The organism is Shewanella sp. GD04112 (assembly GCF_029835735.1).
Lineage (GTDB): Bacteria > Pseudomonadota > Gammaproteobacteria > Enterobacterales > Shewanellaceae > Shewanella.
The window spans coordinates 401,520-516,862 of record NZ_JAOEAL010000001.1 but is presented as its reverse complement, the minus strand read 5'-3'; the positions used below and the strand labels follow the sequence as shown (position 1 = coordinate 516,862).

Annotated in this window: 77 protein-coding genes and 4 tRNA genes (2 of these 81 cut by a window edge); 45 read left to right on the top strand and 36 right to left on the bottom strand. The window is 48.9% G+C overall.

From position 1 onward, the window contains the following. On the bottom strand, positions 1 to 968 hold the 5' portion of the coding sequence (locus N7386_RS02315; RefSeq protein ID WP_279766925.1) for an EAL domain-containing protein. 1,603 nt of this gene lie to the left of the window's left edge; the window shows 968 of its 2,571 coding nt (coding positions 1-968); its start codon is at positions 966 to 968; the stop codon falls past the left edge of the window. A 377-nt stretch (positions 969 to 1,345) separates the two neighbouring features. Then, positions 1,346 to 2,410: a uroporphyrinogen decarboxylase gene (hemE, locus tag N7386_RS02310; RefSeq protein ID WP_011621241.1), complete on the bottom strand. Its 1,065-nt coding sequence runs from the start codon at positions 2,408 to 2,410 to the stop codon at positions 1,346 to 1,348. 459 nt (positions 2,411 to 2,869) lie between these two features. Here hemE and rsd point away from each other — a divergent pair, with 459 nt between their 5' ends. After that, positions 2,870 to 3,355 (top strand): sigma D regulator, encoded by a 486-nt coding sequence (gene rsd / locus N7386_RS02305; protein ID WP_086017236.1) that lies wholly within the window; start codon positions 2,870 to 2,872, stop codon positions 3,353 to 3,355. Positions 3,356 to 3,535: 180 nt separating this feature from the next. Here the strand turns inward: rsd and acnB are convergent, their stop codons facing one another. After that, positions 3,536 to 6,133 (bottom strand): bifunctional aconitate hydratase 2/2-methylisocitrate dehydratase, encoded by a 2,598-nt coding sequence (gene acnB, locus N7386_RS02300; protein WP_279766923.1) that lies wholly within the window; start codon positions 6,131 to 6,133, stop codon positions 3,536 to 3,538. A gap of 434 nt (positions 6,134 to 6,567) precedes the next feature. Between acnB and hxpB the strand changes: the two genes are divergently transcribed. Continuing rightward, positions 6,568 to 7,224 (top strand): hexitol phosphatase HxpB, encoded by a 657-nt coding sequence (gene hxpB / locus N7386_RS02295; protein WP_279766921.1) that lies wholly within the window; start codon positions 6,568 to 6,570, stop codon positions 7,222 to 7,224. A 69-nt stretch (positions 7,225 to 7,293) separates the two neighbouring features. On the opposite strand, the gene N7386_RS02290 is transcribed toward hxpB, so the two are convergent. From N7386_RS02290 to ampD, 9 genes are all read right to left on the bottom strand, one after another. Beyond that, a complete protein-coding gene (locus N7386_RS02290; protein ID WP_279766920.1) occupies positions 7,294 to 9,336 on the bottom strand; it encodes a M13-type metalloendopeptidase in 2,043 nt (680 codons plus the stop codon). Positions 9,337 to 9,547: 211 nt separating this feature from the next. After that, positions 9,548 to 11,767 (bottom strand): patatin-like phospholipase family protein, encoded by a 2,220-nt coding sequence (locus N7386_RS02285; protein ID WP_192959123.1) that lies wholly within the window; start codon positions 11,765 to 11,767, stop codon positions 9,548 to 9,550. 225 nt (positions 11,768 to 11,992) lie between these two features. Further along, a complete protein-coding gene (locus tag N7386_RS02280; protein ID WP_279766919.1) occupies positions 11,993 to 16,465 on the bottom strand; it encodes an EAL domain-containing protein in 4,473 nt (1,490 codons plus the stop codon). Positions 16,466 to 16,602: 137 nt separating this feature from the next. Continuing rightward, positions 16,603 to 18,030, bottom strand: coding sequence for a dihydrolipoyl dehydrogenase (gene lpdA, locus N7386_RS02275; RefSeq protein WP_011621232.1), 1,428 nt, complete (start codon positions 18,028 to 18,030; stop codon positions 16,603 to 16,605). Between the two features lie 149 nt (positions 18,031 to 18,179). Further along, complete coding sequence (gene aceF / locus N7386_RS02270; protein WP_279766918.1) at positions 18,180 to 20,216, bottom strand: pyruvate dehydrogenase complex dihydrolipoyllysine-residue acetyltransferase; 2,037 nt, start codon at positions 20,214 to 20,216, stop codon at positions 18,180 to 18,182. A 12-nt stretch (positions 20,217 to 20,228) separates the two neighbouring features. Continuing rightward, positions 20,229 to 22,895 carry a pyruvate dehydrogenase (acetyl-transferring), homodimeric type gene (aceE, locus tag N7386_RS02265; protein ID WP_011621230.1) on the bottom strand — a complete coding sequence of 889 codons (2,667 nt, stop codon included), beginning with the start codon at positions 22,893 to 22,895 and terminating at the stop codon, positions 20,229 to 20,231. Positions 22,896 to 22,975: 80 nt separating this feature from the next. Beyond that, positions 22,976 to 23,728 carry a pyruvate dehydrogenase complex transcriptional repressor PdhR gene (gene pdhR / locus N7386_RS02260; protein ID WP_011070781.1) on the bottom strand — a complete coding sequence of 251 codons (753 nt, stop codon included), beginning with the start codon at positions 23,726 to 23,728 and terminating at the stop codon, positions 22,976 to 22,978. 636 nt (positions 23,729 to 24,364) lie between these two features. After that, positions 24,365 to 25,216 (bottom strand): beta-lactamase regulator AmpE, encoded by an 852-nt coding sequence (ampE, locus tag N7386_RS02255; protein ID WP_011627384.1) that lies wholly within the window; start codon positions 25,214 to 25,216, stop codon positions 24,365 to 24,367. A gap of 127 nt (positions 25,217 to 25,343) precedes the next feature. After that, the gene (ampD, locus tag N7386_RS02250; protein ID WP_086903885.1) at positions 25,344 to 25,889 is read right to left on the bottom strand and encodes a 1,6-anhydro-N-acetylmuramyl-L-alanine amidase AmpD; all 546 of its coding nucleotides are present in this window, start codon (positions 25,887 to 25,889) and stop codon (positions 25,344 to 25,346) included. Positions 25,890 to 26,139: 250 nt separating this feature from the next. Between ampD and nadC the strand changes: the two genes are divergently transcribed. The 10 genes from nadC (at position 26,140) to N7386_RS02200 (ending at position 35,840) form a co-directional block, all read left to right on the top strand. After that, a complete protein-coding gene (gene nadC, locus N7386_RS02245) occupies positions 26,140 to 27,021 on the top strand; it encodes a carboxylating nicotinate-nucleotide diphosphorylase (RefSeq protein ID WP_088211949.1) in 882 nt (293 codons plus the stop codon). Positions 27,022 to 28,332: 1,311 nt separating this feature from the next. Next, positions 28,333 to 28,821: a pilin gene (locus N7386_RS02240; RefSeq protein WP_279766917.1), complete on the top strand. Its 489-nt coding sequence runs from the start codon at positions 28,333 to 28,335 to the stop codon at positions 28,819 to 28,821. Positions 28,822 to 28,868: 47 nt separating this feature from the next. Next, entirely contained in the window at positions 28,869 to 30,578 is a 1,710-nt protein-coding gene (gene pilB, locus N7386_RS02235) for a type IV-A pilus assembly ATPase PilB (RefSeq protein WP_279766916.1), read from the top strand. A gap of 129 nt (positions 30,579 to 30,707) precedes the next feature. Beyond that, the gene (locus tag N7386_RS02230; protein ID WP_279766915.1) at positions 30,708 to 31,973 is read left to right on the top strand and encodes a type II secretion system F family protein; all 1,266 of its coding nucleotides are present in this window, start codon (positions 30,708 to 30,710) and stop codon (positions 31,971 to 31,973) included. 55 nt (positions 31,974 to 32,028) lie between these two features. Further along, positions 32,029 to 32,955 carry an A24 family peptidase gene (locus tag N7386_RS02225; RefSeq protein ID WP_279766914.1) on the top strand — a complete coding sequence of 309 codons (927 nt, stop codon included), beginning with the start codon at positions 32,029 to 32,031 and terminating at the stop codon, positions 32,953 to 32,955. A 91-nt stretch (positions 32,956 to 33,046) separates the two neighbouring features. Next, positions 33,047 to 33,664 (top strand): dephospho-CoA kinase, encoded by a 618-nt coding sequence (gene coaE, locus N7386_RS02220; protein ID WP_279766913.1) that lies wholly within the window; start codon positions 33,047 to 33,049, stop codon positions 33,662 to 33,664. Beyond that, the gene (gene zapD / locus N7386_RS02215) at positions 33,657 to 34,391 is read left to right on the top strand and encodes a cell division protein ZapD (protein WP_279766911.1); all 735 of its coding nucleotides are present in this window, start codon (positions 33,657 to 33,659) and stop codon (positions 34,389 to 34,391) included. Before coaE ends, zapD begins: the two co-directional genes overlap by 8 nt. Before the next feature lie 122 nt (positions 34,392 to 34,513). Then, positions 34,514 to 34,723, top strand: a complete 210-nt coding sequence (yacG, locus tag N7386_RS02210; protein WP_011621218.1) for a DNA gyrase inhibitor YacG — start codon at positions 34,514 to 34,516, stop codon at positions 34,721 to 34,723. A gap of 34 nt (positions 34,724 to 34,757) precedes the next feature. Beyond that, positions 34,758 to 35,156 (top strand): 8-oxo-dGTP diphosphatase MutT, encoded by a 399-nt coding sequence (gene mutT / locus N7386_RS02205; protein WP_088211913.1) that lies wholly within the window; start codon positions 34,758 to 34,760, stop codon positions 35,154 to 35,156. Positions 35,157 to 35,303: 147 nt separating this feature from the next. Beyond that, on the top strand, positions 35,304 to 35,840 hold the full coding sequence (locus tag N7386_RS02200) for a thioredoxin family protein (RefSeq protein ID WP_126512314.1): 537 nt from the start codon (positions 35,304 to 35,306) through the stop codon (positions 35,838 to 35,840). Between the two features lie 74 nt (positions 35,841 to 35,914). Here N7386_RS02200 and N7386_RS02195 read toward each other — a convergent pair whose 3' ends face one another. Both N7386_RS02195 and rhlB read right to left on the bottom strand, forming a co-directional pair. Beyond that, on the bottom strand, positions 35,915 to 36,841 hold the full coding sequence (locus tag N7386_RS02195; protein WP_279766910.1) for an exopolyphosphatase: 927 nt from the start codon (positions 36,839 to 36,841) through the stop codon (positions 35,915 to 35,917). Next, positions 36,842 to 38,161: an ATP-dependent RNA helicase RhlB gene (gene rhlB, locus N7386_RS02190; protein WP_086903875.1), complete on the bottom strand. Its 1,320-nt coding sequence runs from the start codon at positions 38,159 to 38,161 to the stop codon at positions 36,842 to 36,844. 152 nt (positions 38,162 to 38,313) lie between these two features. On the opposite strand from rhlB, the gene trxA reads away from it, so the two are divergent. Further along, positions 38,314 to 38,640 carry a thioredoxin TrxA gene (trxA, locus tag N7386_RS02185; protein WP_011070766.1) on the top strand — a complete coding sequence of 109 codons (327 nt, stop codon included), beginning with the start codon at positions 38,314 to 38,316 and terminating at the stop codon, positions 38,638 to 38,640. Positions 38,641 to 38,851: 211 nt separating this feature from the next. Continuing rightward, complete coding sequence (gene rho, locus N7386_RS02180) at positions 38,852 to 40,117, top strand: transcription termination factor Rho (RefSeq protein WP_011621213.1); 1,266 nt, start codon at positions 38,852 to 38,854, stop codon at positions 40,115 to 40,117. A gap of 175 nt (positions 40,118 to 40,292) precedes the next feature. Here rho and N7386_RS02175 read toward each other — a convergent pair whose 3' ends face one another. Continuing rightward, entirely contained in the window at positions 40,293 to 41,225 is a 933-nt protein-coding gene (locus N7386_RS02175; RefSeq protein WP_011715624.1) for a LysR family transcriptional regulator, read from the bottom strand. Between the two features lie 118 nt (positions 41,226 to 41,343). Between N7386_RS02175 and N7386_RS02170 the strand changes: the two genes are divergently transcribed. Together N7386_RS02170 and N7386_RS02165 are read left to right on the top strand one after the other, a co-directional pair. Continuing rightward, complete coding sequence (locus N7386_RS02170) at positions 41,344 to 42,366, top strand: zinc-binding alcohol dehydrogenase family protein (RefSeq protein WP_279766908.1); 1,023 nt, start codon at positions 41,344 to 41,346, stop codon at positions 42,364 to 42,366. Continuing rightward, the gene (locus tag N7386_RS02165) at positions 42,363 to 42,647 is read left to right on the top strand and encodes a putative quinol monooxygenase (RefSeq protein ID WP_011715622.1); all 285 of its coding nucleotides are present in this window, start codon (positions 42,363 to 42,365) and stop codon (positions 42,645 to 42,647) included. The genes N7386_RS02170 and N7386_RS02165 overlap by 4 nt, the downstream gene beginning before the upstream one ends. Positions 42,648 to 42,710: 63 nt before the next feature. Here the strand turns inward: N7386_RS02165 and N7386_RS02160 are convergent, their stop codons facing one another. The 4 genes from N7386_RS02160 to N7386_RS02145 all read right to left on the bottom strand — a co-directional run bounded on the left by N7386_RS02160 (position 42,711) and on the right by N7386_RS02145 (position 47,113). Next, positions 42,711 to 43,442 carry a fumarate reductase iron-sulfur subunit gene (locus tag N7386_RS02160; protein ID WP_011070759.1) on the bottom strand — a complete coding sequence of 244 codons (732 nt, stop codon included), beginning with the start codon at positions 43,440 to 43,442 and terminating at the stop codon, positions 42,711 to 42,713. After that, a complete protein-coding gene (locus tag N7386_RS02155; protein ID WP_279766906.1) occupies positions 43,442 to 45,448 on the bottom strand; it encodes a fumarate reductase flavoprotein subunit in 2,007 nt (668 codons plus the stop codon). Before N7386_RS02155 ends, N7386_RS02160 begins: the two co-directional genes overlap by 1 nt. A gap of 61 nt (positions 45,449 to 45,509) precedes the next feature. Continuing rightward, positions 45,510 to 46,181 (bottom strand): fumarate reductase cytochrome b subunit, encoded by a 672-nt coding sequence (locus N7386_RS02150; RefSeq protein WP_011621208.1) that lies wholly within the window; start codon positions 46,179 to 46,181, stop codon positions 45,510 to 45,512. Positions 46,182 to 46,387: 206 nt separating this feature from the next. Further along, positions 46,388 to 47,113 carry a fumarate reductase cytochrome b subunit gene (locus tag N7386_RS02145; protein ID WP_279766905.1) on the bottom strand — a complete coding sequence of 242 codons (726 nt, stop codon included), beginning with the start codon at positions 47,111 to 47,113 and terminating at the stop codon, positions 46,388 to 46,390. Positions 47,114 to 47,554: 441 nt separating this feature from the next. Here N7386_RS02145 and prmA point away from each other — a divergent pair, with 441 nt between their 5' ends. From prmA to N7386_RS02095, 10 genes are all read left to right on the top strand, one after another. After that, entirely contained in the window at positions 47,555 to 48,436 is an 882-nt protein-coding gene (gene prmA, locus N7386_RS02140) for a 50S ribosomal protein L11 methyltransferase (protein WP_011621206.1), read from the top strand. Positions 48,437 to 48,610: 174 nt separating this feature from the next. Next, positions 48,611 to 49,579 carry a tRNA dihydrouridine synthase DusB gene (dusB, locus tag N7386_RS02135; protein WP_279766904.1) on the top strand — a complete coding sequence of 323 codons (969 nt, stop codon included), beginning with the start codon at positions 48,611 to 48,613 and terminating at the stop codon, positions 49,577 to 49,579. A gap of 16 nt (positions 49,580 to 49,595) precedes the next feature. Then, on the top strand, positions 49,596 to 49,901 hold the full coding sequence (fis, locus tag N7386_RS02130; RefSeq protein WP_006083371.1) for a DNA-binding transcriptional regulator Fis: 306 nt from the start codon (positions 49,596 to 49,598) through the stop codon (positions 49,899 to 49,901). Between the two features lie 115 nt (positions 49,902 to 50,016). Beyond that, positions 50,017 to 50,841, top strand: a complete 825-nt coding sequence (locus N7386_RS02125) for a DUF6387 family protein (RefSeq protein ID WP_279766903.1) — start codon at positions 50,017 to 50,019, stop codon at positions 50,839 to 50,841. Positions 50,842 to 50,948: 107 nt separating this feature from the next. After that, positions 50,949 to 51,197 (top strand): AlpA family transcriptional regulator, encoded by a 249-nt coding sequence (locus N7386_RS02120; RefSeq protein WP_279766902.1) that lies wholly within the window; start codon positions 50,949 to 50,951, stop codon positions 51,195 to 51,197. A gap of 294 nt (positions 51,198 to 51,491) precedes the next feature. After that, positions 51,492 to 52,187 carry an inovirus-type Gp2 protein gene (locus N7386_RS02115; protein ID WP_279766901.1) on the top strand — a complete coding sequence of 232 codons (696 nt, stop codon included), beginning with the start codon at positions 51,492 to 51,494 and terminating at the stop codon, positions 52,185 to 52,187. Between the two features lie 430 nt (positions 52,188 to 52,617). After that, entirely contained in the window at positions 52,618 to 54,423 is a 1,806-nt protein-coding gene (locus N7386_RS02110; protein WP_279766900.1) for a type I restriction-modification system subunit M, read from the top strand. Continuing rightward, entirely contained in the window at positions 54,416 to 55,729 is a 1,314-nt protein-coding gene (locus N7386_RS02105; RefSeq protein WP_279766899.1) for a restriction endonuclease subunit S, read from the top strand. Before N7386_RS02110 ends, N7386_RS02105 begins: the two co-directional genes overlap by 8 nt. 84 nt (positions 55,730 to 55,813) lie before the next feature. Beyond that, a complete protein-coding gene (gene rhuM, locus N7386_RS02100) occupies positions 55,814 to 56,806 on the top strand; it encodes a RhuM family protein (RefSeq protein WP_249553329.1) in 993 nt (330 codons plus the stop codon). A gap of 114 nt (positions 56,807 to 56,920) precedes the next feature. Further along, a complete protein-coding gene (locus N7386_RS02095; protein WP_249553327.1) occupies positions 56,921 to 58,114 on the top strand; it encodes a hypothetical protein in 1,194 nt (397 codons plus the stop codon). 116 nt (positions 58,115 to 58,230) lie between these two features. Here N7386_RS02095 and N7386_RS02090 read toward each other — a convergent pair whose 3' ends face one another. Together N7386_RS02090 and N7386_RS02085 are read right to left on the bottom strand one after the other, a co-directional pair. Next, a complete protein-coding gene (locus tag N7386_RS02090) occupies positions 58,231 to 58,353 on the bottom strand; it encodes a hypothetical protein (protein WP_258405884.1) in 123 nt (40 codons plus the stop codon). A gap of 2 nt (positions 58,354 to 58,355) precedes the next feature. Further along, positions 58,356 to 58,514, bottom strand: coding sequence for a hypothetical protein (locus tag N7386_RS02085; protein ID WP_249553325.1), 159 nt, complete (start codon positions 58,512 to 58,514; stop codon positions 58,356 to 58,358). A 253-nt stretch (positions 58,515 to 58,767) separates the two neighbouring features. Here N7386_RS02085 and N7386_RS02080 point away from each other — a divergent pair, with 253 nt between their 5' ends. Together N7386_RS02080 and N7386_RS02075 are read left to right on the top strand one after the other, a co-directional pair. After that, positions 58,768 to 61,875: a type I restriction endonuclease subunit R gene (locus N7386_RS02080; protein WP_279766898.1), complete on the top strand. Its 3,108-nt coding sequence runs from the start codon at positions 58,768 to 58,770 to the stop codon at positions 61,873 to 61,875. 2 nt (positions 61,876 to 61,877) lie between these two features. Further along, positions 61,878 to 62,591: a SprT family zinc-dependent metalloprotease gene (locus tag N7386_RS02075; RefSeq protein WP_279766897.1), complete on the top strand. Its 714-nt coding sequence runs from the start codon at positions 61,878 to 61,880 to the stop codon at positions 62,589 to 62,591. A gap of 46 nt (positions 62,592 to 62,637) precedes the next feature. Here N7386_RS02075 and N7386_RS02070 read toward each other — a convergent pair whose 3' ends face one another. Together N7386_RS02070 and N7386_RS02065 are read right to left on the bottom strand one after the other, a co-directional pair. Then, on the bottom strand, positions 62,638 to 62,931 hold the full coding sequence (locus N7386_RS02070; protein ID WP_279766896.1) for a hypothetical protein: 294 nt from the start codon (positions 62,929 to 62,931) through the stop codon (positions 62,638 to 62,640). Positions 62,932 to 63,329: 398 nt separating this feature from the next. Beyond that, complete coding sequence (locus N7386_RS02065; RefSeq protein ID WP_220054491.1) at positions 63,330 to 64,553, bottom strand: site-specific integrase; 1,224 nt, start codon at positions 64,551 to 64,553, stop codon at positions 63,330 to 63,332. Positions 64,554 to 65,094: 541 nt separating this feature from the next. On the opposite strand from N7386_RS02065, the gene ric reads away from it, so the two are divergent. Together ric and N7386_RS02055 are read left to right on the top strand one after the other, a co-directional pair. Beyond that, positions 65,095 to 65,841, top strand: a complete 747-nt coding sequence (gene ric / locus N7386_RS02060; RefSeq protein ID WP_279766895.1) for an iron-sulfur cluster repair di-iron protein — start codon at positions 65,095 to 65,097, stop codon at positions 65,839 to 65,841. A gap of 98 nt (positions 65,842 to 65,939) precedes the next feature. Continuing rightward, on the top strand, positions 65,940 to 66,443 hold the full coding sequence (locus N7386_RS02055) for an ATP-binding protein (RefSeq protein ID WP_109286796.1): 504 nt from the start codon (positions 65,940 to 65,942) through the stop codon (positions 66,441 to 66,443). Positions 66,444 to 66,447: 4 nt separating this feature from the next. Here N7386_RS02055 and N7386_RS02050 read toward each other — a convergent pair whose 3' ends face one another. The 7 genes from N7386_RS02050 to N7386_RS02020 form a co-directional block, all read right to left on the bottom strand. Next, positions 66,448 to 67,026 carry a HupE/UreJ family protein gene (locus N7386_RS02050; RefSeq protein ID WP_011715617.1) on the bottom strand — a complete coding sequence of 193 codons (579 nt, stop codon included), beginning with the start codon at positions 67,024 to 67,026 and terminating at the stop codon, positions 66,448 to 66,450. Positions 67,027 to 67,172: 146 nt separating this feature from the next. Beyond that, positions 67,173 to 67,895, bottom strand: a complete 723-nt coding sequence (locus tag N7386_RS02045) for an HAD-IA family hydrolase (RefSeq protein WP_279766893.1) — start codon at positions 67,893 to 67,895, stop codon at positions 67,173 to 67,175. Further along, positions 67,895 to 68,794, bottom strand: a complete 900-nt coding sequence (xerC, locus tag N7386_RS02040) for a tyrosine recombinase XerC (RefSeq protein WP_279766892.1) — start codon at positions 68,792 to 68,794, stop codon at positions 67,895 to 67,897. The genes N7386_RS02045 and xerC overlap by 1 nt, the downstream gene beginning before the upstream one ends. 48 nt (positions 68,795 to 68,842) lie before the next feature. Continuing rightward, positions 68,843 to 69,478, bottom strand: coding sequence for a DUF484 family protein (locus N7386_RS02035; RefSeq protein WP_279766890.1), 636 nt, complete (start codon positions 69,476 to 69,478; stop codon positions 68,843 to 68,845). Continuing rightward, a complete protein-coding gene (gene dapF / locus N7386_RS02030) occupies positions 69,475 to 70,302 on the bottom strand; it encodes a diaminopimelate epimerase (protein WP_086903861.1) in 828 nt (275 codons plus the stop codon). The genes N7386_RS02035 and dapF overlap by 4 nt, the downstream gene beginning before the upstream one ends. A 70-nt stretch (positions 70,303 to 70,372) precedes the next feature. After that, a complete protein-coding gene (lysA, locus tag N7386_RS02025) occupies positions 70,373 to 71,617 on the bottom strand; it encodes a diaminopimelate decarboxylase (RefSeq protein ID WP_086903860.1) in 1,245 nt (414 codons plus the stop codon). A gap of 42 nt (positions 71,618 to 71,659) precedes the next feature. Beyond that, a complete protein-coding gene (locus tag N7386_RS02020) occupies positions 71,660 to 71,854 on the bottom strand; it encodes a lipoprotein (protein ID WP_011627406.1) in 195 nt (64 codons plus the stop codon). 67 nt (positions 71,855 to 71,921) lie between these two features. Between N7386_RS02020 and cyaY the strand changes: the two genes are divergently transcribed. After that, complete coding sequence (gene cyaY, locus N7386_RS02015) at positions 71,922 to 72,251, top strand: iron donor protein CyaY (protein ID WP_011621196.1); 330 nt, start codon at positions 71,922 to 71,924, stop codon at positions 72,249 to 72,251. A 39-nt stretch (positions 72,252 to 72,290) separates the two neighbouring features. On the opposite strand, the gene N7386_RS02010 is transcribed toward cyaY, so the two are convergent. After that, entirely contained in the window at positions 72,291 to 74,705 is a 2,415-nt protein-coding gene (locus N7386_RS02010; protein ID WP_279766889.1) for a class I adenylate cyclase, read from the bottom strand. Positions 74,706 to 74,907: 202 nt separating this feature from the next. Between N7386_RS02010 and hemC the strand changes: the two genes are divergently transcribed. The 11 genes from hemC (at position 74,908) to N7386_RS01955 (ending at position 109,062) form a co-directional block, all read left to right on the top strand. Next, entirely contained in the window at positions 74,908 to 75,840 is a 933-nt protein-coding gene (hemC, locus tag N7386_RS02005; RefSeq protein ID WP_037430190.1) for a hydroxymethylbilane synthase, read from the top strand. A gap of 4 nt (positions 75,841 to 75,844) precedes the next feature. After that, the gene (locus N7386_RS02000) at positions 75,845 to 76,585 is read left to right on the top strand and encodes a uroporphyrinogen-III synthase (RefSeq protein WP_144346645.1); all 741 of its coding nucleotides are present in this window, start codon (positions 75,845 to 75,847) and stop codon (positions 76,583 to 76,585) included. A gap of 60 nt (positions 76,586 to 76,645) precedes the next feature. Next, a complete protein-coding gene (locus N7386_RS01995) occupies positions 76,646 to 77,875 on the top strand; it encodes a uroporphyrinogen-III C-methyltransferase (RefSeq protein WP_279766888.1) in 1,230 nt (409 codons plus the stop codon). Then, positions 77,872 to 79,038: a heme biosynthesis HemY N-terminal domain-containing protein gene (locus N7386_RS01990; protein WP_055648790.1), complete on the top strand. Its 1,167-nt coding sequence runs from the start codon at positions 77,872 to 77,874 to the stop codon at positions 79,036 to 79,038. Before N7386_RS01995 ends, N7386_RS01990 begins: the two co-directional genes overlap by 4 nt. Positions 79,039 to 79,419: 381 nt before the next feature. Then, complete coding sequence (locus N7386_RS01985) at positions 79,420 to 100,716, top strand: Ig-like domain-containing protein (RefSeq protein ID WP_279766887.1); 21,297 nt, start codon at positions 79,420 to 79,422, stop codon at positions 100,714 to 100,716. Between the two features lie 88 nt (positions 100,717 to 100,804). Beyond that, a complete protein-coding gene (locus tag N7386_RS01980; protein ID WP_279766886.1) occupies positions 100,805 to 102,982 on the top strand; it encodes a type I secretion system permease/ATPase in 2,178 nt (725 codons plus the stop codon). Further along, positions 102,979 to 104,361, top strand: a complete 1,383-nt coding sequence (locus N7386_RS01975) for an HlyD family type I secretion periplasmic adaptor subunit (RefSeq protein WP_086904749.1) — start codon at positions 102,979 to 102,981, stop codon at positions 104,359 to 104,361. Before N7386_RS01980 ends, N7386_RS01975 begins: the two co-directional genes overlap by 4 nt. Positions 104,362 to 104,387: 26 nt before the next feature. Then, positions 104,388 to 105,803 (top strand): TolC family outer membrane protein, encoded by a 1,416-nt coding sequence (locus N7386_RS01970; protein WP_279766885.1) that lies wholly within the window; start codon positions 104,388 to 104,390, stop codon positions 105,801 to 105,803. Then, positions 105,800 to 106,408 carry an OmpA family protein gene (locus N7386_RS01965; protein WP_279766884.1) on the top strand — a complete coding sequence of 203 codons (609 nt, stop codon included), beginning with the start codon at positions 105,800 to 105,802 and terminating at the stop codon, positions 106,406 to 106,408. The genes N7386_RS01970 and N7386_RS01965 overlap by 4 nt, the downstream gene beginning before the upstream one ends. A gap of 18 nt (positions 106,409 to 106,426) precedes the next feature. Continuing rightward, positions 106,427 to 107,134 (top strand): transglutaminase-like cysteine peptidase, encoded by a 708-nt coding sequence (locus N7386_RS01960; protein WP_086904752.1) that lies wholly within the window; start codon positions 106,427 to 106,429, stop codon positions 107,132 to 107,134. Positions 107,135 to 107,142: 8 nt separating this feature from the next. After that, positions 107,143 to 109,062, top strand: a complete 1,920-nt coding sequence (locus tag N7386_RS01955) for an EAL domain-containing protein (protein WP_086904753.1) — start codon at positions 107,143 to 107,145, stop codon at positions 109,060 to 109,062. Positions 109,063 to 109,243: 181 nt separating this feature from the next. Here the strand turns inward: N7386_RS01955 and N7386_RS01950 are convergent. From N7386_RS01950 to N7386_RS01935, 4 genes are all read right to left on the bottom strand, one after another. Then, positions 109,244 to 109,320: transfer RNA gene (locus N7386_RS01950), tRNA-Pro, on the bottom strand. Between the two features lie 53 nt (positions 109,321 to 109,373). Further along, positions 109,374 to 109,450, bottom strand: a tRNA-Pro gene (locus N7386_RS01945). 14 nt (positions 109,451 to 109,464) lie between these two features. Then, positions 109,465 to 109,540, bottom strand: a tRNA-His gene (locus N7386_RS01940). A 53-nt stretch (positions 109,541 to 109,593) separates the two neighbouring features. Further along, positions 109,594 to 109,670, bottom strand: a tRNA-Arg gene (locus N7386_RS01935). A 208-nt stretch (positions 109,671 to 109,878) separates the two neighbouring features. On the opposite strand from N7386_RS01935, the gene N7386_RS01930 reads away from it, so the two are divergent. Then, positions 109,879 to 112,509: a diguanylate cyclase gene (locus tag N7386_RS01930; RefSeq protein WP_086904781.1), complete on the top strand. Its 2,631-nt coding sequence runs from the start codon at positions 109,879 to 109,881 to the stop codon at positions 112,507 to 112,509. Positions 112,510 to 112,538: 29 nt separating this feature from the next. Here N7386_RS01930 and rep read toward each other — a convergent pair whose 3' ends face one another. Beyond that, entirely contained in the window at positions 112,539 to 114,554 is a 2,016-nt protein-coding gene (gene rep / locus N7386_RS01925) for a DNA helicase Rep (RefSeq protein WP_011621182.1), read from the bottom strand. 215 nt (positions 114,555 to 114,769) lie between these two features. On the opposite strand from rep, the gene N7386_RS01920 reads away from it, so the two are divergent. Beyond that, on the top strand, positions 114,770 to 115,024 hold the full coding sequence (locus N7386_RS01920; protein WP_011621181.1) for an accessory factor UbiK family protein: 255 nt from the start codon (positions 114,770 to 114,772) through the stop codon (positions 115,022 to 115,024). Positions 115,025 to 115,118: 94 nt separating this feature from the next. Beyond that, a protein-coding gene (locus tag N7386_RS01915) for a hypothetical protein (RefSeq protein WP_279766883.1) crosses the window boundary here: on the top strand, positions 115,119 to 115,343 show its 5' portion. Its footprint extends 108 nt past the window's final position; only the first 225 of its 333 coding nucleotides appear in the window; it begins with the start codon at positions 115,119 to 115,121; its stop codon lies off the right edge, out of view.

Genomic DNA, 115,343 nt, shown 5'->3' with positions numbered 1-115,343 from the left:
ATATCGGTCAGGATCACCGCCTCGGCAATCGACTCTAGGGTCGTTTTACCACGTTCTTTCTGCTGGTATATGCGGGCAAGTAAGCTGTTCACTCGGCTGGCCAACACTTCTAACTCGGCGTTGCCTTCGCCACTCACAGGGCGATACACGCTGGCCGTAGGGTCGACCAATGCCAACTGCTTCATCATGCTCTTAAAGGGCTTTAATAGGCCTGCACGCAGCCAAATGTAGCCTAGAGCCACAATCAACACGCCGAGTAGAATAATCCCCACCGAAACCCAATCGAGGTCGAGCTTGACCTCTTGAAAAGGTTCGGTTGAAAACTGCACCTGCAAATACAAGGGAGTGTTATTCAGCAGACTCGGGATTTGAACAAATCCGACATAATCCTTTGCTGTTGCCAGATTACTGCTGCTCATTTGCACCTGAGTGACTAATGGCACTTGGGCATATTCTAGTAAGTCTTGTGCCGATAACTGGCGCACCAAGAGCACGAATTCTTCGGGGGCAACCGCAACCGCGGTAACAACGAGCCCAACATCCCCTGCAAGATAAGCTCCTGCAAGCTGAGGTTTATCGGCGGCAAGTACCGCGCGGGCTATTTCCTGTTGTGTTGGCAGGGCAATGCTGGAGGTATTGGCAAGGACACTTTGCAGTTGTCCGCCTTGCAGAATAAACCAATGCAAATTGGCGGATATGGCACTCTCACGCCATGATGATTCGATTGACTCTAGCAGATCGCCATCGACCCGAGACAGAGGCGAAGCGTAGATATTAGTCAGGAAACTTAAGCGGTCGAGATCGATATGAAACTGTTGTTGAACATTGGTCAGCTCATGCTGCAAATTGTCTTGGCGCAACTGCTCGACCCTATGGTCGAACCAATAACCGAGGCAATAGGACACAAGCACAACCGCAGGCAGACAAAACCCCGCAATAAATACCAATATTTTGTTGCCTATGCGCATCTTCTACCACGGCTTTCGTAATTAAATTGATTAACGGCTTTACATAGTCCCTTATAGCGCCATGCAACATAGCTTATTTGCAAATAGGATTAAATATCACTTTGCTTTATCCGTTGCTAAAGTAAGCAATAGCATGCATTTAATTGTTTAAAACACCTTTGATTTAGCGCAGCTATTCGATAAATAAGTTTCTAAAAGTTAGATGTTAATCAAGATCCTATGTTCTAAATCCGTTTGTAAATACTTTGTTTCTTATATTATTTTGATTGAACTGCGTATTATCAGGCAGTGGACTTCGTGCTTAATCAATCCTGCTCAGCGAAGGAAACACAGCAATAAAAAACGGACCCTAGGGTCCGTTTCTTCTTCAGTATCGATTACTTATGGTACTGCTTAGATTGAGCATGAACCGCCTTGATAAAGGCACCTGCATGCTCAGGGTCAACGTGCTGGTGAATACCATGGCCTAAGTTAAACACATGGCCTGTACCTTCACCGTAGCCCGCCAGAATTTGAGCCACTTCTTCTTCGATACGTGGAATTGGCGCGTACAACATAGATGGGTCCATGTTGCCTTGCAGTGCCACTTTATGGCCTACACGGCGACGAGCGTCGGCAATGTCGACAGTCCAGTCTAAGCCTAAGGCGTCACAGCCCGTTTCAGCCATGGCTTCTAACCATAAACCACCGCCCTTAGTGAATAAGGTCACTGGCACTTGGCGGCCATCGGCAAAGCGAGTCAGGCCATCGACAATCTTCTGCATATAACGCAGTGAGAATTCACGGTAAGCCGTGTGCGATAACGCGCCGCCCCATGAGTCGAAAATCATCAGCGATTGCGCGCCGTTAGCAACCTGCGCATTCAGGTACAGAGTCACTGAATCGGCTAACTTGTCGAGTAACATATGCAGCGCCGCTGGCTCTGCGTAGGCCATCTTCTTAATTTTTTCGAAGGTTTTGCTCGAGCCACCTTCAACCATGTAAGTCGCGAGTGTCCAAGGCGAACCAGAGAAACCAATCAATGGCACTTGGCCATTCAGTTCACGGCGAATAGTGCTAACCGCTTTCATCACATAACCCAGATCATCTTCTGGATCGGGAACGGCTAATTTTTTGATGGCATCGATAGTGTCTGTTGGGCGCTCAAAACGTGGGCCTTCGCCCGCCTCAAAATACAGACCTAAACCCATCGCATCGGGAACTGTCAGAATATCGGAAAACAGAATCGCCGCATCCAGCTCGTAACGACGCAGCGGTTGTAGCGTTACTTCACAGGCCAATTCATGGTTTTTGCATAAAGACATGAAGTCACCCGCTTGAGCGCGAGTCGCTTTGTATTCAGGGAGATAACGGCCAGCTTGACGCATCATCCATACTGGAGTCATATCAACAGGCTGTTTTAGTAGGGCGCGTAAATAACGATCATTCTTTAATTCTGCCATTTGGCTTGATTCCTAGACTTATTGAGATCCGCTGGGTCGGTAGTTTAGCATTTACGCGGATAATGTAACCTTTAAGTGCAAATTTATGTGAGCTATTCCCCATCATTGCTGTCCATTTAAGCACTTATCGTCAAAATGCTAGCCAGATAACATACTGTTTAGTAATCGAACCCAAAGTCACACTAAGACAGAAAAAAGTTGCGCTGGTTTCCTGCCTTTGGTATAAAAAGTTTGCGCTAGCAAGAACAATCAAGAAGCTCGTCGCATCGAGCCTGCTATATACATTACTCGCCCAACGATAGGTTTCTATCGTTGGGCTTTTTATTTCCGCATTTTTTTATACAAAACAGCTGGTTTGTCCATCTGCCAATTCTCGCAAATCCCGATAAAAAGGGTTGATCCAAGAGCTATTTCTCCCCTACATTAGAGTCATGTCCTGGCACTTAAATGGAATGCATCATGCTGAGAGAACTCGAAAAAGCAGAACAAAAGTGGGGCGGTTCAAATAAGCTTATAGATCAATGGCTAGAAAATCGTCGTAAACTCTTGGTGCATTACTGCCAGATAGCAGGCCTTCCTCCCTATGGGAAAGCCGAAAAATCCCTTCCCTCCTTCGATCATGTGAAATCCTTTTGTGATTTATTAGTCGATTACGTCTCCGAAGGCCATTTCGAAGTCTATGACCAAGTGGTCAATGCCTGTGAAAAGTTTGGCGCCTCGAGCAAAACCTTAGCCCAGCAAGTACTGCCAAAGATCACTCCAACGACTAACGCGGCGTTAGACTTTAATGATAAGTACGCCGAAGCGCAGGATGATCAAGTGTTATACCAGCTCGATAAAGATCTTTCCGAACTGGCCCACACCATGGAAACCCGTTTCGAGTTAGAAGATAAATTGCTCGAAGTGCTACATAACCAGTATTCAGAGCACGCCCAGCAAGCCTAATTAGCGCTAACCGTTATGCACCGCGAATCGCATGATTGCGCGTCAATGGGGGCAAGTCGCCACCCTTGATAAATAGTTTTTGAGATTGGCAGTCACTTCTTAATCAACAGCTTATTAGCGATAGAATTTACAAACAAAAAAGCCAGCTTTCGCTGGCTTTTTCATTATCATATCAATCGATTATACAGCTGATTGAAAGATCACTTGTGATGCTTTCTGAGTGTAAGAATCGATTTGATCGAAGTTCAAGTAACGGTAAGTGTCAGCTGCAGTTGCATCTAACTCTTTCGCGTATTCTTGGTATTCTTCAACCGATGGCAGACGACCTAACAAGGCTGCTACTGCCGCTAATTCCGCAGAGGCTAAGTAAACGTTAGCGCCTGTACCTAAACGGTTCGGGAAGTTACGGGTAGAAGTCGATACCACAGTAGAACCTTCAGCCACACGTGCTTGGTTACCCATACACAGTGAACAGCCTGGGATCTCGATACGCGCACCAACGCGACCGAAAATACCGTAGTAACCTTCTTCGGTCAGCTGGTCTTTGTCCATCTTAGTCGGTGGCGCAATCCACAGACGTGTTGGCAGCGTCTTAGCGAACTTGTCTAACATCTTACCGGTCGCACGGAAGTGACCAATGTTAGTCATACAAGAACCTACGAACACTTCGTCAATCTTAGTTTGTGCAACAGATGACAGTAATACTGCATCGTCTGGATCGTTTGGCGCACACAGGATTGGCTCTTTGATCTCGTTCAGATCGATTTCGATCACCGCAGCGTACTCAGCATCGGCGTCTGCGCTCATCAGCTCAGGATTCGCTAACCACTCTTCCATGCCTTTGATACGACGCTCTATCGTGCGACGGTCACCGTAACCTTCGGCGATCATCCACTTCAGCATAGTGATGTTCGAGTTCAGGTACTCGATGATTGGCTCTTTGTCTAACTTGATAGTACAACCCGCTGCAGAGCGTTCTGCAGACGCGTCAGACAGTTCGAATGCCTGTTCTACTTTCAGAGTTTCTAAGCCTTCGATTTCCAGTACGCGACCAGAGAAGATGTTCACTTTACCTTTCTTCTCAACGGTCAGCAGACCCATTTCAATCGCTTTTAATGGAATCGCGTGTACTAGGTCACGTAGGGTGATGCCAGGTTGCATCTTGCCCTTGAAGCGCACTAATACTGATTCTGGCATGTCCAGAGGCATCACACCGGTCGCGGCAGCGAATGCCACTAGACCAGAACCTGCTGGGAATGAAATACCGATAGGGAAACGCGTATGTGAGTCACCACCAGTACCTACTGTGTCTGGTAATAACATACGGTTTAACCAAGAGTGGATAACACCGTCACCTGGACGCAGAGACACACCACCACGGTTCATGATGAAGTCTGGCAGAGTGTGGTGAGTGTTAACGTCTACTGGTTTTGGATAAGCGGCAGTGTGGCAGAATGACTGCATGGTCAAATCGGCACTGAAGCCTAAACAGGCTAAGTCTTTCAGCTCGTCACGGGTCATAGGACCAGTCGTGTCCTGAGAACCCACAGAAGTCATCTTAGGCTCACAGTATTGACCTGGACGTACGCCAGCAACACCACAGGCTTTACCGACCATCTTCTGTGCAAGCGTATAACCTTTGCCATTATCAGCGACGTCTTGAGGACGTACGAATACGTCAGAAGCGGGTAAACCTAACACTGCGCGAGCTTTGTCAGTTAAACCACGACCGATAATCAATGGAATACGACCACCAGCACGTACTTCGTCTAACAGTACGTCGGTTTTCAGGCTGAACTCAGAAATCACTTCGTCTGAGCCGTGACGCTTCACTTGTCCAGCGTATGGATAAATGTCGATCACATCGCCCATTTCCATTTTGCTGACGTCAAGTTCGATTGGCAGTGCGCCCGCATCTTCCATAGTGTTGAAGAAAATCGGCGCAATCTTGCCACCTAAGCAGAAACCACCAGCACGTTTGTTAGGTACGAATGGGATATCATCACCCATGAACCACAGTACTGAGTTAGTTGCAGACTTACGTGACGAACCTGTACCTACAACGTCACCCACGTAAACTAATGGGAAACCTTTGGTTTTCAGTTCTTCTAATTTCTTGATTGGACCTACGCTGCCAGGTACATCTGGCTCGATACCATCACGCGCGTTTTTCAGCATAGCTAAAGCGTGCAATGGGATATCTGGACGTGACCAAGCATCAGGTGCTGGTGACAGGTCGTCGGTGTTGGTTTCACCTGAGACTTTGAATACGGTCAGGGTCACTTTGTCCGCTAATTTTGGACGGCTTAAGTACCAGTCTGCATTTGCCCAAGCTTCAACGACTTGTTTAGCATAGGCATTACCCGCTTCCATTTTCTCAACCACATCGTGGAAAGAATCAAACATCAGCAGCGTGTGAGATAAGGCTTTAGCGGCTAAAGGCGCCAGAGCAGGGTTATCTAACTGAGCGATCAGCGGCTCGATGTTATAGCCACCTTGCATAGTGCCTAATAACTCAGTCGCACGTTCGGCAGACAGGATAGGTGAAGTTGCAGCGCCTTTGGCAACCGCATCTAAGAAAGCGGCTTTTACGTAAGCGGCTTCGTCAACACCGGGGGGAATTCGATTTTCTAGCAGGTCAAGAATAACGGCTTCTTCACCAGCGGGGGGATTTTGAACCAATTTAACCAGTTCAGCCACTTGATGTGCATCTAATGGCTTAGGGACTACGCCCTCTGCAGCACGTTCTGCGACGTGTTTACGATATGCTTCTAGCACGGCAACATTCCTCTTTGTTTGGCGCTCTAACAACGAAACTGCACGTCTTCTCAATTGAAGCTGACAGTCCGACATGATCGACCCGTATTTCCGGCCAGCAGTATACTACAGCTTTGCAAAAGTATGAATCAGGTCACACTCGGCGAAAGACGAAATAAGGGCTAAATCCGGAGGTGCAGCTCAACTTACGGCAAGAATAAAACAAGGGAAATTAGACAATAGTTTGAAAACAGACAAAAAACCATAAGCGACAAATAGTTAACATAAGTTAATCAATTTAAAATCGAACGAATATTTTTTTGCTCACAACCGCAGGTTAAGCGTAAATATTTTTAAACTTTGTGCTTTTAGACTTTGAAGATGCAGAGCTTAACCATACACTCAAGTTCCCAGAGCATAGCGCTTAGTAATCCTTCCCATCCCTTGGAGTAGTAATGACATCCCTTAGTATTCAAGCTGTTATCTTTGATATGGATGGTGTGTTAATCGATTCAGAACCCCTTTGGCAACGGGTTGAGTATGAAGTCTTATCGGCACTTGGCGTGCCCGTCACTATCGAAACGATTCAACAAACCACAGGTTTACGTATCGACCAATGTGTCGACTATTGGTATCACAAAGCACCTTGGGCCGATTACGACAATGCCAAGGTCAGCACCGCCATCGTCGATAAAGTCGCAGAGGAAATCCTGCGAACGGGCGAAGCCATGCAAGGCGTTCAACAAGCCATTGATTACTGCCAAGCTAAAGGCTTAAAGATAGGCCTAGCCACCTCTTCTTTTTACACCATTATCGAAGCCGTACTCAGTAAACTCGGCCTAAGCGATAAGTTTATGGCGGTACAATCCGCCGAAGGACTCACCTATGGCAAGCCGCATCCTGAGGTTTACTTAAATTGTGCGGCCGCCTTAGGAGTCGACCCGCGTTATTGCCTCGCGATTGAAGACTCTTTCAATGGTCTAATCGCCGCCCGCGCCGCCAATATGCAAACCGTCGCCATTCCCGCAGCGGAGCAACGCGGTGAGGCAAAATGGGTTGTCGCCCATCACCAAGCCGACAGCATGTTAGATTTACCGGCGATCTTGGGCTAATCACAACACCAAATTGCGAAAAGCAAAAAGCCAGACATCCGTCTGGCTTTTTCATTTTCATCCTATGGATTACCAGATTTTTACGCGCTCTTCTGGTTTTAAATACATCTTGTCGCTTTCTTTCAGCTCAAAAGCTTTATAGAAGGCTTCAATATTGCGCGGTGTACCCATAGCACGGTAGTGGCTAGGTGAATGCGGATCCGTCAGTAAACGACGACCTAACTCTTCATCACGGTAGTTGCGGCGCCACACTTGTGACCAACCGACGAAGAAACGCTGCTCACCCGTTAAGCCATCGAGCACTGGTGCAGGTTTACCGTTTAAGCTCATCGCATAGGCACGCGCCGCTACGGTTAACCCGCCTAAGTCACCAATGTTTTCGCCTAAGGTTAAATCACCGTTCACAAACTTACCGGGCAACGCTTCATAGCCAGAATACTGCGCCGACAGTTGCTTACCGCGTTTTTGGAACTCTTCACGGTCTTTATCAGACCACCAATCACGCAGGTTGCCGTCGCCATCGTACTTAGCACCTTGGTCGTCGAAACCATGGCTGATTTCGTGGCCAATTACCGCACCGATACCACCGTAGTTAACCGCATCATCGGCTTCCATATTGAAGAATGGCGGTTGCAGAATCGCCGCAGGGAATACGATTTCATTGCCAACAGGGCTGTAATAAGCGTTCACCGTTTGTGGTGTCATATGCCACTCGGTACGATCGATTGGCTTACCTAACTTGTTGATCATGTCTTGATATTCGAAGTTGGCATAACGCATATAGTTACCCACCAGCTCATCAGGCTTGATCTCTAACGCTGTGTAGTCTTTCCACTTGTCTGGATAACCAATCTTGTAGGTAAACTTAGACAGTTTTTCTTGAGCCGCGACTTTCGTTTCAGGCGTCATCCACTCGAGTTCATTAATACTGACTTCAAAAGCTTTGATCAAGTTTTTGATCATGGTTTCCATGCGCGCTTTGGCTTCTGGTTTAAAGTACTGCTTAACGTACTCTTCACCCACTAATTCACCTATTACTTGGTCGGCGCCATCAACCGCTTTTTTCCAGCGTGGTTGCTGCTCTTCAATGCCCATCAACGTTTTGCTCTTAAAGGCAAAGTTAAGATCGACAAAGTTTTTACTTAACAACTCGGCGTAACTATCCACGAGGTGGAACGTTAAATAGTCCTGCCAAGCTGAAACGGGGAAGGCATCAAAATTAGCGCCTAACTTTTCTAAGTATGATGGCTGACGCACGATGACTTCAGTCACTTTATCGCCAAGGCCCGCACTGGTCGCAAAGGCATTGATATCAAACTTGCCAGTGAGTTTTTGCAGCTCGGCACGGCTCAGTTTGTTGTAAGACTTGTTAGCATCGCGAGATTCAACGCGGCTCCACTGGCTCTTAGCGATCATCATCTCGATGTCGGCTACGTTTTTCGCGGCACGTTTTGCATTTTTATAGCCTGCTTCAGTCAGAATATCAGTCACATATTTCGCCATTGCTTGGCGATTAGCGACAAACTTAGCGTCATCTTTTAAGTAGTAATCGCGGTCTGGCAAGGTTAAGCCCGACTGGCTTAAATACACTGCATATTGGGTAGAATTTTTCGCGTCGTTATTAACGTAGAAACCAAAGGGAATACCTGAACCGCTGGTGAGTAATTTCCCCATCACCGCGGGTAATTCACTGTGATTTTTCACTGCAGAGATGTCCGCCAGTAATGGATTTAATGGGGTTACACCTAAGGATTCGAGCAAATCGGTATTCATAAAGCTGGCGTTAAAGTCACCGATTTTTTGATTATTAGAGCCAGGAGCAGCATCTTTTTGCGCTGCGGCGGCATCGATGATTTTTTTCAACGCATCTTGGCTTTGATCGTACAGCACAGAGAATGCACCGTAGTTAGACTTGTCGGCAGGGATAGGCGTATTCGCTAACCATTTACCGTTCACGCTGTAATAAAAATCGTCTTGATGGCGAACTGAGGCATCAAAGTTTTGTAATTCAATGCCAGAAACCGCGGCGACTTCAGTTTTAGGCTCGCTGCTGCAAGCGGCTAAACCTAGGCTCAGGGCAATCCCCAGCGCCAGTGTGCTAATCTTCTTCATTGTTTTCCCCAGCTTCCGTTGAGAGTGTTGTTATTTTTTCCTGCAAAACCTTAGCATTTTGCCTAGTTTGGCTGTAGCAAGATTTTGTAAAAGGTTATGACACTTAGTGATATTTGCGCAAACCAGTATAAACGCGATTTTTAGATTATGCGGGAATAGTGTTCAGCAGGAAAAACGAAGGGCATAACCTTAGTTATGCCCTTCGATCGATTTAGAAGGCTTTACCGACAAATAAATACAAGGATTTATCACCCATATCTGTAATACCAAAGCCCAGTGCTGCCGGCCCCATAGAAGTATCTGTACCTATGTAAAGGCTAGAAGCATAGATAAGGTCTGAGAGGGATACCTCTGAGCGTTCATACCATACATTTCCCGCCTCTAAACTTAGCCCTAAATAGAGTGGGTAATCTCTCATACCTAATAAGGCATCTCGGCCCAGATCATACTGATAGACAAAGGCGCCAAAGAGCTTATGCGCCCCTGTGAGCGAGTCCTTGTGATAACCAGAAAGGTTTAAGAAACCGCCCAAATCGGACAAGTGTAACGTATTAAGTCCGTCATTATTATTTGTCGCAAGCGACGCTTTACCCACAAAGGCATGATTGCCAACGCTGAGCGCGCCTTTCCAATCGGCTTCAACCTGAACACTAAATTCGTTTTTATTGTTATCAACGACATCGTCAAAATCTTCATTACGCACATACACATTTAAGGTGATGCGGTTACCCGAAGTCGGGAAACTAATACTGTCTAAGCTGTCATAACCAACCCTCAAGTAAGCACCGTAGGAGTTAAAATCAAAATCCTTCAGCAACCAGGCATCATTGACGATAACGCCTTTCTCCCCCACTAAACCAAATTCAATAAACCCTTGCAAGACATAGTTATAACCAATTCCTAATTCAATAGTGTGGGTTTTCTTGTCAAAGACAAAAACACGGTTATTGTTATCGTAGAGATCCCAATTATGAACATCGAATTGATATCGGGCTCGACTATAAAACTCTTGATCTCTATCTAGCGGTTGATAAAACTCGGTTGCAAATAGCTTTTCGAATCCAAGCTTAACTTCGTTTCGCCACTCTCCGCCATTAAAGGTTAAGTCTGTCATGGTATAAGCCATATCAAAGCTGATGGCTGAATCAGAGCTAAAATCGTCCTCCCAATTAAAGCCTAGTTGGAAGTAATTTGGTCCCCAAGATTTAGCTCGGGTGGTCACCGTCAGCACTCGACCTTCTTCAGACTCGACAAACTCGGCATCCACGCGCTCAAATTTGTTTAAGGCATAAATCCGTTTTAACGCCTCGTTTAGCTCATCCTTAGTCACAGCTTGGCCGGCTTTCAGATCTAAGGTTTCCTTCAATAGGTTTAGACTGACCTTAGACTGGTTATCGAATACGATTTCTTTAATAGGATGCGCCACATCCGCCATTAATAACTTGCCCTTGGCCTTCTTCGCATCCACATAGGCGGCATATTCTTCAGCGCTGACACTCATGCCCTGCAATTTATCTAGCTGGCCGTTGGCGGCTTCTTTCCCTAACGTCAGGGCCAAGGGCATGATGGTAAAGTCTGTGGTGCTTAAGGCATCGATAGCGGGACGGATCAATACGTCTTTATCTGTTAGTAATTGTTTTTGCTTTTCGGTACTGGCATTGGTCAGGAAGTTAGATAACTGGTCGAGCACCGCAATCGTGCTATTCAATTTGTCTTTTTTCACCAGCGGCGAGCCGATATCTACGGCAATGATGATATCCGCGCCCATAGCCTTAACCACATCCACGGGCATATTGTTGGCAATACCGCCATCGACTAATAACTTGCCATCGATCTGAGTCGGTTGCAGTGCACCCGGCACAGTCGCAGATGCCTGCATGGCTTTGACTAAGCTGCCGTGGTCGATGACGACGGGTAAACTGGTTTCTAAATCCGTTGCCACCGCTCGATAGGGAATGGCCAACGCATCAAAATCACCAAATTGCTGCACCAGATCCGTGGACTGGCGTAATAGCTGCGACATGGTTTGCCCGCGCAGCAAGCCACTCGGCGCCCGGACTTCGCCCTCGGTATAACCGATATTAAGCGGAATATTGTAACGATCGCGTAACTGTTTATCGCGGTAACTCAAGACGTTACGCGGAATGGTATCCGAATAACCACTATCCCAATCAACCCCCATCATAATGGTTTCGACTTCACTTGCACTGTATCCCAAGGCATACATACCCGCGACATAAGCGCCGATACTCGTACCTGCAATATAGTCCACAGGAATATGATGTTCTTCTAAAATTTTAAGTACACCAACATGGGCGGCGCCTTTAGCACCTCCACCGCTTAACACTAATCCTATTTTTGGCCGTTCAGCCGCACATAAGGGAGTCAGCAACACACATAAAAAGAGAGAAGCTACTATTCGGCGCATCATAATGAGTACTTTTATAGGATAAAAAATTTTGAGTTAATATTAGCAAATTTATCTATTTAACCATCAGTCATATTTTATCTGAACCGATGAGTTGAAAATTTGCCATTAATGATCGCGTTATTTCATTTACGTTTAAACACAAGTGCTGTAAACAGATAATTCAACATAAAACCCCAACTTGAGCCGAGGCTAAAAATGCGCAATTAAGCACACATAAATTGCAGATTAAGATTGCAATGAATCAAGCGGAGACTGTAACTGAAGATATTTTTCAAAATCACTGACAGACATTGGTTTGGCAAAGTAATAGCCCTGAACAATATAACAGCCACGGCTAAAAAGCTGCTCTAACTGCTCAACGGTTTCAACCCCTTCTGCTACTACGGTTAATTTTAAGTTACGAGCCAATTCAATAATACTACTCACAATAGCCTGATCGGCAGAATTCGAGGCGATATCGATCAAAAATGAACGGTCAATTTTGAGTGTATTCACCTCAAAATTGCGTAAATAAGCTAAAGAGGAATATCCGGTGCCAAAGTCGTCAATCGCGACTTCAATGCCCAACTCTTTAAGCTGAGTCAGATGGGTTTTCGCCGCTTGCACTTCCTTCATCAGGACCCCTTCGGTGATTTCTAACCCGAGGGATGAGGTCGGCATTTGTGTATCGGCCAAAATTTTCTTTAACCCATCAATAAAGTCAGGTTGACGGAAATGCACCGCCGAAATATTCACCGACAATTTAAACGGAGTGTTGCAATGTTTTACCCACTTAGCGCCATCCGAACAGGCTCGGCGGAATACCCAGCGGTCGATTTCAACCACTAAACCACAGGCTTCGGCGACCTTAATAAAAATATCGGGACGGATATAACCTTCCTTCGGATGACGCCAACGAATTAAGGCTTCCATCCCAATAAATTTATCGCCCCGCAAAATATCAATCTGCGGCTGATAATAGAGTTCAAACTCTTCCCGCTCGATGGCCTTACGCAAATCCGCTTCCAAGCGTAAATGGTACAAGGCTTGGGCATTACGCTCCGACGAATAATATTTAAAGTTGCCACGCCCCTCTTCCTTGGCGTGGTACATGGCAAGATCAGCGTTTTTAATAAAGGCTTCGGGCTGCACCGCATCATCGGGCCAAATACTGATACCGATACTAGTGGAGATATAAAACTCGCGACCAAACAATTTAAATGGCGCCACAATTTGTGCCAGTAAACGCTCGGCAATGTGGTTTATCTCGTTTAAGTTATTGGCATTTCTCAGCAGGATCACAAACTCATCGCCGCCAAAACGACACAGCAAATGCTCACTGCCGATGCAAGACTGCAAGCGGTTGGAGGCTTCAACCAGCAAGGCATCACCCATGCTGTGGCCATAGGAGTCGTTTACATGTTTAAAGCGGTCGAGGTCGAGGAATAAAAGCGCCAGCTTTTCACCAGTCTGCTGCGCGGTCTGAATCGATTGCAATAACCTGCTCGAAAACAGTGAGCGGTTAGGTAGCCCAGTTAACACATCATAATTCGCCAATCGTCTCAGATCCGCCTCGGTACGTTTTCGCTCGGTAATATCTGAAAAGACAATCACATAGTGTACTGAGCTATCACTCGTCGACTGCATCACAGAGACGTTAAGCCACACGGGGCAAACCAGCCCATTCTGCCCCACTAACTCACGCTCACCCGTCCACGAACTGTCTTGGCCGAGTAACTGATGCACTTCGGTCGAGAGACCATCCTTCATTTGCACGAATTGAGAAAAAGATTGTCCGACGAGATCATGCTGCTCGGAGCCAATAATTTGCTGCGCCGCATGGTTCGCCACCCGAATATTTTCATCCACATCTAAGATCAACACCCCTTCTGAGGTGTTCTCAAAGGCTTGGGCGAGGAGATTGATTTCATCCTCTAGCTGACGCTGCAGGGTAATGTCGCTATAAATCCCCGCTACCCGTTCAATCTCGTGGGTAGTGCGATTGCGCGACACCGGGCGGCCCCTCACTCTTAACCAGCCCCAATTACCACTGCGGCGTTGATAACGATATTCCGCCTCAAAGCGATCGATTTCACCCGCTAACATACTGTTCCACTGACCTAAAGCTTTATCCCTATCCTCAGGGTGGACGGGGAGAGTCTCGAGGGTAACCACAATCTCATTGGCATGATTACCTAGCACGGCGCCACGGTTATCGAGGTAAAAGCTCTGGGTATCTCTATGCCATTCCCAGAGATCGGAATCGCTCCCACGCAGGGACTGACGCAAACGATCATCACTCTCGGTCAACGCTTGGTTCATCGTCATAAAGGTTCGAACTTGGCGCTGACGATACCAGGCTAAACTCAATGCGATGATCGAAAAAATCAGTAACAAGATGCCCTTAAAGCCCTGAGTCAACCACCAATGCTGCTCAACATAGAAGGGATAAGCGAAGGGTTTATCCGACCAGATCCCATTCACCTGACTTAAAATCTCCAGCCCATACTCACCCGCCGCCAGTCCAGCGAGGTTTATCTGCGACTCGCCTTGCAGCAGTACATAGTTATCTTCTTCCCCTTGGTAGCGCAGTCGATATTTAAATTGAATCGGCGAATCATCGAGATAATCGAGGTTAGTGATCTGTAAACTTACCATGTTGGCATCGGGTTTAATTACCATCATGGGTTGAGGCAATAGGGAAACTTCGGTGCTGTTATCGTAATAGACAGACACAGACTCGAGCATCACATGGTCATCGGTGATCCGGTTGACCAACTTATCCACATCCAAGTGCATAACCCCTTCCGGGGTGCCAAGATATAGACCAAACTCGGGGGAATAGAAGTAAGCTCCTTCATTCATTTCATCGGAAATCAGCCCATCGAGTTGGTTAAACATGGCGATATGGCCGGTTACTATATCTTGGCGGATCAGTGAATCGGCGCAGGCCACCAGATTGGCTTTAGGCGTCTTTTGGATAAAAAACACTGAGCTGCAGTTCACTTGCCATAGCGCAGTCAGCGAAACCAGTTCGCTGCTGTTGAGGTGATACTCGAATAAGCCCTTTTCGTAGGAACCAAACCACATCACCCCAGGTGACATTTCTTCGATATGGCTAACGGTGGGCATGGCACTCAAGCCATTAAATAGGCTTCGCTGATCGTGGAACTCATTCGCCTCATCCAAATAGCCAAAAACCCGCTTACCGCCGATCCACAGCTTTCCGTCGGAGGCGCGATACAAGGTTCTAATCGCCGGACGCTTGGGTTCCACCGCATCTTTAGCTGGCTTGTCGATATTGAAGGCCTGCGGAGCTTTTAAATCGGCCTCCCAAAAATACAGGCCGGTGGAGCTGGCGATCCACACCCGCCCTTGTAACAGCGGGTCGACATAAGTGCGATAAACCAGCTTGTTTTTAAATTCATCTTGCCCATTGATCCACTTTGCAAAGCTCTCGCCCTTAAAGCTTGTTCTATCAACCACAAACAGGCCACCCGTGCTTGAGACCAACAAGTAATGCTCGGCAAATGCCCTGATATCGTAAATGCTCTCGTGAGGTAGTAAACCTTCAATCGGGATATCTATGGTTTGCTGTGTATCCTTGGCAATAAACGTCACATTAGATGAGCCAAGCCAAAGCCCTTCAGGTGCCGCAAACACCGACCAAATCATGGCATCGCCCAGTGCGTAGGGTTTATCGGCGGTATAGGTCTCTAAGATAAAATCGGGCCGCGATGCCAACAGTGCCAAGCCGTCGCCAGACCCGCCCACCCACATCAAACCCGAATCATCGAACAGCATGGCCTTGAGGATTTCCATATTGGCCTGCTTTTTCAGCTCCTCCTGATAATTCTCAATCTGGTGAGTCTCTGGCGACCATTTCAATAGGCCAAAACGACTGGCAAACCATAGCGAGCCTTTAGGGTCTTCAACAATCACAGTGCTCCAATCGGGTAATTCAGGCACGGCCTCAAGTTGCTGTGTGCTTGGCTCGAAACGATACACGCCACGGCTCGTCGCCAACCATACGCGGTGTTTCGTATCCTCAAGCATATCGAGAATGCTTCCCATAGACTCAGTCCATGGGTATTTACTGAGGGTTTTACCTGACTTATCCAGCAGCAATAAATCAAATTGCCCAGCCAGCAGGATTTGCTCATTGGGGAGCACCAATAACTTGCGCCAAGGCAGATCGCGATTAACCGCCAGTTGAGTCACCAGAGAGAGTTCAGAAGTCGCAGGGGAATACTGATAAATCTGACCATTATCAATCAGCAATAGCCAACGCTGGGCATCCATACGCGCCGCAGACAGCATGGCGCCACCTGAAAAGTGTGGGAACAAATCGGGTGAGCCAAACAGCGTAAATTGATTGCCACGGATATCGTAGAGATACAGCGCCGCGTTGGTGCTCACCAGCAGCTTGTCTTGCCCGACGTTAACCACTGAGTTGAGGAAATCATCCGCAAGACGGGACTCGCTGCCCGTTTTGTCTATGCGTCTGACCTTAGAATTACTAACGCGATATAAGCCTTGCTCGGTCGCCGCCCAGACAAAACCATGGTCATCTAAGGTCAAGCCACGGATACTGGTGGCGGCTAATCCATCTCGGTCGGTGAAAACACGTTGCACAAATCCACCAGCCCAAACCATGTTCAGACCAGAGACAAAAAGGATGAAACATGCCAGAAGTGTTTTAGTTATTCTTGTTTGCATTTGATGACTTACTTCATACCATAGTTGTACTGTAGCAGTTCAAAAGCCTCAATTCACCCGCTTATTCACATTAGCGTTACAATTTTATCAAGACAATAAAAAAGCGCCCTTAAGGCGCTTTTTGTAGCTCGGCTAAATTACTTTTTCTTTGCCTTTGGATTTGGCAAGTCAGTAATAGAACCTTCGTAGATTTCAGCCGCTAGACCCACTGACTCGTGCAGCGTTGGGTGAGCGTGGATGGTTAATGCTAAATCTTCAGCATCACAACCCATTTCGATTGCCAGACCGATTTCACCTAACAGTTCGCCACCGTTCACACCCACGATAGCACCACCGATAACGCGGTGAGTGTCTTTATCGAAAATCAGCTTAGTCATACCTTCGCTGCAATCTGAAGCGATTGCACGGCCAGAGGCTGCCCATGGGAAAGTCGCTGTTTCGTAAGCAATACCTTGCTCTTTAGCTTCTTTCTCAGTCAGACCAACCCAGGCCACTTCAGGGTCTGTGTAAGCGATTGATGGGATAACTTTTGGATCGAAGTAGTGCTTCATACCCGCGATCACTTCGGCCGCTACGTGGCCTTCGTGCACGCCTTTGTGAGCCAACATTGGTTGACCAACGATGTCACCGATTGCGTAGATGTGCGGTACGTTTGTACGTAATTGCTTGTCTACGTTGATGAAACCACGCTCATCAATCTTAACGCCCGCTTTTTCAGCGTCGATCAGCTTGCCATTTGGTGTACGGCCGATAGCAACTAACACTGCATCGTAACGTACTGGCTCTGCTGGTGCGCTCTTACCTTCCATCGATACGTAGATACCGTCTTCACGGGCTTCAACCGCGGTCACTTTAGTTTCGAGGATCAGGTTGAATTTCTTCTTGATTTGCTTAGTGAATACGCGAACGACGTCTTTGTCAGCCGCTGGGATCACTTGGTCGAACATTTCAACCACGTCGATTTCACTGCCCAGAGAAGAGTAAACAGTACCCATTTCTAAACCGATGATACCGCCACCCATGACCAGCAGTTTGCCAGGAACTTCTTTCAGTTCTAATGCGTCGGTCGAATCCCAAATACGTGGGTCTTCATGGGGAATGAATGGCAGTTTGATTGGGCGAGAACCCGCAGCGATGATCGCTTGGTCAAACTTAACCACAGTCACAGTACCGTCCTGCGCGGTCACTTCTAAGCTGTTAGGGCCAGTAAATTTACCGAAGCCATTAACAACGTTTACTTTACGCATTTTAGACATGCCGCCTAAGCCACCAGTCAACTGGCTGATCACTTTTTGCTTGAAGCTGCGTAACTTGTCTAAATCGATTGTTGGCTCGCCGAACACAACACCGTGTGCAGCAACGGCTTTGGCTTCTTCGATCACTTTAGCAACGTGTAACAGGGCTTTAGATGGGATACAACCCACGTTCAGACACACGCCACCTAAAGTGCTAAAACGTTCAACGATAACGGTTTCCAGACCTAAGTCAGCCGCACGGAAGGCAGCAGAATATCCCGCAGGACCTGCACCTAATACCACTACCTGAGTTTTGATTTCGTTACTCATGTTTTCCTCTAATTCTCATTCAATCCGTTGGAGGAGAGTAATCCTGCCAACCGAAAATGCGCCAGCGCGTAAGGTGGGCGCATTTTAACCTGTGTTTGATACTGATCACAATAAACAAAAGGCCACTCAAGATGAGCAGCCTTATTTGTTTACAGAATCAAAGTACGAATATCGGACAGAATTCCTGACAGGGTCACGCTAAAGCGTGCAGCCATAGCACCATCGATCACGCGGTGATCGTATGATAGCGACAGTGGCAACATCAATTTAGGCTCGAACTCTTTACCATTCCATTTAGGCTTAATTTCAGATTTAGACACACCTAAAATCGCCACGTCTGGGTAGTTAACGATTGGGGTAAACGCAGTACCACCAATGCCACCTAGGCTTGAAATAGTGAAGCAGCTACCCTGCATATCGGCAGATTTGAGCTTACCATCGCGGGCACGGACAGAAATATCGGCCAGCTCACGAGATAACTCGATGATGCCTTTCTTATCCACGTCACGTACCACAGGTACCACTAGACCGTTTGGCGTATCAACCGCCACACCGATGTGGTAGTACTTCTTCTGGATCAGTGATTCACCGTCGCTGCTTAAGCTTGAGTTGAACACTGGGAACTGTTGCAGCGTTTTCGCCACGGCTTTCATCATAAAGACCAGCGGAGTGATCTTATAATCGGCTTTTTTCTTCGCAGCCGCGTCGTTCTGCTGCTTACGGAACTCTTCCATTTCGGTGATATCAGCTTCATCGAACTGAGTCACGTGAGGAATGGTTACCCAGTTACGGTGCAGGTTTGGACCAGAGATCTTCTGGATACGGCTTAATGGAATCTCTTCCACTTCACCAAACTTGCTGAAATCCACTTTCGGTGCAGCAATCACTTGCAGACCACCACCGTTACCCGCCGCAACTGAAGTTGCTGCTGTCGCCTTAGGACGAGACAGTTCGTACTTCACATACGCCTGTACGTCTTCCTTCATGATGCGACCTTTACGGCCAGAACCCGTCACTTGAGTGAGGTCCACACCAAATTCACGGGCCAAACGGCGAACCGCAGGAGACGCATGCACCACACCGGTTACCACTGGCGCACCCGCACTTGGGTGATGTGGAACTGGTGGACGGCTAGGAGCGGCAGCAACAGGTGCCGGTGCCGCTTCTTGGGCAACTGGTGCAGGTGCTGCGGCTTGAGCTACTGGCGCTGGCGCACTGCCTGCACTTGCTGTTGCAACAGAAGTAGTTTCAATCGTCGCAATCACGCTGCCTTGAGAAACCTTGTCACCCACTTTAACGGTTAACGACAACAGTTTACCGGCGAATGGCGCTGGTACTTCCATGGTCGCTTTATCGGTTTCAAGGGTAATTAAACCTTGATCAACTGTAATGTCATCGCCCACAGACACGAGCACTTCGATCACATCGACATTGCTCGCATCGCCAATATCAGGCACTTGGATTTCTTTAACCGCAACCACTGGTGCTGCAGCGGCGACTGGAGCAACTGGCGCTGCAGGAGCCGCTTGAGCAACAGGTGCAGAGGCTGCTGGCGCGCTCGCTTGTGGCGCTGCGGCAGGTGCCGCGCCGCCCACTTCGAGCATGATCACTAATGAGCCCTGAGAAACCTTGTCACCCACGGCCACTTTCACTTCTTTTACCACACCCGCGAATGGCGATGGTACGTCCATAGTCGCTTTGTCGGTTTCTAGCGTGATAAGGCCAGCGTCAACCTCAATCTTATCGCCAGCGGCGACTAAGACTTCGATAACAGACACATCGGTGTCACCCCCGATATCCGGCACAGTGACTTCAACCACTTGGGTTGCGCCCGTCGCTGGCACGGCAGCCACAGGGGCTGGAGCCGCTTGTACTGGAGCAGGTGCTGCTGGAGCTGGCGCAGGAGCGGCAGCTTGAGCAACAGGTGCAGCTTGAACATTAGCCGTGCCCGCTGCTTGCATCATCGCAATTAAGGTACCTTCGCTTACTTTGTCACCGACGGCCACTTTCAATTCGGCTAACACACCCGCGAACGGCGCAGGAATGTCCATGGTCGCCTTGTCGCTTTCAACGGTCAGAATCGACTCTTCCGCTGCTAAGGTATCGCCCACAGAAGCACAGATTTCGATAACCTGTACTTCATCGCCGCCGATATCAGGAACAAAAACTTCTTTTAATTCAGCCATTTTCATTGCCTCTTACGCGTACTGTGGATTGATCTTGTCAGCGTCGATGCCGTATTCCTTGATGGCATTCGCTAACACATCAACAGGCAGCTCTTTACGATCAACCAGTGACTTCAGTGCCGCGATAACGATGAACTTAGCGTCCACTTCGAAGTGGTGACGCAGGTTGTCACGGCTGTCTGAACGACCGAAACCGTCAGTACCTAACACTTTGTAATCGGTTGGCATGTATGCACGTAACTGCTCGCCGTAGATCTTCATGTAGTCAGTCGCTGCGATTGCAGGCGCATCACTGGAGATCACTTGGCTGATATACGCTTGTTTTGGCGTTTCAGTTGGGTGCAGCATGTTCCAACGCTCAACCGCTTGACCATCGCGAGTCAGTTCGTTGAAGCTGGTTACGCTGAATACGTCGGCAGTAATACCGAAGTCTTTTGCCAGTGCTTGAGCCGCTTTGCGGGTTTGCTCAAGAATAGTGCCACAGCTCATTAACTGAACTTTGCCTTTACCCGAGCCAGCAACAGTTTCTAACTTGTAGATACCTTTAACGATGCCAACTTCCGCGCCTTCTGGCATGGCTGGTTGCTCGTAGTTTTCGTTCATTGTGGTCAGGTAGTAGAAGATATCTTCTTGGTTCTCGCCGTACATACGACGAATACCATCTTGTACCACAACGGCAATTTCATAACCGTAAGTTGGATCGTAGGTAATACAGTTAGGAATAGTATTAGCCAGTACGTGGCTGTGACCGTCCTGATGCTGCAGACCTTCACCGTTCAGCGTTGTACGGCCAGAAGTACCACCGACTAAGAAGCCACGTGCACGCATATCACCTGCAGCCCAAGCCATGTCGCCAATACGTTGGAAACCGAACATAGAGTAGTAGATGTAGAATGGGATCATTGGCACATCGTTCACTGAGTAGCTGGTCGCAGCCGATACCCAAGATGACATAGCACCTAATTCGTTAATACCTTCCTGCAGCACTTGGCCTGACTTATCTTCACGGTAGTAAGCCACTTGGTCAGAGTCTTGCGGAACGTATTTTTGGCCTTCGTGAGCATAAATACCCACTTGACGGAATAGACCTTCCATACCGAAGGTACGCGCTTCGTCAGGAATAATTGGCACGATGTTTTTGCCAATCTTCTTGTCTTTTAACAGTGCAGTCAGTACGCGAACAAACGCCATGGTAGATGAAATTTCACGGCCGTTAGAACCCTGCAGAATCGAGTCAAAAATCTTCAGTGATGGAATTTCCAGCTCTTCGCTGAACTTCTCACGACGTTGTGGCACGCTGCCATGCAGCTCGGCACGACGGCTCATCATGTACTTCACTTCTTCCGAATCTGGACCTGGGTGGTAGAACGGCAGATCTTCTAACTGATCGTCTGGAATTGGGATATTGAAACGATCGCGGAAGTAACGGATAGACTCGATACCCATTTTCTTCACGTTGTGGGCGATGTTCTTACCTTCACCCGCATCACCTAGGCCGTAACCTTTAACGGTTTTCGCCAGGATCACAGTTGGACGACCTTTAGTCTTACGCGCATGGTCTAATGCCGCGTACACTTTAACTGGGTCATGACCACCACGGTTTAAGCGCCAAATGTCATCATCAGACATGTTCGCCACCATTTCGGCGGTTTCTGGGTATTTGCCGAAGAAGTGTTCGCGAGTATAAGCGCCACCTTTGGCTTTACAGTTTTGGTATTCACCGTCAACGGTTTCTTCCATTAACTGCAGTAACTTACCGCTGGTATCGCGGGCCAATAATGGATCCCAGTAACGACCCCAAATCACTTTCACCACTTCCCAGCCAGCGCCGCGGAATTCGCCTTCCAGTTCTTGGATGATCTTACCGTTACCGCGTACTGGGCCGTCCAGACGTTGCAGGTTACAGTTGATGATGAAGACCAAGTTGTCTAATTCTTCACGGGCAGCTAAACCGATAGCACCTAAGGCTTCTGGCTCGTCACACTCACCGTCACCTAAGAAGCAGTAAACGGTTTGATCAGAACAATCTTTCAGACCACGGTCAGTCAGGTACTTTAAGAAGCGAGCTTGGTAAATCGCTTGGATTGGACCCAGCCCCATAGAAACCGTTGGGAATTGCCAGTAGTCTGGCATCAACTTAGGGTGCGGATAAGAAGATAAACCTTTGCCATCCACTTCTTGACGGAAGTTAGCCAGTTGGTCTTCAGTTAAACGACCTTCTAAGAATGAACGCGCGTAGATACCTGGGGCGATATGGCCTTGGAAATATACTAAGTCGCCGCCGTCTTTCTCGTTTGGCGCGCGGAAGAAGTGGTTGAAGCACACGTCATAAATGGTTGCGCTCGACGCGAAACTCGAAATATGGCCGCCTAACTCTAAATCTTTCTTAGAACCACGCAGAACCATAGCTAAGGCGTTCCAACGGATGATGGCGCGAATGCGACGTTCCATCTCTTGGTTGCCTGGCATGTGCGGCTCTTGACCCGCTGGAATGGTGTTCAAATAGGCCGTGGTCGCAGTGTAAGGCAAGTGCGTGCCATTGCGACGGGCTTTATCGATCAGTTTCTCTAATAAGAAATGGGCGCGTTCAGGGCCTTCCTGTTCTAATACAGCTTGCAGGGCGTCAACCCATTCCTGAGTCTCTAACGGATCTAAGTCTTGTAGCATATCTTCAGACATGACACTGTCCTTCTCTATATACATGATGATGAATGGTGTTTGCGGCATATTCCGCTTTAGCGAGTGCTAAAGTCGGGAACTTAAGCGCCACTCTTTAAACGGCGCAAACTTCGCTGCAACCGGCTATCTTCTTCCCGCACAGATAACATCACCTCTTCGATGTAACTTAAGTGTTCATTCGAGGCTTCTCTGGCGGCTTCAGGATCACGACGAACGATAGCAGCGAGCAGAGCACGTCTGTGATCGTTGGCCATAGTGGAGGCTTCTTCGCGGCGGCTTAAAAGCTCCAGGTTTTGCGCCACATTCTTATGCAGCACAGGGGTTAAACTGAGTACGAGATGCAACATAGCCACATTGTGTGACGCTTCGGCGACGGCGCGGTAGAAACGCACAATCGCAGCGGCTTGTTGTTCGATATTGGTGGCGGCTTCCACCTCAAGGATCATACGCTTGATATTCTGCATATCGGCGTCTGTGCCACGTAATGCGGCAAAATAGGCCATCATGCCTTCGGTCGCATGACGGAATTCCAGCAAGTCGTATTGGCTTTCTGGATCGGCAGTCATTAATTCAACGATAGGATCGGCAAGGCTCTGCCAGAGTTGTTCTTTGACATAAGTACCGCCGCCTTGACGACGCATTAATAGCCCTTTCGCCTCAAGCTTTTGAATGGCTTCACGCAGTGAAGGGCGAGACACTTCAAACTGGATGGCCAGTTCGCGCTCCGGCGGTAATTTCTGACCCGGCTGTAAACTGCCTTCGAGGATCATCTGCTCGAGTTGCGCCATGATCACATCAGAAATTTTTGGCTGATTAATTTTACTATAGGCCATTAGGCGCTCAGCTCCGTTGTAAATTGGTCTTACCAATTTTTATGAGTGAGCGCACTTTATCAAATCACACTTTTGATGTCTAGATTGAAAATCGACCTTAAAAGGTGATCCCATTCAAAACCGCTCACGATGTGAGAGCATAGCCTAAAAATATCACTATGGGGTCAGACCATTTGACATTGAATAGCTGATGCCAAATAAGCCTCTGAGTAAACGGCATTTTCACCGAAAGTCATTCGGAAAAACAGTCTGAGGATCCCATTTTGTGAACTCGTCAAAAGGACGTTTTACCCGCGTCCAAAAACAAAAAAGGAATTGGCAGCGGTCGCGAACCAATTCCTGATTAATTCGGGCGTGTTGACGTTTCAGGGTTGTTTTTGCAGCAATTTGGCTGGCTGTTATGCAAGGCAAAGTCCGTGCAGTGTAGTTATTCTACATAAACGGACGATAACGCAGTAGAAACGCCAGCCAAATGCTGCCCGAAGGGTTCGCCTGGCAAGCCCTTGCTCTTTGTCGCTCGTCATTTGAGTAGAATAACTACACTTCATTCCTCGTTTCGCGAGCACGTGCTTGCCAAAACGAACAAAATCTAATCTCGAAACGTCAACACGCCCAACCCTAAATAATGAAGATGCGTTAGGTCACTAAGCCAAAAATGGTCAATAGCGACAGCACAGCAACCATCAGAGTAAAGTTGCGTTTACTTAAGACTAATAATGCCAAGGTCGATTGTACACAAACTGGTGCACTCGACTCCTCTGGCAGCGGCTGAGAAGCTAACGCCGTTTCTGTCACAACCCTTCTGGCACTCGCATTAATGTTTAAGGCATGGTCACGCCAAGCCGAGAGCCCTTCACTAAACTGACCGCTGAGCGCATAGCCAAAGGAAAATACCCGGCTCGGGATCCAATCTAGGACAAACATAATATCTTCGATAAGCGGTAGGTTAAGGGATTTACGCACATTCTCTTCGGCATAAAAACGTGCGGTGCAATATAAGACAGCACCAACTGGGCCTAGGAAGATAAAACATAATGCCACTGCGCCGTAATAACGATAGTTAATCCAAGCAACACTCTGCCCGACCTTGGCGCCTAAGTCTTTTTCAGACACCGCATCTAAACACTCACTGCAATCTAATTCGGCGGCATAGTGGTAACAGGCTTGCACGTCGGAGCGACACGCCGCCTGCATATACTTTTTAAAGCTATCGCGCTGTTTTTGATGATTAAAGCAAATAATTGCCACCACCACCCACAGGGCAAGAGTTAACAGCCCCCAGAACATGCCAGAGGCAACCCAACCCAAAACATGCACGACCAAGGCTGGCAACACTAAGGCGAGCAACATACTGGTATTGGTTAACGAGGCTTTGTCACCAAAGAAAGTGGATTGATAGGATTGCAGCACGCGATCGCATTGCCACGAAGCGGGAAGGAACTTTAATCGTTCCACAAGAATGGCGACCAGTAATGAAAATAATGCCATCGGTAATACTCCTTGTATAAAAGCAGGACAGGCTAGAAACAAACAGAGCGGGCTTCGCCCTTTTAGGCCCTAGATTCTAGAGCGAGCTTGCGAGCGTCCTAGCAGTTGCGCAGCAACATCCTAGATTCTAGAAGTCGCGAAGCTTTGTTAAATACCTTTCCCAGTCGAAGCTTGGTCCTGGATCCGTCTTGCGCATCGGTGCAATGTCACAATGCCCCACAATCCGCTGCGCTGTTAATGCCGGATACTGCGCTAATAAGGCTAGAGTCAACTCTGTAAGCTGCAGATATTGGGCCGCAGTATAGGGCTCAGTATCTGTGCCTTCAAGCTCGATCCCGATAGAGAAATCATTACAATTTTCCCTTTCGCCATAACGAGATACGCCTGCGTGCCAAGCTCTATCTTCACAACTGACATACTGCACACATTCACCATCGCGGCGAATTAAAAAATGTGCTGACACTTGCAGCCCCGCTAAATCGGCGAAACTTTCATCGGCCTCAGTATCTAAACACCCTTGAAATAATTGATCAATATAGGGAAGTCCAAAGCATCCCGCAGGCAGGCTGATATTGTGGATCACCAACAGGCTAATTTCCCCAAATGGACGACGGTTAAAATGCGGTGACTCACAGCGTCGAGCCGAGGACAACCATCCGGCATCAAAGCGCATAAGCTCTTCCTATATTACAGGCATAATGCCACTACTCTAACAGCATTAAGTGACTGAATATATGCAATTCAATGACAAAGGTTAAATAACCAGCCACGCCCCAAACCATCATCAGTTAGCACGATAATCTCAATCGGCCCACTCCCTGTGACTTTTTATCACCCGCACTAGGTGGTAATCTTAGCCCTAAATGCAAGCAAGCAATTTCAAGCACGCCATCTTTGGCATGCAAGAATGCAAGGACCCAATCATGCTAGAGAACGATATTCGTCACGCCGTAAAAACTGCCCTCAATGAAGACCTTGGTGGAACCGAGATCAACGAGCACAGCAAAGCCATTGCCTACGGCGATATTACTGCCCAACTTATTCCTGCTGATAAATATGCCGAAGCGACCTTAATCACCCGCGAAGAAGGAGTTTTTTGCGGAAAAGCTTGGGCCGAACAAGTCTTCAATCAATTAGGTGGCGAAGTCGCACTGCACTGGCATGTTGATGATGGCGATCTCGTGCTACCAAACCAAGTGTTATGTGAACTATCAGGCCCAGCCCGCACTATCCTTACGGGCGAGCGCACTGCAATGAACTTTATTCAGACCTTGTCAGGAGTGGCAACGCTGACAAAACATTATGTGGATAAGTTAGCGGGCACTCACACACGCTTACTCGATACTCGCAAAACCATCCCAGGACTTCGCACGGCTCAAAAATACGCGGTCACCTGTGGAGGCGGTAAAAACCATCGAATTGGTTTGTTTGATGCCTTCTTAATTAAAGAAAATCACATTATGGCCTGCGGTGGCATTCGCCAAGCGGTGGATGCTGCGCGCAGCTTACATCCGAATAAACCCGTAGAAGTTGAAGTCGAATCCCTAGAAGAGCTCGCACTAGCGCTTGATTCAGGCACAGATATCATCATGTTAGATAACTTTGACATCACAATGATGGTTGAAGCCGTCGAACTCAATAATCAATACAAGGCTAAAGGCAGCGGTGCCAAGCTGGAAGTCTCGGGCAATGTCACCTTAGATACCTTGGCAGAATTTGCCAAAACTGGGGTTGACTATATCTCCGTCGGCGCACTCACAAAGCACGTTCGCGCCCTCGATCTCTCACTCAGACTCAAGTCTTAGTCTCATTGGGTCCAAGCTTGGGCTATCAGTAGCACTTTGCTCCACTAGATATCCAACTTTGAGTATCCCAACCAAAAGCGGCTTAACACTAAGCCGCTTTTATCTTCGAGTTTTGTCAGCGTTTTTAGCTATTCTTTACTGACTTTTCTTTATTGATTTTGCTCAAAGCACTCTCGGCACTTATCGTGTTATTTTCTCGAACTATAAAACGGCATATGGCTATAATATTTTCGTTTTTCGCATTTTTTAAAACACAAAAACACCACCATTTTTTGGGGTATATAGCTCACTGAGGGGAAACAAGCTAGCCGCTTTCGCTATTAATTCATAAATACTGGCTAAAATAGCTTCAATATTACGCCAAATTATAAACAAGAAAGACAAAGTGTTAGCCTTACACTGTCCAGAACTAGATGTTGGATACAACAAAACAACACTTCAACAAATTGATTTAAAACACCTTATACGATATCCATTCCTTTTTTATCAATCAAAGAGTACTAAAAACTAATGCGTTTATCGCCAAACCTCATCTAACTCAATTATCGCTAAAATCACGTCACAGTTTTGACACAAAGTTAAATAACGCCAACATTTGTATCGATGTCAATTTTTTGTTAGAACGCAATACGTTTTAATGTCAATTTTTTAGACAAAACAATCATTTTATGAGTGTTTTCCACCAAAAAGCAGTTCCCTTTTTTTTAACTTTGTACTAACTTTTACAGAAGTGGAAATAGCGGCATGCTAGACACACTAAAGACATGGAATTTTTGTATCTCACTCACTGCATGAAGGGATACAGAAAGGCAGCAAAGGATTGGCGCAAGGGATAGGTGAAGTGCTTATTCATGACACATAGCTTCTTGCCAAAAGAGCCAAAAAGAGCCAAAAAGAGTTAGATATAGCGAGTTAGGTATGTCTGTTACGGGTGAGATTGTTTTGGGCAAATTGAACCCTTTATGCGCGAAACCAGAGCAAGAAATCAGTGTAATTTGGTGCGGCTTGCGACCTCAATAGCAGATTAGCCACATTTAAAGAACACATTGTTAATAACCTTAAACAGCAAAATATTTGACGATACATCAAACGATCGCCTATACAAGATGGTATGTTGGTAAATTGTTACAGTTTGAATCGATTTATCAGCCAACATAGTATAGGCTTAACGGTTGTAAGCACTGTCCACAGTGACTAAAGCTAAAAAGTAAAACAGATAAGTAAAAGTGACTGTAAAATAAACATTTTTACTTATCATTGGGTGACTACAAGTTAACTTGTTAATTAATACTGCGTAAGCTGGAGAAAGAAATGAAAGCAATGAATAAAGGTTTAAACAAGCAAGCTCAGGGTTTCACCTTGATCGAGTTAATGATTGTAGTTGCCATTATCGGTATTTTGGCTGCAATCGCATTACCTGCCTACAAAACATATACTCAACGAGCAAAATTTAGCGAGGTAGTACTTGCAGCTACTCCCGCTAAAACAGCTGTTGATGTTTGCTATCAGACGGGCGGTGGCTGTGAACAGTTAGATGAATCTTCAACTAATTGGGCTGCGGCACCTTCAGTTGCAAGTGTAGATATTGATGCTGCTTTGATGGATGATCCATCCGATACTGTAAACACTCCACCCAACCAAATCCCAAATCCTGCTGGGCCTTATACTATCACTGTTACTTCTGAGCCAACGTTTGGTGACGGCACCCAATCATACACTTATATCCTTACAGGTACTCCTGCTAACAATTCAATCACTTGGGCTGCCTCAGGTAGTTGCAAAGTTGCTGGTCTTTGTTAATAAATCCAGTTCGGGAGCATCACGCTCCCGAATATTTTAGGTTAAAAATGCCAACCACAGGTCTTCATCTAGGTTTATCCACTCTTTTTATTCGTAAAGGTCTGCTGAATGAAGAGCAGATAGCTAGCGCTATCGCTAAATCTAGACAATCTAAACAAGCCTTAGTTTCGACCTTAGTTCAAACCAAGCTAATTTCTGCCCGCAGCATTGCCGAGCTGTGTTATGAGGAATATGGCACCCCGCTGCTCGATTTAGCTGAATTTGATATCAGTGCCATCCCCGAAGAATTTATTAATAAAAAACTCATAGAAAAACATCGCTGCTTGCCCCTGTTTAAACGCGGTAATCGCCTCTATATAGCCACCTCAGATCCAACCAATATTGCCGCCCTCGAAGAGTTTCAATTTAGTGCAGGACTGCATGCCGAAGCTATTCTGGTTGAAGAAGATAAGCTCGCTAGAGCCCTTGAAAAGGTATTAGAAGAAGATATCACTGGTTTAGATCTAGGCGGTATGGACGAAGCTGCTTTAGCGGGTATTGAGATTACCGATACCGATAAGCGCCCAGAGGAGAATACTGGTGATGGCAGTGATGATGCGCCTATTGTTATTTACATTAATAAGATCCTTACAGACGCCATTCGTAAAGGGGCTTCTGACTTGCATTTTGAGCCCTATGAAAAACGCTATCGTATCCGTTTTCGTATCGACGGTATTTTGCATGAAGTCTCCGAACCGCCCATTAGCCTAGCAGGGCGTCTTTCTGCTCGTTTAAAAGTAATGTCGAAACTCGATATTGCCGAGCGCCGCGTCCCTCAGGATGGGCGGATTAAAATGAAACTATCCCGCACTAAGTCAATCGACTTTCGGGTAAGTACATTACCGACGCTTTGGGGCGAAAAAATCGTAATGCGGATATTAGACTCCTCTTCCGCACAGCTCGGCATTGAAAAACTAGGATATGAGCCCGACCAAGAAAAGCTCTACCTTGAGATGCTGGCAAAACCCCAAGGAATGATTTTGGTAACAGGCCCAACAGGCTCAGGTAAAACCGTTTCACTCTATACGGGCTTAAATATCCTCAATACTGCCGAGCGTAATATCTCTACCGCCGAAGACCCGGTTGAAATTAACCTTGAAGGTGTAAACCAAGTTCATATTAATTTAAAAGCAGGTTTAACCTTTGCTTCAGCGCTACGTTCCTTTTTGCGTCAAGACCCTGATGTCGTTATGGTAGGGGAAATCCGCGACCTTGAGACCGCCGAAATTGCCATTAAAGCTGCACAAACTGGCCACTTAGTATTATCAACCTTACACACAAACTCGGCGGCGGAAACCTTAACCCGTTTAATAAATATGGGTGTACCCGGCTATAATATCGCCAGCTCTGTTAATCTTATTATTGCTCAACGACTTGCTCGGCGACTTTGCCCTGAATGTAAGGAGGCAGAGCATATTCCCGAGCATGAATTACAGCGTCTAGGGTTTACTGAACAGCAAATAACCCAGGGCTTTACCACTTACAAGCCTGTGGGCTGTGAGCATTGTTCTGGCGGGTATAAAGGACGGGTCGGTATTTACGAAGTGATGAAAATGTCCGATGAAATCGCCCGCACTATTATGGAAGGCGGCAATTCATTACAAATTGCCGAGCAAGCCAAAGCACAGGGGATGCGTGACCTTCGTCAATCAGGCCTACTTAAAGTTATCCAAGGGGTTACCAGTGTTGCCGAAGTAAACCGAGTCACCAGTTTTTAAAACACATAGTTTTTAGGCTACGCTACATAGCTCGCTTAACGGTTTTATATAACCACTTTTTGTTTCGCTATATATACTAATCTAGTGACAATAAACTTATAGCTAATTAATGCCTAATAGGGACTATCTATGGCGACGGCAACGACAGTAAAAAAGCCTCGTGCCAAAAAGAACGAGCAAAAAAGCCAACCTAAGATCTATACCTTTGAATGGAAAGGCTTAAACCGCGACGGTAAAAAAACCGGTGGCGAATTAAAAGGCGCCAGTGTCGCCGAGGTCAAAAGCCAACTAAAACTCCAAGGGGTTAATCCTAAAGTTGTCCGCAAAAAGGCATCTCCTCTTTTCGCTCGAAATCCCGATATCAAACCTATGGATATCGCCATGGTGACCCGCCAAATTGCAACTATGCTGGCAGCAGGTGTCCCCTTAGTTACCACTATAGAAATGCTCGGTCGTGGCCATGAAAAGCAAAAAATGCGCGAGCTACTCGGTACTATATTGTCAGAAGTACAATCGGGTATTCCATTGTCAGACTCACTACGCCCCCATAGACGCTATTTCGATGATCTCTATGTCGACTTAGTCGCAGCAGGTGAACACTCAGGCTCCCTCGATGCAGTGTTCGACCGAATTGCAACCTATAGAGAGAAAGCCGAAGCCTTAAAATCCAAAATTAAAAAAGCAATGTTTTATCCTGCTGCCGTTGTAGTGGTGGCAATATTAGTGACAACACTATTACTACTATTCGTTGTCCCCCAATTCGAAGATATTTTTAAAAGCTTTGGTGCCGAACTCCCCGCTTTTACCCAATTCATTATTGGTATTTCACGCTTTTTACAGAGCTCTTGGTATATTTTCTTAGCTGCTATCATTATTAGTATTTGGTCATTTATTCGTGCCCACCGCAATTCGCAAATGTTTAGGGACCGAATAGACGAGCTTGTGCTTAAAATTCCCGTTATCGGCGAGATATTACATAAAGCGGCCATGGCACGATTTTCCCGTACCTTAGCCACTACCTTTGCGGCAGGGGTGCCTTTAATTGATGGTATGGAATCAGCGGCTGGAGCCTCTGGCAACGCGGTTTATCGATCGGCACTATTGAAAGTACGCCAAGAAGTCATGGCGGGGATGCAAATGAATGTCGCCATGCGCACTACAGGGCTTTTCCCCGATATGCTGATCCAAATGGTGATGATTGGTGAAGAATCTGGCTCACTCGATAATATGCTCAATAAAGTAGCTAATATTTATGAGATGCAGGTTGATGATGCCGTGGATGGCTTATCAAGCCTTATCGAGCCCATTATGATGGTCGTAATCGGCACCTTAGTCGGAGGTTTAATTGTCGGCATGTACCTACCAATTTTCCAAATGGGTAACGTTGTGGGTTAAGCTTCACATTGTGAATCCAACTAACTGATTTAATGAGTAAGAATAAGAACTACTAATGTCAGACTTTATTTCTCTTTTAAGCCACTCTCTAGCTCAGAGCCCTTGGCTGTTTATTGCATTAAGTTTTGTGTTTGCCGCCACTATTGGCAGCTTCTTAAATGTCGTCATTCACCGCTTTCCGGTGATGATGAAGCGCGAATGGCAACTGGAGTGCAATCAATATCTACAGGAATATCATGCAGATGTAGTAGAGCAGATTGGTATCGAAAAGCTCAATAAGCCAATAGATACTTACCCTGAAAAATACAATCTAGTGGTACCAGGTTCTGCCTGCCCTAAATGTAAGACCGCAATCAAACCTTGGCATAATTTGCCGATTGTGGGCTGGTTAATGCTCAGGGGAAAATGCGCCGCCTGCGATGCACCAATCTCCTCACGTTATCCGATTATTGAGTTAATAACAGGGTTACTCGTTGCAACACTCGCTTGGCATTTTGGTCCTAGCTGGCAATTTGTGTTTGCTGCGATATTAACCTTCGTATTGATTGCATTAACGAGTATCGATCTGGATGAGATGCTACTGCCAGACCAGATGACCCTTCCACTCCTATGGCTAGGATTACTCATTAACCTCAACCAGACCTTTACCACTCCAACCGATGCTGTTATCGGTGCAGCAGCGGGCTATTTGAGTCTCTGGTCGGTGTTTTGGCTGTTTAAGCTACTCACTGGTAAGGAAGGTATGGGCTATGGCGACTTTAAACTGCTCGCCGTATTTGGCGCATGGCTAGGCTGGCAAATGCTCCCCCTAGTTATTTTACTGTCTTCTTTAGTTGGCGCCCTTGTCGGCATCACGCTCATCGTGCTCAAACGTAATCAGCTCGCAAACCCAATCCCCTTTGGGCCTTATATTGCTGCCGCTGGTTGGATAGCCCTAATATGGGGACAACCTATAGTCGATTGGTATCTAAGTACGCTATAGAAACACTGTCAGTATTTTTCTTCAGTGTTCGCATTCAATATCGGTCAGAATAATCCAAATCGATTAAGTGCCTTATCTATACAGGAATCTTATGTCCAAGTTTGTTGTAGGTCTAACGGGTGGCATTGGTAGCGGAAAAACTACCGTTGCCAATTTATTTGCCGAAGAAGGTGTCGATTTAGTCGATGCCGATATCGTGGCTCGCGAAGTAGTAGCAAAAGACTCAAAAGGGCTCGAAGCCATTATCGCTCACTTCGGCACTGAAGTATTAACTGAAGCAGGTGAGCTTGACCGGGCACAACTGCGGCAGCGGGTATTTAGCGATGAACAACAGCGCCAATGGTTGAATCAGTTGCTCCACCCTATGATCCGCCAAGAAATGTTGTCACAAGTCGAAAATGCGACCTCTGACTATGTAATTATGGTTGTACCCTTGCTATTTGAGAACGGGTTAGATAGGTTAGTCAATCGGACTTTAGTGGTGGATATTTCGCCGGAGTTGCAAATCAGTCGTACCGTAAAACGCGATAATGTCGATGCTACTCAGGTAAATAACATCATTAATAGCCAATGTAGTCGCAGTGACAAGCTCGCCAGAGCAGACGACGTAATTGATAATCAGGGAGAGATATCAACACTAAAGCAAGAGGTGCAAGCATTGCACCAGCGCTATTTACAATTATCCGGTAATCACGACGCCCATGACTGACTTAGTTTATGAACAGCCTTTAAATGAGAAAATCCGTAGCTACTTGCGGCTCGAATATCTCAATAAACAGCTCGGTAATAATCTAAATCACGACCACCAGCATAGATGTTTCTACCCTCTTTTCTCCCTGTGCGAATTATCGGAGCGTTGCGACTATCGCAATGAAGTCCTTAAAGATATCGAACGCAATCTGCTACAACTAAGCAAATGGCAAGAGCTCGAGCATGTCGATAGCGAACAGATTGAGTTTTACATTCAAGCATTAATGCAAGCCAGAGAGCCACTACAGCGTCCCGAGCGCTGCGGCAGCCAACTCAAACAAGACCGTTTTTTATCGGCTCTGCGACAGCGTTTTGGTATGCCGGGCGCCTGCTGTAACTTCGACCTTCCCCAGCTGCATTTTTGGCTCGCCAAACCTTGGGAAGAAAGACAACAAGATTACCAAGCTTGGATCAGCCATTTTGATCCCCTTCTCACTCCCATCATGCTCTTGCTTCAGTTAACTCGCAGTACCGCCCATTTCGATAACGCCACCGCCCATGCCGGTTTTTACCAAGGTGATAGTGCTCAAGCGCTCTCGTTAGTGCGAGTAAAAGTCGATGCCGCCCAAGGCTGCTACCCCACCATCAGTGGTCATCGCAATCGCTACGCCATCCACTTTGTCCAATTCGACCAGCAGCGTCACTCCGACCGCAGCATCGAATTCCTACTAGCGACCTGTGCCTGAAGCCTTTACACTAACGACCTCTAAGCTGCTGCCGAGTTAAGGCCAAAATTTGCCTACTGGCATACTTTTGATACTCAGCGATTCCCTTGTTATTTCAGTCGACTGCTAAGGAGAAGTCTATTATGCCGTTAACCGTCAACTGTCCAATTTGCAAAACCCCAGTAGAATGGGTTCCTCAATCGGAATTCAAACCTTTTTGTAGCGAGCGCTGCAAGATGATTGACCTCGGCGATTGGGCCTCCGAAAAACATGCTATTCCAGTCAAATCTGAGTTTGACCTCGACGCATTAGATGAACTCGGTTACGACGAAGAAAGCTTTTTCAAAGAGTAATACTCAATAATCAGCCCTTTATAAGCAGAATTTTATGACAAAACGCATTCATGTTGCCGTCGGCATTATCCTCAACCCTAACGGGCAAATCCTACTCGCTAAGCGCCCCGAGCATTTACATCAAGGCGGTAAGTGGGAATTTCCAGGAGGCAAAGTCGAACAGGGCGAAACCGTCACCCAAGCCTTAATTCGTGAGCTAAAAGAGGAAGTCGCGCTAATCGTCAGCGCAAGCGAGCCTTTTATGGCGCTAAGCTACGATTATCCCGATAAACAAGTGTTACTCGATATTCACACTGTCAGTGAATTTACGGGAGAGGCGCAAGGGCTTGAAGGGCAACAGATTGCTTGGGTCAATAAACATGAGCTAAGCCATTACGACTTCCCAGAAGCCAATAAACCGATCCTTAGTAAATTATTAGCCCAAACCGAGTAACAAAACCGCTATTTTGCAGGCAAGATTTAGGTTTTACATTAGCGTTACGTGATCTGGGTTGCAGCAAATTCATCCGCAACTTTTAGAAAGCGCAAATTAGTGTTTGAATGCAAACTCATTATTCTTCTTCGATTTCGAGGGCATATCATGCACAATAACGTTAAAGCATTACTCGCCACAACCGCGTTATTTTTTAGTTGCCAAGTACTAGCAAATGGCGGCTGTGGCTTTGAAGAGCAACAACAGGGCTTGATTGCCACCTGCAGCGAGGAGAAACAAGAAGTGATTTTAACCGGTGTAGTTGAAGCGCAACATTTAGTAAAAGATCTCAATGAGTTTGCTGAGGGCTACAAGAGCTATCAGGTGGATACCGCATCCTTAGCCCCTCTTAAAAATATCGCTGAGCCAACCGAAATCGTGGTCATCATCGGCACTTGGTGCCCAGACTGCCATCGCGAAACACCACGCTTTATTCGCATTATGGAAGAAGTGGCTAACCCCAATATCAAAGTGACTTATATTGGGGTTGATCGCAGCAAACAAGATCCTGAAGGACTGGCGGCAAAATACGAATTTAAACGTATTCCTACCTTTATCGTGCTACAACAGGGTAAAGAAATTGGCCGTATCGTTGAACGTCCAACCGTCTCGCTCGAAAAAGATTTAGTCGAGATTTTAAACTAATCTCGAGTCGCTAAATCATAAAGGCCGCCAAGTGTACACTTGGCGGCCTTTATCTTTTTAAAATGGATTTGAAGTTAAATCGCTTCTTCTAAAATTCGCTGTGCTAGCATCACTAACACGCCCTCACGCAGTGCGCCGCCTGATAGCGCCAACTGCTCAATCCCCAAGAATTCAAAGAGCGCGAGTAAAATCGCCACTCCAGCAGCAAATGTCGGTGCGCGCTCGGCACTAAGGCCGATAATCCCCATAAGGCTGGCATGTTCTTCGGCAAGGATTTCCGCTTTAAGCTGATTCAGCACAGCTAAGGTAATGACTTCAGACTGCTTACGGTGCATTAAGACTTCAACCACAGATTGCACCGCGCCAGAAGCCCCCACCACACAGTGCCATCCTAAGTCTTTTAACCTTTGCCTATGTTCACCTAAGACGTCCAACACTTCCTGCTTGGCATCGTCAAAATCGAGCTCTTGCAACGGAGCGTTGTTAAAGAAGCGACGGTTAAAGGTCACGCTGCCCATAGGCAAACTGGTCTTAAACTGAACTTGGTGACCATCACCGATAATAAACTCGGTACTGGCGCCACCAATATCGATCACTAAACGTCGACCTTGGCCGCAAGTGGTCGCCACCATACCTTGATAAATCAGCTCGGCCTCACGCATACCTGAGATAATCTCAATCGGATGACCCAAAAGCGGAATCGCCTTCTGATTAAACTCATCGGCATTATGGATACAACGCAGTGTCGCGGTGGCAATTACAGCGACATGATTAGGATGGATTTTATGCAGCGCTAACATTTGGGCAAACATTGCTAGACAATCTAGGCCACGCTGCATCACTTCTGCGGTTAGATGACCATCTTCGCCAATGCCTTCGGCTAACCTTACTTTACGTTTGTATTTAGCAATAATGTGTGGCTGACCGCCTTTTGTCTTAGCGATCAGCATATTAAAGCTATTAGAGCCTAAAGTAATGGCGGCATAAGCGGGTGTTGGCATTTAAGGCTGTCTACGCGTCCTGTCATGGCGAGGTGGACGTCCACCACTACGATGGGCACCTTGTGGTCGCCCTGCACCTGAGCGTTCACGTAAATTGCGTGCTCCCGCAGGATGCTTGCGATGAATTTTGACCGGCGGCGGAATATCTTCCAGCAAGGCATCACGGTCATAATTGCTCACAGGAATAGAGTGATTGATGTAGGTTTCAATCGCAGGCAAATTCAGGGCATATTCTTCACAGGCAAAACTGACCGATACACCTTTGTTACCCGCACGCCCAGTACGACCAATACGGTGGACGTAATCTTCACAATCATCAGGTAAATCATAATTGTAGACGTGGGAAACATCGGAAATATGCAGTCCGCGCGCGGCAACGTCGGTCGCGACCAGAATATCTAATTGGCCTTGGGTAAATTGCTCGAGAATGCGAATACGCTTCTTCTGCGGCACATCGCCCGTCAGCAAACCAACGCGATGTCCATCCCCTTCAAGCCAAGACCATAGGTTTTCACAGCTGTGCTTAGTGTTTGAAAAAACAATGGCCTTCTCTGGCCAATCTTCTTCAATCAGCGTCAGCAGCAAACGCATTTTGTCTTCTTGGGAAGGATAGAAAATTTCTTCTTTGATGTTCTTGGAGGTTTTTTCTTCGGGGGCGATTTCGACTTTCACAGGATCATTCATATGATCGTAGGCGAGTTCCTGCACTTTCATCGAAAGCGTCGCCGAAAACAGCATATTCAGACGCTGATCGGCACTGGGCATACGTCGGAACAGGAAACGAATATCCTTGATAAAACCAAGGTCGAACATACGATCGGCTTCATCTAGCACCACCGCTTGAATGCCACCGAGATTGATAATCCCTTGACGAACATAATCAATGATGCGCCCAGTCGTACCAATCAGAATATCGACGCCTTGATCGAGCGTCTTGCGCTGTACATCATAGCTTTCACCGCCATAGACAATGCCAACTTTTAAGTGGCTGTGTTTAGCTAGAAGAATAGCGTCTTTCGCGATTTGAATCGCCAGCTCACGGGTTGGAGCCATAATGATGGCGCGCGGCTGATTTAGCTGACGGTTTTCAGGAACAGGCGTCGACAATAAATGGTTAAATGTGGCAACCAAAAACGCCATTGTCTTACCCGTGCCCGTTTGGGCTTGGCCAGCGATATCTTTTGATTGAAGTAATACGGGTAATGATAACGCCTGGATCGGCGTACAAAATTCAAAGCCGTTTTCGGCAAGTGCCTGTTTAACCTCTGGATGCAGAGGAAGGTCGGCAAATTTTTGATTAGATAAATGTGTTTGGCTCATAGCGCAAGCATACCATTTGGGGTTGCAATAAGATACTCGATCGTTTGAAATAGCCACATTGTAAAAAGGTAACTTGAAAAGCTATTTTTCAGCCCCAATATACATGGTAAGCCATTAACAAACCAGCAATGGCAACCAAACTGGAGAACATCATGAGCGATAAAATTATATACCTGAGCGACGACAGCTTCGAAAACGACGTATTAAAGGCTGATTTACCAGTATTGGTAGACTTTTGGGCTGAATGGTGTGGTCCATGCAAAATGATCGCTCCAATCCTTGACGATGTTGCCGAAGAGTACGCAGGTCGTGTGACTATCGCTAAATTAAACGTTGACCAAAACAACGTTTCTCCAGCGAAATATGGCGTTCGTGGTATCCCAACTTTACTGTTATTCAAGAACGGTGAATTAGCGGCAACTAAAGTTGGCGCACTGTCAAAAACTCAATTAAAAGAGTTCATCGACGCACAAATCTAATTTGTTGTCGCTATGAGTGACCTCCGGCACAAGCTTTAATTAATTGTGCCGGAATACCCCTAAATTTCTGGACGCCCCGCTTTGTTAGTGCTACTTTAATAACCAGATTCTTTCTAACTAAACCACTTCTCGCTCGTCAATCACTATCCTGAATCACAAACTTTACTGATTGATCGCGGTAAGCTTTGTCGCGTAACACAAGATCCCCAACATGAACTTAACTGAATTAAAAGACACGCCGATATCCGACCTAGTCTCGCTAGCCGAAAATATGAAACTCGAAAATATGGCCCGCGCTCGCAAGCAGGACATTATTTTCTCTATTCTTAAAGCCCACGCCAAAAGCGGCGAAGACATTTTCGGTGGCGGTGTATTAGAGATACTCCAAGACGGATTCGGTTTCTTACGTAGTGCAGATGGATCTTATTTAGCTGGCCCGGATGATATTTATGTATCACCAAGCCAAATTCGCCGCTTTAACATGCGAACGGGCGACACGATTTTTGGCAAGATTCGCCCACCAAAAGAAGGTGAACGTTATTTTGCCCTGCTAAAAGTTAACGAAGTTAACTTCGATAAACCTGAAAACTCTCGCAACAAAATCCTCTTTGAAAACTTAACCCCACTCCACGCAGAAGAACGTATGCGCATGGAGCGTGGTAATGGCTCTACTGAAGACATCACTGCCCGTATTCTGGATTTATGCTCACCTATCGGTAAGGGTCAACGTGGTCTGATCGTCGCACCACCAAAAGCGGGTAAAACCTTATTACTGCAAAACATTGCTCAGTCAATCACCTACAACAACCCAGAAGTGGTGTTGATGGTACTGCTGATCGATGAACGTCCTGAAGAAGTGACCGAGATGCAACGCCTAGTTCAAGGTGAAGTGATTGCATCGACCTTCGACGAACCAGCTAGCCGTCACGTACAAGTGGCTGAAATGGTAATTGAAAAAGCCAAACGTTTAGTTGAGCACAAGAAAGACGTTGTGATCTTACTCGACTCTATCACTCGTTTGGCTCGCGCCTACAACACTGTTATCCCATCATCGGGCAAAGTGTTAACCGGTGGTGTGGATGCAAACGCCCTGCACCGTCCTAAGCGCTTCTTCGGTGCGGCTCGTAACATCGAAAACGGCGGCAGCTTAACAATTATTGCCACCGCACTGGTTGATACCGGCTCGAAAATGGACGAAGTAATTTACGAAGAGTTCAAAGGTACTGGTAACCAAGAACTGCATCTGTCACGCAAGGCCGCTGAAAAACGCGTATTCCCAGCGATTGACTTCAACCGCAGTGGTACTCGTCGCGAAGAAAAACTGACCACGCCTGATGAACTGCAAAAGATGTGGATCCTACGTAAGATCTTAAATCCAATGGATGAAGTCAGCGCAATGGAATTCCTGATCGATAAACTGGCGATGACTAAAACTAACGAAGAATTCTTCACCGCGATGAAACGCGCTAAGTCTTAATCTAGGTTTAGGGTCAAATCTTTCAAAAAAGCCGCTTAATGCGGCTTTTTTATTGCGCCGAGTTTGGCAGTGCAAGATGAAATCACAGAGCGTTGAGCTCTCTTCAGAGAGGAAATCACGAAGGCAATCCACTTATCAAGCCCCAGCGACTCCCTTAGATTCCCGCATTCAATTGTTATTTAAACTGCGTTTCAGACTTAAGGTATGTCGCTAGGGCACGGCTTAAGGCTTGAGTCTGTTGCCTGAGCATTTCACGAAGCAGCAGCACCACGGGCGTGACATGCTCACGCCCAGGGCACACTAAGTATAAGTTGACCGATTCACCCCGATATTCGGGCAGCAAGGGCACAAGGCGCCCCGCCATAATATCCTCCGCCAGATCTAAGCTCGACTTGAACACTAACCCCTTACCTGCCACAGCCCAGCGTCGCGCAATCTCAGCATCATTGGCGCTGCGATTACCCGTCACGCGGATTTTAAATTCTTGACCATCACGCTCAAATTGCCATTGATCATGGGTGCGGTCATCGAGTTTATAAAACAAACAATTGTGCTGCGCTAACTGTTCTAAGGTCTCGGGTTTACCAAACTTGGCGAGATATTCAGGTGAAGCGCATAGTAATCGGTCGGCGCAGCAAATCGGAAATGCGACCTGATTGGAGTCCTGCGGTTTACCGTAACGCACCGCAACATCGATTTTATCGTGGTAAAAGCTGCTGATGTTATCGCCCAAATGCAGCCGTACTTGTAGCTGCGGAAAATCTAACAGGAAGTCATCGAGCCAAGGGACAAATAAGTTACGCCCAAAATCGGATGAAACCGACAGGCTCAAGGTGCCAGAGACTTTACCTTTATCGCTGGCAATCGCCTGTTCCCCGAGGGCGAGATCACTCAAAGCACGGCGGCAATGGATAAGATAGCGCTCACCTTGAGCAGTTAATCTCAGGCTTCGGGTCGTACGTACAAATAGGCTAGTATCGAGTTGTTTTTCAAGCCGTTTAATCGCTGCGCTCGCCGATGCTGCCGAGAGTTCCATTTCAACCGCAGCAGCCGAAATACTGCCGCAATCGGCAACGCGAACAAATAGTGCGAGATCATTCAGCAGCATGATTTTCAAAAATCCTTTGAAAAAATTACAAAGTTTACCCCGTTTATCTAGGCTTTAATATTCCACACAATAGTTGCCATTGACAAGTACAGACACCAGCCGCAAGCGAGGAATCAAGATGAAAGCCATAGGTTATCAAACCGCGGGAGCCGTCGATGCACCCAATGCATTACAAAACATCACCTTACCCGAACCTACACCGCAAGGTTTTGACCTGTTAGTTGAGGTAAAAGCCATATCCGTTAATCCCGTCGATACCAAAATCCGCGCATCAAGCTCAGCTCCAGCAGGGGAATATAAAATCCTCGGTTGGGATGCGGTCGGAGTCGTTAAAGCCGTGGGGGACAAGGTGAGCCTGTTTAAGGTGGGCGATGAAGTCTGGTATGCCGGCGATATTAGCCGCAGCGGCAGTTATGCCGAATATCAGTTAGTCGATGAGCGCATTGTGGGCCATAAACCGCAAACCTTAAACAATGCCCAGGCTGCCGCCCTGCCCCTAACCAGTATTACGGCTTGGGAGCTATTGTTTGATCGCTTAGGCTTACCTCAGGATGGCTCGGCCACGAATGCGCGAATTTTGATTATCGGTGCCGCTGGAGGTGTAGGATCTATCATCACCCAACTGGCGGTCAAGCTAACTGGCGCCGAGGTAATTGGCACAGCATCACGCCCCGAATCCGCCGCTTGGGTAAAAAAGTTAGGCGCGAATCAGGTCATCAATCACCAACAGCCACTCTCGCAGGAACTGGCGAAGTGGGATATTGCTGATGTCACCCATGTGATTAGCCTAACCCAAACCGATAAGCACTTTGACGAAATCGTAAAAGTCCTCAGACCCCAAGGTAAACTGGCACTCATTGACGATCCCGTCGGCCCACTGGACGTGATGAAGCTTAAACTTAAAAGCCTGTCACTACATTGGGAGCTCATGTTTACCCGCAGCCTCTTTCAAACCGAAGACATGATTGCCCAGCATCATCTGCTCAATCGTATCGCCGAGCTGATTGATACAGGCACAGTTCAAAGTACCTTTGGCGAACACTATGGCGCCATTAATGCGCAAAACTTGCTTAAAGCCCATGCACAAATAGAGTCGGGTAAGGCCATAGGTAAAATCGTGCTCGAAGGATTTAGCCAATGAAAGTGACAGTTTTTGCGCAAATTCAAGCTCGTTCTGGCCAAGGCAAAGCCTTGTCTCACGTCCTTAAGCAGCTGGTTAAAGCAACCCTGACCGAGGCCGGTTGCTTAGAATACACGCTGCACCAATCCATAGAGGATGCCGATCAGTTTTGGATGTATGAGGTGTGGCAATCCCAAGCAGCCTTGGATGCGCATATGGCAAGCCCGCACTTTAACGACTTTGTGACTAGCTCAAACGCTATCATGGACAAGGCGAGCATTTACAAGGCCTATGCCTGCTAACCTCACCAAGTAAAAAGCGCCTAATCAGGCGCTTTGCTTTTTGAATCAAACAGCTAACAGAAATTAAACTAAGGTCATCGCCATTTTGCGGCGCAGATAGGCTATCTGCTGCATATGAGGCAAATCCTTCGGACAGTTGTCTTGGCAGCCGAGCAAGGTCATACAACCAAACACGCCGTCCTGATTACCAATCACATGGTAAAAATCTTCAGCCGTGCGCGCATCGCGGCTATCGAGTTCAAAGCGGGCGATTTTCATCATCCCCACGGCCCCAACAAAGGTCTCACGCATTTGTTTGGTCGCGCAGGCTGATACACAAACCCCGCACTCGACGCAGCGCTCTAATTCATAGAGCCTTGCCGCTTCCTCTGGCGCCATAGGCTCCTCGAGGCGATGGATACTGATATCATTCGCTTTGGGGTGTAACCACAGCTTCAAGCGCTCGGCGAGTTCGCGCATAAACTTACCCGTGTTAACCGATAAATCACCAATCAATTCAAAGCCAGGTAATGGCATTAGGGTGATTTCTCCCTTGGGATATTTGGCGGTTAGGGTGCGGCAAGCTAAGGTTGGGAAACCATTGATTACCATGGCACAACTGCCGCAAATCCCCGCCCGACAGACAAAGTCAAACTGCAACGACGTATCTTGCTCTTCTCTGAGCTTATTGAGTGCAATAAATACCGTCATGCCCGGCGTTTCGGTGAGCTGATAACGCACCATCTTCGGCTTATCGTTTGGCTCCTGTGGATCATAACGAAAAATATTAAAGGTTAACTGGCGACCTTGGCTCATTATGATTTTTCTCCTAGCACATTGGCTGATGGTCTTTGTAAGGTATCGCTTAAACGTTCATTTTTAGCTTGTAAGCTCGGGGGCAGCTCGAATGGCATCAGCGCCGCTTGGCGTTGATAACGATCGGCATCGTCACCCAGCCCAGCCAAAATCTCGGTAATTTGTTGCTCGCGTTTGGCGGTATCGGGGTGAGCAATAGCATTATCGATACCATAACCCCGGTATCCCGGCGGCAGCTCCATCTTCATCACATCTAGCGGCTCGTAGCTTAAAACGGGGGCCAACGCCTCGGCATCGGGCCAACTAGCGAGAGTACGGTTGAGCCAGTCTCTGTCATTACGCTGCGGATAATCCTCACGGGCGTGGGCACCACGGCTCTCGGTACGCGCTGCTGCGCCACAGGCAACGGTCAACGCTACCTTGAGCATCCGCTTCACCCTTAGCGCTTCTACCAGCTCAGGATTGGCATGGCGTTTCTTACACTTAACTCCGAGCTTACGTGAGCGTTCAAGCAGCGCCTTTAGCTCAGTCACCGCTTTATCAAGCTCAGGGCCGTTACGGAAAATCCCCACGTAATCCATCATAATCCGCTGCATTTCGCGTTTAAGTACAAAGGGACTTTCATGGCCTTCACCATCGACTAAGGTGTCGATTTCAGTCTGCACCTGCCGCATAAATTTTTCGGCAAGCTGAGTGTCGATTTCAAGGCTATTATTCTCACAAAAATCAGCCACATATTTGCCGATAATCATGCCGCCCACCACAGTTTCTGCGAGCGAGTTACCGCCCAAGCGGTTAAAGCCATGCATATCCCAGCAGGCCGCTTCGCCGACGCTGAATAAGCCCTTAAGCTGCGGGCTTTCGCCCGTTGCTTTAGTGCGGATCCCTCCCATCGAATAGTGCTGAGTTGGACGAACAGGGATCCAGTCCTTCGCGGGATCAATCCCGAGGAAGTTTTCGCAAATCTCCTGCACTTCACGCAGGTTGGTTTCGATATGCTTACGCCCAAGTAGGGTGATATCGAGCCATAAATGCGGGCCATAGGGGCTATCGACGCCCTTACCTTTACGCATATGCTCGGTCATGCGACGAGACACCACGTCCCGCGACGCCAGTTCCTTCTTCTCTGGCTCATAGTCTGGCATAAAACGATAACCGTCTTTATCCCGCAGCAAGCCACCATCGCCACGGCAACCTTCTGTGGTTAAAATCCCCACGGGCACAATCGCCGTGGGGTGGAATTGCACAGCCTCCATATTACCAAGGGTCGCAACGCCCGTTTCGAGCGCCAACGCCTGACCTATCCCCTCGCAGATAATTGCATTGGTTGAGACTTCATAAATCCGGCCATAACCACCGGTGGCGATAGTGGTCGATTTCGCGACGTAGGCACGCAACTCGCCCGTGATTAAACAGCGGGCAATCACCCCGTGACAGCGTTGACCGTCATGGATAATCGAGAGCGCTTCGACGCGTTCGTGGACAGGAATATCCATCGAAATCGCTTTGTTATCCATGGCATAGAGCAAGGAGTGACCGGTACCATCGGCGGTGTAGCAGGTGCGCCACTTTTTGGTACCACCAAAGTCACGGGCATTGATCAGACCGTGAGCCTCTTCGGCTTCCTGCAAGGTGACTTTTTGTGCGTTAACAATGACATCCCTCGGGCCTGCGGTTACACGTGTCCAAGGCACGCCCCAGTTGGCTAATTCACGCACCGCCTTAGGCGCACAATGGGCAAACATTCTGGCGACTTCTTGATCGCAGCCCCAGTCCGATCCTTTCACCGTATCTTGAAAGTGCACGTCTTCATCATCGCCCATGCCTTTGACTGCATTACCAAGGCTTGCCTGCATTCCGCCCTGCGCCGCCGCAGAGTGAGAACGTTTAGCGGGAATAAGCGATAGCACTAAGGTATCTAACCCGCGCTCTTTAGAGGCAATGGCCACCCTCAGGCCAGCCAATCCGGCACCAACCACTAATGAATCGGTATAAATCAGTTTCACGCCTGCTCCTTAACGGGTACTGCTGTTATTGTTTTAGGACAACACACTTTTGTTATATTCGCTAACTCGCGTGGGGTAAAAATGCCAATAAGGAGGCAATCCCTACAGTGACAAACGCGATACTCACAATGGTTTTAATCTTACGTAAACGGCTGCGACTATTGAGATCCCGCGCCGCCCCCCACTTCAGTGCTACGCGGTAAATCCCGATGGCTGCATGTAACTCCACCGTCAGCAATAGCGGCAGATACACCATCCACACGCCTTGGTTCCAAATCCGCTCTGCACTGCCCTGCGGGCCTATGGTTTCTGGCGCCGAGCCAATAAGCCACAGATGCACTGGCAGCAATAACAGGATCACCACGCCCGTAATGGCCTGCCAACGCCAGAGGCGAGTATCACTGTGATTGATCACTTGCATCTGTTGTTTGAGCGCTCTTTGCTGGCGCAAACTCATGGGTAACTTTTGCAGTGCCACAATCACATGCACCAATGCAAGGGCGGCAATACCGACGGCAATACAAGTCACCACCCAGGGATAGCCATGGCCATCACTGGAGAGAAAACTTAGCTCCATAGTGCGAGCCACCCAGTTCATGGCATCGCCACCCAATAAAATGGACGACACCAGCACTAAGTGGGTCCACAAAAACACCGCCAGAATGACACCCGACAAACTCTGGCTTAAATCCAGCCACGCACTCCATTTTTTTATACTTAGTTTGATTGCCATTGCTTTCGCCTCGCGCCGCAGGCTCCTGAGAGCCCTGCTTAATAAGTTGTCCTCGAAAATTAATATCGCTCACAAATCCATCAAAAAACCTGAGTTAGATCAACTAGGAGGCGAATAATTAATCGAATGCTTAAATATTAGCAGCGAAACAAAATCCTGCTGCGCCCAAATCCATCAGGGATAAACGCAGCAGAATTGGATTTCAATCAATGGGGCACATAAGGCTGCACCGGCACACTTAGCTCACTACCGATAAACATATAGGAGACTAAGCTCGCACCACCTAGGCATAACAAATAGATAATCAATACCTTAGCAAGCTTACGTAAGCCGGAGCGCTGGGTCGTGATGCCCCACTTAACCGCCACTCGGTATAAACCAATCATGGCGTGGATGACGACCGCGGGCAGCAACAGGGCGTAGAGCAACCAAGCATTATCGTGATAGACACGCTCGGCCGATAAATGTGGACCAATTTCAGGATTTAAGATCATGGTAAAGAGGTGCACTGGCACCAGGAAAAACAGAATAAAACCCGTGATCAACTGCCAAAACCAAGCATGGGTATCGCGATGTTTAATGCCACCTAAATGTGATCGCAACGCTCGCCACTGCCCAAGCTGCGCCGGAAACCGTCTAAGAGCAACGGCTGCATGTAGAATCACCACGAGCAGCATAAACACTGAGAAGACTTTAGTGACAATCGGAAAGCCATGGCCCGTACTGCTAAACATACCGCCTTCGAGCAACTGCACCACATAGTAAAAGGCCTCTTTACCCAGCAGAATGCTCGACTCGAAATGCATATGTAACAACAGAAAGCAGCCCAGCATAATACCAGTCGCGCTCTGTAATCTATCGGCCTTAGCCGACCAAGGGTGACCTATCCCCTGTGTTTTCACGCTAGTGTGAACGCGCGTTACGCTTGTCATCTTGCTTTTACCCTTTAATGGTTTGTTGACGCCTCTTTGCAAACTACACCATAGCAGCAACAAAAAACGCGGCTGAGTGTCACAGATTTAAAGCGTGAGGCAACTCACGGGATAAGCGTCAACTCTTAGAAGAGGATCACAAAAAAGTCGTAAAAACCAAACAAAGGTAAAACCAATTAACCATTATATTTCATGGCTTTATATTAAAAATCGAAACGAGCGGTTCGATTTTGCGTACAACCAACAGCTGACAAGCTAACTCCTTGTCCATGCTGAAATAAACTTCATTTACTACCCAAAACCCCTAGATTGCTAGCGCAAATCCCTCAACCCACCTCCTCACCATCGCTAACGTTTAATTGCCATCGAATTCTGCAAATTAGCGCAGTTTGGGTATACAATAGCGCGATATTTTTTAAACCTAGCCACAGGATTTTACCCATGCCTTGGATCCAACTTCGCATTAACACTAACAGTGACGATGCTGAAACCATCAGCGACTTACTTATGGAAGAAGGCGCCGTTTCTATTACCTTTGAAGATGGTAAAGACACCCCGATTTTTGAGCCTAAACTGGGCGAAACCCCTCTGTGGCAAGATACCGTAGTGGTTGCCCTGTTCGAGGCTGACACAGATCTCGCACCGACTATCGAGATGCTGAAAACCCTGCCGTTTTTAGGCGAGCACTTCAGCCACAAAATCGAGCAAATTGAAGATAAAGACTGGGTTCGCGAGTGGATGGATAACTACCACCCAATCCAATTTGGTAAACGCCTATGGATTTGCCCAAGCTGGCGTGAAGTTCCCGATCCAAGCGCAGTGAACGTGATCTTAGATCCGGGCCTTGCCTTCGGCACAGGCACTCACCCAACGACAGCACTGTGTTTAGAGTGGTTAGATAGCTTAGATCTCAGCAACGAAGAAGTGATCGACTTTGGCTGCGGCTCAGGCATTCTCGCCGTGGCGGCGCTGAAACTGGGCGCAAAAAAGGTCACAGGTATCGATATCGACTATCAAGCCATCGAAGCCTCTAAAGCCAATGCCGAGCGTAATGATGTTGCCGACCAATTAGCACTTTATCTGCCAGAAGATCAACCCGCCGATCTTAAGGCCGATGTGTTAGTTGCCAATATTCTCGCAGGCCCACTGCGTGAACTTGCCCCCCTTATCGCCGAGCGCGTCAAATCTGGCGGTAAATTAGCCCTCTCAGGACTGCTTAAAGAGCAAGCGCAAGAAATCTCTGACTTCTATAGCCAATGGTTCGACATGGACGAAGCGGCTCACAAAGAAGATTGGAGCCGCTTGACAGGTAAGCGCAAATAACGCTAAAGGGTGGCGCAACATGCGCCACCACTGGCTTAGGCTTATTTTGTCGATGACTTCTCAAGGCTAAAAAGTCAAGAAAAAAAATTGCTCCTAGGTCATTTATTGACCTTTTCACGGCCAATAAAAAGGGCTACTATAGCGCCCCTTTGAAGAGCTAAGGTGAAACAGTAAATGCAGATTGGACCCTATCAACTGAAGAATCAGCTGATCGTGGCACCAATGGCAGGTGTCACCGATCAAGCTTTCCGTAATCTCTGTCTTCGTTATGGTGCAGCCTTAGCGGTGTCGGAGATGCTTTCATCGAATCCTGAAGTTTGGGACACAGATAAGAGCCGCCAGCGTATGACGCATTCCGGCGAGGAAGGTATTCGCTCAGTGCAAATTGCAGGTGCAGATCCAGAGTTAATGGCGCAGGCCGCCCAGTTCAACGTCGAACAAGGTGCCCACATCATTGATATCAACATGGGATGCCCGGCAAAAAAAGTGAATAAAAAGCTGGCAGGTTCTGCCCTAATGCAAAATCCACCCTTAGTGAAAGAAATTTTACAAGCCGTGGTCGCTGCAGTAGAGGTGCCTGTCACGTTAAAGATTCGCACAGGTTGGGAGCCTGAACACAGGAACGGTGTTCAAATCGCCCAGATTGCTGAGGATTGTGGTATCGCCTCGCTCGCCGTTCACGGCCGCACGAGACAATGCATGTACAGAGGCGACGCCGAGTACGACACCATCAAAGCAATTAAACAGAATGTCTCGATTCCTGTTGTCGCGAATGGGGATATCGACAGTCCGGAGAAAGCCCGCTTCGTGCTGGACTATACCGGTGTCGATGCTCTGATGATAGGACGGGGTGCTCAAGGACGGCCTTGGATTTTCAGAGAAATCCAGCACTACTTGGATACGGGTAATAAGCTAGCGCCCATTGAGGTGACTGAACAGCGTCAAGTGATGCTGGAACACCTCACCAAACTTTATGATTTGTATGGTGAATATAAGGGTATCCGCTTCGCCAGAAAGCATATTGGATGGTACCTAGACCAAGAGGATCAGCGCCAGTTCCGGGCTGACTTTAATCAGCTGGAAACCGCTGCAGAACAGTATTCCCTGGTGGAATATTATTTTGATGAATTAGTACAGAATTAATAAAGAGCAGAATAGAATGTTTGATCAGACAACTAACACAGAAGTTCACCAGCTTACCGTTGGCAAAATCGAAACCGCAAACGGCACTATCAAGCCCCAGTTATTACGTGACGCTGTTAAGCGTGCCGTAACTAACTTCTTCGCACAGTTGGACGGTCAGGAAGCACAAGAAGTGTATGAAATGGTGCTAAGTGAAGTTGAAGCACCTCTGCTTGACATCATCATGCAACACACTCGCGGCAACCAAACCCGCGCAGCAAACATGCTAGGTATCAACCGTGGTACTCTGCGTAAAAAATTAAAGAAATACGGCATGAACTAATCATTTAGATTAAGTGATTGTTATGAAAGGGGTTAGCCTGCTATGGCTAGCCCCTTTTCGCATTATATGTACCCCCATGTGTACCCCGAGATAATTCCTTGCCGAGTTTATATCGATGCAAACATCCGCAGCTAACTCAATACGAATTAAAACATCAGACCATCCCAAATGGCCTAATTGGTTTTCAATTAAGAACTATGATTGCCTTGCTGATCTCACTGCTGCGCAATTTCTTAATGAGCTAGAACTCAGGTTGACCCTTCACAACACACCGACTTTTCCTAATGGTAGAAAACTGACTGACAGTAAACGGTGGCAACTGATCCAGCAGGGTTATGTCATCATCAATTCGAATCCGGTTACACAACCAGACCTTCCGACAGTCATCGCATTGAACCATGTTGATCTTCTCGGGATAACTGAAGAGATTAAACTCCGCAGTGGTGATGACTACTTAGACTTAGAGCCGCAACTACTCGTGCCTTTGCTGGGGCAGGTTCGAGACTTAACCGTGTTAGGTATAGACTTAACTAAACCCAATAAAGCGATATTGGGTGACTGTGAGTTCCTGATTAATCAGCTGCGCAAAACCCTATCAATCCCAGAACCCCAAACGCCTGACAATTTTCAAGCAAATGAGAAAACCTTCAAAAAACTGCTGACTTATAAGTTGATCCCCTACCTTGATCTCATGATGTATTGCTATAACCATATCCCTTTTTATGAAGATAATTGGCAAAAGCTGGAATTTACACAAAATGTATTGAGTGAATTACTGCTTGGGGAAGAATCTAAACAAGAGCCTAGAATCGAGCTATATAAAAAAACCTATGCACCGTTTTATCGCAAGATTCTCAGCAACGAATCTCATCTAATGCAACTATTTGCGAATATCAGGCAAAATACGTGGGCGTTAGGCACTAAAATGCAGGATATTTAAGGGATTAAATTTGGGGTAAAAATCAAATTTCGTTTTTACCCCGAAATCACAATTGCAAACAGGCAAGATACTCCTAAGCCAAACAGAGACAATCTATAGGAGCATCTATGTCCCTCTTTAGTATCGAAAATTCAGCCATTCAAGACCGTATAGTACGAGAAACAGAGCGTAAACTAATCACGTCTATCAGCCGCTCACAAGCTTTTCAGCTAGAAAGACTTAACCGTTTCCCTAAACGCATAAAACTTGGAAATCGTTCTGTCGGTTGGCGTCTTTCAGAACTGATGCAATGGGTTCACTCTGGCGGAGAACTATCCGAACAAGTTACTGAGGGGGCGAGGTATGAAACCGAGTAAAAGAACTCAATTTGCCCAATTGCTCAACCAGCAGCGACCGATGGAGCGAATAATCCGAATCACTGAAATGTGCCAATTACTCGGCATAGATAGAACAACACTGTACAGACGAGTAAAAAGAAAGGTCTTTATTCAACCCATCAAAAGTCAAAATCGAACTATTGGTTGGTCTGAATCAAGTTATATCAACTGGCTAAACGGCACTAAGTAATAGCTAACCAAGGCGGCACTTGCCGCCTTCTTTTGGCCTGTAAACGCAACAAACTGCGACAAAGCTCAACCGAGTGCGATTAAATGCTGACGAATGCAGGCTCTAAATCACGTTTAACCAGCAAAAAAATGCAGTCTAAGCATCTGCAATACTATGGTAGGTCTCGCTTTACGCCACTTTACAACCCTCACTACGAGCAGGTTATTTATAATATTTCCGCTCTTCGCTTTCCCTTAGAAGATTTTCTATATCAAGAAACCTTATTTAAAGTGATGAGCTTTGAACACGGCATCAGCTCCAGCATTATGAGTGCAGCGATTGATCAACTGCTAACAGCTCTGAGTCACTATTCTAAAATCCTACTCGTCAGATTCGATCTACGAGTCTATACCGAAACACCCAATAACAGCGTAATCAGCAAATACCGCAAAACCCTGTTGAGATACCTAGATAAGAAGTACCAATCTAAAGCATGGTTATTTTGGGTACGAGAACAAACACCAAGAAGCGACAAAGCGCATTATCACTGCTTCATTCTACTCAATGGGCATAAAGCCAAGTCAGGCTGGGGCGCATTTCAACAGGTTCAGAAAGCATGCTATTTGCATCCAGACACTTCAGCATGGTTACCTGAGTCGGCAAGCTATAAAATTGAACGCAACGGGCTTAAAAGTGTTGAGTCTGCAATTCACAGGATCAGCTACCTTGCCAAGAATTACAGTAAAGAACTCACCCCAAATAAAGTAAAACGCTTTCAAACGAGTTCAAGCAGAGCATGAAAACACTAACAATTTTAAAACAATTAGACAGAAACCGAAGTGGATCTCACGCTGAAACGTGGATCAGCTATGAGTGGATCACAACAACATCAGCCCAAAACCAGACGCCAACAAAAATGCATGTAAAACAAAATTATACACTGGCAAAGAGTGAGGAAAACTCAACTAAAACCTGCATAAGATCCAAAACAATGATACGGTTAACATTTTAACAACAAGCCATGTTTACAGTTTGTAAAATCAAATTCATAGAGTAAAAGTAGAAGCAATCAAGCACCAACGGTACGACTTTGCCGCACAGCGCATATTTCCGCATCATAGCGTTGTACCCTCCCCCCCTTATCAGTACACTTTGGCGCATCAATGCACAGGGTACTTTTATCAGCATCACTTAACCCACAGTGCTTACCAAATTCATTAGAGAAAACCAGTGCCAAATCAAATCACTCTTCAACAGTTAGAGTCTTTCCTCTGGGAAACGGCGGATATTCTTCGCGGCAATATGGATGCATCAGAGTTCAAAGACTACATCTTCGGCATGATGTTCCTTAAGCGTCTATCGGATTCATTCGATGAAGCCCGTGAACAGGTGATCGAATACTACCTTGCCAAAGGTAAAACCCAAGTCGAGGCCGAAGCCTTAGCCAGTGATGAAGATGAGTACGACAGCACCTTCTATATTCCTGACGTTGCCCGCTGGTCAGCGCTTAAAGACTTAAAGCACAACATAGGTGAGGCGCTCAATACCGCCGCTGAAGCCATTGAAGAGCACAACCCAAACCTTGAGGGCGTGTTAGTCTCTATTGACTTCAACATTAAAAACAAGCTCTCCGATAATAAGCTACGCGACCTGCTCAGCCACTTTAACAAGTACCGCCTGCGCAATAGTGATTTCGAACGCCCCGATTTACTCGGCACCGCCTACGAATATTTGATTAAAATGTTTGCCGATAGTGCGGGTAAAAAAGGTGGTGAGTTCTATACCCCGAGCGAAGTGGTGCAACTGCTGGTGGCATTGCTAAAGCCCCATGCAGGCATGCGAATTTACGACCCAACAGTGGGTTCGGGCGGTATGCTGATCCAAATGCGTAATTATCTTGCGACCCATAACGAGAATGCCGCTAACCTGTCTTTATACGGCCAAGAGATGAACCTCAATACATGGGCAATCTGTAAGATGAACATGTTTTTGCACGGGGTACAAAGTGCCGACATTCGCAAGGGCGATACCCTGCGCGAGCCTAAGCATACGCTCGATGGCAGTCTAATGACCTTTAATCGCGTGATTGCCAATCCACCATTTTCGTTATCGAAATGGGGCAAAGAAGACTGCGATAAGGATAAATTTGGCCGCTTCCCCTATGGCACCCCACCGAAAGATGCTGGCGACCTAGCCTTTGTGCAGCATATGATCGCCAGTACCAATGATGATGGCATGGTCGGCGTTGTAATGCCCCATGGTGTGCTGTTTCGAGGCTCAAGCGAAAAAGATATTCGCAAAGGCATACTCGAAGACGACTTATTAGAAGCGGTGATCGGCCTACCTTCAGGTTTATTCTATGGCACAGGCATTCCTGCGTGTTTGCTTATCATCAACAAGCAGAAGCCAATAGCTCGTAGAGGAAAGGTGTTGTTCATCAACAGCGAGCTTGAGTTTGAAGAAGGCAAGAACCAAAACAAACTGCGCCCACAAGATATCGCCAAGATAGTCGAGACTTTTGACAATTACACCGAGCTGTCACGCTACTCAAAAGTGGTTGAGCTTAGCGAGATCGCAGACAACGATTACAACCTCAATATTCGCCGCTACGCCGACACCTCGCCACCAGCAGAGATCTTCGATGTACGCGCCATATTGCACGGCGGTATTCCGGTGCGTGAAGTGGAAGATGAATACATTCAACAAGAGATCCTCAAAGGCTTCGATGTTTCGGCTGTGTTCGATAAAGCTAATGATGGCTATTACGCATTTAAAGCCGAAATCGAAACCAAAGAACAGATCCGCCCGCTTGTTGAAAACAGCCTTGAGCGAATAGAGAGTACAGAGCTAGTAAATAGTGAAACTAGTGGGCTGACCGCCATGGACGGCGGGAATGCCGACAATGCAGGAGCAATTGTCGGCCAACTAGAGCGCTGGTGGGACAAGTACCAAGTATCATTGCATCAGCTTGATGCAGAAGTAGCCGAAGCAGAGCAAGAGATGCAGGGCTACCTGAAGGAACTAGGTTATGAGTAATTTGGTTCCAGAAGAGTGGTGTTTGATTAGCATCTCAGATATTTGTAATGGCAAACACGGTGTTGTAGATGGTCCGTTTGGTAGTAATTTAAAAACAGAGCACTATAGAGAGACTGGTATACCCGTTTTTCAAAGTGGTTTCGTTACGTCAAATCGATTTATTAAAAAGAACTATGTATTTGTAGACCAAGAAAAATATCAGGAGCAAATTAGAAGCTCAGCAGCTCCTAGCGATATATTAATGGCCAAAATTGGTATGAATGCTGGTGCATGTGCAATCATACCTAAAGGTCATCCTGTGGGTATTCTCGCTGGTAACTCTTTAAAAATGACTGTTAATAAAGATGTTGCGTCAAATTATTTTTTAGTTAGCCATTTACATTTCATGCAGCTAAATGGTGAACTTGGTAAACTGTTAACAGAAACAGCTCAGCCTGCAATTAGCATTAGTACATTGAGAAGGCACTTAGTGCCTCTCCCCCCACTCTCTGAACAGCGAAAGATTGCTGCGATTTTGACGTCAGTGGATGAGGTGATTGAAAAGACTCAAGCACAAATCGATAAGCTTAAAGACCTTAAAACCGCCATGATGCAAACACTGCTCACGAATGGTGTAGGCACCAAGCACGGTGATAAATATGTGCCCCACATCGAATTTAAAGACTCCCCCGTTGGCAGAATCCCAAAAAACTGGGAAGTTAGCTCACTGGGAGAATTAGCATCGTTCATAACGAGTGGCTCTCGAGGTTGGGCTGAGTATTACTCTAAATCAGGGGCTATGTTTATTCGAATTGGTAACCTAACTCGTGAACATATAAATTTTAGATTTAAAGATGTCGTACATGTTACGCCCCCCAATTCCGCAGAAGGAAAAAGGACATTAGTCAAAACAGGAGATGTGTTAATTTCGATAACTGCTGACTTAGGAATTATTGCTGTTGTTAATGATGACTTAGGCGAAGCATATGTAAATCAGCATATATCTCTAGTTAGATTGAATAATCCAGAAATTTCACGCTGGGTAGGGCACTTTCTTTCATATGAAAACTCCCAGAAACAATTTACAGCCAATAATGATTCTGGAGCTAAAGCTGGGTTGAATTTAATGTCAATTCGCAATACTAAAGTAGCAATTCCGCCAATAGAGGAAATGCATCAGATAGTAAAAACATTGGATTCTTTGGATAGTTGGATAGCAATAAAGCAAGAGAAACTATCTAAAGTTCAAGATAACAAAAAAGCCCTTATGCAGGATCTATTGACGGGCAAAGTGCGGGTTAAGGTCGATAACGATTCAGTTGTCTAATCCCAAGGGACGACAAAGCATTGACCGCTGTAGCAAAGATACGCAACATCAACAGTACAGCCCCTTGAGTTAAGAGGATAAACAGTGGATCACCAACTATCACAACATGATATTTTTATCAGTCAAGACGGTCAGTTACAGCTGACTGTGGCTGTCGATACCGAGACGGTTTGGTTAACCCAAGCGGAAATTTGTGTATTGTTCGACCGTGAGCGTTCGGTGATCACTAAGCATATCAACAACGTCTTTAAAGAGGGCGAACTAGAGCGGGATTCAGTATGTGCAATATTTGCACGTACTGCTGATGATGGTAAAACCTACCAAACTCAATACTTTAACCTTGATGTGATTATTTCTGTTGGCTATCGGGTAAAGTCCAAACGCGGTGTGCAGTTCCGCCAGTGGGCAACCAATACCTTAAAGCAGCATTTACTCCAAGGTTACACCCTAAACCAGCAACGCCTTGTACAGCGTGGTATTGAGTTTAACCAAGCATTAGCCCTCCTTTCAAAGACCTTAACCAACCAAGCCCTGATCAATCCAGACGGTCAAGCGGTTGTGAACGTAATTGCCGAGTACGCCCGCTCTTGGTCGCTACTACAAGGCTATGATGAGCAAAGCCTGACGGAAATCACCCACAAACAGCAACAGATGCAGCCTTTGGCGCTTGATGAGGTATTAGCCGCAATTGCAGCCTTAAAAACGAATCTGATAGCAAAAGGTGAAGCGACTGACTTGTTTGCTCAGCTACGGGGCAATGGCTTAGCTTCCAGCATTGCGACCATTGAACAAGGGTTTGGTGGCGAATGGTTTTACCCGAATGTGGCTAGCCGCGCCGCCCATCTATTGTATTTCATCATCAAAAATCATCCCTTTGCCGATGGTAATAAGCGCACAGGTTCATTTCTCTTTTTGTGGTACTTACAGCAAAATCAGCATCTGTTAGCTAAACCCGTGAGCGAGCAAATTAATGACACGACCTTAGTGGCTTTAGCTTTGCTGGTGGCCGAAAGTTTGCCAGACCAAAAAGAACTGATGATCCGCTTGATTGAACACTTTATTTTATTGAAAGAGTAAGCCTATCTAGTTCATATTTATCCCTATCACAGGCGACGGTGTCATCAAGTAGTATTGCCCATTCACCTTGGGCGCAAACCGCTCGTATAACCCGTAGTAAGCTAAAGGAAGAGTATGTTTAAGCCAAACAAGGATGGTAAATATGTGCTTAAATCCATAAAGTTTGAGAGTGTGTTTCTCCCTTCGCCAACTACCGTTACAGGGTTACTTAAGCTACCCAATAACTTTGTAAAAGTAGTCCCAATCATTGAAAAACAAAGCGGCATACTTTTAAACATTGGCAGAAGCTCACGTTCAAATTTGGCTACTGAAGGCGTAGCAAAACCCAGCATTAACAAGCTCACTTCTTGGGTTAAAAAATTACCAATACCATATCAAAAACTTCAATCATTCTCGTTGCTTTTAAAAACAATCAAAGCCGGAAAAGTAGGCTCAAACGCTTGCATTTGGTGGCCTTTGGTGAATGGTTTTAAACAATCAACCTATGATACAGAACTGAATACCTTGCTTGATTTTCTGCAATTACGGGCAGATGCCGATTACTGTATGATGAAAGAAATAAAGCAACAGATTAAACAAGGGAAAATGAACAAGGACGATAGCAATGCCATTTGGCAAGCTCAGCAAACTACATGGCAACACCAAAGCTTAGTTTCAGTTGAAACACTCAATATTTATAGCGAATTCGCAGCCACCCCAGACAACCCCAAGTATCTACAAAATGAAAATGCGACATTACTCATAGGAGCTGTTTATCACCTGATATTTGACTTTTATCTTAGCGCAATTGCCCACTTTGAAATAGGAATTGCTCTGTATGAGCACAGACACGATGGAAATATTGAGCTTAATAATTATAAAGGAATTTTTTCAACAACATTAGACATTTACTCGCATGAAAGTTATGCCTATACCTGTTTCAGTGCCATGCTGGAGGCAATAAAACAGCGGTTAGCTGATCATGGCACAGTTTTAGGCTGGCGAGAAATAGCTACCTTTATTTATATAGAAGATTCAGGAGAAAGTGATGAACTGCTCAACGACCGACAATACAATCGGCTCAAAGATTGGCGAAAAGGCATCAACATACCATCCAATGAAAAAATGAGGCTGTTTGTTGAAGCTTTAGTAATATCATTAGGTGATTATAACCCTGAGCCAATCATTGACTATTTTCGAATTGCTAGAGCTGTAGATGATTTTTTAGCATTACAACCAGATAAACAGGTTATTCCAATAATAAAGAGTGTGCTTGCTAACTACCCTACATACTTTGAACACTATCATTCAGCACTTATCAAAAAATAAAAGGCCATTTCATCCCCATGGCCTTTTACCTATTAACTTTGGAGACGCCACCTTTTGGTTGAACGCTGTAATGTCGTTAACTTTAGTGGTGATTTAGCGTCAACAACTTGAACCTTTCATTCATCATCAAGCTGTTCTTGCCAATCGTCTGGACGCTCATCTTCACCTCGACTCTGCCAGTAAGCGTCATTGTTGGGATTAAGCTGATTGCTATGATTATCATCATCATGTTTAGACATAATTACTTACCTCCCTGCTTACCATTGCCAGAATTCTTTGCCGCTGCACTCTGCGCTTTTGCAGCAAAACTACCCTTAGCTACAGTTCCTCCGTTTTGAGTTGCAGTTGAGCTTTGAATACGAGCGGCTGCTTGTGGGGTCATTGGGGTTTTATTACTCATGTTATTTCTCCAATTTAGGGTTACGTTGGCAGGAGCCCCTACCAACAAAAGAGATTGTGCCTGAGCTTTTGGGGCTTGCAGTGGGGGGGAAATCGTCCAAATTTACATATTTTTGAATTTGCCCCGTATTCAATTGATTTTGTTAGCTGTTATTTGTGCTATGCCTCTGTAATATAAGAGCCTGCATGATTGCATCAAAATCAATCGTATAAAAATCAGATACAAAAGATGTCTTTAATCATCTGGTAAAGGGATGGATATGGATCAGGATGAGCTACATAAGGTCGAGTTACCCGCTATTGCCCAATTATCGCTATTAGGTTGGCAGTACATTGCGGGAGCTAAACTCACACCTGAATACCATGAAAGACCCTATCTACGGGATGTCGTGCTGATGGGACGGCTCGAAGCCGCCATTAAAAGAATTAACCCTTGGATCAACGATGAAAACCTGCGCAAGGTTTGCCGTGATATCACCCATCCAAACTTTGTCGGCTTGATGGAATACAATCAGGCCATCTATCAAACCTTAGTGAATTATCTTTCAGTAGAGCAAGACGTTGGTAAAGGGCGTAAAGGCCAAACCGTTAAGTTGATTGATTTTGATAACCTTGCAGCCAATGAGTTTATCTGTACTTCACAGTTTAAAGTCGAAGGCGTAAGCCAAAATATCATCCCTGATATTGTTTGCTTTATTAATGGCTTACCGCTGGCAGTGATCGAATGTAAATCCCCCTACATCTCAGCACCAATAAGCGAAGGGATTAACCAACTACGCCGATATGCCAACCTACGTAATAGCGTCGATGATGAAGGCGCACAGCGGCTTTTTTGGTATAACCAGCTGATGGTATCGACCTGTCGCGATCAGGCCAAAGTAGGCACAATTAGCTCTAATGCATCTCACTATGCTGATTGGAAAGATGCCTATCCATTTACCGATACCACATTAAGCGAACAGAATTTATCTCAGGCCTTTAGCCGTAATAGCCTCGACGATATGCAAGTTAGCGATAACCCAGCACTGTACACCACCACCAGCTCAAACTACGATGCAATCACTGCGGTAACAGCACAACAACGTTTGATTGCAGGTATATTCAGCCCTGCTAGCTTCCTCGATATACTGCAAAACTTCATTATATTTGAGCCAGTTGAAGGCAAGCTGATTAAGAAGGTGGCACGTTACCAGCAATATAGAGCCGTAAATAAAGTCATTGAGCGCCTTAAAACAGGTCAAGACCGCAAAGAGAAGTCGGGCGTGGTATGGCATACCCAAGGCAGCGGCAAATCGCTGACCATGGTCATGCTTGCTGTTAAAATGCGCCGAGATCCTGTGCTTAAGCAATACAAACTTGTGTTTATTACTGATCGTACTCAGTTAGATGAACAACTATCTAGCACCTTCCGCGCCGCCCAAGGCGAAACAATTTATAACGCGGGTTCAGTTGCGGAGCTAAAAGCACTGCTGAAAAAAGACAGCTCGGATCTTGTGACTGCAATGGTGCAAAAATTCTTAGACCTAGAGAAAGAGCTGAGTGCTAACAATGAAAACGAAGGTTTTGTTAACTTAAACCCGAGTGACAAAATTATCGTTCTTGCCGATGAAGCCCATAGAACTCAGTTTGGCGGCCTTGCCATGACCATTAACGCTGCCCTACCTAACGCTCCTAAAATTGGGTTTACAGGCACACCACTACTAAAAACCCAAAAAATGGATAAAGCTTTTGGGGGCTATATTGATGAATACAAGATCAATCAAGCGGTGGATGATGGCGCAACAGTTCGCATTTTGTATGAAGGCCGCCAAGTAAAGACCGAAGTCGCTGGAGAGTCATTAGACAAACTGTTTGAGGCTTACTTTGGTAGCTATAGCAAAGAAGAACAGCGGGAGATTAAACAAAAATACGGTGTTGAGCGCGCAGTTCGCGAAGCACCTGCCCGCATTCGCTGGGTTTGCATGGACTTACTTGAACACTACCGAAAGCACATACAACCAGACGGTTTTAAAGCCATGATAGTGGTGGGTAGTCGCCATGCGGCCACCATATTTAAAAAGACCTTAGATGAGTTAGGTGCGCCACCTAGTGAAGTGATTATCTCGGGTGATCACAACGATGAAGCTTATATTGCTGTTCATACCGACAAGACAAAGCAAAAGAAGATTATCCAAGACTTTACTAAACCATTATCGGAAAACCCTGTCGCATTCTTAATCGTGAAAGACATGCTACTGACAGGGTTTGACGCACCGATAGCACAGGTGATGTACATCGATCGTAAACTACAAGACCATACGCTGATGCAGGCCATTGCTAGAGTGAACCGTACCTATGCAAAGAAAGAATGCGGCTTTATTGTCGATTACTTTGGGCTGTCGAACCACCTTATCGAAGCGATGGAAATGTTCAGCAATGATGATGTAGAAGGCACGTATCAAAGCCTTAAAGATGAAATTCCCAAGCTAAAAGCTACACACACCCTCGCCATTTCATTTTTTAGACATATCAAGAATAAAGACGTTGATAGTTATGTACTGGCACTCAAAGAGGAAACTGTTCGAGCACAGTTTGATATGGCATTTAAGCGATTTGCAAAGCAAATGAACATCATTCTGCCCGATGTTGCCGCCGCACCATTTTTAGCCGATATGAAACTGTTGGGCAAAGTCCATAATTCCGCGCGAAACCAGTACCGTGATGCTGGTTTAGATATGACTGATATCGGCGCTAAAGTCCGTAAGCTGGTGGATGAACATATTTTAAGTACAGGCGTTGATCCCAAAATACCGCCTATTGACCTACTTGCCGCAAATTTTAAAGAAAGTATTCGACCAGAAAAATCGACTGAATCTAAAGCTTCTGAAATTGAAAGCGCGATTAAGCACCATATTACCGTCAAGCTTGAGGAAGACCCAGAGTATTACAAATCACTCAGCCTAAGACTCAGAGACATTATCGAGAAGACTGCTGGACAATGGGAACAGCAATTAGAGCTTTTATTGGCTATGGTCGACACAATTGAGATAGACCGTCGTAGAGCCGCAAAAGATGCAGGACTTTCCGAAACTGAGTTTGCCTTCTACAACATACTTACTGCTGAAGTAACCCAAACAAGCGACTTTGAAGTCATAGACGAGCACCAGTTAATTGAGATAAAGACGATTACTCAAAACCTTGTCGCAATGTTTGATGAAGCTACGCAGATAGTCGACTTTTTTAACAAGGGGGATGAGATAAAACGGTTGAAAAAAGAGATAAAACGCGCCGTTATTGATGCATCATTTAGTAACTTAGAGTTGATATCTAACCTGCAAGATAGATTTATGGAATTAGCAAAACACAAGTTTAATAAGCAGTGACCATGAGTATGAAACAAGCTGAATTCATTCAAGCTAAAGGTTATCAAGCCCGCGTTACCCGAACAGCGAGGGCCAAAACAGCCTCCATAAAAGTTGAAGAAGGCATGGTTAGTGTAGTCGTACCCAAGGCATTACCCATAGAACGAATCGAGCGAATATTACAAGAAAAACACCAATGGATTATCGATAAGATAGCCCAGCACAAGGTACTAATTACCTCATCAGAAAAGCAGTTTGTTTCTGGTGAGGCAATGCCATACCTTGGCCGCAATTACCGCTTAAAGGTACATGCAGGCAGTTTTGAGCCAGTAAAGCTGGTGCAAGGACGATTAGTCGTTATTGTCCCCGAAGGTTCAGTCCGTTCAAACTTAGTAAGGGAAGCACTTATAGGCTGGTATAAACGCAGTGCATTACTCAAACTCAGGGAAAAGGTTCGGCGTTATGCAAAAGTTATGGGAGTTACCCCTAAATCCGTCAATATCAAAACCTTCAAAAGCCGTTGGGGTAGCTGCAATCCTAAAGGTGATTTAGATTTTAACTGGATTATTGTTATGGCTCCTAACCGCATTGTCGACTACGTGGTTGTCCATGAATTGTGCCATCTAAAGCAACTAGACCACTCCCCACTATTTTGGAAAGAAGTAGAGCGGATAATGCCTGATTACGCGGAATGTAAAGAATGGCTTAAGAATAACGCCCCAAAATTAACATTCTAACACCACTCAAAAAGACCACCGCAAAGTGGTCTTCGTTCAATCTTAACTAAAACACCAACCCTTCAGGCAACTCATCATCTTCATCTATTATGGGCTCTACGTATCCCTGAGCTTCAACATCATAACCAAGCTCACGTAATCGATTGATAATTGCCCATGGTGAAGCTTTACCGTTACCAATCATGCTTATACCGTAAACATCACAGCCACCAATCATAACTCGCTTCAACATAGCGTCTATCTTAGGATCTTGCGCTCGATATGGCGCAATCTTAAATGCCTCTTCGGTATCTACAGTTATAATGATGTGCTCTGTTAAACCTAGCGCGTCAATGATCATGTGTTCACCTCTAACATTGATAACTTACTGCTGGCAGATAAAAGCTTGCGCTATGAATACTTTAGTTTTTGCCTTTGCTCTTGAAAGCTAGCCCCCCAGTAGTAGCGTTGATTACCACACATATAGCAGGAGCAAATACATGGAGTCCCCAAACAAATCCCAAGAAATTGGGTTGATTGTTTTGGCCTACCTCCCCAATAAATAGCCCTATATTTTTTGAGACGCACATTATGATGGCGACGAATTGCACGCTTCGAAATTTTCACTTTCATACTCCCGAACTGGACTAACTATTCGGGTGGCCACTCCTTCGAATGACCACCACATTCGGTATCGGGATTTCGTTAACAAAAACATAAAACCTCTCAATAATAAGTTGGGGCGTAACAGATTAATATTTATGCTTTCCGTTTCAAAATGGACACATTATCAGGCTTATCCACCAGCAATTTTAAACGTTCAACCCACATATCTAAGGCTATCTTTTTCTCGGGGATATATTGGCTGCGATTATAAATAGCCATAACCCCACCCAATTTATGCCCTAATAGCTGCTCAACAACGTAAGGGGCAACGCCTAAGTCATTCATGTAGGTTGAGATAACTCGACGTAAATCATGCAAAGTCCACTTTTCAGAATGTCCTAGTTTCTTCCATAAAGAGCCACCATAAGCGCTGACAGTCGCATCTTCTTTAAACTTTCCAAGAATGAGATCACTAGATTTACCATTGCCTTTCAGTTTCACCATGAACTCTTTCAAGTCATCAGGAATTGGCCTAACGATCTTGACCATTTTGTTTTTATTCTCCCGCGAGTGAACAGTCCATAATCCTTCCTCGAAATCCCATTGTGACCAAGTAGACTCCCTAACTTCATGGGTTCTAGCACCAAAAATAACCAATAGTTTAAATAAGTTGCCGTAATACTCTGGTAATACATCGGAATTAAGGAGTTTGATGAAATCAGCTAGTTCACGCTGACTGAGAACTCTATCCCTTTTATTTTGCTTTCTCCCCACATCTTGAATTGTTAAGGAGTCCAACGCAGTAGTGTGCACAAATTGCCTATTTTTACAAAAAATCAAAGCCTGTTTGATGTTCTGCAGAACATAGCCCGAGGCAACCGGTGCCGGACGTTGCTTACTCGGAATACCTTTACTTATACGATCAAAGCATTCAATCCAATGTCTTGTTTCCAAATCTGTTATAGGCAAATGCCCTATATACGGATAGATATGCTTAACAAATTGTGCCCGATGCTTTTCATGGTTTTTCCTACGAGTAACAGCTTGTTCCGTATACCAATACTCAAGCGCATCTTTAACAGTGATGGGATTAAATGATTTTTCTCGTCCAATAGAGCGTTGGATTTTAGGATCTTTTCCATTCGCTAACCATTCACGACATTGATGTGCCATCTCCCTAGCTTTAACTAAAGATAATTCTGGATAGTCTCCTAAATCCATCCTGTAATTTTTGCCATCAATTTTGTACCTATATTGCCAACGAACTTTACCTAAGGGGCTCACTCTCGCCCCTAGCCCTCTACCATCTGAAAGCTCAAATGCTTTGGGGTGATTTTTATTTAAAACCGCTCGAATATTTTTGTCGTAAAGCTTCATCAATGACTCTTAATTATTAGCTTAAATTTCAGGGTAAATATCAACCTACAAATCTCTTTCGAAAAAAGCTCCTTAAATAGGCTCTATCCGACCCAGAATATGCACACCAACACGCACCCACATATGTACCCCCATATGTACCCCTAGTTAACCATAAGAATGAGTCAACACCAATACAAACCCGCACAAAAACCCACCAAACAATCACAATTACATGCACTTATAGTTTCAAACCTAACAAACCAAAAACAATAGAAAACGACTATTTAGTTAATACGGCATGAACTAATCCGCAAGGATTAAGCTGTTGTATTGAAAAGGCGAGTCAGCAATGACTCGCCTTTTTGCTTTATTAGCGACCATTCCCCGCCACAGCAAAGTAATTGAATTGTGCTGACCTTAAGGCAACTTTGCTACTCCCTTAGAGATATTTCACAGCATGAAATGTGATATGCCCGACTAATTTAGTCAGGATTTATTGCGCCAATATAAAGCTGCAAATATTATGCATGTAAAATTATTCTCGCTTTGGAGTGTTGCTATGTTATCTGCCCATCTCTCATCCGAAAACCCAGTTGAAGCACAGTCAGCCTCAATCACCCCATGGCTTGAACGCAAAGTGGGGGAATTGGTCGCAGAAGATTTTCGCCGCGCCCACGTGTTTAGCCAATTTGGTATCGATTTCTGCTGCGGGGGTGGTCGAGCACTCGCCAATGCCTGCGAGCGAGCAGAGGCCAATCCTGAGCAAGTCGTCGCCGCACTGGAGGCCGTTTCCCACTCGGGAGCCAAAGAAGATGAACTCAATCAATTGCCACTCGACCAGTTGATCGATTATATCGAGCGCACCCACCATCAATATGTTCGCGCTAAGGCGCCGTTATTGCTCGAATATTCAGAGAAAATGGTACGCGCCCATGGTGAGCATTATGCCGAGATTATTCCTTTCGCTGGCTGGGTGCGCGCCTTAATTGAAGACTTAATGCCGCATTTGATGAAGGAAGAAAAGATCCTTTTCCCCGCGATCCGCGCCATGAGCCAAGGTGAACAAGTGCAAGGTTGTTTTGGGCATATAGGCAACCCCATCAATGCGATGCAATACGAGCACGAAGAAGCTGGGCAAATTTTGCAAAAGCTACACGAGTTAACCAATGACTTTACGCCGCCGGAATACGCCTGCACCACATGGCGCGTTTGTTACGCGACTCTGGTCGAATTTGAGGCAGACTTGCACCGACACATCCATTTAGAGAACAACATTCTCTTCCCTAAGGCGCTACAACTCGCCTAGTACAGACTGCTGATTCACAACAAAGGCCAGCACAACTGCTGGCCTTTGTTATTTTGGCGTGTTACAAAAAGTGGTGTGCTACGCAAGGAGCCGCCGCCATGACATACCCAACATTCGCACTCGATGATATTGGTTCACTTCATGAGTCCGCCCAAGTGGAGTTCAAACTCGCGCGGGGCCGCGATGGTCAAGGTCAGCTCCCAGAAGATATTTGGGCGACCTATAGCTCCTTCGCTAACACCTTAGGTGGCGAGATTATCCTCGGGGTGCGTGAAGAACATGGTCATTTCACCATTGAAGGCATTCCGAATCCCCTGCCCGTGTTGCAGGAATTTTGGGAAATCCTCGATGATCCAAGCCGCACCAGCCATAATATCCTGGCGATTTCTGATGTGCAGCTAATTGAAATTATGAATAAAAAGCTGATAAGGATTCGCGTGCCACTCGCACCAGAGCACCTTAAGCCCGTGTTTATCGGCACAGATCCTTATACTGGGACTTATTTTCGCGTTGGAGATGCCGACATGCACGCCAGCCGAAGACAGGTCACACAAATGCTGCGCCGCGCCCATCATTGCACTAAGCAACTCAAGGCGCGTTAAGCCATTAAAAGCCAGCGAGTAAATATCCACCCATAGCGGCAATCGCTACGCCCGATACCCGCATTAAGCGGCGCTGGCCCGTCAGGCGCTGCATGCCTAATCCTAACATGACCCCACCAAGATGAATGACCGCAGTGCCAAACAAGAAACCGAAGGCATAGAGTATGGGACTGGCGAGTTCGGGCATTTCCATCCCATGGGCATGGCCGTGGAAAATCGCAAACACGCCCACAAAGGCCATGGCAAACAACAGCGGAAGTTGGCGGTCAAAAGCTATCGCTAGCCCAAGCAATAAGACAGATAGCGCAATGCCAATTTCGACAAAGGGCACCGGAATCGCATACAGGCCTAAAATGCCACCGACCAACATAAAACACACAAAGGCTAAGGGCACAGTCCAAATGGCTCGGCCGCCCAATTGAGTACTGAGCATACCCACACTCAACATGGCAAGGAGATGATCAAAGCCCAAAACGGGATGGTTAAAGCCCGCCATAAAACCACCACCGGAGTGGATTTCGTGCGCCGACGCAGGGGCAATAAACGATAGACTCAAGAGGAGCAACAGACTTAAACGCACCATAGCAGTTCCTTGACAGTGATGGCGTAACAACCGAGTGAAAGATATCGAACACTCTACGGCAAAGCCGTGAAGCAATCTTTGATCCTTATCACCTTAAGCTATCGCTTAATTCAGTGGATAACTTAGCTCAACTTTCCTAAACCAAATTAAGGCAGCAAGATCTCCAGCAGAGCATCGAGGGTCGCAATTTCCATATGGGGTAATAGGGCTGCTATCGGCAGCGACGCCACGCGACCAAAACTCGGATTCAGCCAGACCGACTGGCAGCCCGCTAAGCGCGCACCGCGAACATCAGCATTCATACTATCACCCACGTGCAGCAGTTCGTCTAAGCCTATATCCAGCCTTTCACAGGCCTGTGAAAACATATCTTTAGCAGGCTTCATCCGCACACCACTACCAGGATGCAGCACAAATTCGAACACGTCACTCAAGCCAATGCGTTGTGCGTCCACATTACCATTGGTGATACCAATCAACCGAAAATGGGCCGATAAGCGCGTGAGCAGCGCCAAGACTTCGTCGGAAACCTGAAAATGGCTGCGATGAAAATAGAAACAATCCAAACCTTCCTGCGCGCCCCGTTTTGCCTCAGGTTCACTATAACCGAGCAGTAAAAGGCCTTTGTGCAGGGTCGCAATTCGCGCCGCAGAGGTGTCATGGGCAAGGGCCGGATTTTGCTGTATCAGTTGCAACTTGAGCAGTCGCCATTGCTGCGGTTGCCAAGCCTGAGTCAGCGGAAAAGCCTGATGCAAAAACTGCGTTAGCTCGGCTTCGGCATTCAGAATATGAGGCTCGTTATCGTATAGGGTATCGTCGAGATCGAAGCTGATCGCACGGATATTCTGGGGTCTAAGATAACAACGCATTATTTATCCTGTTGTTTTTTCGCTCTAGGATGGGCGTTATCATACACCTTAGCTAAGTGTTGGAAATCTAAACTGGTATAAATTTGCGTGGTCGACAGGTTTTCGTGGCCCAATAATTCCTGCACCGCCCGTAAATCTGCACTGGATTCCAGCATGTGCGTCGCAAAGGAATGGCGTAGCTTATGGGGATGCACCCGCATAGAAAGCGCCTGCTCCTGACCCCACTTGCTCATCCGCGCCTGAATGCTGCGATGGGATAAACGCTTGCCCTTCTCTGTGACAAACAATGCGTTATCTTCACAGGAAATTTGTTTACGACACTTAAGCCAAGCACCGATGGCCTCTATGGCGTAACGCCCAACGGGAACGATGCGCTCTTTGTTGCCTTTGCCTAACACGCGCACTTCATACTGGTCGTACTGCACACTGGATAAATCCAGTGCCGCCAGTTCCGCCAAACGCAACCCGCTGGAGTAGAACAGCTCCATAATGGCTTTATCACGCAGGGTTAGCGGATCATTACCCTCAATCGCGAGCAGATGCGAGATAGAATCGACGTCGATATTCTTAGGTAACGGTTTGGCCTGTTTGGGTGCGCTCAGGCCCTTGGCGGGATTGAGTTCAATCACGCCTGTGCGCAATAAAAACTCTCCCCACTGTTTGATGGCCGACAACCACAATGATAGCGAGCGCGGGCTCAAGCCCTTGCGGTGCAGCTTAGCCAGCACCTGTTGCCAATGCTCACGACCCACATTGAGCAAATCAACGCCCTCGGGCAGTAACTCACTCCCCCGCTGCAACTCGTACATATAATTGCGAACCGTATGCGCCGATAACTGGCGCTCTGACTGCATATAGGTTTCAAACTGCTGCAAATAGGACTGACACTGCGGGGTCATCTCCAGCTCCTCATCATTATGGAATTGAGGCAAGGCGAACCATGTACCTTAAAGCTTGGCCAGCATATGTGCGAGTAATCGGCGCAATTGTTCGAGCAACATATTGTCCATATCCGGATGAAAATGCGCCGCATCTTGGCTAGCAACGGCAAAAATCATCGGGATCTGATCGGCTAACTTCACTAACGCGACTGAGCCCACTTCGCTACCAAACAGGCGTTTCGCTTCCTGCTGAGTTAAGCGGCCAAAGTAGTAATCCTTACGCAGACGCTGTGCCCAAATCGCTTGCATCTCCACATCGGCATCTAACACGCTGATCAGGCGCACATGGGTAAAATTAAACTGCGTCTTTAAACTATCGGCCAGCACTTCTTTAAGGGCTTCTAAATTAACGCAATTGAGTAACTTAAAAGACAGCTCGGTATTAAAGAGGAATATCTTTTCATTGCGCGCTGCCATCGCCAGCAGACTGGTGATTTCTTCTTCGAGTTGCCCAACCCGTTGGCGCAGTAACTCTTGACGACGCTCGACCAAGGAAATCGCGCCGCGCTCCGAATGGGGTAAACGCATCGCAAGTAACAGCTCGGGATAACGATTAAAAAAGTCTGGGTTATCGAGTAGGTACTCGCGAATAATCAACTCATCGAAGGGAAGATCGGTCTGCGGCATCAAAGGCTCGGTCATAACTGAATTTGTCCATCGTAAACGTGCTGCGCTGGCCCCGTCATCCACAGGGGTTTGCCTTCACCTTCCCAATTGATGGTTAAGGTGCCCCCCGGCAAGTCGACACGTACCTGTTGGTCGAGTTTGCCTTGGATTTGCCCTACCACCACTGCGGCACAAGCACCAGTGCCACAGGCTAAGGTCTCGGCCGCACCACGCTCGTAAACTCTAAGCTTGATATGGCCCGAGTTCACCACCTGCATAAAGCCGACGTTTACCCCGCGCGGAAAACGCTCATGCTTAGTGAGCAGTGCACCAACCTCGGCGACATTCGCGTTAGCAACATCTTCCACATCGAGCACGCAGTGGGGGTTGCCCATGGACGCCGCACCACATAAAAAGGTTTGTTGCGACGTTTGCAGCAGATAGGTTTTTTCGGCCTTCTTGGCTTTGAAAGGAATTTGGCTAGGATCGAGCACAGGCACGCCCATATTCACAGTGACAGTGCCGTCACGTTCGAGGCGAAGAGTCATCTTACCCGCAGAGGTGCTTACACGAATTTTATTCTTATTTGTCAGACCCTTATTACGAACAAAGCGCGCAAAACAACGGGCGCCATTGCCGCAGTTTTCGACCTCACCACCGTCGGCATTAAAGATACGATAGTGAAAATCCAAATCGGGATCATAGGGCGGCTCAACCAGCAAAAGTTGATCGAAACCGACACCAAAGTTACGGTCGGCTAAACGGCGGATCTGCTCAGGCGAAAAGAACACGTTCTGCGTGACACCATCGACCACCATAAAATCGTTGCCCAGTCCGTGCATCTTAGTGAATTGGATCAAGATACTTATCCTTTAAGCCTAGGCGCCGCCATTAACTAGCCAAGCGCCTGAATCAATATAATTTTCTAGTTTACGGCAGGAGTTGCTCACCTTGCCAGAGCTGCGCTAATTTTTCTCGCTCACGCACCAGATAAGCCTTGTCACCATCGACCATCACCTCGGCCGCACGGGGACGAGTGTTATAGTTAGAGGCCATGGCAAAACCGTAGGCACCGCTCGAGCGCACAACCAATAAATCCCCTGCCGCAATCGCGAGAGCTCTGTCTTTACCTAAAAAGTCACCGGTTTCGCACACTGGCCCTACGATATCAAATACTTGCGCTTGTTCATCCCTTGGATTTACCGGAATGATATTTTGCCAAGCGCTATAGAGTGCGGGGCGAATTAAGTCGTTCATCGCGCCGTCGACAATCGCAAAACGTTTATCGCTGTTTTCTTTAAGGTACAGCACCTGAGTGACGAAAATGCCCGCGTTAGCGGCAATGGCGCGACCCGGCTCGAAAATTAACTTGAGCTTGCGATCGCCTAAACGTGCGAGCAGGGCTGCGGCGTAAACATCAGGATGCGGCGGAGTTTCATCGTCATAGGTCACCCCTAAACCACCACCCACATCGAAGTGTTCAATCACAATGCCTTGCTCGGCCAGACGGTCGATAAGGGCCAACATTCTGTCCATCGCATCGAGGAAAGGTTGGATCTCTGTCAGTTGTGAACCGATATGGCAATCGACCCCTTTTACCTGCAAATGTGGTAGCGCATGGGCACGGGCGAATACGACTTCAGCCTCATCCATGGCGATACCAAATTTGTTCTCTTTAAGACCCGTCGAAATATAAGGATGCGTACCGGCATCGACATCGGGATTCACCCGCAGTGACACGGGAGCAACTTTACCTAAGCGGCCTGCAACCTGATTTAACTGTTCAAGCTCGGCGCTCGATTCGACATTAAAGCAATAAATACCGAGGTTAAGTGCCTGTTCCATTTCGGCAACGGTTTTACCCACGCCCGAAAATACCACTTTGGCCGGGTCGCCACCGGCTTCAATCACCCGCGCTAACTCACCGCCCGAGACAATATCAAAACCACTGCCTAAACGAGCCAAGACGTTTAGCACGGCTAAGTTAGAGTTGGCTTTCACCGCGTAACATACTAAATGTGGATAGTCGGCCACCGCATTGTTAAACGCATGCCAGTGACGTTCGAGCGTCGCACGGGAATAGATATACAGTGGCGTGCCATACTGCTGGGCTAAATCATTGACCCGACAGCCTTCGGCGTACAGGGTATTGTCTTGGTAGAGAAAGTGATCCAATGTCCGATTCCTTACTGCGCTTTGTTGTAATTATGCTGATTATTATTGTGTTTTTTCAGTTTCAGCTTGAGGCTCCGCCGGGTCGGCAGGGGTCGCTTCACTCTTCGGCGCCTTAATTTCTGTAGGCTGACTCACCTCTGCGGGAGAGGATTTATACAGGGGGCCTTTTTGACCGCATGCTGTAATGAATAGGCTACCAAGCAATAACAATAAAAACAGTCTCATTTTTCTCAACATCTGTGCATCTGGTGACTAATAGCCTTATAATCGCACCCATCTTGACGAAAGCAAAGGAGAGAAATGCATGGCCATGACAGATACAGAATTTCACCAGCTCGCCGATGACATGTTCCAAGCGATAGAGACCGCTATCGAAACCGCAATTGATGAACAAGACGCCGATGTCGATATTGATGCCAGCGGTAACGTGTTACAGCTGGAATTTGTCGATGGTTCGAAAATTGTTATCAACAAACAAGAGCCTTTGCATGAGATTTGGGTTGCGACCCGTTTCGGTGGCTATCACTTTGGTTTTGTTGATGGTAAATGGATTGATGGCCGTAATGGTGGCGAGTTTATGCCCTTTGTACAGGACTCAATCCTTCGCCAGAGCGGTATCGCACTGAGCTTCTAATAAGCGCGTGCAGCTTTAACAAGCGGGAGCGATTCCCGCTTAAAACTCCACGTTAGCGTTATTGATATCGACCCCAAAGGGCATGACAGTCAACTCGCCCGCAACCCGCACTAGATGGAAAAACTGCGGAATGTTAAACCTCGCCTTCGAAGCATAATACTCATCAAATACATAGTGATGACTCACTTTGTTGACCAACTCCATCATATTCGAGCCAGGCTGCACATAATGGCTGAGCTGATTATCTTCATCGAGAATAAACACATCCAGACTTTCGGGCCGCTGGCGCAGGAAATATTGAATCGCTCCTTTAGCCGCAAAGTTCTGAATAATTTTCGGCATACTCGAAAAGGGATCGTCGCCCAACTCGGGCCGAGGCAATTGCACCAGATGACTGCGTGACAGCTGCTGATAGAAGGATTTTGCATCGCTCAAGTCCTGATACGCCATCCCTAATGGGTTAAAGAAAATCCCATAACGGGTATGACTGATTTGCAGCGGCTGCACTAAAGTGCTCGATTGTTGCACCTGCTGACATAGGCGCACGGTTTGTTTCAGCAGGTTTTTCACCGCTAACTTAAGCTGAGGCCTGAGTTTTTGTGAGCAGCTAATCACATCCATATCCACCGGATGGGTCGCTCTCCTTAATCCCGGCGTGACAAACGATAGCGCCTGCAATACTGCGGTTTCGCCCTCAAAACGGTGGCATTGCCACTCTCCCCAACTATTGAGACAGATGGCATCGAGGGCGCCGAGCATATTTTCCTTCTTACGGCCCAATGAAAACACGTTGGCATTCATCACATCGACCATCATCTCTTGCCCATGCCAGTGGACGGTAGGGTCGCAGTCGAGATTAAGAACAAAAATCAGCTTTCTAAAATGCCAAGGCTGGCATAGGTCAAGTTTCGATACCCGCCAGTCGTGGTCGATAAAGTTCAAGAGCCGCCGCGCCGCCTCGGTTAGGCGCCGAGACTTAACCTTACTCTGGCCAAACTCATACCATTTGGTTTCTGGCGTCGACACGCCGTTCAAGCAGGCCCAGATCATCAATGCCGAGGGAGTTTTCCCCTTACATATCGCCGATTCGCCCAACAGATTTTGCGGCTTTGGCCCCTGGCGATAAAGGTAATATTGGTTTTCCTTAGTGCTAGACACCATGGTCACTTCAGATTCGGCGACCGAGCGACTCCAAAGCAGATTTAACTTAGCGATTTGATCTTCATCTTGGCTGAAGTAAGTGTGCAACTTGCGGGTGAGCATCCCCAGCTCTTCAATCCTGAGTCCCTCATTTAACTCATGGGTCGAGGCGAAGCGCAGCAGCGTTTGGTAACTCGCCAGCAGCAACTCGTTAAGCTGTTCATTGAACCAGTTCAATTGTCCGCTGTGCCAATGCTCACAGTCATCTAAGGTCGAAATTAAGCTGTCGGGCCACTGCCATTCTTGCACTAGCTTTTGCATTTTGGCGTAGCGCCAGTCTTTGCCTTGGTCCGCGACGCTCAAATACACACCACATTTGAGATAAAAACAGCGGCGCACAATCTCGAGTCGACGATTATCATTCTGCTTTAACAGATAGGCTTCGATGACCTCATAAATCGCGTAATAAGCATCATTAGAGGTGGAAAAATCCCCCGCTAAGGTCTTTTGCCACAACCTGTCGCACAACAGTTGCGAATGGGGATATTCACTCGCATAGGCTTCCAGTAGCAGTACTTTTATCAACGCCTTATGGGGTTTATTAAGGCCTTTATAGAGCTGCCACAGCGACGCCCCAAAGTACTCACTCGCCGGCAGCTCGTGCACATTACCTAGGTACAACAGCTCAGGATTAAGCTTGGCATCGGGCCACCATGCGATGGTTTTACCCGCTAACCGAATTTGGCTGCGATAAAACTCCTCAAGCAATAACCAATGTTGCGTACTACCGCTGTGCTCATGGGCCATCGACGATTGGCAACCGGAACGCTGCGATTTATCGCCAGAAAATTGCAGCGGGTGAACTAAGTAAAAGTTCACCTCAAATTGATATTCGGCAAACCAAGCGGTTAAACGCTCGGCTTTTAATTTGATTAAGGCTAAGTCCTCATCACACAGCTGTGCATGGTGCACTAGCCATACATCCACATCACTCTTGGCATTCTGGCCAAAACTGGCCGTGCTACCCATAGCGTAAACGCCTTCAAAGGCTGGATTTTCAACCTCATTAGCAATAAAGGGGAGCTTAAATACATCGCAGGCCTGCGCCTCAAGTGAATCATGACGATAACCTTGGATCCCACACGGTGTGTCGGCATCGACAAAGCCAGGATACTGGACGCTATTTTGCTGAATAAGGAAGGGGATCAAACGGAACAAATGCTTTTGAAGCGGCGACAACAAGGCTAAAGCTCGTGCGATACGAACTTGATTAAGTCTTTCTGCAATATCAGGAAATTGACCTTGCTGATCCATCCAAGAACACGACACTTAAGCACGAGTAAGAAGTGTGCTCATGTTAACACTTTTGCAAAGTTGAGCAACCAAATGAGAAGTTCGTCACACTTTAAGCCAATTTAGAACGCCGCCGACTTCAAAGAATCGATACGCCTTCCTTACATTCACGAATAGCCAATGTTAGCATTGGCGCAACTAAGATCTCGGATGGAAACTAGGCATGTCTGAAAACCGCATACGTATCGCTACCCGCAAGAGTCCGCTGGCCATGTGGCAAGCTGAATTTGTTAAAGCAGAATTAGAACGCGTTCACCCAGGTATTGTGGTGGAGCTATTGCCAATGAGCACTAAGGGCGATGTTATCTTAGACACGCCATTAGCGAAAGTTGGTGGTAAAGGCTTGTTTGTGAAAGAACTCGAAGTCGCTATGCTCGAAGACCAAGCCGATATCGCCGTACACTCGATGAAAGACGTGCCAGTAGATTTCCCCGAAGGCTTAGGGTTGGAAGTGATTTGTGAACGCGAAGATCCACGCGATGCCTTTGTGTCTAACCTTTATAAGTCAATCAGTGAGCTGCCACTCGGTGCCACGGTAGGCACCTCAAGCCTACGCCGTCAGTGCCAACTGCGCGCCTCACGCCCAGACCTGATTATCAAAGATCTGCGTGGCAACGTGGGTACTCGCCTCGCGAAACTCGATAACGGCGAATACGATGCGATTATCCTGGCTGCGGCGGGTTTAATTCGCCTGAAATTATCAGAACGTATTGCCAGCTTTATTTCTGCGGAAGAATCCTTACCCGCAAACGGTCAAGGTGCTGTCGGTATTGAATGCCGCACTAACGATGAACGCGTTAAAGCATTATTGGCACCATTAGAACACTTAGAAACGCGCTACCGAGTTATTGCCGAACGCGCCATGAATACTCGCCTCGAAGGTGGTTGCCAAGTTCCTATTGGCGCCTTTGCCGAAATCGATGGTGATGAGATGACACTGCGCGGCCTCGTTGGTAATCCAGATGGTAGCGAAATCATCGAAGGCGTGATCACAGGTCCAAAGACCGAAGCGACGCAACTCGGTGTTGCCCTTGCTGAAGAACTACTGAGCAAAGGCGCTAAAAGCATCCTCGACGCTGTTTACGCCAAAGCCTAAGACGATGAAAGTCTTACTGACGCGCCCCGAGGGGCGCAATCAGTCAATGGTCGATGCCTTGAATGAAAGAGGCATCGAACACTGCGTGACGCCACTGCTCTGCGTTGAGGCCACGCCTCCGCTGCCGCCTGACTCTTCGCATCCCCTAGCCCATGTCGATATGGTTATCTGTATCAGCGCCAATGCAGTCAGCTTTGCTGATGCTGCGTTTAAAGTCGATACAGCCCAAGTTAAAGACTGGCCAAGCGTATCTTATTTCGCCGTAGGTCATGCTACGTGGGAAGCACTGCAAGAGAAGGGAATTGAAGCTCTCGAAGCACCGGATGATTGTCAGCAAACAGAAGGCTTGCTGACATTGCCTGCACTGCAACATATCCAAGGCAAACATATCACTATCATTCGTGGTGTCGGTGGTCGTGAAGCCCTCGCTGAGCAACTGAGTGCCAGAGGCGCGAAGCTGCGCTATTGGGAAGTCTATCAACGCGCTTGCCCACCACTCGATGGCGCCGCGGTTAGCCAACACTGGCGAGACTTAGGGATAGATACTATTGTCGTGACGAGTGGTGAAGTACTGGATAATCTGATTAATCTAGTGCCAAAAGAGTTATTTGCATGGCTGCGCTCATGTCATATCATAGTCCCCAGTAACCGAGTAGAAGCTCAAGCTCATGCCTTTGGTATAACCCAAGTCACCAATGCCAATGCCGCCAACAGCAAAGCCGTGCTAAACGCCCTTAAACTCTAAGTGCTATTTAGCCCGATTTTACTCGAATTTCGGCAGTAGCATGATTTTAAGGACTGTTAAATGGATAACAACAAGCACGACGCCCAAAGCCCAGAGTCACAGGCTATCCCAGTTCTCGCCACATCGGTCAATACCGATGACGCTGCACCACACAACCAAGCTTCTGAGTCACAGGCGAGCAAGCCTGAAGAACAAGAAGTCAAACCTGCCGACACTAAGTCGCAAGCCAGTAAACCCGAATCGACCCAAGCTGCTCGCCAAGTGGTGCAAGTGAATCGTAGCTCATGGGCTATTCGTTTTGGTGTACTACTGGCCTTAGGCTTGACCGTTTGCACCATAGGTGGTGGCTATTTGCTATATCAACAAATGCAGCAACAGCTTCAACTGCAAGAGACGAAAAATCTAGCCCTGCAAGATCAGTTGCAACAGGCTTTACTCGTCCCAAATCAGCGTCTTGCACAACTTGAGCAACAACAACTCTCAGATGCAAAAACCTTCCAAGAGTTATCTAAGCTTGCCACAGATCAAAACCAGTTACAGGACAGACTAGAGAAACTGGCCCAGCGCAGCCCAACCCACTGGATGGCCTCAGAAGCCGAATATCTAGTAAACATGGCTGGACGTAAGCTTTGGCTCGAAAAAGATCCACGTACGGCAACCGATTTATTAAAATCCGCAGATGAAACTATTGCCGCGATGAACAACCCCGCCTTACTGCCAATCCGTAAGGCATTGGCAAAGGATATTGCGGCGACCACCAATATTAAGAGTTTGGATATTGAAGGTGGTGTATTAGCACTCGATGCCTTAATAGACCAACTTGACAAATTGCCGCTAAATCGTGCCGATGCTGAAGCAAGCACGGCTGAAGATACGACCATTTCCGGCGATCTTAACGATTGGCAAAGTAATCTGAGTAAAACCTGGAAGGCGTTGACTCAAGATTTTATTACTATTCGTCATCGCACCGCCGATGCGCCAACCCTACTTGCTCCAGAGCAACAATGGTATTTGATTGAGAATATCCGCCATAAACTGCTGCAATCACAACTGGCACTCTATCGCTATGATAGAGCCGCTTATCATCAATCACTGATGATGGCGCGCCAGTGGATCCAAACCTATTTTGATGTTCAAGCGCATCAAACTAGCGAGGCCATTGCCGAAATCGACAAGTTGGCAACACTCGATCTTGACCCTATTACGCTAAAATCCTTTGCCGCTAAACCGCTGTTATTACAGTTAACCAGCTATGGTGAACTCACCTCTTCAGAGGAACCGCAGCTATGATTAAGGCATTAATATTTCTTGGTATTATACTTTTAGGCCTGTGTATCAGCCCCTGGATTGTTGGCAATACTGGCTATGTGTATATTGCCGCGGGTGATTACCAGCTTGAGACCAGTTTAGTTTTTGGCATCGTCATGTTAATCGTGTTTTATGCGCTATTCCAAGTGCTGGAATGGTTAGTGATCACTGTGATTAATCTGCTGCTTCGTAGCCGTTTTATCCCGCAGCATTGGCGTCGCCGGTCTGCCAAGAAACACACTTTGATGGGCGCACTCGCGATTGCCGAAGAAGATTGGCCTGCGGCAGAACGCGCCATGATTAAAGGGGCCGACAACGGTGAACTGCCAGCATTAAATTTGTTAGCCGCTGCACGTGCTGCTCAACATCAAAATAAAATTGCCGAACGAGATCAATATCTTGCCCGCGCAGAAGCGCAGCCTATGACGGCCAATGCGGTAGCAACCACTCGTACCCGTTATTTACTTAAACAAGGTGAATTAGCCTTAGCCAGAGCCGAGCTCGATAAGTTAGCCCCAACTAGCAAGAGTAAAGCCCCTGTGCTGAAACTCGCCCTCGAGTTATATCGCGCCCAGGAAGATTGGGAAGCGCTTAAGCTATTGCTCCCAATACTGAAGAAACGCCAGATCTTAGAGGATGCAAAGTTAAATACGCTGAATGTTGAAACCCATTGCGCCCTATTAAAAGCGGCGAGTCTAAAAGGGGAAGAAGCCCTAGAACAATGCTGGCAATGGCTTTCACGCGATGAACGTAACCAGTCTGAGTTTTTAGCGATTTATGCCATGGGCTTATGCCGCTTCAATCGTAAAGACCAAGCGCTTAAATTACTCTCGAAAAAGCTACGTAGCTCGCCAGAGTCTGCACTGTTAGAAGTGATCCCACAGATCGTCACCGCCCATGACGAAGAGATCCGCAAGCAATTACTCAAGCATGAAATCACCCATGAGAACAATGCTGATTACCAACGGTGTTTAGCGCTACTCTACCAACAAACCCGGGATATGAAAGAAGCCAAAATCCGCTGGCAGAATGTTTGTCGTCTTGCTCCGAGTAAAGACTCTTGGCTGGCGTTAGCACGTATTCAAGAGCAACTTGGCGAACAAGGTCATGCTAACCAAAGCTATCGTCAGGCAGTAAACCTATAATTTCTATCAACCGCAATCCATTAGGCGGATTGCGGTCCCTCCTCATTCAACCTTGAACATACTTGCCGCACATCATTTATAAAATATTAAACCCGATCTTAAGAATAATTTGTTATTAATATGTTTATTTTGATAGTTAAGAGACACTAAATGCAGTTTCTTTTGCGTTTTAAGATACTACATCTAGTTCTGTCACTTTTAAGTGCCATTTTTTCGTACTCCACCCCTTAAAATCCAGTTATAGCAAGCCATTCCGGCGCGTCAAAAAATTGACTTACACACGCGGCCAAGCTAAAATTTAGCCACTTGTATCACAATTCAGCATATTTGTTGAATTTGTGCATCTTCGGATTAACACACTTTGGCTGTTGGGAGCTAATTATGGGATCGATCATTACAACAAAGAAAGGTTTGCTGAAACTTGTTAAAGGGCAAATCGAAGTCGAGGTTAATGGTTCAAATCAACCCGCTAAGGATGGCGAACAACTCCCAAAGGGTGCAGTTCTCCATATCGGCGAAAACGCGACTTATGAAATCACTTTCGATGATGGCACCAAGCTGTCTAATGAAATAGAAGTCAATCCAGCATCTGCTGCGGTTGTTGCCCCAGTAACAGGTGAAGCCACACCTGATGAAATTCAAGCATTACAAGATCTTATTGCTTCAGGTGAAGACCCAACTAAAAATTTACCTGAAACCGCAGCAGGGAATGCACCAGCCAGTGATGGTAACTCTGGCTATGTTAGCCTTGCTCGTGATGGTTCAGAAGCTCTCGCCACATCAGGTTATAGCACTTCTGGACAAACACTAGCCGCATTTGCACCCGACTCTCCCGAACAGTCAATTGCCACAGACTCCCCATCCTTGCTCGTTAACGACAGCATTACCGTAGATGAAGACTCCGCTGCCACCGGTAACGTCCTTAGCAATGACAGTGATATTGACAGTACCTTGTCTGTTGTCAGCTTCACCGTAAACGGCAATACCGTGACTGCGGGCACCACTGTTGCCTTAGAAGGCGGCAGTTTAATCATCAACGCCGACGGCTCTTACACCTTCACGCCCAACGCCAACTGGAATGGCACAGTACCGGTGATTACTTACACCACCAACACTGGTGCAACCGCCACCTTAACCATTAATGTCACCCCAGTGGATGATCCATCAGTCTTGGTTAACGATACCAATACCGTTGCTGAAGATTCCGTTGCCACCGGTAACGTCCTTAGCAATGACAGTGATATTGACAGCACCTTGTCTGTTGTCAGCTTCACCGTAAACGGCAATACCGTGACTGCGGGCACCACTGTTGCCTTAGAAGGCGGCAGTTTAATCATCAACGCCGACGGCTCTTACACCTTCACGCCCAACGCCAACTGGAATGGACAAGTACCAGTCATCACCTACACCACCAACACTGGATCAACCGCCACCTTAACCATTAATGTCACCCCTGTGGATGACCCATCAGTCTTGGTTAACGATACCAATACCGTTGCTGAAGATTCCGTTGCCACCGGTAACGTCCTTAGCAATGACAGTGATATTGATAATACCTTGTCTGTTGTCAGCTTCACCGTAAACGGCAATACCGTGACTGCGGGCACCACTGTTGCCTTAGAAGGTGGCAGTTTAATCATCAACGCCGACGGCTCTTACACCTTCACGCCAAACGCCAACTGGAATGGCACAGTACCGGTGATTACTTACACCACCAACACTGGTGCAACCGCCACCTTAACCATTAATGTCACCCCAGTGGATGACCCATCAGTTCTTGCCAACGACACAAATACTGTCGATGAAAATACGGTAGCAACTGGTAACGTGCTAGATAACGATAGCGATGTGGACAATGAACTGTCCGTGACCAGCTTTACAGTCAACGGTCAAACGGTTGCAGCAGGCACCACAGTTACTTTAGAAGGCGGTAGCTTAGTCATCAATGCCGACGGCTCCTACACATTTACGCCTAACGAATTCTGGAATGGCCAAGTACCCGTCATTACTTACACCACCAATACTGGCTCAACCGCAACATTAACGATTAATATCACTCCGGTTGCAAATGGCGGTCCTAGTGTCACTATCACTACAGACACTAACAATGACGGCTTCATCAGTAATGAAGAACTTGGTGGAGCAACCGAAGTAAACGTCACTATTGGCTTGGAGGGTACTGGCGCGAATGCGGGAGATACGCTCACAGTTAATGGTGTTGATTACATCCTAACGCAGGAAGACATAGATAATGGATTTGTTAATCTAACGCTTCCAGCTCCTGATGAAGGTGAAACAATCACTGTCGTTGCAACCATAACTGATGCAGCAGGCAATACCTCACCAGAAGGCAGTGATTCCGCAGTTCTGGATACTACAGGTCCAGTGATCACTGTGAGTGCACCCGATGACACGCAAGATACAACGCCCACTATCACTGGTACAACCGATGCTCCTCCAGGTAGTACTATCACTATCGTTGTTACCGACAGTACGGGAGCACAACAAACTCTTACAACTACGGTTAACCCAGATGGAACTTATGCAGTTGATGTGACCAATCCTATCGCTGAAGGTGGCTACACTGCAGATGCTTCAGTCACAGATCCTGCAGGTAACACAGGAAAAGCCAGCGATAACGGCAGCGTCGACACCAAGATTGACCAAGACGGTGACGGTAACACCGTGGCCATCACCGCCATCACCCAAGACACCGGCAGCTCCAGCAGTGACTTTATCACCAACGACAACACTCTGATTTTCAAAGGTACTGTCGATTTAGGTGACAACAGCACCTTAGCCGTCACCATCAATGGTGTGGTTTACACCACCGCCAACGGCTTAGTGATTGATGCGCAAGGTAACTGGAGCGTCGACCTGACCGGTACTGTGCTGCCTGACGGCACTTACCCCGTCAGCGCCACCGTCACCGACGTGGCCGGCAACAGCAAAACTGTTACCCAAGATGTGGTGATTGACACCAAGATTGACCAAGACGGTGACGGTAACACCGTGGCCATCACCGCCATCACCCAAGACACCGGCAGCTCCAGCAGTGACTTTATCACCAACGACAACACTCTGATTTTCAAAGGTACTGTCGATTTAGGTGACAACAGCACCTTAGCCGTCACCATCAATGGTGTGGTTTACACCACCGCCAACGGCTTAGTGATTGATGCGCAAGGTAACTGGAGCGTCGACCTGACCGGTACTGTGCTGCCTGACGGCACCTACCCTGTCAGCGCCACCGTCACCGACGTGGCCGGCAACAGCAAAACCGTTACCCAAGATGTGGTGATTGACACCAAGATTGACCAAGACGGTGACGGTAACACCGTGGCCATCACCGCCATCACCCAAGACACTGGCAGCTCCAGCAGTGACTTTATCACCAACGACAACACTCTGATTTTCAAAGGTACCGTCGATTTAGGTGACAACAGCACCTTAGCCGTCACCATTAATGGTGTGGTTTACACCACCGCCAACGGCTTAGTGATTGATGCGCAAGGTAACTGGAGCGTCGACCTGACCGGTACTGTGCTGCCTGACGGCATTTACCCTGTCAGCGCCACCGTCACCGACGTGGCCGGCAACAGCAAAACCGTTACCCAAGATGTGGTGATTGACACCAAGATTGACCAAGACGGCGACGGTAACACCGTGGCCATCACCGCCATCACCCAAGACACCGGCAGCTCCAGCAGTGACTTTATCACCAACGACAACACCCTGATTTTCAAAGGTACTGTCGATTTAGGTGACAACAGCACCTTAGCCGTCACCATCAATGGTGTGGTTTACACCACCGCCAACGGCTTAGTGATTGATGCGCAAGGTAACTGGAGCGTCGACCTGACCGGTACTGTGCTGCCTGACGGCACCTACCCTGTCAGCGCCACCGTCACCGACGTGGCCGGCAACAGCAAAACCGTTACCCAAGATGTGGTGATTGACACCAAGATTGACCAAGACGGTGACGGTAACACCGTGGCCATCACCGCCATCACCCAAGACACTGGCAGCTCCAGCAGTGACTTTATCACCAACGACAACACTCTGATTTTCAAAGGTACCGTCGATTTAGGTGACAACAGCACCTTAGCCGTCACCATTAATGGTGTGGTTTACACCACCGCCAACGGCTTAGTGATTGATGCGCAAGGTAACTGGAGTGTCGACCTGACCGGTACTGTGCTGCCTGACGGCATTTACCCTGTCAGCGCCACCGTCACCGACGTGGCCGGCAACAGCAAAACCGTTACCCAAGATGTGGTGATTGACACCAAGATTGACCAAGACGGCGACGGTAACACCGTGGCCATCACCGCCATCACCCAAGACACCGGCAGCTCCAGCAGTGACTTTATCACCAACGACAACACCCTGATTTTCAAAGGTACTGTCGATTTAGGTGACAACAGCACCTTAGCCGTCACCATCAATGGTGTGGTTTACACCACCGCCAACGGCTTAGTGATTGATGCGCAAGGTAACTGGAGCGTCGACCTGACCGGTACTGTGCTGCCTGACGGCACTTACCCCGTCAGCGCCACCGTCACCGACGTGGCCGGCAACAGCAAAACTGTTACCCAAGATGTGGTGATTGACACCAAGATTGACCAAGACGGTGACGGTAACACCGTGGCCATCACCGCCATCACCCAAGACACTGGCAGCTCCAGCAGTGACTTTATCACCAACGACAACACTCTGATTTTCAAAGGTACCGTCGATTTAGGTGACAACAGCACCTTAGCCGTCACCATCAATGGTGTGGTTTACACCACCGCCAACGGCTTAGTGATTGATGCGCAAGGTAACTGGAGCGTCGACCTGACCGGTACTGTGCTGCCTGACGGCACTTACCCCGTCAGCGCCACCGTCACCGACGTCGCCGGCAACAGCAAAACTGTTACCCAAGATGTGGTGATTGACACCAAGATTGACCAAGACGGCGACGGTAACACCGTGGCCATCACCGCCATCACCCAAGACACCGGCAGCTCCAGCAGTGACTTTATCACCAACGACAACACTCTGATTTTCAAAGGTACCGTCGATTTAGGTGACAACAGCACCTTAGCCGTCACCATTAATGGTGTGGTTTACACCACCGCCAACGGCTTAGTGATTGATGCGCAAGGTAACTGGAGCGTCGACCTGACCGGTACTGTGCTGCCTGACGGCATTTACCCTGTCAGCGCCACCGTCACCGACGTGGCCGGCAACAGCAAAACCGTTACCCAAGATGTGGTGATTGACACCAAGATTGACCAAGACGGCGACGGTAACACCGTGGCCATCACCGCCATCACCCAAGACACCGGCAGCTCCAGCAGTGACTTTATCACCAACGACAACACTCTGATTTTCAAAGGTACCGTCGATTTAGGTGACAACAGCACCTTAGCCGTCACCATTAATGGTGTGGTTTACACCACCGCCAACGGCTTAGTGATTGATGCGCAAGGTAACTGGAGTGTCGACCTGACCGGTACTGTGCTGCCTGACGGCATTTACCCTGTCAGCGCCACCGTCACCGACGTGGCCGGCAACAGCAAAACCGTTACCCAAGATGTGGTGATTGATACCACTGCGCCCAGCGCCACCATCACGGTGGACAACATCACCAGCGATGACATCCTCAATGCCCAGGAGGCGGCAGGCGATGTCACTGTCACCGGTACCGTGGGTGGCGATGCCGCCATCGGTGATACCGTGACCATGGTGATCAACGGCACGACATACACCACCCAGGTCATTGCCCTGGTGGGTGGCGGTTTGGGCTTTAGCGTCAGCGTGGCGGGCAGCGACCTGGCTGTGGACACCGAGTTCACCGCCACCGTCACCGGCAGTGATGATGCGGGTAACCCCTTTAGCGCCAGCACCACCTCGACCCACACGGTTGACACCAGCGCCAGCGCCACCATCACGGTGGACAACATCACCAGCGATGACATCCTCAATGCCCAGGAGGCGGCAGGCGATGTCACTGTCACCGGTACCGTGGGTGGCGATGCCGCCATCGGTGATACCGTGACCATGGTGATCAACGGCACGACATACACCACCCAGGTCATTGCCCTGGTGGGTGGCGGTTTGGGCTTTAGCGTCAGCGTGGCGGGCAGCGACCTGGCTGTGGACACCGAGTTCACCGCCACCGTCACCGGCAGTGATGATGCGGGTAACCCCTTTAGCGCCAGCACCACCTCGACCCACACGGTTGACACCAGCGCCAGCGCCACCATCACGGTGGACAACATCACCAGCGATGACATCCTCAATGCCCAGGAGGCGGCAGGCGATGTCACTGTCACCGGTACCGTGGGTGGCGATGCCGCCATCGGTGATACCGTGACCATGGTGATCAACGGCACGACATACACCACCCAGGTCATTGCCCTGGTGGGTGGCGGTTTGGGCTTTAGCGTCAGCGTGGCGGGCAGCGACCTGGCTGTGGACACCGAGTTCACCGCCACCGTCACCGGCAGTGATGATGCGGGTAACCCCTTTAGCGCCAGCACCACCTCGACCCACACGGTTGACACCAGCGCCAGCGCCACCATCACGGTGGACAACATCACCAGCGATGACATCCTCAATGCCCAGGAGGCGGCAGGCGATGTCACTGTCACCGGTACCGTGGGTGGCGATGCCGCCATCGGTGATACCGTGACCATGGTGATCAACGGCACGACATACACCACCCAGGTCATTGCCCTGGTGGGTGGCGGTTTGGGCTTTAGCGTCAGCGTGGCGGGCAGCGACCTGGCTGTGGACACCGAGTTCACCGCCACCGTCACCGGCAGTGATGATGCGGGTAACCCCTTTAGCGCCAGCACCACCTCGACCCACACGGTTGACACCAGCGCCAGCGCCACCATCACGGTGGACAACATCACCAGCGATGACATCCTCAATGCCCAGGAGGCGGCAGGCGATGTCACTGTCACCGGTACCGTGGGTGGCGATGCCGCCATCGGTGATACCGTGACCATGGTGATCAACGGCACGACATACACCACCCAGGTCATTGCCCTGGTGGGTGGCGGTTTGGGCTTTAGCGTCAGCGTGGCGGGCAGCGACCTGGCTGTGGACACCGAGTTCACCGCCACCGTCACCGGCAGTGATGATGCGGGTAACCCCTTTAGCGCCAGCACCACCTCGACCCACACGGTTGACACCAGCGCCAGCGCCACCATCACGGTGGACAACATCACCAGCGATGACATCCTCAATGCCCAGGAGGCGGCAGGCGATGTCACTGTCACCGGTACCGTGGGTGGCGATGCCGCCATCGGTGATACCGTGACCATGGTGATCAACGGCACGACATACACCACCCAGGTCATTGCCCTGGTGGGTGGCGGTTTGGGCTTTAGCGTCAGCGTGGCGGGCAGCGACCTGGCTGTGGACACCGAGTTCACCGCCACCGTCACCGGCAGTGATGATGCGGGTAACCCCTTTAGCGCCAGCACCACCTCGACCCACACGGTTGACACCAGCGCCAGCGCCACCATCACGGTGGACAACATCACCAGCGATGACATCCTCAATGCCCAGGAGGCGGCAGGCGATGTCACTGTCACCGGTACCGTGGGTGGCGATGCCGCCATCGGTGATACCGTGACCATGGTGATCAACGGCACGACATACACCACCCAGGTCATTGCCCTGGTGGGTGGCGGTTTGGGCTTTAGCGTCAGCGTGGCGGGCAGCGACCTGGCTGTGGACACCGAGTTCACCGCCACCGTCACCGGCAGTGATGATGCGGGTAACCCCTTTAGCGCCAGCACCACCTCGACCCACACGGTTGACACCAGCGCCAGCGCCACCATCACGGTGGACAACATCACCAGCGATGACATCCTCAATGCCCAGGAGGCGGCAGGCGATGTCACTGTCACCGGTACCGTGGGTGGCGATGCCGCCATCGGTGATACCGTGACCATGGTGATCAACGGCACGACATACACCACCCAGGTCATTGCCCTGGTGGGTGGCGGTTTGGGCTTTAGCGTCAGCGTGGCGGGCAGCGACCTGGCTGTGGACACCGAGTTCACCGCCACCGTCACCGGCAGTGATGATGCGGGTAACCCCTTTAGCGCCAGCACCACCTCGACCCACACGGTTGACACCAGCGCCAGCGCCACCATCACGGTGGACAACATCACCAGCGATGACATCCTCAATGCCCAGGAGGCGGCAGGCGATGTCACTGTCACCGGTACCGTGGGTGGCGATGCCGCCATCGGTGATACCGTGACCATGGTGATCAACGGCACGACATACACCACCCAGGTCATTGCCCTGGTGGGTGGCGGTTTGGGCTTTAGCGTCAGCGTGGCGGGCAGCGACCTGGCTGTGGACACCGAGTTCACCGCCACCGTCACCGGCAGTGATGATGCGGGTAACCCCTTTAGCGCCAGCACCACCTCGACCCACACGGTTGACACCAGCGCCAGCGCCACCATCACGGTGGACAACATCACCAGCGATGACATCCTCAATGCCCAGGAGGCGGCAGGCGATGTCACTGTCACCGGTACCGTGGGTGGCGATGCCGCCATCGGTGATACCGTGACCATGGTGATCAACGGCACGACATACACCACCCAGGTCATTGCCCTGGTGGGTGGCGGTTTGGGCTTTAGCGTCAGCGTGGCGGGCAGCGACCTGGCTGTGGACACCGAGTTCACCGCCACCGTCACCGGCAGTGATGATGCGGGTAACCCCTTTAGCGCCAGCACCACCTCGACCCACACGGTTGACACCAGCGCCAGCGCCACCATCACGGTGGACAACATCACCAGCGATGACATCCTCAATGCCCAGGAGGCGGCAGGCGATGTCACTGTCACCGGTACCGTGGGTGGCGATGCCGCCATCGGTGATACCGTGACCATGGTGATCAACGGCACGACATACACCACCCAGGTCATTGCCCTGGTGGGTGGCGGTTTGGGCTTTAGCGTCAGCGTGGCGGGCAGCGACCTGGCTGTGGACACCGAGTTCACCGCCACCGTCACCGGCAGTGATGATGCGGGTAACCCCTTTAGCGCCAGCACCACCTCGACCCACACGGTTGACACCAGCGCCAGCGCCACCATCACGGTGGACAACATCACCAGCGATGACATCCTCAATGCCCAGGAGGCGGCAGGCGATGTCACTGTCACCGGTACCGTGGGTGGCGATGCCGCCATCGGTGATACCGTGACCATGGTGATCAACGGCACGACATACACCACCCAGGTCATTGCCCTGGTGGGTGGCGGTTTGGGCTTTAGCGTCAGCGTGGCGGGCAGCGACCTGGCTGTGGACACCGAGTTCACCGCCACCGTCACCGGCAGTGATGATGCGGGTAACCCCTTTAGCGCCAGCACCACCTCGACCCACACGGTTGACACCAGCGCCAGCGCCACCATCACGGTGGACAACATCACCAGCGATGACATCCTCAATGCCCAGGAGGCGGCAGGCGATGTCACTGTCACCGGTACCGTGGGTGGCGATGCCGCCATCGGTGATACCGTGACCATGGTGATCAACGGCACGACATACACCACCCAGGTCATTGCCCTGGTGGGTGGCGGTTTGGGCTTTAGCGTCAGCGTGGCGGGCAGCGACCTGGCTGTGGACACCGAGTTCACCGCCACCGTCACCGGCAGTGATGATGCGGGTAACCCCTTTAGCGCCAGCACCACCTCGACCCACACGGTTGACACCAGCGCCAGCGCCACCATCACGGTGGACAACATCACCAGCGATGACATCCTCAATGCCCAGGAGGCGGCAGGCGATGTCACTGTCACCGGTACCGTGGGTGGCGATGCCGCCATCGGTGATACCGTGACCATGGTGATCAACGGCACGACATACACCACCCAGGTCATTGCCCTGGTGGGTGGCGGTTTGGGCTTTAGCGTCAGCGTGGCGGGCAGCGACCTGGCTGTGGACACCGAGTTCACCGCCACCGTCACCGGCAGTGATGATGCGGGTAACCCCTTTAGCGCCAGCACCACCTCGACCCACACGGTTGACACCAGCGCCAGCGCCACCATCACGGTGGACAACATCACCAGCGATGACATCCTCAATGCCCAGGAGGCGGCAGGCGATGTCACTGTCACCGGTACCGTGGGTGGCGATGCCGCCATCGGTGATACCGTGACCATGGTGATCAACGGCACGACATACACCACCCAGGTCATTGCCCTGGTGGGTGGCGGTTTGGGCTTTAGCGTCAGCGTGGCGGGCAGCGACCTGGCTGTGGACACCGAGTTCACCGCCACCGTCACCGGCAGTGATGATGCGGGTAACCCCTTTAGCGCCAGCACCACCTCGACCCACACGGTTGACACCAGCGCCAGCGCCACCATCACGGTGGACAACATCACCAGCGATGACATCCTCAATGCCCAGGAGGCGGCAGGCGATGTCACTGTCACCGGTACCGTGGGTGGCGATGCCGCCATCGGTGATACCGTGACCATGGTGATCAACGGCACGACATACACCACCCAGGTCATTGCCCTGGTGGGTGGCGGTTTGGGCTTTAGCGTCAGCGTGGCGGGCAGCGACCTGGCTGTGGACACCGAGTTCACCGCCACCGTCACCGGCAGTGATGATGCGGGTAACCCCTTTAGCGCCAGCACCACCTCGACCCACACGGTTGACACCAGCGCCAGCGCCACCATCACGGTGGACAACATCACCAGCGATGACATCCTCAATGCCCAGGAGGCGGCAGGCGATGTCACTGTCACCGGTACCGTGGGTGGCGATGCCGCCATCGGTGATACCGTGACCATGGTGATCAACGGCACGACATACACCACCCAGGTCATTGCCCTGGTGGGTGGCGGTTTGGGCTTTAGCGTCAGCGTGGCGGGCAGCGACCTGGCTGTGGACACCGAGTTCACCGCCACCGTCACCGGCAGTGATGATGCGGGTAACCCCTTTAGCGCCAGCACCACCTCGACCCACACGGTTGACACCAGCGCCAGCGCCACCATCACGGTGGACAACATCACCAGCGATGACATCCTCAATGCCCAGGAGGCGGCAGGCGATGTCACTGTCACCGGTACCGTGGGTGGCGATGCCGCCATCGGTGATACCGTGACCATGGTGATCAACGGCACGACATACACCACCCAGGTCATTGCCCTGGTGGGTGGCGGTTTGGGCTTTAGCGTCAGCGTGGCGGGCAGCGACCTGGCTGTGGACACCGAGTTCACCGCCACCGTCACCGGCAGTGATGATGCGGGTAACCCCTTTAGCGCCAGCACCACCTCGACCCACACGGTTGACACCAGCGCCAGCGCCACCATCACGGTGGACAACATCACCAGCGATGACATCCTCAATGCCCAGGAGGCGGCAGGCGATGTCACTGTCACCGGTACCGTGGGTGGCGATGCCGCCATCGGTGATACCGTGACCATGGTGATCAACGGCACGACATACACCACCCAGGTCATTGCCCTGGTGGGTGGCGGTTTGGGCTTTAGCGTCAGCGTGGCGGGCAGCGACCTGGCTGTGGACACCGAGTTCACCGCCACCGTCACCGGCAGTGATGATGCGGGTAACCCCTTTAGCGCCAGCACCACCTCGACCCACACGGTTGACACCAGCGCCAGCGCCACCATCACGGTGGACAACATCACCAGCGATGACATCCTCAATGCCCAGGAGGCGGCAGGCGATGTCACTGTCACCGGTACCGTGGGTGGCGATGCCGCCATCGGTGATACCGTGACCATGGTGATCAACGGCACGACATACACCACCCAGGTCATTGCCCTGGTGGGTGGCGGTTTGGGCTTTAGCGTCAGCGTGGCGGGCAGCGACCTGGCTGTGGACACCGAGTTCACCGCCACCGTCACCGGCAGTGATGATGCGGGTAACCCCTTTAGCGCCAGCACCACCTCGACCCACACGGTTGACACCAGCGCCAGCGCCACCATCACGGTGGACAACATCACCAGCGATGACATCCTCAATGCCCAGGAGGCGGCAGGCGATGTCACTGTCACCGGTACCGTGGGTGGCGATGCCGCCATCGGTGATACCGTGACCATGGTGATCAACGGCACGACATACACCACCCAGGTCATTGCCCTGGTGGGTGGCGGTTTGGGCTTTAGCGTCAGCGTGGCGGGCAGCGACCTGGCTGTGGACACCGAGTTCACCGCCACCGTCACCGGCAGTGATGATGCGGGTAACCCCTTTAGCGCCAGCACCACCTCGACCCACACGGTTGACACCAGCGCCAGCGCCACCATCACGGTGGACAACATCACCAGCGATGACATCCTCAATGCCCAGGAGGCGGCAGGCGATGTCACTGTCACCGGTACCGTGGGTGGCGATGCCGCCATCGGTGATACCGTGACCATGGTGATCAACGGCACGACATACACCACCCAGGTCATTGCCCTGGTGGGTGGCGGTTTGGGCTTTAGCGTCAGCGTGGCGGGCAGCGACCTGGCTGTGGACACCGAGTTCACCGCCACCGTCACCGGCAGTGATGATGCGGGTAACCCCTTTAGCGCCAGCACCACCTCGACCCACACGGTTGACACCAGCGCCAGCGCCACCATCACGGTGGACAACATCACCAGCGATGACATCCTCAATGCCCAGGAGGCGGCAGGCGATGTCACTGTCACCGGTACCGTGGGTGGCGATGCCGCCATCGGTGATACCGTGACCATGGTGATCAACGGCACGACATACACCACCCAGGTCATTGCCCTGGTGGGTGGCGGTTTGGGCTTTAGCGTCAGCGTGGCGGGCAGCGACCTGGCTGTGGACACCGAGTTCACCGCCACCGTCACCGGCAGTGATGATGCGGGTAACCCCTTTAGCGCCAGCACCACCTCGACCCACACGGTTGACACCAGCGCCAGCGCCACCATCACGGTGGACAACATCACCAGCGATGACATCCTCAATGCCCAGGAGGCGGCAGGCGATGTCACTGTCACCGGTACCGTGGGTGGCGATGCCGCCATCGGTGATACCGTGACCATGGTGATCAACGGCACGACATACACCACCCAGGTCATTGCCCTGGTGGGTGGCGGTTTGGGCTTTAGCGTCAGCGTGGCGGGCAGCGACCTGGCTGTGGACACCGAGTTCACCGCCACCGTCACCGGCAGTGATGATGCGGGTAACCCCTTTAGCGCCAGCACCACCTCGACCCACACGGTTGACACCAGCGCCAGCGCCACCATCACGGTGGACAACATCACCAGCGATGACATCCTCAATGCCCAGGAGGCGGCAGGCGATGTCACTGTCACCGGTACCGTGGGTGGCGATGCCGCCATCGGTGATACCGTGACCATGGTGATCAACGGCACGACATACACCACCCAGGTCATTGCCCTGGTGGGTGGCGGTTTGGGCTTTAGCGTCAGCGTGGCGGGCAGCGACCTGGCTGTGGACACCGAGTTCACCGCCACCGTCACCGGCAGTGATGATGCGGGTAACCCCTTTAGCGCCAGCACCACCTCGACCCACACGGTTGACACCAGCGCCAGCGCCACCATCACGGTGGACAACATCACCAGCGATGACATCCTCAATGCCCAGGAGGCGGCAGGCGATGTCACTGTCACCGGTACCGTGGGTGGCGATGCCGCCATCGGTGATACCGTGACCATGGTGATCAACGGCACGACATACACCACCCAGGTCATTGCCCTGGTGGGTGGCGGTTTGGGCTTTAGCGTCAGCGTGGCGGGCAGCGACCTGGCTGTGGACACCGAGTTCACCGCCACCGTCACCGGCAGTGATGATGCGGGTAACCCCTTTAGCGCCAGCACCACCTCGACCCACACGGTTGACACCAGCGCCAGCGCCACCATCACGGTGGACAACATCACCAGCGATGACATCCTCAATGCCCAGGAGGCGGCAGGCGATGTCACTGTCACCGGTACCGTGGGTGGCGATGCCGCCATCGGTGATACCGTGACCATGGTGATCAACGGCACGACATACACCACCCAGGTCATTGCCCTGGTGGGTGGCGGTTTGGGCTTTAGCGTCAGCGTGGCGGGCAGCGACCTGGCTGTGGACACCGAGTTCACCGCCACCGTCACCGGCAGTGATGATGCGGGTAACCCCTTTAGCGCCAGCACCACCTCGACCCACACGGTTGACACCAGCGCCAGCGCCACCATCACGGTGGACAACATCACCAGCGATGACATCCTCAATGCCCAGGAGGCGGCAGGCGATGTCACTGTCACCGGTACCGTGGGTGGCGATGCCGCCATCGGTGATACCGTGACCATGGTGATCAACGGCACGACATACACCACCCAGGTCATTGCCCTGGTGGGTGGCGGTTTGGGCTTTAGCGTCAGCGTGGCGGGCAGCGACCTGGCTGTGGACACCGAGTTCACCGCCACCGTCACCGGCAGTGATGATGCGGGTAACCCCTTTAGCGCCAGCACCACCTCGACCCACACGGTTGACACCAGCGCCAGCGCCACCATCACGGTGGACAACATCACCAGCGATGACATCCTCAATGCCCAGGAGGCGGCAGGCGATGTCACTGTCACCGGTACCGTGGGTGGCGATGCCGCCATCGGTGATACCGTGACCATGGTGATCAACGGCACGACATACACCACCCAGGTCATTGCCCTGGTGGGTGGCGGTTTGGGCTTTAGCGTCAGCGTGGCGGGCAGCGACCTGGCTGTGGACACCGAGTTCACCGCCACCGTCACCGGCAGTGATGATGCGGGTAACCCCTTTAGCGCCAGCACCACCTCGACCCACACGGTTGACACCAGCGCCAGCGCCACCATCACGGTGGACAACATCACCAGCGATGACATCCTCAATGCCCAGGAGGCGGCAGGCGATGTCACTGTCACCGGTACCGTGGGTGGCGATGCCGCCATCGGTGATACCGTGACCATGGTGATCAACGGCACGACATACACCACCCAGGTCATTGCCCTGGTGGGTGGCGGTTTGGGCTTTAGCGTCAGCGTGGCGGGCAGCGACCTGGCTGTGGACACCGAGTTCACCGCCACCGTCACCGGCAGTGATGATGCGGGTAACCCCTTTAGCGCCAGCACCACCTCGACCCACACGGTTGACACCAGCGCCAGCGCCACCATCACGGTGGACAACATCACCAGCGATGACATCCTCAATGCCCAGGAGGCGGCAGGCGATGTCACTGTCACCGGTACCGTGGGTGGCGATGCCGCCATCGGTGATACCGTGACCATGGTGATCAACGGCACGACATACACCACCCAGGTCATTGCCCTGGTGGGTGGCGGTTTGGGCTTTAGCGTCAGCGTGGCGGGCAGCGACCTGGCTGTGGACACCGAGTTCACCGCCACCGTCACCGGCAGTGATGATGCGGGTAACCCCTTTAGCGCCAGCACCACCTCGACCCACACGGTTGACACCAGCGCCAGCGCCACCATCACGGTGGACAACATCACCAGCGATGACATCCTCAATGCCCAGGAGGCGGCAGGCGATGTCACTGTCACCGGTACCGTGGGTGGCGATGCCGCCATCGGTGATACCGTGACCATGGTGATCAACGGCACGACATACACCACCCAGGTCATTGCCCTGGTGGGTGGCGGTTTGGGCTTTAGCGTCAGCGTGGCGGGCAGCGACCTGGCTGTGGACACCGAGTTCACCGCCACCGTCACCGGCAGTGATGATGCGGGTAACCCCTTTAGCGCCAGCACCACCTCGACCCACACGGTTGACACCAGCGCCAGCGCCACCATCACGGTGGACAACATCACCAGCGATGACATCCTCAATGCCCAGGAGGCGGCAGGCGATGTCACTGTCACCGGTACCGTGGGTGGCGATGCCGCCATCGGTGATACCGTGACCATGGTGATCAACGGCACGACATACACCACCCAGGTCATTGCCCTGGTGGGTGGCGGTTTGGGCTTTAGCGTCAGCGTGGCGGGCAGCGACCTGGCTGTGGACACCGAGTTCACCGCCACCGTCACCGGCAGTGATGATGCGGGTAACCCCTTTAGCGCCAGCACCACCTCGACCCACACGGTTGACACCAGCGCCAGCGCCACCATCACGGTGGACAACATCACCAGCGATGACATCCTCAATGCCCAGGAGGCGGCAGGCGATGTCACTGTCACCGGTACCGTGGGTGGCGATGCCGCCATCGGTGATACCGTGACCATGGTGATCAACGGCACGACATACACCACCCAGGTCATTGCCCTGGTGGGTGGCGGTTTGGGCTTTAGCGTCAGCGTGGCGGGCAGCGACCTGGCTGTGGACACCGAGTTCACCGCCACCGTCACCGGCAGTGATGATGCGGGTAACCCCTTTAGCGCCAGCACCACCTCGACCCACACGGTTGACACCAGCGCCAGCGCCACCATCACGGTGGACAACATCACCAGCGATGACATCCTCAATGCCCAGGAGGCGGCAGGCGATGTCACTGTCACCGGTACCGTGGGTGGCGATGCCGCCATCGGTGATACCGTGACCATGGTGATCAACGGCACGACATACACCACCCAGGTCATTGCCCTGGTGGGTGGCGGTTTGGGCTTTAGCGTCAGCGTGGCGGGCAGCGACCTGGCTGTGGACACCGAGTTCACCGCCACCGTCACCGGCAGTGATGATGCGGGTAACCCCTTTAGCGCCAGCACCACCTCGACCCACACGGTTGACACCAGCGCCAGCGCCACCATCACGGTGGACAACATCACCAGCGATGACATCCTCAATGCCCAGGAGGCGGCAGGCGATGTCACTGTCACCGGTACCGTGGGTGGCGATGCCGCCATCGGTGATACCGTGACCATGGTGATCAACGGCACGACATACACCACCCAGGTCATTGCCCTGGTGGGTGGCGGTTTGGGCTTTAGCGTCAGCGTGGCGGGCAGCGACCTGGCTGTGGACACCGAGTTCACCGCCACCGTCACCGGCAGTGATGATGCGGGTAACCCCTTTAGCGCCAGCACCACCTCGACCCACACGGTTGACACCAGCGCCAGCGCCACCATCACGGTGGACAACATCACCAGCGATGACATCCTCAATGCCCAGGAGGCGGCAGGCGATGTCACTGTCACCGGTACCGTGGGTGGCGATGCCGCCATCGGTGATACCGTGACCATGGTGATCAACGGCACGACATACACCACCCAGGTCATTGCCCTGGTGGGTGGCGGTTTGGGCTTTAGCGTCAGCGTGGCGGGCAGCGACCTGGCTGTGGACACCGAGTTCACCGCCACCGTCACCGGCAGTGATGATGCGGGTAACCCCTTTAGCGCCAGCACCACCTCGACCCACACGGTTGACACCAGCGCCAGCGCCACCATCACGGTGGACAACATCACCAGCGATGACATCCTCAATGCCCAGGAGGCGGCAGGCGATGTCACTGTCACCGGTACCGTGGGTGGCGATGCCGCCATCGGTGATACCGTGACCATGGTGATCAACGGCACGACATACACCACCCAGGTCATTGCCCTGGTGGGTGGCGGTTTGGGCTTTAGCGTCAGCGTGGCGGGCAGCGACCTGGCTGTGGACACCGAGTTCACCGCCACCGTCACCGGCAGTGATGATGCGGGTAACCCCTTTAGCGCCAGCACCACCTCGACCCACACGGTTGACACCAGCGCCAGCGCCACCATCACGGTGGACAACATCACCAGCGATGACATCCTCAATGCCCAGGAGGCGGCAGGCGATGTCACTGTCACCGGTACCGTGGGTGGCGATGCCGCCATCGGTGATACCGTGACCATGGTGATCAACGGCACGACATACACCACCCAGGTCATTGCCCTGGTGGGTGGCGGTTTGGGCTTTAGCGTCAGCGTGGCGGGCAGCGACCTGGCTGTGGACACCGAGTTCACCGCCACCGTCACCGGCAGTGATGATGCGGGTAACCCCTTTAGCGCCAGCACCACCTCGACCCACACGGTTGACACCAGCGCCAGCGCCACCATCACGGTGGACAACATCACCAGCGATGACATCCTCAATGCCCAGGAGGCGGCAGGCGATGTCACTGTCACCGGTACCGTGGGTGGCGATGCCGCCATCGGTGATACCGTGACCATGGTGATCAACGGCACGACATACACCACCCAGGTCATTGCCCTGGTGGGTGGCGGTTTGGGCTTTAGCGTCAGCGTGGCGGGCAGCGACCTGGCTGTGGACACCGAGTTCACCGCCACCGTCACCGGCAGTGATGATGCGGGTAACCCATTTAGCGCCAGCACCACCTCGACCCACACCGTCGATAACAGCGCACCCACTGCACCGACCGTATTAATTGTCGATGACGCTAATCCAGATGATGGCCTGCTGACGCAAGGCGAAATCGACGGAAATGGTGCAGGTGTACAGTTGACCGTGAGCATCGATGCCGAGGACTTCAGTGCTGGCGGTCACGTGAACCTGACTATCGTCAATGCTGGCGTGACCACCAATGTGGAATTAAAGCTGGTGAATGGCGAGCTGCAGTTTGCCAATGGCAATCCTGCGACTGGCTACAGCTACAACGCCACCACGGGCGTGATCAGCTGGACGGAAACGCGTCCGGCGGACGGTGCACTGCTGAAGGTGGAAGCAACCCAAACCGACAAGGCAGGTAACACCTCAGACAAGGGCAGCGACCAAGCGACTGTCATTTATACGAGTGACGATAGCTTTACCAAGCAAGAAGATCAGTTAGTAACAGGTCAACTTTTGACTAACGACCATTCAAGTAATACAAGTATCGTCAGCTTTACCGTCATGTATAACGGCACACTAACAAGCTTCAATGCAGGTCAAACTGTGGCCCTTTCCATAGGTAGCTTGCTAATACAAGCTAATGGAGAGTTCAAATTTATACCTAATCAACACTGGTCAGGCGATGTGTCCACTGTTACGTACACGACTAATACGGGAGATACGGCAACACTCAATATTACAGTACAACCAGTTGCCGATAAGCCATTGGTTGACGTGATACTGACCGCTAATGGCACACCACTTTACAGTGGTTTCATCAGCTCAGGAATTACAACTGAACAGTTCCGCAATGGCGATTTTACTCACCAACCATTCAATACTGGAGCTAAACAAACAGATGCTTCCAGTGGCCAAGATACAGTATATGGTTCGAATGGAAACGATCACATAGTTAGCACGAATGGCGGTGGAGATCACTTGCTTGGTTATGCTGGCAATGATGTGCTAGTCGGCGGAGATGCTATTCAAGGTGATACAATTAATGGCGGTATTGGGAATGATATCTTAGTTGCAGGACTTGGCCAAGATAGCTTATATGGTGGCGAAGGGAATGATATTGCCGTCCTTATGGGCAATCGCGCTGATTATATCATCACGAAAGACTATAGATATTCACAGTGGGACAACTGGTTCAACTTCACAACAATTGAGCACGGACAAACAATAACAAAAGCACTGCACGATATCGAATATATCCAATTTGATGACGGCATTTATGAATTGGACAAGAACACTGGTGAGCTCGTCATGGTTCAGCCAACCTATGTTGACTACCCAGTTGAAATCCATGCATCTCTAACTGATCGTGACGGCAGCGAATTGCTCGACTCCATTGAATTGAGTGGTTTGCCTGCTGGCACACAAGTGTTCTACAACGGACAACTACTCGGTGTAGCTGACAATGATGGCAAGCTACTGCTAGATTACGACGGCCCTGATGGCTGGACTGGTGGCAATCTCTGGGCTGAAAATGCACTGGACGCTACGTTGACTGGAGTCACAATTCGCGTTCCAGGAACAAGTGCAGGTCAGGTTGACTTGGTAGTTGAAGCGGTTGCCAGAGAGAAAGGGACCGATCTCACTAATTCTGCAACGGGTGAAGATACCATCCGTCTTGATTACTTCAAGGGCACAGAAGGTGAGCCAGGAGACCAAAATGTCAATTTTGGCAGCGAACACAATATTGTTGTGGGAGACCTTGACGGTAGCATTGTTCTGCCAGGTCAAAACTACAATATTGCCTTTATGGTCGATAGCTCAGGCAGTATTAACGCTGATACGCTAGAGACGATGAAATTGCAGTTGGCTCAGGTATTGGAAACCCTCAAAGACAGTGCAAGCGGCCAACAAAGTGGTACGGTGAAAATTTTCTTGGTTGATTTTGATACTCACGCCAAGGGCAGCATCAGTGTAGATCTTAGTGACCCCAATGCATTAGATATTCTTCAAGATGCCTTAGATGATATGAGCAGCGGCGGCGGCACCAACTATGAGGATGTATTCACAACTACGGCCAACTGGTTCGCCAATGGTGATGCCCAAAATAATAGTGGGGCGACTAATCTTGCCTTCTTTATTACCGACGGCAAACCAACCTACTACAATGCTGTTCCTGGTGGTAACCCACTGGTATACGACACTTGGGGGAGCAATAATGATCGTAGCTTGTCACAACTCATCGGCAGTGGCTACGTATTCGGCCAAGTCTATACAGTTAACGGACATGTGGTGATTGACGAAAATGGTAATGTTTTCAGCGTAGACGTCTTCAACAGCGTGAGCCGGAGCCCTGTTGGAGCAATGCGACCCGATGCCCAAGGTAACTATCAGTACTATGCTTTAGCTGGTAATGGTAGAGACTCCAGCGCGGATACTATATCAAATTCCCAAGCAGGCTTTGCATTGCTCTCAAGCCTAGGCGTCACGGTTCAAGCCATCGGCATGGGTTCGAACATCGATGAGGATGACCTATTACCTTATGACTCTGATGATAATGTTCAAACGAATGTTGATGCTGATGATCTAGCCGATGCAATTCTTGGCGACCAAGTTAACGCCATACCAGGCGCAGATCGTTTTGATGGTGGTGCTGGAGATGATGTCATCTTTGGTGATGCGATACACTTTACTGGCATTAGTGGCCAAGGCTTCGCCGCTATTAAAGCCTACGTTGCCGATAAGCTAGGTATAGCTGATGCTAGTGATGCCCAAGTTCACAGATACATCAGTGAACATAGTGACGAGTTTGACCAATCTGGTGCAAACGACAAAGCAGACATCATTTTGGGTGGTGCTGGTAATGACATTCTATTCGGTCAGGGCGGCAATGATTATTTGGATGGAGGTGCTGGTAAAGATACTCTCTATGGTGGCAATGGTAACGATACTTTGATTGGCGGTGCAGGTAACGATACTCTGATCGGTGGCTTAGGTGATGACGTTCTGCGTGGTGATAGCGGTAATGATACCTTCCTGTGGCGTTATGCAGATGCCGACCAAGGTACAGACCACATCATGGACTTTAATGTGAGAGAAGATAAGCTGGATCTTAGCGACCTACTCCAAGGAGAAACCGCTAATACTCTAGAAAGCTATCTGAACTTTAGCTTAGATAACAATGGTTCAACTGTCATTGATATCGATGCGAACAAGGATGGCGTCTTCGATCAACATATCGTACTGGATGGAGTGAATCTGTTTAGCCAATATAGTGCTACCGACAATGCAGGCGTCATCAATGGACTACTGGGTACTAATGGTAACGGCCCTCTGATCATCGATGCGGCGCCAGTCACACCTGATGCACCACAAGGTGTTACATCATTAATAGACCCTCATAACAACAACGGTACTATCATTCCTTAGGAAATCAGTTCATATGGCCTATAGAAATATAGGCCATCATGACCCATACTTCTGATAATAAAATAAAAATCAAAGGATAGATAAGTAGGTGCCTGTTACAGCCTCAGAAAAAGTTGAGCAGTGGACTATTTCCGCTTCACAGCGGGTAATAGTCGACCCTCTACTTGATTGTTTAGTGTTGCTCACTGAACACTTTGGAAATCCATGCTCGAGTGATTCACTTGCGGCAGGTCTGCCCTTGTCTGGGGCAGCATTAACTCCCGATTTAGTACCGCAAGCGGCATCTCGCGCTGGGTTAGCGGCAAAACTGTCGCGCAAAGGGTTAAACGAAATATCCCCGATACTGCTGCCATGTATTTTGCTCTTAAAAGACAAGAAAGCCTGTATCCTGCGTGAACTCAACCTCGAGTCCGATAGAGCGGTTATCCAACTGCCTGAAACCGGCGGTGAAGAAGTACTCACAATAGAGTCACTTGAAACCTTATATGTCGGCTATTTATTCCTCGTAAAACAGGAATACCGTGGCGATATGGGGTTCGATGTTTACTTACACGACAATAAAACCCACTGGTTAGTACAAACCTTAAAAGACTCCGCGCCCATTTATCGAGATGCGTTAATCGCTTCGGTGCTGGTCAACATCTTTGCGTTAGTCTCCCCGCTGTTCATCATGAATGTGTATGACAAGGTTGTGCCTAACCTAGCCTTCGAGTCCCTATGGGTATTAGCCATAGGTGCATCTATCGCTTACCTATTTGACTTAATCATGCGACAACTTCGAAGTTACTTGATTGATGTTGCAGGTAAAAAAGTCGACATCATAGTGTCATCACGACTGTTTGCAAAAGCGATAGGTATCCCGCTTGAGCGGCGCGCACCGAGTATTGGCGGCATGGCCAAGCAACTGGGTGAATTTGATAATATTCGAGAAATTTTAACCTCGGCGACCATCACAACCTTGGTCGACTTACCATTTGCACTCTTCTTCCTCATCATTATCTACATTGTGGCGGGGGATTTAGCGGTTATTCCCGTGGTGGGTGGTTTGATTATTATCGGCTTTACGCTTTATACCCAACCTAAGCTAAAAGCTGCCATTGAAGAAGGTAATAAGTTCTCCAGCTTAAAACACGGTCATCTGATCGAAAGCCTCTCTGCTCTGGAATCGATTAAGGCCAACGGCGCCGAAGGGATTGTTCAGCGCAGCTGGCAGCAAATGATCGGCCATAGTGCAAACTGGCAATTGAGATCGAAAAAACTCTCCAACTCAGTCTCCAATATGGCTAACTTCATTGTGCAATTTACGGTTGTATGCGTAGTGATTTTAGGGGTATACCGCGTTGCCGATAATGCCATTTCCATGGGGGGGATTATTGCCGCGGTGATGTTATCGAGCCGAGCCATAGCACCGATGGCACAGCTAGCAGGTTTGATGACCCGCGCGAACCATACCGCCAGCGCACTACGCCAGCTCAACGAACTAATGGTACAAGAAGACGAATTCGAGAACAAAGGCCACCTCGTCAGCAAACAACGCTTGATGGGTAAAATCAACGCCGATCACGTAGGCTTTAGCTACCCAGGTTCAGAAAAACCTGTGCTCTACCCTATGACACTCACCATCAATCCAGGTGAACGCATCGCTATTATTGGCCGCAATGGTTCGGGCAAAAGTACTTTAGCCAAACTCTTGGTTGGCCTATTTCAACCCACCAGCGGGAGCCTGCGTTACGATGGCGTCGACTCGGCGCAAATTCATCCTAGCGATCTGCGCCGTAACTTTGGCTATTTGCCGCAAGACGTCACCCTTTTCCATGGCACTATCAGAGATAACATTCTATTCGGTACTCGCCAAGTGACCGAGCATCAACTGATCCGTGCAGTCCAACTGTCCGGTGTTAGCCAGTTCACTCACTTAGAAGCAGAGGGTCTGGATCAGCAGGTGGGCGAAGGCGGCATGTCACTGAGCCGCGGTCAAAGACAAACCGTTGCCCTTGCCCGTGCCACACTTAACGACCCACCAGTGCTGTTAATGGATGAACCCACAGCCAGTTTGGATGCGCGCGCCGAGCAGCAATTTATTCGCTCTATGCAAAATGTTAGTAAGGACAGAACCTTACTGCTGATCACTCACAAAATGCATTTATTACAACTGGTTGACCGAATTATTGTGCTGGAACGTGGCCATGTGGTTGCCGACGGACCTAAAGCCGAAGTGTTAGAAAAACTCAATTTTGGCCTAGTGACTGGAGGCCCTAAACAATGAGTAAAAATCTAACCGCAAACGATTTGGACATGGTGGATGATGTTTATGGCGCCATGATGACTGATGCCCCCAGTGGGCACAGACTCATTATTTGGGCCTTGGCAGCTATGGTTGTCTGCTTCTTGTTATGGGCAGGCTTTGCCAAGTTGGATAAAGTCACCACGGGTTCGGGTAAGGTCATTCCCTCTTCGCAAGTGCAAGTGATCCAGAGTCTCGATGGCGGCATCATGCAGGAGCTGTACGTGCGAGAAGGCGATGTCGTCACTAAAGGCCAACCTTTAGTTCGCATCGATGACACACGTTTTCGCTCCGACTTTGCTCAACAAGAGCAAGAGGTTTTTGGTTTAAAAACCAATGCCATCCGTATGCGTGCCGAGCTAGACAGCATATTGATCTCAGACATGACTTCAGACTGGCGTGAACAAGTTAAAGTCACCAAGAAAGCCCTAGTCTTTCCTGAAAGCCTAATCGAGGCTGAACCTGCGCTAGTGAAAAGACAGCAGGAAGAATACAACGGCCGCTTAGACAACCTAAGTAACCAGTTGGAAATTCTGGTACGTCAAATCCAGCAAAGACAGCAGGAAATTGATGATCTCGCCTCAAAAACCACCACCTTAACGACCAGTATGCAGTTGATTTCGAGGGAACTCGAACTCACTCGGCCACTCGCCAAAAAAGGCATCGTGCCCGAAGTCGAATTACTCAAGCTTGAGCGTGCCGTTAACGATGCCCAAGGTGAGCTAAACTCCTTACGATTACTCAGACCTAAGCTGAAGGCCGCATTAGACGAAGCCATTCTTAAGCGCCGTGAAGCCGTATTCGTTTATGCCGCCGATCTTCGCGCACAACTTAACGAAACCCAAACACGCTTATCACGTATGAACGAGGCCCAAGTCGGTGCACAGGATAAGGTGAGTAAAGCGATTATTACCTCCCCTGTTAACGGTACCATCAAGTCTGTGCATATCAATACCTTAGGAGGTGTTGTTCAGCCTGGTGTCGATATCGTGGAAATCGTTCCCTCAGAGGACCAACTGCTGATTGAAACCAAAATCCTACCAAAGGATATTGCGTTTCTGCACACAGGATTGCCCGCGGTAGTCAAAGTGACGGCCTACGATTTTACCCGTTACGGCGGCCTAAAAGGTACAGTCGAGCATATTAGTGCCGATACTTCACAAGACGATGAAGGAAATAGCTTCTACCTTATAAAGGTAAGAACAGAAGAATCCAGTTTAGTAAAAGACGATGGCACACAGATGCCAATTATTCCGGGAATGTTAACGACCGTTGACGTTATCACCGGACAAAGATCCATTCTTGAGTACATTTTAAATCCAATTTTAAGGGCTAAGGATACCGCGCTCAGAGAGCGTTAAGCCTGTTATAAACCGGGAGGTTTGCAATGAAGACTTCAGTTAGACAACAATTTCAATGTTCAAAACTAGCGATTGTATTATCAGTTATCCTGTTACCGCTATCGGCTCACAGCCAAACGCTCGAACAAGCGGTAGCACATACACTTGATACAAATCCTGACTTGCGCGTTGCGTTTAACCGCTTCAAGGCCAGAGAAGAGCAAGTGAATCAAGCGATTGCGGGCTATATGCCAACAATTGATGTCACTGGTGGCTATGGCTATGAACAAACCGATAGCGTATCAACCCGTCGACGTCCAAACGTGGGTGATGTTGATAGCAATGGGGTTGCTGAACTCAACCGTGGTGAGTTTGGTGTGAGCTTAAAGCAAATGCTATTTGATGGCTTTTATACCAGCAGTGAAGTTGATCGTTATAGCTTTGAAGCCAGTGCAGATCAGTGGGCGCTTCTTGCCGCAGCAGAAGACATGGCACTTGATGTCAGTAAGGTCTACCTCAACTATCTGCGCACCGATGAAGTGCTCAAATTGGCTGAGAAAAACCTCAACAGCCACAAAGATATTTATGAGCAAATCAAACAACGTACCGATTCAGGTTTAGGTTCGACTGCGGATCTCTCGCAAATTACCGGCCGTCTTGCCCGTGCTAATGCGAACGTGATTTCTGCACGTAATAATCTGCTAGATGCCAAAGCACAATTTATTCGTGTGATTGCGGCGGATCCTGTTGATTTAATCCAACCCGTACCGGATGCAGACTTACTGCCGAAAGATCTCAACTCGGGTCTTGCCGACGCGCAGGAAAACCACCCGATTTTAAAATCCGCAGCTAATGATATTCGTGCCGCCGAGAACGAACGTTCGTCGGTGCAAGCCAGTTATTATCCACAAGTCTCATTAGAGTTAAACGGTAACTGGAACAACGATGTGGGCGGTGAAGACGGCGTTAGCGCGTTAGCCAGCCAAAACGTCGGTGGCTACAACAACGATTTGGTTGCTATGGTGAGAGTGAGATACAACCTGTTCGCAGGCGGTAAAGACCTCGCCCGCGAAAAAGAAACAGCCTACAAGTTAGGTGAAGCCAAAGAAATCCGTCAACGCGCGCAGCGTGAAGTGGTTGAAGGCGTGAACTTGGCGTGGAACGCCTATGAAATGTTAGCCCCACAGAAGCAATATATCCGCGACCATGTGATGGCAGCAAAGGACACCCAATCTGCTTATGCCCAACAGTTTAACTTGGGCCAACGCAGCTTACTCGACTTACTGGATACTGAGAATGAGTTATTCGAAGCTCGCAAGGACTACTTACAGGCTGAATATGATGAAATCATTGCGAAATACCGTGTACTAAATGCGACAGGCCGCTTACTCGACTCACTGAAAGTGACTCGTCCAGAAGCATGGCGTGGCGAACGTAACTACGAAGGAGGAGCTAACCAATGAAAACCACAATCCTTTTCCTTAGCGTGGCGCTTTTAGCAGGTTGTTCCATGCGTGATACTGTCAATATTGATGATATGACAACAACTCAAGCATACGATCTTTCCGATAAGGATGGTGATGGCGTTATCGAAGCCCGTGAGCGTTGCAACGACACCGCCAAAGGCGCAGGTACGGATAATTATGGTTGCGGTCAAGTAAAAGCGATTAATGAGCGTAAGGAAATCAATGTATTATTTCCAAATGACTCAGCTTATATTGCACCAGAGTACTATCCTCAGATTGAAGAAATTGCGATGTTTTTACGTCAATATCCCACGACTAAAGTGACTATAGAAGGTCACACTAGCCGCACTGGGACAGATGAAAGAAACGCCGTACTTTCTCAAGAACGTGCTGATGCCGTCACCGCGGTGCTAGCGGATCGCTTCAGCATCGACAGAGCTCGACTCACAGCCATTGGCTACGGCTCTAGCCGTCCATTGGTACTCGAGCATACGCCTGATGCTGAAACCCGTAACCGCCGCGTAGTCGCGGAAGTGACCGGTGATGATACGACGACAGATATGAAATGGACGATTTACTCTGTCGATGAACCCACTAAATAAAGGCTAACAGAATAGGCTATGAACGGCAGGCTAAGGGATTACAATTCGTTTTTGCGGGCCTGTCGCTTAAGCCTAATCGCGTCTGCGCTTGCGGTCGGCTGTTTATATGCCAGCCCGACCCAAAAGCTGGATGAAGCCAAAATTACCTCAACGCTGGAGAAGCGTTATGGTGAGCGCGCGGGTATGCGTGCAAGAGCTTGGTTTAAAGTGGTGGCAGAAGCCAGCACGCTCGACGAAAAAGATAAACTTTTAAAAGTGAACAACTTTTTTAACTTATTCCGCTTCGTCGATGACATCAAGTTATGGGGAGAATCAAACTACTGGGCGACTCCAATGGAGTTTATTGGCGTAAATGGTGGCGACTGTGAGGACTTTTCCATTGCCAAATATTTCACGTTACTCCAATTAGGTGTGCCCGAAGATAAGATGCGGATCACTATGGTTAAAGCCACGAGCGTGAATCAGTATCATATGGTGTTGGCTTACTATGATACGCCTTCATCCATCCCTCTAGTACTCGATAATCTCGACCATGTCATCAAACCCGCAACACAACGTAAAGATCTCATACCCGTTTACAGTTTTAACGGTAAACAGTTATGGCTAAATAAAGAACAGGGACGAGGCGTTTTAGCTGGCTCGTCAACACGACTCGAAAAATGGAATGACCTTAACCATAGGTTAGGGGTTGATCGCCTAAGACAACCCAAATTAAAACTGGAGTAGCACCCAAGATGACACTGTTTAGACAGATTTATTCGCTGCTTTTTAGCCTGTTTTTGTTAGTAGTAGCAAGCCTTGGCTATGTGCAATTCACTGAGACTCAAAGCTTTTTAACCAAGCAAATGGAATCGGATCTAAACAACGCCAGTACTTCGCTTGGATTAATGCTTACTCCTGCACTTGAAGCTGGCGATACTGCGGCTGCCGAAACCTTAGTTAACGTTATTTTTGAAGGCGGCTATTATCAAAATATCAAGTTGACTTGGATGGTTGATGGCAAACAACAGGAATGGAATAACCCGCTAAAAATTGAAGATGTGCCCCAATGGTTCATCAATTTAAAACTATTTAAGACAATCAAAAAAGAAAGCACTATTACCTCTGGATGGTTACAACTGGCTCAACTAGAAATCACTGCGCACCCAGGTTTTGGTTACCATGAATTATGGCGAATTATGTCAAATACCATTATCGCCTTTTCATTGCTGTTTTTAGTCGCAATTTTTACTGCAAGATTAGGATTAACTTGGATCCTAAAACCACTCCACGCTTTATCTGATCATGCTAAAAAGATTGCTGCGCGCCAGTTTGGCCCCGATATGCCCTTGCCTAAGACCACAGAACTCAAAGATCTCGTTACCGCATTCAACAGTATGTCAGCTCAACTTAAACAACTCTTCCAATCGCTCGATGAAGAAGTTGGTACTTTACGTAAAAAGAATCTCACAGACCCCGCCTCTGGACTGCCTAACCGCCAATATGTGGTGAGCCGTCTCAATGGCTGGCTAAGCGAACCGAGTAGCGGTGCCCTATTTTTAGCTAAGCTAGACTGGCTCGAAGAAGTTCACAGTAAATATGGCTATCAGGTTCGCGATGAAACCATTCGCCTATTGGCCGAAAAACTGGTTCAGCAACTCAATGAGATCACCCCATCCGTGGTGGCGCGTATTGCCGCGTTTGAATTTGCTTTCCTCGTTACCGATGTCGAGCACGACCAAATAAGTAAGTACCTGCAAACCCTGATCCGCACCATCAACCAAGAAATCTCTAAAGCAGGCTGTAAGCCCAATGAGAACTTTGCCATCGGTGTCGCTGAACGCATCGGTCAGATGAAGGTGTCAGACATTCTGGCGCAGGCGGATAACGCGCTGCAAAAAGCCCTGAAGGAACATAAATCCTTCCATTGGTTCGAAACAACAGAGCAACAGCTGTTTACCCGTGAACAGTGGCGCGACAACTTAAGCCATGCCATCAGCAATAAGAAGTTTAAGTTCCGTTGGCAGCCTATCCAGTTTTGTAATGGTGATGGTGTCGCCCAGCGAGAGCTTTACTGTCAACTTGAGTTGGGCGATAAGGTGGCCCACGCTGGCCAGTTTATGCCCTATATTGAACTGCTATCACTCGGCTCTCTGCTCGATAAGTGCCTGATTGAGACAGTATATGAGCAAAAACTACTTGAGCGTAACTATGAGCCACTGGCAATCAACCTGACGCATCAAAGTATTAGCGATACCCTGTTCCATGACTGGCTCAATCACTTCCTGCGCAGCATGCCACAGGTCGAGCGCATCTGCTTTGAAATCCCCGAAGCAGGCGTCTATAGCGATTTAGAGTCCTGTGTGCTGTTATGCAATATTATTCGTGATAATGGCGCTAAATTTGGTATCGACCACTTTGGTCGCCAATTTGGCTCAATGTCGTACCTTCAAGAGCTAAGACCAAGTTACGTCAAGCTCGACCAATCCTTCTCCTACTATGACGAGGCCTCACATAATAGCGAGCTCTGCCGCGCCATTATCAATGTCGCCAAAGGATTGGATATTCAGGTGATAGTGACAGGTATCCAAGAAAAAGCGCAGTTAGAACGCTTTGATGAGCTTAAAACTGACGCCTATCAAGGCTTTATCGTTCCGCCAGAGAATATCGACTAAGTCGAATATCTTTGCATTAAGGCTCCTACGGGAGCCTTAATTATTTGAGCGGGGAGAATGGCTACTTGGCTATGTCGTGCAATAACGACTACTCGCAAGGCTTAAACAGAGGCATACAGCCGAGAGACAGATACAAAAAAGCCCCAGTTATTCCTAAGGAATTCTGAGGCTTCAATGTAATTGGTCGGTGATAGAGGATTCGAACCTCTGACCCTCTGGTCCCAAACCAGATGCGCTACCGGACTGCGCTAATCACCGTAACTGTTAACTATTTGCCTGAAAAATCAAGCGCGCTAGTTATGCGAAGAATGTGGTCGGTGATAGAGGATTCGAACCTCTGACCCTCTGGTCCCAAACCAGATGCGCTACCGGACTGCGCTAATCACCGAGATGTAAATGAAATGGGGTGACTGATGGGGCTCGAACCCACGACAACCGGAATCACAATCCGGGACTCTACCAACTGAGCTACAATCACCACTGACTTTCACTTTACTGCTAACCTTCAAGCTCACAACTCATTCGGAGAAATGGTGCGCCCAAAAGGATTCGAACCTTCGGCCTCACCCTCCGGAGGGGTGCGCTCTATCCAGCTGAGCTATGGGCGCTCGCCTTGGTTAGCGCCGCATATAGTATGGACAAATAGCCTTTGAGTCTATAGCTGTTTTGCACTTTTTTTACTGACTGCTCAAGTTTTGATACATTCGCATGCTTTTTCGACGAAACTCCATCGTAAATATGGCTTGGATGTTACGGTATTTCATGTTAAATATAACGTTTGGTAAACAATTAACGCAGAACTGATTAGTGAGTATCATGTTTAGGGATGAAGATGGAACTACCCCGCCTCGAGCTCATGAGGTTGAACGCTTAAAAAAGAGACTTAATCGCCTCAAATATTTGGCGCATAAGTATAAGCGTGCCGAAATCGTTCAAAATGCGTTACTCGAATTATCCCATATCGCGACTCAGGTTTCTTCCCTCGAAGAATTCTATCTAGGTGTGCATCAACACCTAAAGCAACTAATCTCTGCCGATAATTTTTTTATTGCCACTCTAGATGTGAATAGCGGGGACATTTCTGTTCCCTTCTTCGCCGATGAAAAAGACGCCCACCCCGCCCAACTCTATCCCGAGCAATCGCTATCCACCCTGCTACAACAGGGCTTAACGGGCTATGTCTTTCGCACTGGCGAAACCGTATTGTGCGATGAGGCTAAAGTTGACGAACTGGTTCAAGCGGGCGAGATAGTCAATCTCGGCTCGCCTTGTCACCTATGGCTAGGCGTCCCCATTAAACATGAAGGCATAGTGACCGCGGTACTCGTAGTGCAAACCTATGATACCAACGTGAGTTACGGCGATATCGAGGTCGAGTTAATGACCTTTATTTGCCATCACATTGCCGGCGTGATGGAAAGGCTTAAACATCAAGAACAACTAGAACAAGCCATTCAGCAACGCACTAAGGAACTCAGCCAAGCCTACGATAAACTCAAGCAAGAAGTGTATGAGCGCCGCAGAGCCGAGCGGTTACAAAAGTCGTTATTTGAGATTGCTGAACTTGCAAGCTCAGGCTCAGATAACCCTGACTTCTATGCCCAGTTGCATAATGTGATTCGCCATCTTATCCCCGCCAATAACTGTTATATCGCTCTGTTGAATGAAGAAGGCACTCACTTAACCTTCCCGTTTTACGTGCCGCAATTAGGTAATCAACATCCAGGTTCAAGGCCTTTGCAGGATGGATTGACCGAGTATGTGCTTAAACACAAGCGCCCATTATTACTCGACCAAAATGATATCAATGACTTAATCACCTCTGGCGAACTTTACGCTAAAGCCCCCGCACTAAACCACACCCAAACAATGCATCAATGGATAGGTATTCCACTGTTTATCCATGATGAAGTGCGTGGCGCCTTGACCATCTACAGCTTCAGCATGACCCAAAACTACCAAACTAAAGATTTGGAATTGCTGACGTTTGTATCCCAGCATATCGGCGCAGCCATCGAGAAAAAGCTAACGGCAGAATCTTTGCGCCGTAGCTATGAAGAATTAGAAGAAAAAGTCGCGGCACGCACCACGGCTCTTGCCGAGTTAAATAAGGATCTTGAAAAAGAAATCCGCCAACGCCGCAATATGGAAGCCAAGCTAGTGCATGATGCCAAGCACGATGCGCTCACAGGGCTGCCGAATCGCGCCATGTTTATGGAGCGACTCAACCAAGCCATAAAGCATGTGCGGCGCCATAGCCTAGAGCAGTTTGCGCTGCTCTTTATCGACCTCGACCGCTTTAAGCAAATTAACGACACTATGGGGCATTTAGAGGGGGATAGGTTCTTAATTGAAACCGCTACCCGCCTACGCGCCTGTATTCGCAGTAACGATACCTTAGCCAGACTTGGTGGCGATGAGTTTGTTATCCTGCTCGATAGCATTAATGGTATTAACGATGCCCGTGATGTTGCCGAGCGAGTAATTCAAAAAATCTCACTCTCCTATACCTTAGGGGCAATCGAGTTTCATTCGGGCGCCAGTATAGGCATCACCATCAGTGGCAATAAGCTAGATACCAGTGAATCCATGCTGCGCAATGCCGACACTGCCATGTACCAAGCCAAGGCGAATGGCAAAGGCTGTTATGTTATCTTCGACGATAGCGCCTCCCAGCAAAAGATGCAGGACATTGCCTTCGAAAATGATTTTAAGCAGGCATTGCAAACCGGTGAGTTACAACTGCAGTTTTGGCCGATTGTCGATTTACAGACACAGCAAACCCAAGCTTTAGAATGCCGTTTGACTTGGGAACATCCACAGTGGGGCACCATTCCACAGGAGATCCTCAGCCAGTTAGCCGAACAAGCGAACCTGATGGTCGAACTGGATAAGTATACGATTAGCTTGCTGGATAAGAGTTATCATCAACTACTTGCCAACCAAGGGGATAAAGTTGAATTACACCTTATGCTGTCGAGCCAACATCTAAAGCATAAGCACGCGCTACGTGGACTCAAAAACGCCCTAAAGCAGACTAAGCTTGCACTGCCACAGCTATGGCTGTTTTTTAATGAAAAGGCATTAGTGCTGGAAACAGAGAATCACATTAATGGCTTTGAGTTGTTGAAAAAGCTGGACGTGAACTTGGGGATCAGCCACTACGGCAGTGGCCACAGCTCATTAAATAGCTTGTTATTCTTACCCATTAAGGGCTTAAAGCTCGATGCCAACATCACCAAACAATTGCAGGATGAGCAACACATTAAGCTGATGTCGGCTTACCAGAAAGCGGCTTCGACCTTAGACTTACAAACCTTTGTCGACGGGCTACAATCCGCCGAGCAGATAAAAATCTTCCACGCATTAGGTTATCGCTTTGGCCAAGGCGGTGCCTTAGCCTCACCTTTTTTATTGTCAGACACCACACAACAGGTCTGTGCCTGAATGCAGTAATCACATGATGAATCTTGTGATTACTGCTTTTTAAACATATCCCTTAAATTTGAGATATGGCTGCGGCCAGTCTGCATGCGCTCCTGCTCGGTTTGCTGCGGTTTACGGTTCTCCCAAATAAGGTCATCCTGCGGTAACTCATGCAGAAAACGGCTCGGCTCGCAGCGCATGGTTTCACCAAACTGGCGACGCTCACGGCAGAGGGTAAACCACAGCTCGCGCTGGGCACGCGTAATCCCCACATACGCCAGACGACGCTCCTCGTCGACGTTATCTTCATCTATGCTGGTTTGATGCGGCAGAATGCGCTCCTCAACCCCCACCATAAACACGAAGGGGAATTCCAACCCTTTAGAGGCATGCAGCGTCATTAACTGCACCTGATCGCCACCTTCATCCTCGCTGTTACGCTCCATCATATCCCTAAGCGTCAGGCGGTTAACCACCTCAGGCAAGGTCATGGGTTCTTCTAACTCATCCCCCGAGAGCATTTCAGTCACCCAGCGATAGAGCTCGGAGATGTTTTTCATCCGCATCTCAGCGGCCTTGGCACTGGTACTGGTCTCGTATAAATAGTCTTCGTAATTAATCTTACGGATCAATTGTTTTACCGCCTCTACGGGCTCGCCTCGCTCGGCGTGCTCCCCGGTATCGACAATAAAACGGCCAAATTGATACAAGGCCGACATGGCATTAGGCGGTAAATGATGATTCAGCTCAGGGTCAAAAATTGCCTCAAACATGGAGATATGTTTCTCGTTGGAGAAGTTACCCAAACGCTCTAAGGTCGATGGACCAATGCCGCGCTTAGGCAAGTTTACCACTCGCAAAAAGGCGTTATCATCGTCGGGATTTACCACTAATTTGAGGTAGCCCATGATGTCTTTAATCTCGGCACGGGCAAAAAACGAGGTACCGCCACTTAACTTGTAGGGGATACGGTTAGTCATCAGCGCCCGTTCGAGCAGGCGAGACTGGTGGTTTCCCCGATACAGAATCGCGTAGTCACCAAATTGGGTACGGCCAACAAACTTGTGGCGAATGATTTCGGCAACGACACGCTCGGCTTCTTGCTCCTCATTGGCGGCAAACAGCACCCGCATCGGCTCACCATAAGCCAACTCGCTAAATAACGACTTATCGTACACATGGGGATTGTTGGCGATAAGGATGTTAGCCGCCCGCAAAATACGTTGGCTAGAACGATAATTCTGCTCGAGTTTAATCAACTTAAGCTTGGGAAAATCTTTGCCCAACAGCACTAAGTTCTGCGGTTTAGCCCCGCGCCATGAATAGATGGACTGGTCGTCGTCCCCCACTACGGTAAAACGCGCGCGCTCGCCCACCAGTAATTTGACCATTTCATACTGGGAAGTGTTGGTATCCTGATATTCGTCCACCAACAGGTATTGGATCTTGGTTTGCCAGCGCGTACGCACTTCCTCGTGATGCCTTAGCAATAAGGTCGGTAGCAGAATTAAGTCATCAAAATCTAAGGCGTTGTAGGCTTTCATATGCTGGGCATAACGCTGATACAACATTGCAAACAACTGCTGCTGTTCATCCTTTGCCAGCTTGCGCGCCTGGTCAGGAATAATCAGCCCACCCTTCCAGTTGGAAATCGCCCCCGCAAGAGCTTTGAGTAAGTCTTTATCTTCCTGTAATTCTTTTTGAGTCAGTTCTTTAAGGAGCGCGAGCGTGTCTTGGTCATCGAATAACGAGAACCCAGGCTTTAATCCCAGCACTTTATGCTCACGTTTTACAATCTCAAGCCCCAGTGTGTGGAAGGTCGAAATCCACAACCCTCTGGCCTCTTTGCGCCCCATAGACTGTGCGACCCGCTCCTTCATCTCGCGCGCCGCTTTGTTGGTAAAGGTTACCGCCGCGATATTTCGCGCATTGTAGCCACACTTTTGTACTAGGTAGGCAATCTTGTTGATAATTACGCGTGTTTTGCCACTGCCCGCGCCCGCTAACACTAAGCAGGGACCCGAAACATAATGAACAGCATCATTTTGGGCAGGATTGAGTTTCATCTTCGCGCAATATCCAAACAAGTCTTCAGAAGGGGGATGGGATCATAGCAGAAGCTAACGTTTTAAGGCCAACAAATCCCCTTGCAATCGTTATCACACCGCCGTGACAAAGCGCGCAATCGTGGCGATGAGCACGGCCCAATCCGCGGCTTTACTTTTGAAAGCTAACGTACTGAGTTACAATTCATCCATTCAGCAAAGAGGCGGACAAGATTATGATCAATCCAAAGAAAATCGAAGAAATGGCGAAGCAACTGAGCGATAGTTTGCCCAGCGGTCTTAAGCAATTTGCCGGTGAATTTGAAGAGCGCAGCAAGCAAGTGCTGCAAAATCAATTGCTCAAGTTAGATCTGGTTTCCCGTGAAGAATTTGAAGTACAGCAGCATGTACTACTGAAAACCCGCGAGAAGTTAGAAGCTCTGCAGGCGCAAGTTAATGAGCTTGAGAAAAAGCTGAACGCCGCGGACTAACTAATAATGCATGTGTGAAAGAGCACAGTTAGCGATAGCGCAGCTGTGCTTTTTTGTTTTTAACAGTTCAAGCATTGAGTCACTTAAGGAAATAATGCAACAACTCGCCAGCTACATTCTCGCCATTCAAGGTTATCCTAGCCCGGTTTCAGTAGTGAGCCACACCCAAGAGCAGCACAGTTATCGGGACGCTAATGCTGAAATTTGCGAATCCTTGACCTTGTATCACTTCGACAACGGGGTTGTGGTCAGTCTGTTAAGCGAGCAAGATACACAGACTGATGAGTCAGACGCGGTTTGTGCCGATTATTGGCTCAGC

What these genes read in the sequence shown, in the direction of transcription:
- N7386_RS02045 (WP_279766893.1), bottom strand. Translation starts at nt 67,895, where the DNA reads ATGCGTTGTTATCTTAGACCCCAGAATATCCGTGCGATCAGCTTCGAT.
- N7386_RS02000 (WP_144346645.1), top strand. Translation starts at nt 75,845, where the DNA reads ATGAAAGTCTTACTGACGCGCCCCGAGGGGCGCAATCAGTCAATGGTC.
- ampD (WP_086903885.1), bottom strand. Translation starts at nt 25,889, where the DNA reads ATGCGCTTTGATGCCGGATGGTTGTCCTCGGCTCGACGCTGTGAGTCA.
- N7386_RS02085 (WP_249553325.1), bottom strand. Translation starts at nt 58,514, where the DNA reads ATGAGTAATAAAACCCCAATGACCCCACAAGCAGCCGCTCGTATTCAA.
- N7386_RS02200 (WP_126512314.1), top strand. Translation starts at nt 35,304, where the DNA reads ATGCACAATAACGTTAAAGCATTACTCGCCACAACCGCGTTATTTTTT.
- hemE (WP_011621241.1), bottom strand. Translation starts at nt 2,410, where the DNA reads ATGGCAGAATTAAAGAATGATCGTTATTTACGCGCCCTACTAAAACAG.
- N7386_RS02020 (WP_011627406.1), bottom strand. Translation starts at nt 71,854, where the DNA reads ATGTTGAGAAAAATGAGACTGTTTTTATTGTTATTGCTTGGTAGCCTA.
- N7386_RS02070 (WP_279766896.1), bottom strand. Translation starts at nt 62,931, where the DNA reads ATGATCATTGACGCGCTAGGTTTAACAGAGCACATCATTATAACTGTA.
- N7386_RS02050 (WP_011715617.1), bottom strand. Translation starts at nt 67,026, where the DNA reads ATGGTGCGTTTAAGTCTGTTGCTCCTCTTGAGTCTATCGTTTATTGCC.
- N7386_RS01920 (WP_011621181.1), top strand. Translation starts at nt 114,770, where the DNA reads ATGATCAATCCAAAGAAAATCGAAGAAATGGCGAAGCAACTGAGCGAT.
- N7386_RS02145 (WP_279766905.1), bottom strand. Translation starts at nt 47,113, where the DNA reads ATGACAAGCGTAACGCGCGTTCACACTAGCGTGAAAACACAGGGGATA.
- N7386_RS01975 (WP_086904749.1), top strand. Translation starts at nt 102,979, where the DNA reads ATGAGTAAAAATCTAACCGCAAACGATTTGGACATGGTGGATGATGTT.
- N7386_RS02285 (WP_192959123.1), bottom strand. Translation starts at nt 11,767, where the DNA reads ATGATGCGCCGAATAGTAGCTTCTCTCTTTTTATGTGTGTTGCTGACT.
- N7386_RS01955 (WP_086904753.1), top strand. Translation starts at nt 107,143, where the DNA reads ATGACACTGTTTAGACAGATTTATTCGCTGCTTTTTAGCCTGTTTTTG.
- rho (WP_011621213.1), top strand. Translation starts at nt 38,852, where the DNA reads ATGAACTTAACTGAATTAAAAGACACGCCGATATCCGACCTAGTCTCG.
- prmA (WP_011621206.1), top strand. Translation starts at nt 47,555, where the DNA reads ATGCCTTGGATCCAACTTCGCATTAACACTAACAGTGACGATGCTGAA.
- ric (WP_279766895.1), top strand. Translation starts at nt 65,095, where the DNA reads ATGTTATCTGCCCATCTCTCATCCGAAAACCCAGTTGAAGCACAGTCA.
- N7386_RS02160 (WP_011070759.1), bottom strand. Translation starts at nt 43,442, where the DNA reads ATGAGCCAAGGTCGCCAGTTAACCTTTAATATTTTTCGTTATGATCCA.
- trxA (WP_011070766.1), top strand. Translation starts at nt 38,314, where the DNA reads ATGAGCGATAAAATTATATACCTGAGCGACGACAGCTTCGAAAACGAC.
- N7386_RS02035 (WP_279766890.1), bottom strand. Translation starts at nt 69,478, where the DNA reads ATGACCGAGCCTTTGATGCCGCAGACCGATCTTCCCTTCGATGAGTTG.
- N7386_RS01990 (WP_055648790.1), top strand. Translation starts at nt 77,872, where the DNA reads ATGATTAAGGCATTAATATTTCTTGGTATTATACTTTTAGGCCTGTGT.
- N7386_RS02290 (WP_279766920.1), bottom strand. Translation starts at nt 9,336, where the DNA reads ATGAAGAAGATTAGCACACTGGCGCTGGGGATTGCCCTGAGCCTAGGT.
- cyaY (WP_011621196.1), top strand. Translation starts at nt 71,922, where the DNA reads ATGGCCATGACAGATACAGAATTTCACCAGCTCGCCGATGACATGTTC.
- nadC (WP_088211949.1), top strand. Translation starts at nt 26,140, where the DNA reads ATGCTAGAGAACGATATTCGTCACGCCGTAAAAACTGCCCTCAATGAA.
- hxpB (WP_279766921.1), top strand. Translation starts at nt 6,568, where the DNA reads ATGACATCCCTTAGTATTCAAGCTGTTATCTTTGATATGGATGGTGTG.
- fis (WP_006083371.1), top strand. Translation starts at nt 49,596, where the DNA reads ATGTTTGATCAGACAACTAACACAGAAGTTCACCAGCTTACCGTTGGC.
- N7386_RS01970 (WP_279766885.1), top strand. Translation starts at nt 104,388, where the DNA reads ATGAAGACTTCAGTTAGACAACAATTTCAATGTTCAAAACTAGCGATT.
- N7386_RS01965 (WP_279766884.1), top strand. Translation starts at nt 105,800, where the DNA reads ATGAAAACCACAATCCTTTTCCTTAGCGTGGCGCTTTTAGCAGGTTGT.
- N7386_RS02065 (WP_220054491.1), bottom strand. Translation starts at nt 64,553, where the DNA reads ATGAAGCTTTACGACAAAAATATTCGAGCGGTTTTAAATAAAAATCAC.
- N7386_RS02195 (WP_279766910.1), bottom strand. Translation starts at nt 36,841, where the DNA reads ATGCCAACACCCGCTTATGCCGCCATTACTTTAGGCTCTAATAGCTTT.
- N7386_RS02165 (WP_011715622.1), top strand. Translation starts at nt 42,363, where the DNA reads ATGAAAGTGACAGTTTTTGCGCAAATTCAAGCTCGTTCTGGCCAAGGC.
- rep (WP_011621182.1), bottom strand. Translation starts at nt 114,554, where the DNA reads ATGAAACTCAATCCTGCCCAAAATGATGCTGTTCATTATGTTTCGGGT.
- mutT (WP_088211913.1), top strand. Translation starts at nt 34,758, where the DNA reads ATGACAAAACGCATTCATGTTGCCGTCGGCATTATCCTCAACCCTAAC.
- N7386_RS02150 (WP_011621208.1), bottom strand. Translation starts at nt 46,181, where the DNA reads ATGGCAATCAAACTAAGTATAAAAAAATGGAGTGCGTGGCTGGATTTA.
- pdhR (WP_011070781.1), bottom strand. Translation starts at nt 23,728, where the DNA reads ATGGCCTATAGTAAAATTAATCAGCCAAAAATTTCTGATGTGATCATG.
- pilB (WP_279766916.1), top strand. Translation starts at nt 28,869, where the DNA reads ATGCCAACCACAGGTCTTCATCTAGGTTTATCCACTCTTTTTATTCGT.
- ampE (WP_011627384.1), bottom strand. Translation starts at nt 25,216, where the DNA reads ATGGCATTATTTTCATTACTGGTCGCCATTCTTGTGGAACGATTAAAG.
- coaE (WP_279766913.1), top strand. Translation starts at nt 33,047, where the DNA reads ATGTCCAAGTTTGTTGTAGGTCTAACGGGTGGCATTGGTAGCGGAAAA.
- N7386_RS01960 (WP_086904752.1), top strand. Translation starts at nt 106,427, where the DNA reads ATGAACGGCAGGCTAAGGGATTACAATTCGTTTTTGCGGGCCTGTCGC.
- N7386_RS02075 (WP_279766897.1), top strand. Translation starts at nt 61,878, where the DNA reads ATGAGTATGAAACAAGCTGAATTCATTCAAGCTAAAGGTTATCAAGCC.
- N7386_RS02105 (WP_279766899.1), top strand. Translation starts at nt 54,416, where the DNA reads ATGAGTAATTTGGTTCCAGAAGAGTGGTGTTTGATTAGCATCTCAGAT.
- N7386_RS02240 (WP_279766917.1), top strand. Translation starts at nt 28,333, where the DNA reads ATGAAAGCAATGAATAAAGGTTTAAACAAGCAAGCTCAGGGTTTCACC.
- N7386_RS02010 (WP_279766889.1), bottom strand. Translation starts at nt 74,705, where the DNA reads ATGGATCAGCAAGGTCAATTTCCTGATATTGCAGAAAGACTTAATCAA.
- N7386_RS01985 (WP_279766887.1), top strand. Translation starts at nt 79,420, where the DNA reads ATGGGATCGATCATTACAACAAAGAAAGGTTTGCTGAAACTTGTTAAA.
- N7386_RS02280 (WP_279766919.1), bottom strand. Translation starts at nt 16,465, where the DNA reads ATGCAAACAAGAATAACTAAAACACTTCTGGCATGTTTCATCCTTTTT.
- dusB (WP_279766904.1), top strand. Translation starts at nt 48,611, where the DNA reads ATGCAGATTGGACCCTATCAACTGAAGAATCAGCTGATCGTGGCACCA.
- aceE (WP_011621230.1), bottom strand. Translation starts at nt 22,895, where the DNA reads ATGTCTGAAGATATGCTACAAGACTTAGATCCGTTAGAGACTCAGGAA.
- N7386_RS02080 (WP_279766898.1), top strand. Translation starts at nt 58,768, where the DNA reads ATGGATATGGATCAGGATGAGCTACATAAGGTCGAGTTACCCGCTATT.
- N7386_RS02090 (WP_258405884.1), bottom strand. Translation starts at nt 58,353, where the DNA reads ATGTCTAAACATGATGATGATAATCATAGCAATCAGCTTAATCCCAAC.
- N7386_RS02125 (WP_279766903.1), top strand. Translation starts at nt 50,017, where the DNA reads ATGCAAACATCCGCAGCTAACTCAATACGAATTAAAACATCAGACCAT.
- xerC (WP_279766892.1), bottom strand. Translation starts at nt 68,794, where the DNA reads ATGACCCCGCAGTGTCAGTCCTATTTGCAGCAGTTTGAAACCTATATG.
- rhlB (WP_086903875.1), bottom strand. Translation starts at nt 38,161, where the DNA reads ATGAGCCAAACACATTTATCTAATCAAAAATTTGCCGACCTTCCTCTG.
- aceF (WP_279766918.1), bottom strand. Translation starts at nt 20,216, where the DNA reads ATGGCTGAATTAAAAGAAGTTTTTGTTCCTGATATCGGCGGCGATGAA.
- N7386_RS02225 (WP_279766914.1), top strand. Translation starts at nt 32,029, where the DNA reads ATGTCAGACTTTATTTCTCTTTTAAGCCACTCTCTAGCTCAGAGCCCT.
- hemC (WP_037430190.1), top strand. Translation starts at nt 74,908, where the DNA reads ATGTCTGAAAACCGCATACGTATCGCTACCCGCAAGAGTCCGCTGGCC.
- N7386_RS02170 (WP_279766908.1), top strand. Translation starts at nt 41,344, where the DNA reads ATGAAAGCCATAGGTTATCAAACCGCGGGAGCCGTCGATGCACCCAAT.
- N7386_RS02120 (WP_279766902.1), top strand. Translation starts at nt 50,949, where the DNA reads ATGTCCCTCTTTAGTATCGAAAATTCAGCCATTCAAGACCGTATAGTA.
- N7386_RS02055 (WP_109286796.1), top strand. Translation starts at nt 65,940, where the DNA reads ATGACATACCCAACATTCGCACTCGATGATATTGGTTCACTTCATGAG.
- rsd (WP_086017236.1), top strand. Translation starts at nt 2,870, where the DNA reads ATGCTGAGAGAACTCGAAAAAGCAGAACAAAAGTGGGGCGGTTCAAAT.
- N7386_RS01930 (WP_086904781.1), top strand. Translation starts at nt 109,879, where the DNA reads ATGTTTAGGGATGAAGATGGAACTACCCCGCCTCGAGCTCATGAGGTT.
- N7386_RS02230 (WP_279766915.1), top strand. Translation starts at nt 30,708, where the DNA reads ATGGCGACGGCAACGACAGTAAAAAAGCCTCGTGCCAAAAAGAACGAG.
- N7386_RS01995 (WP_279766888.1), top strand. Translation starts at nt 76,646, where the DNA reads ATGGATAACAACAAGCACGACGCCCAAAGCCCAGAGTCACAGGCTATC.
- zapD (WP_279766911.1), top strand. Translation starts at nt 33,657, where the DNA reads ATGACTGACTTAGTTTATGAACAGCCTTTAAATGAGAAAATCCGTAGC.
- N7386_RS02115 (WP_279766901.1), top strand. Translation starts at nt 51,492, where the DNA reads ATGCTGACGAATGCAGGCTCTAAATCACGTTTAACCAGCAAAAAAATG.
- N7386_RS02175 (WP_011715624.1), bottom strand. Translation starts at nt 41,225, where the DNA reads ATGCTGCTGAATGATCTCGCACTATTTGTTCGCGTTGCCGATTGCGGC.
- lpdA (WP_011621232.1), bottom strand. Translation starts at nt 18,030, where the DNA reads ATGAGTAACGAAATCAAAACTCAGGTAGTGGTATTAGGTGCAGGTCCT.
- yacG (WP_011621218.1), top strand. Translation starts at nt 34,514, where the DNA reads ATGCCGTTAACCGTCAACTGTCCAATTTGCAAAACCCCAGTAGAATGG.
- N7386_RS02095 (WP_249553327.1), top strand. Translation starts at nt 56,921, where the DNA reads ATGTTTAAGCCAAACAAGGATGGTAAATATGTGCTTAAATCCATAAAG.